The following is a 112213-nucleotide window of genomic DNA, read 5'->3' on the forward strand; positions in this document are numbered from 1 at the left end:
GCTATCTGGGGAGCGCACGCGCCATGGCGCTTGGCATCCCGCCACTGGCTTGGTTTTGCGCCGCCACGTGGCCGGTTTTTACTCCGCCGTTGACATCTGAAGCGTTTCGCGAGTGTCTTGCAGCTGTCTCATACTGCAGCGGAGGCCGCGCGTGCCACAATAAGTGCTGGATTGGAGCGCGTGGCACCCTGGATAAGAGCAGTGCTGCACCTGGTGGCAGGACCACAAGCACTTCAAGATTTCGACGAAGAGGGTGCCGATGTCCTCAAGGATGCACTTGCTCTCGAACTCGCGCTTTCGAAACTGCTGAATGAAAAGGCTGTCACTGCGGACAAGGTTGTAGAGGTGGCCCGGACCGCGCTTGGCCCTAAGGATTTCCGCGAGGGGCTCCGGCTCGATTTTGCTGAATTCAATTCGAGCTTGATAGCGCTCGGGATGGAACCAGAAGCGTACTCTGACACCCACAGATCGCGCCTCGAAAACTTCATCCGTGTGAAGGAGGTAGAGATAACGGATTGTCTTCGCACGACTTCTGCTATGCGTTTGAAAAATATGGAACCAGCAGAGACCTATGGCGAACTCCGGGGGAGCTTTAGAAACCTGGTGCCGGATCCTAAATGGCTGCTGGAGTTCGAAGAGCCGCCGCAACATGCTCTCGCAGCACTTGTGAACTCATGGCTTGCGGAACATGAGGCGCCGCCACTTGGTCATGCTGCCAAGAACCTTTCTCCTCTGTCCGAAGTACGCACGCACAATCACAAGTTTGTTCGAGAATTTATACTAGAGGCTGCGCCTATCGTGCGCGCATGGTGCGCGAAGAACGAGCCGGACGGATCTACACCCGCTTTGCTTGCGGATGATGAGGGTAATCATGTTCGCAAGCGCCTCGACGACGTTGGTGTCCTGGATTTCCAGCCGTTGGACCAGAATGCGCTGTTGAGATGGCTCCATGTGCTTGAACTTTGGCCAACCGCGATGCCGCTCGCACTCGATCTCGAGGGGCTGGGACTCTCTGAGGGAGACCTGTCGACGGAGAGCGTACGAGCTCGCGAGGCCAATGAGGAGCGGAAGAGAGAAGCGCGCTCCGTCCCTTTCAACGGTCGTTTTATCGACCCAATCGGCGCCGACCTGTTTCAGATATCAGAAGAACTTGGTCGGACGCTTTCGACAAAAGTGTTGGGGAGGTCGCTCGGAACAATAACGGATCTTGCAGAACCCAACGGGTCCCCGACATCCAAGCAAAAAGAAGCAGGCGACCGCTCCCCCAAAGGCCGCAGACCGCGAGTTCCGGAAGAGAAAACGGAACTCATCGGTCGGCTTGGCGAAGTGACGATCTACCATTGGCTTAGGAAAATTCTACCCAATCAAGATATTGATGCGGCGTGGCGCTCAGAAAATGGCGAACTGATCACCGGCCGCAAGGGTCGAGACGGGTTGGGATACGATTTCGAGGTAAGCTACCGCAACCAGATCTGGCAGATCGAAGTAAAAGCTAGTCTTGACGATCCTCAGTCGTTTGAGATGGGCGAAACTGAGGTAGCAGCTGCACGAGCCGCAGCACGACCACGAAGCGGCGTCCAGTATAAGATTGCCTACGTCAGCTACGTCTCTGAACCCGCGCGAGCGATGATCGAAATGCTTCCAAACCCTATGTCTGAAGACGGGGCGCGTGTCTTAGAACTCCGCGGCGAGGGCATTCGATACGGCTTTCGTCGGAGCAAATCATGAGGGGCGGCACACCACTTCTCGTCCTGGAGAAGGTTGGATATCAGGCCCATCCCCTCCGCCACTTGCCCCCGCGAAAGCGTTCTTCCGATCCAGCTGCGGCCGGATTTTCTCGTTGTTTTCGGGGGTTATACGGGAGGGGCTGAGCACTGGCCTCGGTGCGAGGATGGCCCAAAGCGTTCTCTCCGGGCCGACATTCTCTGGACCTCATGACTGCGGGGTTTTGGTGAATAGCTTGCAAGGCACTGAACTTTCGTAGTTTTTTGGCATGCCGGTCTGACCACTTCGATGTCAGTCGTTTCGGCTTATGGAACACAAATTGAACCACTGGCCAGGGCATCAGAAATCCCCGAATAGCTCTTGAAAACGTGCAACCGTTTCACTGCTTGCCCCGCCGGCTCCCGAAACCGAGGCACTTGATGCTTGGCGAATGCGCACCATCAAAAAGAAGATGAAGCACGAGAAGGCGAGCTACTACAAAACGCACGGGCTCAGGAAAAACGCGACGATCGAGCTGTATCTGGCTGGATGTGATGACGAGATGGTCAAAGCCGTCACCGGTCACTCAGGCGTTGAAATGCTCAAAAAGTACGGCGGCCCGATCCGGCAAAGAGAGCTCGCGAAGCGCGCCCAAGAGGCAAGAAATCAAATGGAACGAAGCAAGACCGAAACGTGAAAGTTTCAACGGTTGTTTCAAAAATGGCAGTGAAGGAGAGGAAGGATGACGCAAGTCATTGATTTTATTGGAGGCGAGTACCGGAATCGAACCGGTGTACACGGATTTGCAATCCGCTGCGTAACCACTCCGCCAACTCGCCCGGTGCCTTGTGGTGCGGTGCTTTTATGGGGTTCGCCGGTCATACGCAACCCATCTGCTGCGGCACGGCTGCAATTTTCCGCAACAGGTTTGCGCCGTGTGAGACGCGCTGTGGGGGTGCCGTGGGCGCCGGCATCGAACGAGCTATTCCGGCCAGATTCGAGGCCGCCGGAACAACACGGCGTTCAGGCGGGCGGATCACTGGCTCGTATATCGCCGCAAGCGAGCTGCCGCGGTTTGCAGAGGGCCGCCGGCCCGGTGATTTCATGGGCTTTGCGGGGGCATTTTACCGTGGCGTCATGCCCGGGCTGGCCGTGCGGACACAGGCGCGCCCGGCGGCGTGCTTGCGTGTTGCCGTTCAATAGTTTCTGTGTCATCACTGAAGCTAACCACAACTAGACCGAAGAGTTTAGTCACATGACAGACTACGCCACGCGCCGCCGTATGATGGTGGACACGCAGGTCCGCCCCTCGGATGTTACCAAGTTCCCGATCATCGATGCGATGTTGTCGGTTCCGCGTGAGGCCTATGTGCCCGCCAACCGCCGCGAGGCGGCGTATGTCGGCGAAAACCTCGATCTGGGTGGCGGCCGTGTCGTGCTGGAGCCGCGCACGTTGGCCAAGATGCTGGACGCGCTGGATATTCAGCCCGATGAGCTGGTGCTGGATATCGGCTGCGGGCTTGGCTATTCGACGGCCGTCATCGCGCGGCTGGCCGAGGCCGTTGTTGCGGTCGAGGAAGACGCCGGCATGGCGGCGGAGGCGCAGGACACTTTGTCGGAGCGGGGCGTGGACAATGCCGCCGTGATCGAAGGCGCGCTGGCTGCCGGGGCGGCCAAGCACGGGCCCTATGACGTGATCATCCTTCAGGGCGCGGTCGAGCATTTGCCCGATGCGCTGCTGGCGCAGCTGCGCGAGGGCGGGCGGATCGCGGCGCTGTTCATGGAGGGCGCCTTGGGCGTGTGCCGGATCGGCTACAAGATCGATGGAAACGTAACGTGGCGATTTAGCTTCAATGCCGGTGCTCCTGTTCTGCCGGGCTTTGAAGAGCAGCGTGCTTTCATGCTATGAATTTCTGGCAGGGCCGAAAAAAGCTTACGAAAAAGCGCTATGGTCCGGCGAGCAGGTGAACATGTGATGCGAGGCAGAGGCGAGACAATGGGAAAAACCTTCCGACACGCGGTGCTGGGCTTTGCCTCGGCGGCCTTTCTGAGTGGAGCGCTGGCACCGGCGGCCTCGGCCGAAACGCTGACCGACGCGCTGATTTCTGCCTACAAGAACAGTCGGCTGCTGGAGCAGAACCAGGCGCTGCTGCGCGCGGCCGATGAAAACGTCGCGCAATCCATCGCCGCGCTGCGGCCGGTGCTGCAGTTCATCGCGGAAGCCACGAATGTGGATACGCCGCAGATATCGAGCAACACCAGCGGCACGGTTTCGCTGCAGGCCAGCATGGCGCTTTTTGATGGCGGGTCGAACCGGATGGCGGTCGAGGCGGCCAAGGAGTCGGTGCTTTCGGCCCGTGCCAGCCTGGTCGGGGTGGAGCAGAACGTTCTGCTGACCGCGGTTCAGGCCTATATGGATGTGCGCGCGTCCATTCAGAACGTGTCGCTCGCGCAAAACAACGTGCGGCTGATCAGCGAACAGTTGCGGGCCGCGCAGGACCGGTTCGATGTGGGCGAGGTGACGCGGACAGATGTGTCCCTGGCGGAATCGCGGCTGGCCACGGCGCAGAGCAACCTGGTGGCCGCCGAAGGCGCACTGACCTCGGCGCGCGAAGTTTACCGGACAGCGGTGGGGCACTACCCCCAGACACTGACCGGCACGCCCCGCGTTCCGACCCTGCCCAAAACACTGGCCGACGCCCGTTCCATCGCAGTGCGGGGCCATCCCAGCATCATTTCCGCCCAGCATGACGTGACCGCCGCCGAAATCTCTATCGCGCGGGCGAAAGCGGCGCGGGGCCCGTCGGTGTCGGCCACGGCCGCGGCCAGCCGGACCGATGGCGGGAACGATTCCAGCTCTGTCGGGCTGGAGCTGCGGCAGACGCTTTACAGTGGCGGCGCGCTGGTTTCGGTGCAGCGGCAAGCGGCGGCAAACCGCGATGCCTCGCGCGCGGCCCTGCACCGTTCCGTTCAGCTGGTGGAGCAGGATGTCGGCCAGTCCTGGTCCGGTCTTGCCGTGTCACGGTCGCAGCTTCTGGCCAGCGATCAGCGTATCCGCGCCGCGCAGCTCGCCTTTGAAGGCACGCGGGAAGAGGCCCGCCTGGGATCGCGCACCACGCTTGACGTGCTGGATGCCGAACAGGAACTCCTGGATGCCCGCACCGGGCGCGTCGATGCGGAGACGAACCAGTTCATTGCCTATTACAGCGTCTTGGCCTCGATGGGTCTTTTGACGGTGGAGCATCTGAACCTCGGTATCCCGACCTATGATCCGACCGCCTATTACAACGCCGTGCGGAACGCGCCGCTGCGCAGCATTCAGGGCGAGCAGCTCGACAGGGTGCTGAAAAACATCGGCCGCGAGTAGTCACACCACTTATTGTGCGATTATACGGTGCAGGCTACTATACCTGCATCAGATGTAGGAGGCCCGCACGTGTCCGATTCCGTCAGGCAAGTGGATATCGAGGATGTCCTTTCTTCGATCAGACGACTCGTAGCCGACGAAGCAACGCAGCGCGGCAGCGCTGCAAGCCCGGCGGCGTTTCCGCCGGACGCGGGGGCGGGCAAGGTTGAAAAGCTGGTGCTGACGCCGGCGTTGCGCGTTGCCGACCCTTCGGTGGCCGATCCGGGTGCGCCCGTGGAAGATGCGTCGGGCGATGTGGCCCAGTGCGCTGCCGATGCCGCGCCGAAGGTGGCCGGGAGCGGCCCGGCGCCTGAGCCGCAGGCGGAAGCACCCGAAACCGGGCCAGAACCAGCCGGCGATGCCTGGGAAGAGATCTCTCTGGAAGAGCGTATCGCAGAGCTTGAAGCCGCAATTTCAAACAGCGGTGAAGAGTGGGAGCCTGACGGCAGCGAACTTGACGGCACATCCGCCCGTTACGAAGAGGCCGCGGCGGCTGACGCGCCTGCACCCGCAGCCACGCCGGAAGAGGCCACCGCGGAAGAGGCAGCCCCGGAAACGGCGCAACAGGCCGATGCGGATCAGGAGCGCGAGCTTGATCTCGAAGACGAGCCCATGGTGCTCGACGAAGAGATGCTGCGCGACCTGGTCAGCGAGATCGTCCGTCAGGAGCTGCAGGGCGCCCTGGGCGAACGTATCACGCGCAACGTGCGCAAGCTCGTCCGGCGCGAAATCAATCGCGTCATGGCCAGCCGGGACTTCGAATAGCGGCGGTTCGGAAAAGAAAAACACGCCCTTGCGGGCGCGTTTTTGATAATCCGCAACGGAGTCGGATCAGGCGGCTTCGGCCTGCTCCTGAACCTGGCGACGCTCGCTTTCCTCGCGTGACAGAGCCACCGAGGTACGTACGCCCTTGCCCACGAATTCCATCAGCCCGGACACAACCCGTTCGTTCGGATCAATGCCGGCGCAGGACAGAACTTCCCGACCATCGCGCGAACGGGCCCAGCGGGCAATCTGCTCCGGCCCGTTTCCATATTTCTTGTCGTCTGCAATCGCGTCATCCAGTGCGGCCAGAACCACCGCTGCGAAAAGTTTCCGCGCGCGATTGCCCTGCTCGTGGTTGAAAGCGGTGCCATCAACGAAATCGACCATCTCGTCGTCCTTTTATTCTTGCTCTTGCATTTTCAGGCGTGCCGCCGAATATGGCTTTTTTGGCGCGATTCGATATTGCATATTGGGAATGTCTGTCATGCACTCTTCGCATGCCTCCATTTCCGCTCTACCGTATTTAGTCGCCTTGCCAGCCTGTCATGGTCAAGATATAGGAGCGGCAAAAGTGTGATCAACCTTTAAGCAAAGTTTTGTCATATGCCAAAGATCAACGGTAACGAAATTCGCCCCGGCAATGTGCTGGAGCACAACGGTGGCCTGTGGGCCGCTGTGAAGGTGGACCATGTGAAACCGGGCAAGGGCGGCGCCTTTGCCCAGGTCGAGCTGCGCAACCTGCGCAACGGGTCCAAGCTGAACGAACGGTTCCGCAGCGCCGACAAGGTCGAGAAGGTTCGGCTGGAGCAGAAAGACCAGCAGTTCCTCTATGAATCCGACGGGATGCTGGTGTTCATGGATACCGAAACCTATGAGCAGGTCGAACTGCCCGCAGAGATCCTGGGCGAACGCCGCCCGTTCCTGCAGGACGGGATGACCGTGGTCATCGAATATTACGAATCCGAGGCGCTGAACGCCACGCTGCCGCAGAAGGTGACCTGCAAGGTGGTCGAGACCGAGCCGGTGGTGAAGGGTCAGACCGCCGCCAACAGCTTCAAGCCCGCGATCCTCGACAATGGCGTCAAGGTCATGGTGCCGCCCTTCGTGGGGCAGGACGAGGATATCATCGTCAACACCGAAACCATGGAATATGCCGAACGCGCCTGAGCGGACGGCACATCTTGTGGTCAAGACGGGGCAGGGCTGCGTGCGCTGCCCTTTTCATTCGTGCAACGCTTTGGGCCTGTGCGCCGGGCGCGGGCTTAACCCGGCGTTCAGCGTACAAACCGTGCGATTCCGGGGGGCGGTTCGTACGAAACCCAGGTGACGGGCGCCGCCGCGTTCAGCATCCGCCGGCATCTTCGCCGCACGCGGAGAGCGCCGCGTAGAACGCCGCCAGGTCGCGGCCGGGCTCGGGGCGGAAGGGCGCGCCTTCGGCGATGCCGGCGATCCGGTCGAGCCGGAACATGCGAAAATCCTCGCGCAGCTCGCACCAAGCGACCAGCGTCCAGACCTTGCCCCAGAACCAGAGGCCCAGCGGGCGCACCATGCGCGCGGTGGGGTGGCCCGCCGCATCACGATACTCGAGCCGCAGGCGCAGGCGCCTGTCCACGCCGCGCTCCAGCCGGTCGAGCATGGCGCGCAGGGCGTCGTCCATCTCGGGCATGGGCAGGGCGTGAATCTGAACCGCCCCGGCGCGCTGGCGGGCGGCGTCGGGCAGGACGGCGTCGATCTTCTGCATCGCCTCGTCGGCGGCGCGGGCCATGTCGAGCCCGCCCCAGGCGCGGATCAGCCGCGCCCCGGCGACAAGCGCCGCGATTTCGCCGGTGTTGAACATCAGCGGCGGCAGGTCATAGCCCGCGCGCATCAGATAACCCACGCCCGCCTCGCCCTCGATCGGCACGCCCGAGCCGATCAGATCGGCGATGTCGCGGTAGATCGTGCGCTCGGACACCTCCAGCCTTTCGGCCAGATGGCGGGCGGTCAGCAGCCGGCCGCCCCTCAGATACTGAACGATCTGAAACAGGCGGTCGGCGCGGCGCATCAGGTGGCCGCGGCGGGCTGGAACAGGCCGATGGAATTGCCGTCGGGGTCTTGTGCATAGGCGAAGCGGCCGGGCGGGATGGTGACGACCGGGCCAAGCTCGGTTCCGCCCGCCGCGACCAGCCGCTTCATCGCGGCCTCGACCGTATCGGGCACCCACAGGTGGATGGTGGGGCCCTGACCATCGGCGGCCGGGGTGCCGGGATAGAGATGGCCGGCGGTGCCGCTGTCATCGGCGGCGGCAATGAGGGCGATCGGGTTGGGGCCGGTTTCGTCGAGCTTCAGGGCGAAGTCGAACACGGCCTGATAGAAGTCCATGGCGCGGGGCAGGTCGGTGACGGGAATTTCCGCCCAGACAACGGGGTGCTGCGGGGTGTGGGGCATCGTTCTGATCCTTCGGTTGACGATGACCGGACTATACCACAGCCCCCCTGACAGCGTTGTGTCAGGAGGCCGTCAGGGCGGCGCGGCGCAGGGTGGCGGTGCCCGCCCGCATCGGCCCCTCGGCGCGGTCGAAGCGCAGATGCGCGATGGCCTGCCCGCCGGATTGGGTAAAGAGCGTGCCCGCGGGTTTGCCATCGGTGGTGATCTCGGTGCCGACGGGGGCGGTACCGGTGATCTGCACGGTGATGAGGCCCTTGCGCAGCTCTGTCTTGTGTTTCATGCGGGCGGTGACCTCTTGCCCGACATAGCAGCCCTTCTTGAAATCGACCCCGTGCAGCCGTTCGAACCCGGCCTCGAGGATATAGGTTTCCTCGGGGATCAGCTCTCTCCCGGTTTCGGGGATGCAATGGGCAACACGGATCGCATCCCAATCGATCAGGGGGGCGGTGCCGGGGGTATCGGTGTAGCGCCGCCAGCCAAGCGCGGGGTGGCGCGGATCGGGCAGGGCGCCTTGGGGCGGGGTGCCGAGGCCGCGCCGGACATGCAGCGGGGACGGGGTGATGGTGACATCGGCGCGCAGCTTGTACATGCCCAGCCGCCGCATCAGGCCTGGGGCGAGATCGGAATGCACATCCAGCAGCAGCGTGTCGCCGCGTTCGGACACGAAGAAATCGGCCAGGTATTTGCCCTGGGGTGACAGCAGCGCGGCATAGGCCATGCGGCCAGCCAGCCTGGTCACGTCGTTCGAGACCAGCCCCTGCAGAAAGGCGATGCGATCATTGCCCGCGATTTCCAGCACTGTGCGGTTGTCGGCCCGTTCACCCATGGCGTCTTTCCTTTCGGCGGGACGCCTGGCGGCGCCTCTCAGTCTGTGGTTGCGAACTGCAGCTTGTAGAGGCCGGAATAGAGGCCGCCGCGGGCCAGCAATTCGTCATGCGTGCCCTGTTCGGCCACGCGGCCCTTGTCCATCACCACAATCTGGTCCGCGTTGCGCACGGTTGCAAGCCTGTGGGCGATGACAAGCGTGGTGCGGCCGGTGCTGAGCCGGTCGAGCGCGTCCTGCACCACCCGTTCGGATTTCGCGTCGAGCGCCGATGTCGCCTCGTCGAGCAGCAGGATGGGGGCGTCGCGCAGCAGGGCGCGGGCGATGGCCACGCGCTGACGCTGGCCGCCCGAGAGGCTGGAGCCGCGCGGGCCGGCGGGGCTGTCGAGCCCGTTGGGCAGGTTGGGCAGGAAATCGGCGATATGGGCGGCCTGCAGCACCTCGTTCAGGCGGGTCTCTGTAATATCGGTGCGGCCGAGCAGGATGTTGTCGCGCAGGGTTTCATCGAACAGCATCGCGTCCTGGGTGACGACCGAGAACAGGCCGCGCAGATCGGGCAGGGCCATGTCGTGGATCGGCAGGCTGCCGACGGTGATCTGCCCGCTCTGCGGCTCGACCAGCCGGGCCAGCAGGTTGAACACGGTGCTCTTGCCCGCGCCCGAGGCGCCGACCAGCGCGGTGACCTGCCCGGCCTTCGCCGTGAGGCTGAGCCCGTTGAGCACCGGCGTGTCTTCATAGGCCATATGCACGTCCCGCAACGTGATGTCGGCCTGCTGCGGGGGGCAGGGCAGGGGCCTGGGCCGGGCGGGGGGCAGGATGGTGGGGCGGGCGTCGAACACGTCGTAGAGCCGCTCGAGGCTGGCCAGCGCCTGCTGCCACGCACCCGAGACGTTGCCGATACGGCGCAGCGGTTCGAACACCAGCGCCATGGCGGTGAAGAAGCTCATGAACTCGCCCACGGTTTTCTGGCCGTCGATGATCTGCAGGCCGCCGTAGGTGAGCACGCCGAAAAAGCCGATGCCGGCGACGATGTCGATCAGCGCGGGGATGCCGGCCTGCCCGATCTGAGAGCGGATCTGGGCGCTGACGAACCCGTCGAGCGTGTCGGCGAAGCGGCCGCTTTCGCGGCGTTCCATCCGGTTGAGCTTGATCGTGGTGACGCCGTGGAAGATCTCGTCGAGCCGGGTGGCGATGGCGGCGGCGGCGGCGCGGGCGCTGCGCGCGGTGCGCCGGACCCAGCGTTGCAGCCCGATGATCGGCAGCACCAGAAGCGGTGCGCCGGCCACCGCGATCAGCGTCCAGAGCCAGTCGATCGAGAGCGCCACGGCGAAGAGCGAAATCAACGCCACCACGTCGCGCCCCGCGGCGGCCAGCACCGTGGACCAGATCGTCGAGGCCGCCGTGGTATCGCCGCGCACCCGTTCGATCAGGTTGCCGGGCGGGGTTTTCTGGAACCACTGGCTGTCGAGCGTCAGCATATGCGCGACCATGTCGCCCTGCAGCGCCGCCGCCACCTTCTGGCCGACGCGCGCCATCAGCACCCGCTGCCCGAAGCCCGAAAGGGCGCGGGCCAGAAACACGGCGAAGATGCCGCCCGCCACCCAGCCGAGCGCGGCCTTGTTGCCCGATACGAACACCTCGTCGAACATCGGTTCGATCATGTAGCTGAGCGCGCCCAGCATCCCGCCCTCGAGCGTCATCAGCACCAGCGCGGCAAGGATGACCGGCAGGTGCCGCTTCAGATAGCCGCGCCAGATCCACGACACCAGCGGGCGCGGATCACCATCGGCGGCGCGCTCAGCCATTGCCGCGCGCCCGGCTTTCCCGGAACGCTTCGGTCAGCGCCTCGGGGTCATAGCGGGTTTCGATCCATGTGCGGATCGGCATCGGGCTTTGGGCGGTGTCGGCGGCATAGGCATCGAGCATGTGATCGAGGATGCCGGTGCGATCATTGCGCAGGTGCAGATAGCGCAGCGAAAGCTGCCTGGCGGCCTCGGCCGCCGGCCGGCCCTCGATATGCATCAGGTAAAGCGCCGAGGCCAGCCCGGCCCGGTCGGCCCCCGACTTGCAATGCATGACGAAGGGTTTCTCGATCGTCTCGAACAGGTTCAGCAGGTGCAGAAGGTGCTGTTTCGGCGCCAGTTCACGGGCGCTGATCGACACCGAGTGCAGGGACATGCCAAGCGCCTCGCAGCTTTCCTTTTCGAACAGGAAATGGCTGCGCGGGTTGCTGCCGCGCAGGGTCAGCACGCTGCGGATGCCCATGGCGTGATAGCGTTTGAGCCGTTTCGGCGACGGCTGGTTCGAGCGCCAGACGCCGGGCGCGATCTCATCCAGATTGGTCCACAGCACGCGCAGGAAGGCGTGGTCCATCAGCTGAAAATGCCAGAACGCGGCGCGACGCCCGTCGGGCGTGGAGATATCATTGCCAAAGGACTGGCGCAGGCTGCGCTCGAACTCATCCAGGCGGGACTTGATCTGACCGAACATGCGTACTCGCTTCGGGTGCGGGACAAGCGCGGGGTCTATCCTGAAAGGCCCCGGCTGACAAGCGATTGACCGTCTGCATGCGCGGGCCTAATTGGGAATGGCCCCAATCGGAAAGGAACCCGGATGCCGCTGCGCCACGGACGCCCCTATCTTGCCATCCCCGGCCCCTCGGTCATGCCCGACCGGGTGCTGCAGGCGATGCATCAGCCCGCCCCCAACATCTATACCGGCGCGCTGGTCGATCTGGTGGAAAGCGTGGTGCCCGATCTGAAGACGGTGGCACGCACCAAAGGCAGCGTGGCGATCTATATCGCCAACGGCCACGGCGCGTGGGAGGCGGCGATCGCCAACACCTGCGGGCGCGGCGACAGGATACTGGCGCTGGTCACCGGGCGGTTCGGCTTCGGCTGGGCGACGATGGCGCAGCGGCTGGGGGTCGAGGTCGAGATCCTGGATTTCGGCAAGCGCGCCCCGGTGGACCCCGATCAGGTGGAGGCGCGTCTGCGCGCCGATACCGGCGGCGCGATCAAGGCGGTGATGGTGGTGCATATCGATACCTCGACCAGCGTGCGCAACGACGTGCCGGCGGTGCGGGCGGCGATGGACGCGGCCGGGCATGGCGCGCTGTTGATGGTGGATTGCATCGCCTCGCTGGCCTGCGACCGGTTCGAGATGGATGACTGGGGCGTCGATGTGATGGTGGCCGGTTCGCAGAAGGGGTTGATGACGCCGCCGGGGCTGGGGTTCGTGTTCTTCAACGAAAAGGCCGAGGCGGTGCGGGCCGGGCTGGACCCGGTCAGCATGTACTGGGACTGGACGCCGCGCGGGCATCCGCAGGAATTCTATCAGTATTTCGGCGGCACCGCGCCGACCCACCATCTGTTCGCCCTGCGCGAGGCGCTGACCATGCTGGTGCATGAGGAGGGCGTCGAGGCGGCGCTGGCCCGGCACGCGGTTCTGGCGCGCACGATCTGGGCGGCGGTGGAGGCCTGGGGGCAGGGCGGCCCGATGGAGATGAACATCGCCGATCCGGCCTGCCGGGCGCATGCGGTGACGGCGATCGGGCTGGGCGCGCCGAACGGCACCGCGCTGCGCGACTGGCTGAGCGAGGTGGCGGGGGTGACGCTGGGCATCAGCCTTGACATGGCGCCGCCGGGCGATCCGGCGGTGCACGGGTATTTCCGCATCGGGCACATGGGTCATGTGAACGCGCATATGGTACTGGGGCTTCTGGGCACGATCGAGGCCGGGCTGGTGGCGCTGGGCGTTCCGCACGGCAAGGGCGCGCTGGAGGCGGCGGCGGCGGTGATCGCGCGGGGCTAGGCGTTTTTGGCGGGCGCATCTCCGCCCGCGGCGGCAAGGCATTTTGCTTTGCCGCCGGGACGGGCTATCCTGCTGCCTGCAACGGAATTGAGGAGGCGGGCGCATGGGCATGGCGGAATTTCTGGGCACGGAATCGGGGCGTCGGATCGCCTATCACCGGACACAGGGCGCGGGGCCGGGGGTGGTGTTCCTCGGCGGGTTCGTTTCCGACATGCAGGGCACCAAGGCGGTTTATCTGGAGGAGTGGGCGAAGGCGCGGGGCCGGGCCTTTCTGCGGTTCGACTATTCAGGGCATGGCCAGTCGTCCGAGCCCTTTACCGATGGTTGCATCGGCGACTGGGCCGAGGATGCGATGGCCGCGATCGGCGCGCTGACCGAGGGGCCGCAGGTTCTGGTCGGGTCGTCGATGGGGGGGTGGATTTCGCTTCTGGTGGCGCGGACGATGCCCGAGAAACTGGCCGGGCTGGTGGGCATCGCCGCGGCGCCGGATTTCACCGAAGACAGCATCTGGGCCGGGTTCACCGATGTGCAGAAGGCCGAGCTGACGGCGCGGGGGCGGGTGGAGTTGCCGTCGGAATATTCCGATGGCGCCTATATCATCACCCGCCGCCTGATCGAGGACGGGCGCGACCGGCTGGTGCTGCGCGACCCCTTGCCGCTGGCGTTTCCGGTGCGGTTGCTGCAGGGCACGGCGGATCAGGATGTGGACATGTCGGTGGCGCTGCGGCTGCTGGAGCATGTGACGGGCGATGACGTGCGGCTGACGCTGGTGAAAGGCGCCGATCACCGGTTTTCCACGCCCGACTGCCTGGCGCTGATCGAGAGCAGCATCGAAGAGGTTCTGGCCCGCGCCGGCTGAGCGCCGGGCGGTGTTGGTGGATACATCCGATTTTCCGCATCTGTTATGTTCCTGTCACATGGCAAGGCCATATGGGGGCAGTCAAAAAAATGCCGCACGATTCCGTGCCGTGACTGCTGAAGACTAGGAGCCAACATGAAAACAGCCACTTCCCTTCTCGCCCTTGCCGTTGCCGCACCGCTGACGGCGACGGCCGCCGCTGCCGATCTGACCCGTCTGGCGTCGGTTCCCGTTGGCGCCGAAATCACCGGCATGTACCTGACCGAGGGCGGCGATTTCTTCTTCAATCTGCAGCACCCGTCGACCGCCATCACCGGGCCGTTCAACAAGGCCACCGTCGGCATCGTCGTCGATGCCGATTTCAACAGCCTGCCGGGCAGGTTCATCGCCTCGCCCGTGCCGGGCAACAGCTATGCCAAGCAGACCGTGCAGACCGCCGTCGGCACCTATCAGGTTCTGGCCCAGCAGGGCGATTTCGCCGAAACCGTTCCGGGTGGCCTGGGCGCGATCCACGCGGCTGACGGCTCTGTTCTGAAATCCTCGAACGATCCGGATTTCAACGGCTTCATCCCCACGGGTGAGAACGAGGGCTATCTGTTCACCAACTGGGAAGATCGCCCCGGCGGCATGTCGCGCATGAAGCTGATGAAGGAAGGCGGCCGCTGGCTGGTGGATGCCGAAGACGTCAAGATGCTGGATTTCACCGGTGTCGCCGGCACCTGGGTCAACTGCTTTGGCTCGGTCTCGCCCTGGAACACGCCGCTGACCTCGGAAGAGCTGTATTTCGACGACACGGTCGAGTGGATCAACCCTGAGTACAAGTACAAGTCCGACCCCGAGGCGATGCAGGCCTATCTGGGCAAGCCGGCCAACCCCTATGACTATGGTTACATCGTCGAGATCACCGATCCCGCCGGCGCCGCGACCCCGGTCAAGCAGTTCGCGCTGGGCCGTTACAGCCACGAGAATTCGGTGGTGATGCCGGACCAGAAGACGGTTTACCTGTCTGACGACGGCACCGACGTGGTGTTCTTCAAATTCGTGGCCGACACCGCCGGCGATCTGACCGCCGGTACGCTTTACGCCGCCAAGATGACTCAGGACGCCCCCGCCGGTTCCGATGCCGCGACCACCGGTTTCGGTGTCGAGTGGATCGAGCTGGCCCATGGCAGCAACGCCGAGATCGACGCCTGGATCAACGAGTATGACGGCATCGACGCGGCGGCCTACAAGGAAGGCGAGACGCCCTTCATCTCGGCCGAGGACGTGGCCGCCTGGGCCGCCGGCACCGCTGCCGACAACCGTGTCGCCTTTCTGGAAAGCCGCCAGGCCGCCAAGGCCAAGGGGGCAACCGCCGAGTTCCGCAAGATGGAAGGCGTGATGGCCAACCTGCGGGCGATCGAGGACGGCACCGCGCCTTATGTCTATATGGCGATGTCGGAAGTGGCCAAGGGCATGTCGGACGACAAGGGCGATATCCAGGTCTCCGAGAACAAGTGCGGTGTTGTCTATCAGATGACCTTCGACGATGCCTATTCCATCGACACGATGGTGCCGGTTGTCGCGGGCATGGGCTATGACAAGAACAACGCGCCGAACGCCTGTTCGGTTGACGGGATCTCCAACCCCGACAACGTGGTCGTGCTGAACGACGGCCGCGTCGTGATCGGCGAGGACACCGGCAACCACGAGAACAACATGCTGTGGCTCTACACCCCGGCCTCGATGTAAGCCGCGCGCCGAGCGAAAACCCCTGGGGGCGCGGTTGCCGTACCGCGCCCCCTTTTCCATCCGCCGCCGACCCTGACAAGGATATACCCGATGCCCCGCACCGCATTGATCGCCGCAGGCGCCCTTATGGCCGCCGGATCCGCATTCGCAGCCGATGTGGCGCAGATGACATCGGCAGAGCTGATGCAGGCCCGCCCGTCTTCGACGGAGATGGCCAAGCTGGGCCGGTTCTACAATGTCGAGGGGGTGATCCCGCCGCAGTGCTATACCAGCATCGAGGCGCAGTATAACCCGTGCTACGTCTGCCATCAGAGCTATGACGACGCGGACCGGCCGAACTACATGCGCGACGGCGCGTTGCAGGAGGCCTATGATTTCTCCGACGCGGCGCTGACCAATCACTGGGCGAACCTGTTCGTGGATCGCTCGGCCCAGGTGGCGGCGATTTCGGATCAGGAGATCCTCGACTATATCAACACTGAGAATTACTCGGCGCTCGCGCCGGCGCTGAAGGCGCGGGGCTGGGGCGGCTATGTGCCCGATCTGGCCGATTACCATCTGGGCGCCGCCGCCTTTGACGAGATCGGCATGGCGAAGGACGGGTCGGGCTGGCTGGCGTTCAACTACAAGCCGCAGCCCTCGACCTTCTGGCCCACCAACGGATCGACCGACGATGTGCTGATCCGGCTGCCGGGGCCGTTCCGGCAGGATGCGGGCGGGGCGGCGTCGCGCGATGCCTATATCGCCAACATCGGCCTGCTGGAGATCGCGTTTCAGGATCTGGAGGAAACCACCGTGCCGCCGGTGGACGAGGCTGCGCTGGGCGTTGATCTGGATGGCGACGGCGCGCTGGGGGTGACCGGGGTGATCAAGCGCCGCGCGACCTTTGTGGGCGGCGCGGCGGGCCATGCGCTGACCCGGATGCTTTATCCGCAGGGCACCGAGTTTCTGCACTCGGTGCGTTATGTCGGGCTGGAGGGCGACGCGATCGTGGTGCCGCCGCATATGAAAGAGCTGCGCTATATGCGCAAGACCGTGGCGATGACCCCGGCCGAGCTGCGCACCGCCTATGGCAACGAGGCGCAGGAGAAGATCGACGGCAACCTGCCCCGCTATATCGATGTGGGCGACGCGGGCATGGACACCGGCATGGGCTGGCTGATGCTCGGGTTCATCGAGGATGCCGATGGCGCGCTGCGCCCGCAGACCAATGAAGAGAATTTCTTTTGCAAGGGCTGCCACACCACCACCGGCGCCGCGGTCGATCAGACCTGGGCCTTTCCGCGCAAGGTGGCGGGGGCCGAAGGCTGGGGCTATATCGACTATCGCGGGATGCGCGATGTGCCCGGCAAGGGCCAGCAGATCGGCGAGATCGAGCAGTATTTCGCCCGCGTGGGCGGGGGCGACGAGTTTCGTTCCAACACCGAGATGCTGGCGCGCTGGTTCAATGCCGATGGCAGCGTGAATGTGGACAAGGTGCGGGCGGCCACCGTCTATGATCTGATCACCCCGTCGCGGGAGCGGGCGCTGGTGCTGAACAAGGCCTACCGGGTGATCGCGGGCGAGCAGAGCTTTCTGTTCGGGCGCGACGCCACGGTGACGCCGCCGGTGAACGTGCATTCGGTGATCGACAGCGCCACCGCGCCGACCCTGCCCAGGGACAAGCAGTTCACCCACGACATCCGGTTGCAGTGGTAAGCCGCCTTCGCGCCTGCTAGGCTTTGGCGGAACAGGCGGGCGCGAAGGAATGTCGTGATGGGTGGCGGGCAGGTGAGCGGTGGCTGAAACGCTGTTGTTGCTGCCCGGCATGATGTGCGACGCGCGGGTGTTTTCCGACCAGATCCTGGGGTTTGACGATCTCTGCGCGGTGCAGCTTGTGCCGGTGTGGAACGATGGCTCTGTCACGGCGATGGCGCGTGGCGTGCTGGAGGGCGCGCCGCAGCGGTTCGCGCTGGCGGGCCACGGGCTGGGCGGGCTGGTGGCGCTGGACATTCTGCGCCAGGCGCCGGGGCGGGTGACGCGGGTGGCGCTGATGGGCTGCACGCCGCTGGCCGAAACCCCGCAGGAGGCCGCCGCGCGCGAACCCCGGATCGTGGCGGCGCAGGCCGGGCAGCTTGAACGGGCGCTGCGCGAGGAATTTCCGACAGGCTGTTTCGCGCCGGGGCCGGACCGCGCGCTGATGCAGGACGCGATGGTGGAGATGGGGCTGCGGCTGGGGCCGGAGGTGTTCGTGCGCCAATCGCGCGCGTTGCAGCGGCGGCCGGATCAGCAGAAGGTGCTGCGCCAGCTGCGCGCGCCGGCGCTGGTGATCTGCGGCGCGCATGACACGCTGACGCCGCCGCGGCGGCACGAGTTCATGGCCGGGCTGATCCCCCATGCCACGCTCGAGGTGATCGGCGAGGCCGGGCACATGCCGCTTCTGGAAACGCCGGAGGCGGTGACAGAGGCGTTGCGGCGCTGGATGTCAGCGCCGTTCCGCCTGGGCTGAGCGCCGGGATCAGACCGATTTCAGCTGCGCGACATTCTCCGCATGGGTGTTGCCGGCATTCGCGTCGATGAAGTTGAGCACCAGGGGGCGGATGTTGTTGCGCCAGCTCTTGCCTGCGAAGATGCCGTAATGCCCGGCGCCCTCTTCCAGGTGATTGGCCTTTTTCTCGTCCGGCAGGCCGGTCAGCAGATCCAGCGCCGCGACGCATTGGCCGGGGCCCGAGATATCGTCCTTCGAGCCTTCGACCGTCTTGACCGCGACGGAGGTGATCTTGCCGATATCCACCAGCTTGCCGTTCACGGTGAAACGGTTCTGCGCGATTTCGAGGTTCTTGAAGATCCGCTCGACGGTGGAGAGGTAGAACTCGGCCGTCATGTCCATCACCGCGAGGTATTCGTCGTAGAAGCGGTTGTGCTTGTCATGATCGGCGGCCTGGCCCTTGGCCACGCGAAGGATCTGTTCGTAGAAGGCGGTGCTGTGGCGGTCGGCGTTCATCGAGATGAACGAGGAAAGCTGCTGCAGGCCGGGATAGACCAGCCGGCCGACGCCGGGATATTTGAAACCCACGCGCTGGATCACATATTGCTCGAGCTGGCCCATCGTCACCCGGCGGCCGAAATCGGTGACGTCGGTGGCGGCGGCGTCGGGATCGATCGGGCCGCCGATCAGGGTCAGGGTGCGGGGCTGCGCCTCGGGCTCTTCCTCGGCCAGATAGGCGGTGGCGGCAAGGGCGAGCGGCGCGGGCTGGCACACGGCGATGACATTCACGTCGGGGCCGAGATGTTTCATGAAATCGACAAGATAGAGAGTGTAGTCCTCGATATCGAACTTGCCTTGGGACACGGGGATATCGCGCGCGTTATGCCAATCGGTTACATAGACTTCGCAATCCGGCAGCAGGCTGGCCACGGTCGAGCGCAGAAGTGTGGCATAGTGTCCCGACATCGGCGCGACGACCAGCACCTTGCGGGCCTTGATCTTGCGCCCGTGCACCTTGAAATGGATCAGATCGCCGAACGGCCGCTCGACCTCGGACTCAACGCTTACGATGTGATCGCGGCCATCGGCGCAGACCACGGTGTGAATATTCCAGTCTGGCTTGGCGATCATGCGGGCGAAGGACCGTTCCGTCACTTCGCCCCAGGCGGCCAGCAACTGAAAAAACGGGTTGGGGGCCAATCCGGTAATCGGGTATGAACCGATGGAATAGGCCGTCGCTCCCAACCACTGGTTGGTATTGCGGATGGTTTCCATAAGGTCGTAGGTTGCCATATTCTTCATGGGGGCATTCCTTTAGAAAAACGGGGCCCGGGAGCGAGACGTGGCGGCATCTGTGGCCGGGGGCTGATGCTGCAACTGCAAAAGATAGGGGGAGAATTCAGGAATGACAACCGAAGATACGAAACAGGACGTCACGGAAGAGGCCAATCTCGATCGCCTGAACGAGAATCTGGCCAAGCTGGAGCGCCTTTCGGAACGGTTGATTTCGGCGCTGGCGCATAAGCGCAAGGTCGACCCCGATCTTCAGGCCCCCAGCCAGGACGTGTTCATGAAGGCGTCTTCGGCCTATATGTCGGAGATGATGCAGCACCCCTCGCGGCTGTTCGAGCAGCAGGTGACTTACTGGGGCAAGACGCTGAAGCACTTCATCGAGTCACAAGAGGCGCTGGCCACCGGCAAGCTGATCGCGCCCCCCGACAACACACCGGACGATCCGCGCTTCACCAACGAGCTTTGGCGCACGCACCCCTATTTCAACTATATAAAACAGCAGTACCTGATGTCGGCCCAGGCGATTCAGGATGCGGTGAAGAACATCGAGGGGCTGGAGGAGAGGGACCGCAAGCGGATCACCTATTTCTCGAACCAGATCATCGACATGATGGCGCCCACGAATTTCCTGGGCACCAACCCCGAGGCGCTGGCCCGCGCGGTGGAGACCGAGGGCGCATCGCTGGTTCAGGGGCTGGAAAACCTGGTGCGGGATTTCGAGGCCAACAACGGCGAACTTCTGGTCACGCTGGCCGACCGCGAGGCGTTCAAGGTGGGCGAGAACCTGGCCACAACGTCGGGCGAGGTGGTGTTCCGCAACCGCATGTTCGAGCTGATACAATACGCCCCCACGACCGAGACTGTTCACGCCACGCCGCTGCTGATCTTCCCGCCCTGGATCAACAAGTTCTACATTCTGGATCTGAAGCCGAAGAACTCTTTGATCAAGTGGATCGTGGATCAGGGGTTCACCCTGTTCGTGGTCAGCTGGGTCAACCCCGATGAGAGCTATGCCGATGTGGGCATGGATACCTATGCCGAAGAGGGCTTTCTGACCGCGATCGAAGAGGTCAAGAAGATCACCGGCGAAGACAAGGTGAACGCGGTTGGCTATTGCATCGCGGGCACGACGCTTTCGCTGGTTCTGGGGCTCTTGAACAAACGCGGCGACAAGTCCGTACGCTCGGCCACGTTCTTTACCGCGCTCACGGATTTTTCGGATCAGGGCGACGTGGGGGTGTTTCTCGCCAATGATTTCGTCGACGGGATCGAACGCGAGGTGATGCGGAGCGGCAAGCTCGATTCATTCTACATGACGCGGACGTTTTCCTACCTGCGGGCGAACGACCTGATCTATCGCCCGGCCATCCGCAGCTACATGATGGGCGAGGCGCCGCCGGCCTTCGACCTTCTGTACTGGAACGGTGACGGCACGAACCTGCCCGCGCGCATGGCGATCGAATATCTGCGCGGGCTGTGCCAGGACAACGGCCTGGCGAAGGGCACGTTCCGCATCTGTGGCGAGACTCCGACGCTGAGGGATGTTAAGGTGCCGGTATGCGCGATCGCCTGTGAAACCGATCACATCGCGGCCTGGCGTTCCAGCTTCAACGGGATCCGGCAAATGGGCAGTCGCGACAAGACGTTCATTCTGTCGGAGAGCGGCCATGTCGCGGGGGTTGTTAACCCGCCTTCGAAGAAAAAATACGGCCATTACACGAATGACGCAAAGATGGAGGATGCTGAGTCCTGGAAGGCAGAGGCGGAGTTCCACGAAGGGTCCTGGTGGCCGCGGTGGGGCGAGTGGCTGAAGCGGCGTTCGGGCAAACAGGTGCCGGCGCGGATACCGGGAGATGCCGGCCATCCGTCGCTGGGCAAGGCGCCCGGAACCTATGTTCTTTCGAAGTAGGGGCCTTTGTTCGGGCCCGAAAAATTTGTTTCTGCGCTGCGGCAAAATACTTGAAATGCTGCGGTGCAGCATGTATGTAGATTGCGGGTGCAGAAACGGGATTTCCCGGCCAAAGGAGAAATGAGATGGCTACCACACAAGACTTTACCAAGATGATGCAGGACATGATGGGATCCTTCCCGATGGATACATCCGCGTTCCAGGACGCTTTCAAAACCACGGCTGCGCTGGGTGAGAAGATGTCGAAAGTGGCTCTGGAAGCTGCCGAGAAATCCAACGAGATTTCGTCCAAGTGGACGAAGGACACGATCTCCAAGCTGGGCGCCGTGACCACCGTCAAGGATGAGCCGACCGACTACACCAAGGCGCTGTCGGATTTCGCATCCGCATCCGCCGAGATGGCCGCCGAGAACATGGCCGCCTATGCCGAGGTTGCCAAGAAGGTTCAGATGGAAACCGTCGAGCTGCTGCTGGCCGCCGGCAAGGACATCTCCGAAGATGCCAGCGCCGCCGTGAAGAAGGCCACCGACGAGGCCACCGCGGCTGCCAAGAAGGCCACCGCCGCAACCAAGTAAGCGCCCTGGCTTGCACCGGATGCCGCTCCGGCCGGAAAAATCGTTTGGGCGGGCTGTTTCAGCTCGCCCTTTCTTTTTCCGACAACTGCGCCTAAGCTTCTCTGCGCTGCAACAACAGCAGTTCTGAGGGGAGAAGGTTTGTGACGGACGACGCGAAACCGCTTCTGATCAAGCGATATGCCAGTCGGCGGCTTTATAATACCGAAACCAGCGACTACGTGACGCTGGAAGACATTGCACGGTTCATCCGGGAGGGGCGCGAGGTTCAGATCGTCGATCTGAAAAGCGGGGATGATCTGACACGGCAATATCTGCTTCAGATCATCGCGGAACATGAAAGCCGGGGCGAAAGCGTTCTGCCGGTCAATGTTCTCAACGATCTGGTGCGCAGCTATACCACCCAGGCCCATAGCGTGGTGCCCCAATTCCTGGCGATGAGCTTCGAGATGCTGCGCGACGGGCAGTCGAAGATGATGGAGAACCTGGGCACCATTCCCAACCCGATGGCCGCGATGCCCGGCTTCGACGCCATGCAGAAGCAGCAGGAGGCGTTCATGAAAGCCATGACCGGCGGTATCTCGGGGAACTGGTCCGGGCCTTCGGCCGATGACGGCGACAGCGAGGTGGCGGCGGACGATCTGGACAAGATAAAGAAGCAGCTCGCCGAGCTTCAGGCGAAACTCTCCAAGATCGAGAAATAACCGCAAGCCGGCGCCGGGGGATGCTGAACGCTGTTCATGCCTGTGCCGCGCGCCGGGCCTTCCCGCCTCGGGCGCCTGCGCGCCACGCCGGCACAGGATCGGAGATGCGCACAGATGGTCCATTCATCCGGCCGGATCACCCTGTGGGGGATAGAGGCGTTTATCGCCACCGCCGACGAAGGCTCGGTCTCCGCCGCCGCGCGCCGGCTGGGCGTCAGCCCGTCGGGCATCAGCCAGCAGCTCGCCGGGCTGGAGGCGGCGCTGGCGGCGGTGCTGATGGACCGCTCGACCCGGCCGGTGACGCTGACACCGGCGGGGCAGATGTTTCGCCGCCGGGCCCAGCTGATCCTGTCCGAGGCGCAGCAGGCCAAGGCAGAGCTTGCGGCGCAGGACCTGTCGGCGCTTACCGATTTCCGCCTCGGCATGATCGAGGATTTCGACGCCGACGTCACGCCACGCCTGCTGTCGGTTATGGCCGAAGAACTGCGAACCTGCCAGTTCCTGCTGGAAACCGGCGCCAGCCACCGGCTGTTCGATCTGCTGGACACCCGCGCCCTGGACATGGTCGTGGCCGCGGAAATGGGCGCGGCGGCCGACTGGATGGAGGTGCACCCGCTGTTGCGTGAACCTTTCGTTGCCGCGGTCCCGAAAGGCCGGATCGACGCGGCGAATGACGTGCTGGCCCAGCTTCAGGCGCTGCCACTGATCCAGTACACGCTGCGCCACCACATGGGCCGCCAGATCGCAGAGCACCTTGCCCGCCAGCACCTGACCCTCGCCCACCGGTTCGAGCTGGACAGCTACCACGCCATTCTTGCGATGGTGGCGGGCGGCGCCGGCTGGACGATCCTGACCCCGCTGGGCTATCTGCGGGCCCAGCGGTTCCGCGATCAGGTCGAGATCCTGCCGCTGCCCTTCGCCCCCTTGTCACGCACGATTTCGCTCAGCGCGCGCGCCGGTGTGCTGCAGGACATGCCGGTCCGGGTCGCCGCCGGCTTGCGGCCGTTGCTGGAAGAGATGATCGTAACCCCGGCCATCGCGCAAATGCCCTGGCTGCAAGGCGCGCTCCGGGTTCTTTGATCCTGCTTCATCTTTCGATAAATATCCCCGCCGGAGGCATTGAATCTTTCTGTTGCGCCGGAAACTTTCTTGCCTCCGGCGGGGATATTTCCGGAAAGATGATGGGTCAGGTGCCGTAGGCGCGGGTGTCGCCCTTCACCTCTTCGGCGGCGTCGATCAGGGCGCCGGCGATCACGTCGAGTTCGGGCTTTGTCAGGCGTGCGGGCAGGCGTACATCGCAGGCGCGCATCAGCATGGCGCGGGTTTGCGGCAGTTTCGGCATTTCGCCGGGGATGAACTGCCAGTTCCAGAAGGCGCGGGCGTTGTCGGCCGACAGGCCGAAGACCTGAACGCCCACGCCACGGGCCTTGGCGGCGGACTGGAAGGCGCGGGCTTCGTCGTCGCTGTCGAACCCGACCATGTTGAACTGGATCGAGTCCGGGGCGCGGGTTTCGGGCAGCAGCGGGTCGGGCACGTGCAGCCAGGGGGTCCGGTTCAGCAGGCCGGCCACGTAATCGTGGTTGGCGCCGCCATCGCGGATGCGGCGGGCGACCTCGGGCAGTTGCGGGCGGATGACCGCGGCCGAGAGGTTCTGCATCCGGGTGTTATAGAGCGGCAGCTTGTTCTGCCAGTGGCCGAAACGATCCTGCACCACCGGGTGTTTCTTCCAGTTGTGTTCATAGGCGCCGGACATGATGATGGCACGGGCGATGAGGTCGGCGTCATCCGTGATCAGGATGCCGCCTTCGCCGGCGTTGATCATCTTGTAGGACTGGAACGAGAAGCAGCCGATCTTGCCCAGCGTGCCGATCTTCTTGCCGTGCCAGAGCGTGCCGAGCGAATGGGCAGCGTCTTCGATCACCGGGACGCCGCGCTGTTCGGCCAGGGCCATGATCGCGTCCATGTCGGATGTGTGGCCGCGCATGTGGCTGATCATCACGGCGGCGATATCATCGGTCAGTTTCGCTTCGAAATCGGCCATGTCGATGCGGTAATTTTCGGCCACCTCGACCAGCACCGGCTGGCAATCGGCGTGAACGATGGCCGAGGGGACGGCGGCGAAGGTGAAGGCCGGCACCAGCACCCTGGCGCCGCGCGGCAGGTCCAGCGCCTTGAGCGACAGGAACAGCGCGGCCGAGCAGGAGGCGACGGCCAGTGCGAATTTCACCCCCATGAAATCGGCGAATTCCTGTTCCAGCAGCGCCACCGGCGCGTTTTCGGGGGCGGTGTAGCGGAACAGGTCCCCGCTTTGCAGCAGGCGGTCGATCTCGGCCCGGGCGGCCTCGGGGATCGGCTCTGCGTCGTAGACATTGGGGGCGAGGGCCATGCGTGCACCTTTTCTGAATGTCACTTTCAGAAAAACTGTAAATGAGCCGCCGCCGATGGCCAACCGCTATTTGGCCCGGTGGCGGTTAAACGCCTATTCTGTCGCGCATCGCGTACCAGCTCATGGCCAGCGCGAGCAGCGGTGTGCGCAGGGCACTGCCGCCGGGGAAGCGGGGCGTGGGGATGCGGGCCATCAGATCGAACTGTTCGGCCTGTCCGGCGGTGGCCTCGGCCATGATCCGGCCGGCCAGCACCGCCAGCGCCACGCCGTGGCCGGAATAGCCCGAGGCCGACAGCATGTTGGCGGCGGGGCGGGTGAAGAAGGGCAGGCGGTTCATGGTGATGGCGAGCGTACCGCCCCAGGCGTAATCGGTTTTCACGTCGCGCAGATGCGGGAACACCTCCAGCATCGGTTTGCGCACGGTGGCGGCGATATCGGAGGGGAAGCGGTAGCCATAGCTTTCGCCGCCTCCGAACAGCAGGCGCTTGTCGGCGGAGAGGCGGAAGTAGTTGACCACGAACTTGCTGTCGGCGACGGCGACGTCCCTGGTCAGCACGGTGTCGGCGCGCTCGCCCAGCGGTTCGGTGGCGAGGATGAAATTGTTGATGGGCATGACGCGGGCGGCCACCTTGCGGTCGAGCCCGCCGAGATAGCCGTTGGCGGCAAGGATCACGTGATCGGCCGTGACCCGGCCCTTGTCTGTCTGCACCACGGCCTGGGCGCCGTGGCGGATGTGGTGGACATGAGAGCGTTCGTGCAGCCGCGCGCCGGCATCCGCGGCGGCGCGGGCCAGGCCAAAGGCGAAAGCGAGCGGGTGCAGGTGCCCCGCGCCCCAATCCACATAGCCGCCCTGATAGGCGGTGGTGCCGACGAGGGCCTGCATCTCGTCACGGGTGAGCGGTTCGATCAGGTCGTATTCATACTCGCGCAGCAGCTTTTCGGCATAGCCGTGGCTGTGCGGCACATCGGCCGCGTGCCAGTCGGCGTGGACGACGCCGGGGCGATAGGCGCAATCGATACCGTGATCGGCGATCAGCGCGGCGACCAGCGCCTTGGCGTCTTCGGCCAGGTGCCACAGGCGGGTGGCGTCTTCGTCGCCCATCAGCCGTTCCAGCGCATCCTGTTCCAGCCGCTGGCCGGAGCCGACCTGCCCGCCGTTGCGCCCCGAGGCGCCGAAGCCCATGCGGTGCGCCTCGAGCAGGACCACGTCATAACCGCGTCCGGCAAGGTGCAGCGCCGCCGAGAGGCCGGTATAGCCGCCGCCGATGACGCAGACATCGGCCCTGGTGTCGCCGCGCAGTTCCGGGAAGGGGCCGGGCGGGGTGGCGGTGGCGGCGTACCAGCTTTCGGGGTAGGTGCCGGGCCGGTCGTTGGAGAACAGAAGGTTCATACGTTCAACAGAAGATGTTCACGCTCCCACGGGCTGATGACCTGCAGGAATTCCTTGTATTCCAGCGTTTTGACGGCGGAGTAGACCTTGCAGAACTCTTCGCCCAGAACCGCGTGCATGTCGGGCGCCTCGTCGAACAGGTCAAGCGCCTCGTTCATGCCGCGGGGGATATCCTCGTCGCTGTCATAGGCGTCGCCCTTGAATTCCTCTTTGGGATATTTCGCCTCCATCAGGCCGAGATAGCCGCAGGCGAGCGAGGCGGCGATGCCCAGATAGGGGTTGCAATCCATCCCGGCGATGCGGTTTTCCAGCCGCCGCGCCTCGGGGCCCGATACGGGCACGCGCAGCCCGGTGGTGCGGTTGTCGCGGCCCCATTCGAGATTGATCGGGGCGGCGAAGTCGCGCACGTAGCGGCGATAGCTGTTCACATAGGGCGCCAGCAGCGCGATGACCGAGGGCAGGTGGCTTTGCATTCCGGCGATGAAATGCAGGAAGGCATGGCTTTCGGTGCCGTCGGGTTCGGAGAAGATGTTGGTGCCGGTTTCGATGTCCACCACCGAGTGGTGGATGTGCATGGCCGAGCCCGGCTCGTCCTGGATCGGCTTGGCCATGAAGGTGGCGAAGCAATCGTGGCGCAGGGCGGCCTCGCGGATCATGCGTTTGAAAAAGAAGATCTCGTCGGCCAGTTTCACCGGGTCGCCGTGGCGCAGGTTCATCTCGATCTGGCCGGCGCCGCCTTCCTGCAGGATGCCGTCAATCTCGAAGCCCTGGGCCTCGGCGAAATCGTAGATATCGTCGATCACGGGGCCGTATTCATCGACCGCAGACATCGAATAGGCCTGACGCGCGGCGGCGCGGCGGCCCGAGCGGCCCATCGGCGGCACGATCGGCTGGGCGGGGTCGATGTTGCGGGCGACCAGGAAGAACTCCATCTCGGGGGCGACGATCGGATCCCAGCCCTGGGCGTTGTAAAGTTCGACCACCCGCTTGAGCACGTTGCGCGGGGCGGTGGGCACCGGGTTTCCGGCCTGATCGTTGATCTCGTGGATCACCTGCAGCGTGACATCCGCCGACCACGGCGCGGCGGTGGCGGTGGACAGGTCGGGGGTGAGGATCATGTCGGGCTCGGTGAAGGCCTGGCCTTCGATATCTGTCCAGTCGCCGGTGATGGTTTGCAGGAAGATCGAGTTGGGCAGGTAGAAATGGCTTTGCTTGCCGAATTTCGAAGCGGGCATCGCCTTGCCGCGCGCCACACCGGCGATATCGGCGACGATGCATTCGACCTCGTCCAGGCGGCGACCCTGAAGATAATCGAGCGCGGCTTCGGGAAGGGAGTCGGTCCAGTCAGACATGGGGCACCTTGCGGGGGCTGAGGAAGAAGGCCGAGATCATCTCGGCCATGGCGGAATTGTCGGTGGGGGCGTCAAGCCGGGCGCTGGCGTCTTCGAGCAACGGGTCGGGCACGATGCCCCTGCCGCGTTCGCGGATCAGCCCGTCGATGAAGCCCGCGTCGAATTCGGGATGCGGCTGTACCGACAGCGCCCGGTCGCCATAGGCCAGCGCGGCATATTCGCATGACGGGCCGCTGCCGATGACGGTGGCATCGTCGGGAAGTTGCGTGACCTGATCCTGATGCCAGGCGTTCAGCGCCAGCGGCCGGCCGTTGACCGTGTATTCCTGCCGGCCCACGGCCCAGCCGCCGCTGAACTTCTCGACCTTGCCGCCAAGCGCCTGGGCGATGATCTGATGGCCAAAGCAGATGCCGACCATCGGCACATGCGCGGCATAGGCTTCGCGGATGAAGGCTTCGAGCGGCTTGATGAAGGGCAGATCGTCATAGGCGCCGTGGCGCGATCCGGTGATCAGCCAGCCGTCGGCCTCTTGCACGGTGTCGGGGAATTCCATGTCGACGACGCACCAGCGGCGGAAGTCGAAGCCGCGCCCGGCCAGAAGTTTTTCGAACATGTCGGGATAGGCGCCGTGCCGGACCCGAAGCACATCGGGTACGAGGCCGGTTTCTAGAATGCCGATCAGCATGGGATGCTCTTGTTGTTGTTTCCGCGACGGTAGCCGGGCCTGCGCCGCCCGGCAAGGGGGGCTATACCGTGTCGAGGTAAAGCTCGATCCGCTCTTCGTGGGAAAGCTCTGTGTAGAAGCGCTGTTCCTGCCGTTTGGTCAGCAGCAGGTTGCGGATCAGGCCGGGGGCGAAGATGCGGCGGATGTCGGGGCAACGCTCGAAGGCGTCCGTGGCGGCGGCCCAGCTGCCGGGCATCTGCGGCAGATCCAGCTCATAGGCGTTGCCGGTGATCGGGTCGGGCGGTTCGGCCTTGTCTTCCAGGCCCAGAAGCGCCGCGCCCAGCACCCCGGCAAGCATCAGATAGGGGTTGATATCGCCCCCCGCGACCCGGTGTTCGATGCGCCGCGCGGCGCTGGCGCCGCCGGGCACGCGCACCGCCGCGGTGCGGTTTTCATAGGCCCAGCAGATGCTCGTCGGTGCATGGGCGCCGGGCACCAGCCGGTCATAGGAATTGCCGTGCGGCGCGAACAGCAGGGTTGACCCGGGGATCGCCCGCAGGCACCCCGCGACCGCGTGCCGCAGCGCGTCAGAACCCCTGGGGCCGCCGTCATCGAAGATGTTGTCGCCCTGCGCGTCGAGGATCGAGAAATGCGTGTGCATCCCGTTGCCGGCGTAATCATCATAGGGTTTGGCCATGAAGCTGGCCGCGAAGCCGTGCTTGCGCGCCAGCCCGCGCACCAGCATCTTGAACAGCCAGGTATCGTCGGCCGCCTTCAGCGCGTCGGCCTGATGCACCAGGTTGATTTCGAACTGGCCCAGGCCGGCCTCGGAAATCGCGGTGTCGGCGGGAATGTCCATCGCCTCGCAGGCGTCGTAGAGATCGGTGAAGAACGTGTCGAACGCATCCAGCGCGCGCAGGGCCAGCGTATCGGCGCCGGGCCGGCGCTTGCCCGAGCGGGGCGAGGGCGGCACGCGCAGGCGGGTGCTGCTGTCGTCGATCATGTAGAATTCCAGCTCCGTGGCGACCACGGGGGTGAGGCCGAGCGCGCGGTAGCGGTTCATCACGCGGGCCAGCGCATGGCGCGGGTCGCCGTCAAAGGCGCGGCCGTCTTCGTGGAACATCCACAGCGGGAGCAGCGCCGTGGGCGCCTCGAGCCAGGGCATGGGCACGAAGCCGCGTTCGGTGGGGCGCAGCACCCCGTCTGGATCGCCGGCCTCGAACACCAGCGGGCTGTCTTCGATATCCTCGCCCCAGATGTCGAGGTTCAGCGCCGAGATCGGAAAGCGGGTGCCTTCGCTTTCGACCTTGCCGGCGAAACGGGTGGGGATGCGCTTGCCCCGCGGTTGACCGTTCAGATCAGAGGCCGCCACGCGGATCGTGCGGACCTCGGGGTGGGCCATCAGCCATTCGCTCATCTCAGAACCTGCGGTTTGAACCTGATGCGGGTGCGCGCGGCCTGTGGCAGATGCCGGTTCAGGCGGCGGTTCATCAGCCCGAACAGGGTGATGACGACCAGCGTCAGAAGGATGAAATACCCCGCCACGATCGGGTAGGGGATAAAGGGATTGAACGTCTTATCCGCGAAGTAGCTGGCATAGTAAAGGGCATCGCCCTTTTGCCGCCAGGCCGGGAAGCCCGAGAAATAGACCAGCGTGGTGGCGTGGAACAGAAAGATCGCCTCGTTGGTATAGGCGGGCCAGGCCAGCCGCAGCATCGTTGGCCAGATCACCCGGCGGAACTTGCTCCAGCCGGTCATGCCATAGGCGTCGGCGGCCTCGATATCGCCCTTCGGCACAGAGCGCAGGGCGCCGTAGAAGATCTCGGCGGAATAGGCGGCGGTGTTCAGGAACAGCACGATCAGCGCGCCCGCCCAGGCGCGGGTCAGCCAGCCGGTGCTGGCGGTCAGCGTGACGAAGCCCAGGTTCAGGTCGATGCCGTTTTTGGGCAGCAGCACGAAGCTTTCGTAGGCCAGGAAGAACTGGATGAACAGCGGCGAGCCGCGAAACAGGAAGATGAACCATTCGGCCGGTTTGCGGATCAGCCGGTGGTGGCTGTTTCTGGCCAGCGCCACGGCGGTGGCCAGGAAAAAGCCGAAGAACAGCGCAAGCGCGCCGAAATAGATATTCCAGATCAGGCCCGAGCCGATCAGCGTGACCTGCTCGCAGAGCGTGAAATCAGAGCGCGGCAGCAGGCGCTCTCCGACGCCGATGGAGCGGAAGGCATAGGCCTGAACGGTGTCCCAACAGCTCATGCGGGGGCCTTTCTCTGGGCTTCGCCGCCCATGGTGGCCTGCCCGTGCGAAAGGTTCCGTGTCAGCCGGCCCAGCAGGGCCTCGCTGATCCGGGTCAGGCCCAGATAGAACACCAGCAGCCCGAGGAAGTAGTAAAGCCGCCAGTCATCGTGCGGGTAGGCGTAGATCGTGGTTTTCGCCCCTCCCAGTTCCTTGGCCCAATAGACGATATCCTCGACCCCCAGCAGGAACAGCAGCGGCGTGGCCTTGATCAGGATCATCCACAGGTTCGACAGGCCGGGCAGCGCGTAGATCCACATCTGCGGCACGAGGATGCGCCAGAACGCCTGCCGATCGGACATGCCATAGGCCTCGGCGGTTTCCATCTGGGCGCGGGGCACGGCGCGCATCGCGCCATAGAGCACGTTGGCGGCAAAGGCGCCGAAGACCACGGCAAAGGCGAAGACGGCCATGAAGAACCCGTAGGTTTCATGCACCCATTGCGGGCTGGACGACAGCGGCAGCTTGGCCGCGGCGCAGACCACGAAATCATTGCCCTGGCGGATCGGTGCGTCCCAGTCGGGGCATCTGGCGTGATGGCGCAGCCATTCCAGACCCTGATCCATGGCGAAGGGCACGAACAGGAAGAAGGCGATATCGGGAATGCCGCGCACCATCGCGCTATAGGCCTTGCCGATCAGCCGCAGCGGAAGAAAGGGCGAGCGTGCCGCCATCGCCCCGCCGAAGCCGAAGGCCAGCGCGGCGGGCGCGGTGATCAGCAACAGCACCATCACGACCCCGAAGGAGCCGTAAAATGCCATATGCTTGCCATTGGTCAGATAGCAGGCGAACCAGGCAAGGCCATCAAGGCTGGATGGGTCTGAGCAATTGGAGAACATGCGGAAATGGCGGGGCCAGAGGCGGCCCCGCCGGCGCGGTCATCAGTAGGTCACGATGTCTTCGCCGAACCATTTGATGAGCATGGCGTTCAGCGTGCCGTCTTCTTTCATCGAGGTGATGGCGGCATCGAATTTCGCCTTCAGCTCGGTGTCGGATTCGCGCAGGCCGATGCCGATGCCGCCGCCCAGCGACACGTCGGTGCCGGCCCAGACAAGCTCGGATTCCGCGACGATCGGCGCCAGGTAATCCTTGTCGGCGAACACGGCGTCGGCCTCGCCGTTCTTGACGGCGGCGACGGATTCGTCGGGGGTGGCGAATTCCAGCAGCGTGGCGCCGGTTTCAGCGACATAGCCGGCCTGAATGGTGGCGGTCTGCGCGGCGATCACGCCGGCCTTCACATCCACGTCGCCGTCCAGCGCGGCATAGGCGGATGACGCGGGCGGATAGTAGTTCTGGGTGAAGTCGATCACCTCGTCGCGCTCGTCGGTGATGCTCATGCCGGCGATGATCGTGTCATAGTTGCCCGACACCAGGTTGGGGATGATGCTGTCCCACTCGTTGGTCACCCATTCACAGGTCAGTTCGGCGCGCGAGCACAGCTCGTCGCCCAGCTCGCGCTCGAACCCGTCGATCTCGCCGTCATCGTTGATGAAGTTATACGGAGGATAGGCGCCCTCGGTGCCCATGCGCACGGTCATGCCATGGCTTTCGGCCAGGGCCATGCCGGACGTCAGGGCGAGGGCCGCGGTGGTCAGGATCAGTTTTTTCATGGTGATACTCCCGTGTTGAGGTCTTGTTGTCGGTGTCAGGCAGAGACGGTGGCGCTGAGGAACTGGCGCAGGCGGTCGGTTTGCGGGTCGGCGAGGATCTCGGCGGGCGGGCCCTGTTCCTCGATCCGGCCCTGATGCAGGAACACGACATGGTCGGACACATCCGCCGCCATGCGCATGTCATGGGTGACGATGATCATCGTGCGCCCCTCGTCGGCCAGCGCGCGGATCACCTTGACCACCTCCTGCTCAAGCTCGGGGTCGAGCGCGGAGGTCGGTTCGTCGAACAGCAGGGCGCGGGGTTCCATGCACAGGGCGCGGGCGATGGCGGCGCGTTGTTGCTGGCCCCCCGAAAGCTGGGCCGGGTAGGCATCGCATTTGTCGCCGATCCCGACCTTGTCGAGCAGGGCGCGGGCGCGGGCCTCTACCTCATCGGGGGCGTGACCCAGCACGATCAGCGGCGCTTCCATCACGTTTTGCAGGATGGTCATATGGGCCCAGAGGTTGAACTGCTGGAACACCATCGACAGGTTGGTGCGGATGCGGATCACCTGTTTGCGGTCCGCCGGCTGGCGGCGCTGGCCTTCGCCGCGCCAGCGCACCGGCTCTCCGTCGAACAGGATTTCGCCCTTCTGGCTGTCTTCCAGCAGGTTGGCGCAGCGCAGAAGCGTGGATTTACCCGAGCCCGAAGAGCCGATGAGCGACACGACATCGCCCTTCTTCGCGGCGATGTCGACACCTTTGAGCACCTCCAGCGCGCCGAAGCTTTTGTGGAGGTTCCGGATTTCGATGACGGGCGGTGCTTTGGGGGTCACGAAGGGCCGCTTCTGTTGCTTTCAAGCGGGAATAAGGGCGTAAAAAAACGGCGAATGCAACGGCTCCTGGGCATATTACGTGTGGGAAAGCCTAAGAAACAGGCATGTCGGCAGGGTCGTGCCCGGGGCCGGGCGGTGTGGGAACGCCGATATAGGCCGAAAGAGGGATGCGGATCACGCCGGTGACGCCAAGCGCGGCGCGGTCCGCGGGGGGAAGGGCGGCGATGGCGGTGCGCAGCGCGCGCCGGTGCGGGGCCGGGTCTGTGCCTTTGGCGGCGACGAAGGCCTGGCCGGGGGCGGCCCCTGTGTGCCCGATCACCCGCAGCGCGCGCGCCGCCGGATCGTGCCGCAGCATCGCCCGCCAGCTTATGGCGTCGATCGCGGCGATATCGGCGCGGCCTTCGGCAATCTCGATGGCGCTTTGGCGGTGGGCGCCGGTGGCACGGGTGCGGCGAAAGCGGAAGCCCAGCTTCGCGGCGGCAAGCTGCGGCGCGGCCCAGCCGGAATGCGAAAGCGCCTCGTTATAGGCAAAGACCCGGTCGGCATAGGCGGGCAGATCGGTGCTGTCGCCCGCGCGCACCACGAAGAGGCTGCGGTAATGGCCCGGCGGCGTGTCCTCCAGCCCGTAGTCGGCGGTGGCGATCAGGGTCAGCCGGTCATGGAGCCGCGCGCGCAGCGGCAGGCCGCAGATCTGGCCCAGCACAAGCTGCGGGTGCTGCCAGCCCTGCCAGATATCCATGTCGCGGGTCAGGGTATCGGGCGCGGCCACGCCCTCGGCGCGCAGCGCGTCGCGGGTGAGCGCCCAGAATGTATCATGCGCGGCCGCGTTTTCGGGCCGGTCGTACATTGGCAGGGCGGCGATCATGTGCGCCGGGCTTCGACCCGCTGGCGGGCAAGGTTGCTGTCGCGGTCATTGACGCCCAGCAGATTGGCCACGAGCCGCAGCAGCGCGTCTTCCTCATGGTCGCGCACGCCATCGGCCAGCACCACATCCCACAGCGCCTCGATCACCGCTTCGCGTTCTTCATAGGCGACGGCATCCTTGATGGCGCGGGTGAAGCGGACGGTATCGGGCGCCTCTGATTCCAGCACTTCGGCGTCGCGGCGCAGGGCCACGGCCTCGAACGGGGACAGCCCGTAGCGGGTGGCCAGGATACGGTCGATGCGCGCCACCTCATCCTCGGCATAGTCGCCATCGGATTTCGCGACGCGCACGAGAAGCGCGGCAAGCGCAAAGCGGGCGTCGGCGCCGGCGAGGGGGGCGGGTTGCGGCTGGATCAGCCGCGAGAGGAAATCTGCGAACATGGGGCACATATATGCCGCGACACGGGCGGGGCCAAGGGGCCTTCAGCCCAGCGGCGGGGTGCGCTGGAAAATGATGTCGTCGATGGCGATGCCGCCGGGATCGGTGTTGGTGATCAGAATGCCGGCGATATCGGGGCGGTTGCCGGCGCGGCGCCAGCCAAGCGCCACCACGCCCGCCGCCGGGATGTGGCGCAGGGTGGCAAGGCGGCGGCCATCGCGGGCGAAGAAGGCGACCGTGACCGGGCCGGTTTCCGGCGCGGCACCCAACGGGGCGGGGTATTGCGCGTGCAGCCGCAGGCCGAGCGCGTATTGGTCATGGTCGAACAGGATGGCCACCGCGCCTTCGCCCCGCCCCGAGATCCGCGCGAACCCGTCGGACCCGAGCGGGAACAGCGCGTTGGAGCCGAAACCGCGATGAAAGGCGACGGCGAGGTTCTCGCCCGGCCGGCCGGGGCGCACCGTCAGCGGCGCGGCGGGGGCAGCCGCGTCGGGCAGGTCATGGGCGCTTGCGCCGGGCGCCAGCGACTGGCCGGCGAAACGCTCGCCCAGCCAGAGGCCGGGAAGGCGGAGGGCTTGGTCGAAGTTCAGCCCCGGCTCTGCCCGCCAGGGCAGGGTTTCGAAGGCGACGATCCCGTCAAGCTCGGCCCGCAGGGTGGCATAGCTTTCGGCGGCGATGTGTTGCGCGCGGGCGGGCAGGGCGAAGGCGGCGCAAAGGGCCAGGGCAAGACGCGGGAGGCGCAGGATCATGCGATCCCTTTCCGGTTTGCCGCCCCTTGCCCCGGCGCGCGCGCCGCGCGGTCAGGCGCGGGCGGCGGTGATCACACCAGCCGCTCCACCTCTTTGGCGGCGCGCACGAAATCGGCGAACAGCGGGTGCGGGGCGAAGGGTTTGGATTTCAGCTCGGGGTGGAACTGAACACCGATGAACCAGGGGTGATCCTTGACCTCGACAATCTCGGGCAGGCGGCCATCGGGGGACATGCCGGAAAAGCACAGGCCATGTTGCTCGAGACTTTCGCGGAATTTGGTGTCCACCTCGTAGCGGTGGCGGTGGCGTTCCTCGATCGAGGTGCAGCCATAGACCTGCGCCACTTTCGAGCCCTTGGTCAGCGAGGCGGTATAGGCGCCCAGGCGCATGGTGCCGCCCTTGTCGTCATCCAGCTTGCGGGCCACGGTATGGTTGCCCTTGACCCATTCCTTGAGGTGATAGACCACCGGGGTAAAACGTTTCCTGCCGGCCTCGTGGTCGAACTCCTCGGACCCCGCGTCGGCCATGCCGCCCAGATTGCGCGCGGCCTCGATCACCGCCATCTGCATGCCGAGGCAAATGCCCAGATAGGGGATCTTGCGTTCGCGCGCGAATTGCGCGGCCTTGATCTTGCCCTCGGTGCCGCGCTCGCCAAAGCCGCCGGGCACGAGGATGGCGTGGAACCCTTCCAGATAGGGCGCGGGATCTTCGCGTTCGAAGATCTCGGCGTCGATCCATTCGGATTTCACCCGCACCCGGTTGGCCATGCCGCCATGGGTCAGCGCCTCGGCGATCGATTTGTAGGCGTCTTCGAGCCGGGTGTATTTGCCGACGATCGCCACACGCACCTCGCCCTCGGCATTGACCAGCCTGTCCATCACGTCTTCCCAGCGCGACAGTTCGGGCCTGGGCGCGGGGCTGATCCGGAACGCATCCAGCACCGCCTGATCCAGCCCTTCGCGGTGATAGGCCAGCGGGGCCTCGTAGATGGTTTCCAGATCGGGGGCGGCGATCACCGCGTCCTTGCGCACGTTGCAGAACTGCGCGATCTTCTCGCGCTCTTTCTCGGGGATCGGGTGTTCCGAGCGCAGCAGCAGGATATCGGGCGCGATCCCGATCGAGCGCAGCTCCTTGACCGAATGCTGGGTCGGCTTCGTCTTCAGCTCTCCGGCCGAGGCGATATAGGGCAGCAGGGTCAGGTGCATGAAGATGCACTGGCCCAGCGGCTTGTCCTGGCTGAACTGGCGGATCGCTTCGAAGAAGGGCAGGCCCTCGATATCGCCGACGGTGCCGCCGATCTCGCAGAGCATGAAATCGACCTCATCCTCGCCGATCGAGATGAAATCCTTGATCTCGTCGGTGACGTGGGGGATCACCTGGATGGTCTTGCCGAGATAATCGCCGCGGCGCTCTTTCTCCAGCACGGTGGAATAGATGCGGCCGGAGCTGACGGAATCGGTGGCCCGCGCGGCAACGCCGGTGAAACGCTCGTAATGGCCAAGGTCGAGATCGGTTTCGGCGCCGTCATCGGTGACGAACACCTCGCCATGTTCGAAGGGCGACATCGTGCCGGGATCGACGTTCAGATAGGGATCAAGCTTGCGCAGCCGCACCGAAAAGCCGCGCGCCTGCAGCAGCGCGCCGAGCGCGGCAGAGGCAAGACCCTTGCCAAGTGAGGAGACAACGCCGCCCGTGATGAAAATGAAACGTGCCATATGGCTGGCATCCCCCGTGAATTGTCATGTTTCGGCTGTTCGATTCGGCCTTCGACAGCCGCAGCATCACGGGATTTAACGTATAACGGATTCGCGAACGCCCCGCAACCGCACCGCAAGATGCTGGGGCGAATTGTCCGCCCGAATCAATGTTTAGTGGTTTTTCTTACTCCGCGCGGGGCGGCAGAAGCGGTGCGTCGCTGGGTGTGGGCGGCAGAAGATCATCGGCCGGCGCGGTTTCCTGCTGCACCGCCGGGGCCGGGGCGCCCAGCCTGTCCAGCACCGAGGTGCCCGCCGATTTTTCCGCGGCGATGAAGGTCAGCACGATCGAGGTGACGATGAAGCCGGCGGCGAAGATCCAGGTCAGCTTGCCCAGGGCCGTGGCCGCGGCCCGGCCCGACATCACGCCGCCGCCACCGCCACCGCCGCCCATGCCCAGCCCGCCGCCTTCGGAGCGTTGCAGCAGCACGACCCCGATCAGGCAGAGCGCGAGGATCAGGTGGATGGTAAGGACGACGTTTTCCATGAGGCGCGGATCCGGGCTTTTGTTCGACGCGTCTATCTAGGCGCTTGGGGCGGGGCTCGCAACCCCTGTTGGCGGAAGGGGGGCCCGGCCGCCTCATTCATCCACGTCATCCACATCGGTCTGGCCCGAAAGGCGCCGGCGCACCCGGCTCCAGCTCAGGCCGATGCCCAGCACGGCGGAGGTGGCAAACAGGCCGAGCCACAGGTTGAGGCTGGGATTGTCCAGCGTCAGCACGCCCCAGTCGATCAGCACCCAGATCAGCGCGCCCACCAGCGCGGCGACCAGAAGCATGCCGAACGCCCCGATCGAGCGCAGCGTGGCGCGCAGGTAGATGATATAGCCGACCAGAAGCACCAGCCCCGTCAGCACCGCCAGCGGCAGGCTTTCGCGGTAGTTCTCCATCGCCCAGCGGGTGAAATTCCACCGCGTCGGGTTATAGGTGAGCGACAGCAACACAAAGGCGAACCCCCAGCGCAAAACGATACCGGACATCACACGCTTCTTTCTTTCGGCGCTTTGGTGGCGCACCTGCAGTGGCCTGTCCAGCCCCGGGGTGAATTTGGCGTTTGCGGGCCAGGGCGCGGGCGGCTATACGGGCGCGGGTTTTCCGCAAGTGCAAGGATCAGCTATGGCAAATGTCGTCGTCGTCGGCGCCCAGTGGGGCGACGAAGGAAAAGGCAAGATCGTCGACTGGCTCTCGGAGCGCGCAGATGTGATCGCGCGCTTTCAGGGCGGTCACAACGCCGGCCACACGCTGGTCATCGACGGCGAGGTGTTCAAACTGTCGCTGCTGCCCTCGGGCATCGTGCGCAAGGGCAAACGCTCTGTCATCGGCAACGGCGTGGTGCTGGACCCCTGGGCGCTGATTGACGAGATCGCGCGGCTGACCGCGCAGGGGGTGGAGATTTCGCCCGACAACCTGATGATCGCCGAGAACACGCCACTGATCCTGCCGGTGCATGGAGAGCTGGACCGGGCGCGCGAAAACCAGAACGCGGTGGCCAAGATCGGCACCACCGGGCGCGGCATCGGCCCGGCCTATGAAGATAAGGTCGGCCGGCGTACCGTTCGGGTGGCCGATCTGGCCGACAAGGCCACGCTGGAGCTGCGGGTGGACCGGCTGCTGGTGCATCACGATGCGCTGCGCCGCGGCCTCGGCCTGCCGGAGGTGGACCGCGCCGCGCTGCTGGCCCAGCTTGAAGAGGTGGCGCCGAAGATCCTGCCCTTCGCCGCGCCGGTCTGGAAGGTGCTGAACGAAGACCGCCGCGCCGGCAAGCGCATCCTGTTCGAAGGCGCGCAGGGCGCGCTGCTGGATGTTGATTTCGGAACCTATCCGTTTGTCACATCGTCCAACACCATGGCGGGCATGGCTGCCACCGGCACCGGTCTGGGGCCGGGGGCGGTGGATTTCGTGCTGGGCATCGTCAAGGCCTATACCACCCGCGTCGGCGAGGGCCCGTTCCCGACAGAGCTGGACGATGACAATGGTCAGCGCCTCGGCGAACGCGGGCGCGAATTCGGCACCGTGACCGGGCGCAAGCGCCGCTGCGGCTGGTTCGACGCGGTTCTGGTGCGCCAGACCTGCGCCACCTCGGGCGTGTCGGGCATCGCCCTGACCAAGCTCGATGTGCTCGACGGGTTCGACGAGCTGAAGATCTGCACCGGCTACGAGCTCGACGGCAGGATGCTGGATTATCTGCCGACCGCCGCCGATCAACAGGCCCGCGTGACACCGGTGTACGAAACGCTGGAAGGCTGGCCCGACAGCACGGCGGGCGCGCGCAGCTGGGCCGAACTGCCTGCCGCCGCGGTGAAATACGTGCGCCGGGTCGAAGAGTTGATCCAGTGTCCGGTGGCGCTGTTGTCGACCTCGCCCGAGCGGGACGACACCATCCTTGTCACCGACCCGTTCGCCGACTGATGGCGCTGTCCTACAAGGCGCGGCGGCGCTGGTCGCTGGTGATTCTGCTGATCGGGCTACCGCTCTATATCGTGCTGGCGGTGACGCTGGCGGGGTTGATCGACCGGCCGTCGGTTCTTGTGGAGCTGGCGATCTACGTGGGGCTGGGATTCCTGTGGATTCTGCCGTTCCGGTTCGTGTTTCGCGGCGTCGGCAAGGCAGACCCCGAGGCGCAAGATGCCGGGGCGAAAAAAAACGGGGCGGAAGACCCTTAGGTCTTCCGCCCCATACTCGTTACCCTTCACGGAACCGGGATATCTGGCCCGATCTTGCCCGCGCGCTCAAGACATAAAGCGCGAGGTTTTCGAAATGATGAACTGACCCCGTTTGACCCGTTCGAAAGGCCCCTCCCGAAGGTGCCGGCCAAACGCGCGCAGGCTGTCCTCGCGCGCGAATTCCTTGCCGCGCGGCGTGCTGGCCACAAGCTCCATCACCTGCGGCCGGGTAAAGATGTCGTCTTCGCGGGCACGCACCGCATAGGCGGCGGCGGCTTCGATCATGTCGGACAGATCCGTGGCCCCCATCCGCGCGGCGAAATCGGCAAAGCTTTCCTCGGCGGCGAAAATATTGCTGTCGTCCTGCTCCTCGACCACGGATTTCAGCGCCAGATTGCCGGTGCTGCCATGTTCCGGAGAATCGATGCGCTGTTCGGAAACCAGCACCAGCGGCGGCATCCGGTTGCCGCGGGCGCTGCGGCCGCCGGGGCGCACCACATGGGCCAGGTCTTCGCGGTAGGGGTGTTTTTCGGCCTCGGCCTCGGCCTCTCCGTTGCGGCCCGGGCGGGCCCGGCGTTCGGCCACGGTGGCGGCGACGGCGGCCTTGAGGTGGGCGATGGCGGTGCGGCGGCGGCGATGCTCGCTGCCTTCCATCTTGGTGTTGATCTCGTCGACGAGGCGCGAGACATCGGCCTCTTCGGGCTTTCGCTTGCCACCGGGCCGGATGCGGCGCGGCGTGGCAGGGCCCGAGCGGACGGCGTCACGCTCCACCTCGGCCAGTTCGGCCATCAGATCGGCCTCTTCCTCTGCCGACAGGGCGGGCTCGGGCAGATCGCCCGGCGCGGCACCGATATCGGGCGTTCCGGTTTCCAGATCTGCCGTATCACCGGGCGCGGCCTCGGGCAGCCCGGACGGGACAGACTGCAGATCGGTGCGCTTGATTTTCATGACGCGGGCGCGGGCGCGCTCCACCGCCCGGCGCGCGGTGTCAGAGCCGGGGCGGCGCGTGATGTCTTCGTCGGGGTCCACGACGGGCGTTTTCGCGATGGCGGGCTCGGCGGGTTCCTCGGCCTGCGGCTCCGGCTCGGTGGCCGCGATCTCCGGCTCGGCGGGCGCTTCCTCGGGGGCCTCGGGCTCGGCGGGCTCTTCGGGCACGGCGGCGAATTCCGCGGCGGGGATTTCTTCCTCGGCCGGTTCTTCTTCGGCGGCGGGCTCCGGTTCGGCAAGCTCTTGCGGCGCGGCTACGGGTTCGGGGGCGGGCTCGGCTTCCGCCTCTTCCTCATACTCCTCGGTCGCGGTGGCGCGCAGCACGCTGGCCAGGACCGGGTCGATCTCCGGCTCCGTCACGGCGGTTTCGGGCTCTGCCTCTTGTTCGGGCAAGACCAGGGGCTCGGCCTCGGCGGGCTCTTCGGCGATCGGTTCTTCGGCAATGGTGTCTTCGTCGGCGGTTTCTTCAACCGCCTCTTCGCGCGGGCTGTCTTCGATGATCGCGTCGGGCAGTTGCCCGGTCTCGTCGGCGGTGGCGCCCTCGAAGGCCGGGGATTCAGCGATCGGCTCTTCGACGGGTTCTTCCACCGGTTCTTCCACCGGTGCGGGGGCCATGACCGGGGCGGCGGGGGGCTGCGGAAGCTCCTCGTCTTCGACATAGGTTTCCGCCGGCTGCGCGAGGGGCGCCGCCGGGGCGGCGGTGCGCGCCGTGTCGACAGCGGCGCGGATGCGGGCAAGCTTGGCCGCGACCGAGCCGAGCTCCGGCGCGGCGGGGGCGGATGCCACGGGCGCGGGGGCTGCCGGCTCTGCCCGCGGCGCTTCGGGCCTTGGCGCTTCGGTTCGGGGCGTTTCGGGCATGGGGGCTTCGGCCACGGCCGGGGTGGCGGGGTCGGCGGCGGGCGTGTGCTGGCCATCGGCGGCCCGCAGCAGGATACCGCCATCATGCAGGCTGGCATCGACGCGGCGCCGGATCTCGCGCTCGGCGATGCGTTGCAGCATGTCCGCATCCGGCGTCGCGGGTTCGGCGCCGAAGTAACGGTCTTCCGCGGCGAGATCCCGGAAATACTCGGCGATCGCCTTCATCGTGCCGAACGAATCTTCGAATCCTTCGAGGGTGCAGGAAAATGTCCCGTAGGAAACCGTAAGAATTTTATTTGCACCGACCATCGGCAGGCTCGCCTTCTAACATTACCAGCAGCACCATGTTTACCATAGGCCGTTTCCAGAAATTGAACAGAAAGGAGATTTTTGGGGGGATTAATGGTGTTGGAATTGTGGTCTTAATCGTTCTGACGCAGATATTGCCACATGAAAGCCATGATTGTCCAAACTTCTGAACCAGTCGCGCTGATCGGCGGGGGCGCAGTCGCGCCAGCCGATCTGGCGGAAGTCTTAACGCGCGCGCCGGTTCTCGTGGCTGCGGATGGCGGGGCCGACCGTGCGCTTGCCGCGGGGCGCATGCCCGATGCGGTTGTCGGTGACATGGATTCCATCTCCGAGGCCGCCCGTGCCGCCATTCCCGCGGCGCGGCTGCATTGCGTACCGGAACAGGAGAGCACCGATTTCGACAAGTGTCTGCGGATGATAGAAGCGCCGCTGATCTTCGGGCTGGGGTTTCTCGGGCCGCGGCTGGACCATCAGCTTGCGGTGCTGACCGGGCTGACCCGGCAGACGGAAAAGCGCTGCATCCTGATCGGCGAGCACGACATCGCCTTTCTGTGCCCGCCGCGCCTGGCGATCACGCTGGAGCCGGGCACGCGGGTGTCGCTGTTTCCGATGGGTCCCGTCACCGGGCAGAGCCGGGGGCTGAAATGGCCGATCGACGGTATCGGCTTTGCGCCCGACGGGCGGATCGGCACGTCGAACGAGGCGACGGGCGGCGCCGTCGAGCTGACGGTGGCGGCGCCGCGCATGGTTGTGATCCTGCCCCGCGCGGCGCTGGCGGCCGCGGCCGGGGCATTGTCGGGCTGAACGCGCCGCCAAAACCGCGTGCGGGGCCGGGAATGGGCCTTTTTGCCCCTCGCGGCCAACGGACAGTTCTCCTATAACACCGGGGAGCCATAAAGGAGACCAGCCATGAGCGGAGAGCTTTCCCCGATCGACAAGGCCAAATTCGTCGCCGCCAAGCGCGCGGTCGATTTTGTCGAAGACGGTATGCGCGTGGGCCTTGGCACCGGTTCGACCGCGGCCTGGATGGTGCGGTGTCTGGGCGAGCTGGTGCGCGAGGACGGAATGCAGATCAAGGGTGTGCCGACATCGACGCGCACCGCCGAACTTGCCCGCCAGGTCGGGATCGAGGTGATTTCGCTGGACGAGGCGAAATGGCTGGATCTGACCATCGACGGCGCCGACGAGTTCGACGCCAACCTGAACCTGATCAAGGGCGGCGGCGGCGCGTTGCTGCAGGAAAAGATCGTGGCCACGGCCAGCGACCAGATGATCGTGATCGCCGACGTGGCCAAGGAGGTGGCGCAGCTTGGCGCCTTCCCGCTGCCGGTCGAGGTGATCCCGTTCGGCTGGCAGACCTCCAAGGCGCTGATCGAGGAGACGCTGATCAACCTCGATGTTCTGGGCCGCGACACCACGCTGCGGATGAACGGCGATGCGCCTTTCGTGACCGATGAGGGCAATTACCTGCTGGACATGCACCTGAGCCGCATCGGCAACGTGCGCCAGCTTGCGCTGGTGATCAACCAGATCCCCGGCGTGGTCGAGAACGGCCTGTTCATAGATATCTGCGATGTCGTGGTGATCGGCCATGGCGACGGCAAGGTCGAGGTGCGCGACATCAACACCGGCACGGTCGAGGAAGACAAGATCGACTTTCTGGAAAACGACAATCTGTTCGCAGATTTCTGACGGCGCGGGGCAGCATGAGTTTTGACTTTGATCTATTCGTGATCGGCGGCGGGTCCGGCGGTGTGCGGGCGGCGCGTCTGGCGGCGTCCGAGGGCGGGGCGAAGGTGGGCCTGGCCGAGGAATACCGGATGGGCGGCACCTGTGTCATCCGTGGCTGCGTGCCGAAGAAGCTGATGGTCTTCGCCTCGGGCTATTCCGGCGGGTTCGAGGATGCGCGCGCCTATGGCTGGGATGTGACGGCCGGCGGCTTTGACTGGCCGCTGTTCAAGGGCAAGCTGCATGCGGAGCTTGACCGGCTGGAGGGCATCTATCGCACCAATCTGGACAAGGCCGGGGTGGAGATTTTCGACACCCGCGCCGTGCTCGAGGATGCGCATACGGTGAAGCTGGCCACCGGGCAGCGTTTCACCGCCAAGCACATTCTGGTCGCCGTCGGCGGCCGGCCCTTCGTGCCCGACATGCCGGGGGCCGAGCATGTGATCACCTCCAACGACATCTTCCATCTGGAGGCATTGCCCAGGGATATCCTGATCGTCGGCGGCGGTTTCATCGCCTGCGAATTTGCCTGCATCCTGAACGGGTTGGGCGTGGCGGTGACGCAATATTATCGCGGCGCGCAGATCCTGCGCGGCTTTGACGACGAGGCGCGCGGCCATGTGGCCGAGCTGATGCGCGAGCGGGGGGTGAACCTGCATGTCGGCACCGATGTGATCGAGATGAAGCCGGTCGAGGGCGGGATCTGGGTGAAATCCACCGACGGGCGCGAACATGTCTATGAAAAGGTGATGTATGCCACCGGCCGCGTGCCCAACACGGGCGGGCTGGGGCTGGAAGAGGCGGGCGTGAAGATCGGCCGCGGCGGCGCGGTGGAGGTGGATGACTATTCGCAGACCGTCGTGCCTTCGGTCTATGCGGTGGGCGACGTGACCAACCGCATCAACCTGACCCCGGTGGCGATCCGCGAGGGCGCGGCCTTTGTCGAAACCGTGTTCAAGGGCAACCCGACCAAGCCCGACCATGATCTGGTGGCCAGCGCCGTGTTCACCCAGCCCGAGCTTGGCACCGTCGGCCTGACCGAGGAACAGGCCGCCGAGCAGGAGGCGATCGAGGTCTACAGCACCTCGTTCCGGGCGATGCAGTCGCTCTTTGCCGGGCGGCCCGACCGGGTGATGATGAAGCTGATCGTCAGCAAGGCCAGCCGCAAGGTTCTGGGCTGTCATATCGTCGCGGATCATGCGGGCGAGCTGATCCAGCTGGCGGCGGTCGCGCTGAAGATGGGCGCGACGAAAGAGGATTTCGACCGGACCGTGGCGGTGCATCCGACCATGTCGGAAGAGCTTGTAACGATGAAGGCGCCGGTGCGCACGGCTTGATATCCGTACCGGTTTGACCACTTAGGAAGGCATGACGTGACAATACGAGAAGAGGGTGTGAGCTGAATGGCTGGTAACAACGGAGGCCCCTGGGGAGGGGGCGGCTCGAACAAGGGCGGCGGCAATCGCGGCAATGACGGGCGTGGTTCCGGCAGTGGCGGCGAGGGCCCCCAGATTCCCGAAATCGACGAATTGATGAAAAAAGGGCAGGAACAGCTTCGCGTTCTGATGGGCGGGCGCGGCGGCAAGGGTGGCCGCCCGGGCGGCGGTGGGTCCGGTGGGCCGGCCTTCACCCGCGGCACGTTCGCGCTGGCCGCGCTGGCGGCGGTCGTGCTTTGGGCGCTGGCCTCTTTCTATACGGTGAAGCCGGAAGAGCAGTCGGTGGAACTGTTCCTTGGCAAATATTCCCAGACCGGCAATCCCGGCCTGAATTTCGCGCCCTGGCCGCTGGTCAGCGCCGAGGTCATTCCGGTGACCCGCGAACAGACAGAGGATATCGGCGTGGGCCGCGCCGGCGGCGATGCCGGGCTGATGCTGACCGGCGACGAGAATATCGTGGATATCGATTTCCAGGTGGTCTGGAACATCAACGATCCGGCGCAGTTCCTGTTCAACCTGCGTGACCCGCAGCAGACGATCCGCGCCGTTTCTGAATCGGCGATGCGCGAGATCATCGCCCAGTCGGAGCTGGCGCCGATCCTCAATCGCGACCGAGGCTCGATCGCGGCCCGGCTGCAGGATCTGATCCAGCAGACGCTCGACAGCTATGACAGCGGCATGAACGTGGTACGCGTGAACTTCGACAAGGCCGATCCGCCGCGCGAGGTGATCGACAGTTTCCGCGAAGTGCAGGCCGCCGAGCAGGAGCGTGACCGGCTTGAGAAACAGGCCGACGCCTATGCCAACCGGGTGGTTGCCGGCGCCCGCGGTGAAGCCGCGCAGGTGCTGGAAGAGGCCGAAGGCTATCGCGCCCGCGTGGTCAACGAGGCCCAGGGTGAGGCGAGCCGGTTCTCCGCCGTGCTCGAGGAATACAAGAAGGCGCCGGATGTGACGCGCAAGCGGCTTTATCTGGAAACACTGGAAGAGGTTCTTGGCCGCGTGGACAAGGTGATCATCGACGAAAGCAGCGGCAGCAGCGGTGTGGTGCCCTATCTGCCGCTGAACGAGTTGCGCCGCCCGGCAGAGGGGAACTGAGGCATGAAAAAGACAACTTACATTCTGCCCATCGTGGTGATCGCCATCGTGGTGTTCCTGTCGTCGGTCTTCATCGTGGACGAGCGTGAAAAGGCGCTGGTGCTGCAGTTCGGCCAGGTGCGCGACGTAAAGGAAGAGCCGGGTCTGGCCTTCAAGATCCCGCTGATCCAGGAGGTCGTGCGCTATGACGACCGGATCCTGAGCCGTGACATCGACCCGCTGGAAGTAACGCCGCTCGATGATCGCCGGCTCGTGGTCGACGCCTTCGCGCGGTTCCGCATCGCCGATGTGGTGCGGTTCCGTCAGGCGGTCGGCGCGGGCGGCATCCGTTCGGCCGAGGACCGGCTCGACAGGGTGCTGCGCGCCGCCACGCGCGAGGTGCTGGGCTCTGTCAGCTCCAATGACATCCTGTCGTCGGACCGGGCCGCGCTGATGCTGCGCATCCGCAACGCCGCGATTTCCGAGGCCAGCAATCTGGGGCTGGAGATCGTCGATGTACGGCTCAAGCGCACCGATCTGCCCGAACAAAATCTGGAAGCCACCTTTGCCCGGATGCGGGCCGAGCGCGAGCGCGAGGCGGCCGATGAGATCGCGCGCGGCGAAGAAGCGGCGCAGCGGGTGCGTGCCCAGGCCGACCGGACGGTGGTGGAGCTTGTCTCCGACGCCAACCGCCAGGCCGAGATCGCGCGCGGTGAAGCCGACGCCGAGCGGAACGGGATCTTCGCCACCGCTTATGGCGCGGATACCGAGTTCTTCGAATTCTACCGCTCGCTCGAGGCTTATTCGCGCTCGTTGCAGGGCGGCAATTCGACGATGGTGCTGTCGCCCGACAGCGAATTCTTCGATTACCTGAAGAACGCGCAGGGGCGGTGATGCCGATCCTGCTGCTGGCCATCGGGCTGGTACTGGTTGTGGAGGGGCTGGTGTTCGCACTGGCCCCTTCGCGTCTGGAGGATCTGCTCGCGGTGCTGAAAACCCTGCCGCTTGATGCCCGCCGGGCGCTCGGGCTGGGCGCGGTGGCGCTGGGGGTCGGGCTGGTTTGGCTTGCAAAAGCGCTTGGCGCCTGAAACGCTTGGCCCGGGCTGCGAATATGCTTCACATCCATGTGACAGCGCGTGACGGGCTTTGAGTTGAATGTCGGGGCCCCTATCTAAAGGATCAGGACACCCGGGCCGGGTGATTTCCCCGCCCCAACCAGGATCATACGAGGAGGAACTCCCATTGACATCCCAGGCCATGACACTTTCCGCCCGGACGGACGCGGCGCCGCTGCGCGCGCTCTGGGCGCTGATACTGGGCCTCGCGCTGGTGATGGCCCAGGGCATATCGGCGCAGGCGCGCGGCGTGCCCGAAAGCTTCGCCGACCTGGCCGAACAGGTCAGCCCGGCGGTGGTGAACATCACCACATCGACCACGGTTGCCGTTTCCACCGGGCCCGGCCCGCAGCTTCCCGAAGGCTCTCCCTTTGAGGATTTCTTTCGTGATTTCATGAACCCCGAGGGCGAGGGCAACCAGCAGCGCCAGCGCCGCAGCCAGGCGCTCGGCTCCGGCTTCGTGATTTCCGAGGATGGCTATATCGTCACCAACAACCACGTGATCGAAAAGGCCGACGAGATCGAGGTGGAGTTCTTTTCCGGCAAGACGCTGGAGGCCAAGGTGATCGGCACCGACCCCAACACCGATATCGCCCTGCTGAAGGTGGAAAGCGATACGCCGCTGCCCTTCGTGCCCTTCGGCAACAGCGATGTGATGCGCGTTGGCGACTGGGTGATGGCGGTGGGCAACCCGCTGGGGCAGGGCTTTTCGGTCTCCGCCGGCATCGTATCGGCCCGCAACCGGGCGCTGAGCGGCACCTATGACGATTTCATCCAGACCGACGCGGCGATCAACCGGGGCAACTCGGGCGGGCCGCTTTTCAACATGGCCGGAGAGGTCGTGGGGGTGAACACCGCGATCCTGTCGCCCAACGGCGGCTCGATCGGCATCGGCTTTTCGATGGCGTCCAACGTGGTCAACAATGTGGTCGGGCAGCTGAAGGAATTCGGCGAAACCCGGCGCGGCTGGCTGGGCGTGCGCATTCAGGACGTGACGCCGGATGTGGCAGAGGCCATCGGCCTGGAAGAGGCGCGGGGCGCGCTGGTGACGGATGTGCCCGAGGGCCCGGCCGCCGAGGGCGGCATGCAGTCGGGTGACGTCATCCTGTCGTTCGACGGGGTGGATGTGGCCGACACGCGTGAGCTGGTGCGCATCGTCGGCAGCTCGCCCGTGGGCAAGGCCGTGCGCGTCGTGGTGTTCCGCGATGGCGGCACCCAGACGCTGAAGGTGACGCTGGGCCGCCGTGAAACGGCCGAGGGCGCGGTGCCCGCCGTCGCCTCGCCGGCGCCCGAGGCCCCGGTCGAGAAGCAGATGCTGGGCCTGACCCTGACCCCGCTGACCGACGAGATGCGCGAGCAGCTGGAGCTGGGCGCGGGTGACGGGCTGGTGGTGACCAATGTCGACGAGATGAGCGAGGCCTATGAAAAGGGTCTGCGCGCGGGCGACGTGATCACCGAGGCCGGTCAGCAGAAGGTGACCAGCGCCGATGATCTGGAGGCCCGGATCACCGAGGCGAAGGAGGCCGGGCGCAAATCGCTTTTGCTGCTGATCCGCCGTCAGGGCGCGCCGCGCTTTGTGGCGCTGTCGCTGGAAGAGTGATCTTTCGCCCCGGAAACAGCAAAGGGCGCCCGCCGGGGCGCCCTTTTTGCGTTGCGGCTCAGCCGTCCGCGCCGGGCCTGGGATAGGCGATCAGCCCCAGTTTGCGCGCCGTGGAGAGCGACAGGGTGGCGCTGTCGAGCCCAAGCGTGGCCTGGTATGTCCGCACCGCGCGGCGCGTGGCGGGATCCATCGTTCCGGTAACCGGGCCTTGGTACACCCCGCGCGCGGCCAGCGCCCGCTGCAGCGTGGCGGTGAACTCTGCCGTCATCTGCGCGGCGCAGGGGGTTTCAAACCAGATCTCCTGGCGCGGGGTGACGATGCGCTGATGGGTTTCGGTGCGGTAATGCGCGGGCGCGCTGATGGCGCCTTCGGCATCGCGCCGGGCCGGTTGCTGCAGCACATGGTCCGTCACGGTTTCGATCACCGCCGGCGTCACATGCTTGCCCCAGCAGGTGCCGGGGGCGGCGCCGGGCGGCGCGTGATCGGGCGGTGTGGCCAGCGGCTGTTCGGCCAGCCGCGCGACGTCGGCCACCGGCGCGGTGTCCTGGCAGGCGGCGAGGCCGAGCGCGGCGAGGCCGGTCAGAAGAAGGTTTCGGATCATGTCTGCTCGTCCGGGGGCTTGGGGCCCTGATGTTCTTGGCGGCACAATAGCCTGTTTCGCGCCGTCGTGAAAGGCTGCTGGCCGGCCGGGCGGGCGCGGAATTTCGACCCGCCCGCGCAGGGGCCGCCACGGGCACTGGAAAACCGCGCGAACTTGGCCTATTGGGGCAGGGAACGACCCGATCAGACAGATGAGGACAGGTATGGCGAAGATCACCTATATCGAGCATGACGGAACCGAGCATACGGTGGATGTTCCCACCGGTATGACCGTGATGGAAGGCGCGCGGGACAACAACATTCCCGGCATCGACGCCGATTGCGGCGGCGCCTGCGCCTGCTCGACCTGCCATGCCTATATCGCGCCTGACTGGGTGGAAAAATTGCCGAAGATGGAGGCGATGGAAGAGGACATGCTCGATTTCGCCTATGCGCCCGATCCGGCCCGTTCGCGCCTGACCTGCCAGATCAAGGTGTCCGACGATCTGGACGGGCTGGTCGTCAACCTGCCCGAAAAGCAGATCTGAACCGATGCTGCGGGCGGCGCTTGCGCTCTCGCTCCTGGCGGCCGGGGCTGCGCGGGGCGAGATCGTGTCGGCCCGCTTCGGCGATCCCACCACGCGCTATGATCATGCCGTTCTGGGCGATGCCATCGAATACGGCACGCTGGAGCTGTGGCTGAAGGGCGGGCAGGGGCGGCGCATCGTGCTGCCCGAAACCCGCGTGTTCGAGGATCTCGCGCCACGTCTGGCCGATCTGGATGGGGACGGCGCGCCCGAGGTGATCGTGGTGGAAACCGACCTGTCGCGCGGCGCGCGGCTGAGCGTCTATGGCGCCGGGGGGCTGATCGCGGCGACGCCGTTCATCGGCCGGGCGCATCGCTGGCTGGCGCCTGTCGGCGCGGCGGATCTGGACGGTGACGGGTTTGCCGAAATCGCCTATGTCGACCGGCCCCATCTGGCAAGGCTGCTGCGGGTCTGGCGGTTTCGCGACGGCGCGCTGACGCTGGTGGCCGAGGCGGGCGGGCTGACCAACCACCGGATCGGGCAGGATGTGATTTCGGGCGGGATCCGCGATTGCGGCGACGGGCCCGAGATGGTGACCGCGAGCGCCGACTGGAGCCGGGTGATGGCAACGCGGCTGCAGGGTGGCGCGCTGGTATCGCGCGACATCGGGGCGCATGATGGCCCCGAGGCCTTTGCCGCGGCGATGGGCTGCGCCTCTTAGGTGTTCAGAGGTCGCGCAGGGCGTACCAGTAATAGGCCGGGTGCAGCAGGGCACGGCGTAGCGGACCCAGCGGGAAGCGGCGCAGCGGTGCCCGCATCAGCGCCGGAAAGGCGCGGCCGGGCGCGCGTCCGGCGGCCAGATCGGCCATCAGCGCGCCGCTGTAGGTGGCCATCGCCACGCCGTTGCCGTGATAGGCCAGCGCGGTAAAGGCATCGGGCCAGTCGCCCAAGGGCCCGACATAGGGCGCCAGATCACGCGCCATGCACACCAGCCCGGCCCAGAAATGCGGCGTTTCGACATGCGCCCAGGCCGGGAACATCCGTTCGAAATCGCGGCGGATCTCGGTCTTCATCCACTCGAGCGCGGCCGGCGAGCTGCGCACCCCGCCGCGCATCCCGAACAGAAAGCGGCGGTTCGGCATCAGCCGGAAGTAATGCAGCAGGTTGCGCGTGTCATAGGCCATCTGATCGGTGGTCCAGCCCTGATCGCGCAGTTCGGCCCCGGTCAGCTCACGCGTGACCAGAACGCTGGACTGAAGCGGCAGATAGCGCCCTGACAGCCACGGCGGCAGATCATCGCTGCTGTAGCCGTTGGTGGCCAGCAACAGCTTGCGCGCCCGCAGCCTGCCGCGCGGGGTGTTCAGAACATAGCCGCCCCCGGCCTGCCGCTCGATCCCCGTGACGGGAGAGCGGGCGTGGATGCGCGCCCCTTCGGTCACCGCCGCGCGGGCCAGCCCCTGCGCGTATTTCATCGGGTTGAGTGCAAAGCCGATCGGTACCGTCATCCCGCCGTGAAAGGCTGGCCCGGCCATGCCGCGATCGGCAAGCTCCTCGCGCGGGATAAGCCGGGGGGTGACGCCATAGCTGGCCTGCACATGCGGCGCCTCGGCGCGCAGGGCCCGCATGTCGCGCGGGCGGTGGGCCAGGATGGTTTCGCCTTCGGAATGGCGGTCGGCATCTATGCCGTAGCGATCGAGGATCTCGGCGACGCTGTCGATCGCGCCGGTCTGGGCGGCGTGAAACAGGGCCAGGTCCTGCGCGCCGAAGCGCCGGGCAAGGGCCGCGTCACTGGCCTTGGCGCCGCCAAGGCAGGCAAAGCCGCCGTTGCGCCCCGATGCGCCCCAGCCGGGCTCTTCGGCCTCCAGCACGGTGACGTCGGCGCCATGATCACGCGCCAGGTGCAGGGCGGCGGAGAGGCCGGTATAGCCGGCGCCCACGATCGCGAAATCGCAACCCGTCTCGCCCTGGGCGGGCGGATAGGGGGCGGACGTGGCGGTGGTGCGCCAATAGCTCTCTTGCACCGACGCGTCGGAATAGGCCCCGGCCTCGTACAGCCGTTTCACGCGGGCACCTTGCGGGTGGTTCGGGGGCGGGGCTTCATTGCTGCTGCGCGGCCTGCTCGTCGCGGGTCATCCGCGCGATCCGTGTCTTGGAAATCAGCGAGGCGGCGATCACGCCGACGGCGACAATCCCGATCATGATCGTCGAGAGCGCGTTGATCTCGGGGCTCACGCCCAGGCGCACGGCGCTGAATATCTTGATCGGCAGCGTGGTCGAAGAGGGGCCCGAGGTGAAGGAGGCGATCACCAGATCATCAAGCGACAGGGTGAAGGCCAGCAACCAGCCCGAGATCACCGCCGGCGCGATCATCGGCAGCGTGACGCTCATGAATGCGTCGAACGGGGTGCAGCCCAGGTCAAGCGCCGCCTCCTCCAGCGATCTGTCGAAGGCGACAAGCCGCGACGAGACCACGACCGATACGTAGCACATCGAAAACGTGGTATGGGCCAGCACGATGGTGATCACGCCGCGATCGAGCCCCACGGCGATGAACAACAGCAGCAGCGACAGGCCGGTGATCACCTCGGGCATCACCAGCGGCGCGTAGATCATGCCGGAAAACAGGGTGCGGCCGGCGAACCGCCCGCCACGCACCAGCACATAGGCCGCCATCGTGCCCAGCACCGTGGCGATGCTGGAAGAGATCACGGCCACCTTCAGTGTCACCCATGCGGCATCCAGGAAGGCTTCGTTGCGAAGCAGTTCGCCATACCATTTGGTCGAGAAACCGGCCCAGACGGTGACGAGCTTGGAGGCGTTGAAGCTGTAGATCACCAGAATGATCATCGGCATGTAGAGAAAGGCAAAGCCAAGCGTCAGCGACGTCGCGTTGAACCAGCTGAAACGGCGGATCATTGTTCAAGCTCCCTCTGGCGCTGCTCGTTGCGCTGGAACAGGATGATCGGGATCACCAGGATCAGCAGCAGGATCACCGCCACGGCCGAGGCCACCGGCCAGTCGCGGTTGGAGAAGAACTCTTCCCACAGCACCTTGCCGATCATCAGCGTGCGTGACCCGCCCAGGATCGAGGGGATGACGAATTCGCCGATGGCCGGGATGAAGACGAGAAAACACCCCGCGATCACACCCGATCTGGAAAGCGGCGCGGTGATCAGCCAGAAGGCTTCGGTGCGCGAACAGCCCAGATCCTCGGCCGCCTCGAGCAGCGAGACATCCAGCTTTTCAAGCGTGGCATAGATCGGCAGGATCATGAACGGCAGGTAGGTATAGACGATACCGATATAGACCGCCCAGTTGGTGTTGAGGATGATCAACGGTTCCGAGGTGAGGCCGGCCCATTGCAGGAACTGGTTGAGGAACCCTTCCTGGCTGAGGATGCCCATCCAGGAATAGACCCGGATCAGGAAGCTGGTCCAGAACGGCAGGATCACCAGCATCATCAGGGTGGGGCGCCATTCCTGCGGCGCCCGGGCCATGCCATAGGCGATGGGATAGCCGACCACGAGCGTCACCAGCGTCGAGATCAGGGCGATCTTCAGGCTGGAAAGATAGGCTTTCCAGTAAAGATCATCCTGCGTCAGGAACACGAAATTCTCGAAATCGAGCGCGCCGAAGAAGTCCTTGATCCCGGCCCATCCGGCGGAAAGATCAAGCGTGGGGGTATAGGGCGGGATCGACAGGGCCGTGTCCGACAGCGCGATTTTCAGCACGATCAGAAACGGCACCAGAAACAGCGCCAGCAGCCAGCCATAGGGCACCAGCACCAGAAGGAAGCGGCGGAAGTTCATCGCGCGGCCCCCTTCATTGTGTCAGCACGATGCCGGCTGTGTCGGTCCAGGACAGCCAGACCGTATCTTCCCAGGTGAAATCACGCCGTTCGATCCGGCGGCTGTTGGTCATCTGGGCCGAGATCATGTGGCCGGACGGCAGCTGGACATGATAGGTCGAGATATTGCCCAGATAGGCGATGTCGATGATCTTGCCCTGCACCACATTGGCCCTGTCGTCGGGGCGTTCGGCGGAAACGGCGATCTTTTCGGGGCGCACCGCATAGGAGACGCGGGTGCCTTCGGTCAGGCCGCCGTTCGCCTCGGCCCGGATCGGCGCCTCGCCCTCGGTCCAGTCGATCAGCACCTTGCCCGGCTCCTGCGGCCGAAGGTTGCCTTCGATGATGTTCACGTCACCGATGAAGTCTGCCACGTAAACCGAGTTGGGGGCTTCATAAATCCGGTCGGGCGTGGCTACCTGCATCAGCTTGCCATTGTCCATCACCGCCACGCGGCTGGCGACGGTCATCGCCTCTTCCTGATCGTGGGTCACGATCACGAAGGTGGTGCCGGTCTTTTCCTGAATGTCCATCAGCTCGAACTGGGTATCGTTGCGCAGCTTCTTGTCGAGCGCGCCCAGCGGCTCGTCGAGCAGCAGCAGTTTGGGCGCCTTGGCCAGAGACCGGGCCAGCGCCACGCGCTGACGCTGACCGCCGGAAATCTGATGCGGCTTGCGGCGGGCGAATTTCTCCAGCCGGGTCAGGCGCAGCATTTCCTGCACGCGGCCGTCGATCTCGGACTTGGGCATCGGCGAACGCTTCAGCCCGAAGGCGATATTGTCATAGACCGACAGATGCGGGAACAGCGCATAGCTCTGGAACATCATGTTCACCGGGCGCTTGTTCGGCGGCACCGGGGCGATGTTCACGTCATCCAGCCAGACGGTGCCTTCGGAGGGCGGATCGAACCCGGCGAGGATCCGCATGATCGTGGTCTTGCCGCAGCCCGACGGGCCCAGAAGGGCGAAGAACTCACGCTCGTAGATATGCAGATCGAGATTGTCGACAGCGGTGAAATCGCCGAACCTTTTGGTCACGCCCTCGAACCGGATCAGCGGTTTCTTGGTCGGGTCGTCCCAGGGAGCGAAGACGGAACTGCTCGGGGATTGCGCCATAGGCCATCCTTGAAAGAGGGGAAGGCCCGCACCGGCCGGCGGTGCGGGCAAGGGGATCAGATCAGGTGCCGGATTTGATCTTGGTCCAGAGCCGGGTAACGACCCGCTGCACCTTCGGATCGTAAGGTGTTGTGATGTAGAGGTTTTTCAGCGTTTCCGCGTCAGGGTAGATCGCCGGGTCGCCGATCACGTCCTCTTCGAGGAATTCCTGCGAGGCGACGTTGCCGTTGGCATAATAAACATAGTTCGACGCCGCGGCCATGTTATGGGCGTCCAGGATGAAGTTCAGGAACGTGTGGGCCGCGTCGGGGTTCGGCGCGTCGACGGGAATGGCCATCTGGTCGAACCACATCAGCGCGCCCTCGGACGGGGCGTTATAGGCGATCTCGACGCCGTTGTCGGCCTCGTCGGCCCGGTCGCGCGCCTGAAGGATGTCACCCGACCAGCCCACGGCCACGCAGATGTCGCCATTGGCCAGCGCGTTGATGTATTCGGAGTTGTGAAACTTTTGCACATAGGGGCGCACGGCGCCCAGCACGGCCTCGGTCCGGGCGATGACCTCGGGGTCGTGGCTGTCGGGATTTTCGCCCAGATAGGCCAGCGCGGCGGGGATCATCTCTGTCGGGGCATCAAGGAAATGTACGCCGCAGGCGGCCAGCTTTTCCATGTTCGCCGGGTTGAACACCAGCTCCAGCGATCCGATCGGGGCGTCTTCGCCCAGAATCTCGGCGACCTTGGCGACGTTCACGCCGATGCCGGTGGTGCCCCACATGTAGTTGATCGAATAGGCGTTGCCGGGGTCATAGGTGGCGGTACGCTCCTGGATCACGTCCCACAGGTTGACGGCGTTCGGCAGTTTGGAAAAATCCAGCGGCTGAAATGCGCCGGCTGAAATCTGGCGCTGCAGGAACGACCCGGTCGGCACCACGACATCATAGCCCGAGCCGCCGGCCAGCATCTTGGTTTCCAGAACCTCGTTGGAATCGAACACGTCATAGACCAGCTTGATCCCGGTCTCTTCCTCGAATTTCGTCAGCAGCTCTTCGTCGATATAGTCGGACCAGTTGTAAACGTGGACCTCTTCCGCGCCGGCGGCCGTGACACAGGCGGCGAGCGCGGCGGCCAGCGGTATCCATGTGGATTTCATATTTTAGGTGCTCCCGTTGGTTTGCAGAGAGTCGCGTGCCCTCACATTGATAATTTGATCAAACGCCGCCGCTATTGCAATATGGTATTTGATCGGACTCCGGGCAGACAACTCGGCTGCGCCGGGCGATGCGGCGGGGTGAAAGGCATTAAAGACTTGGATCAGGCATTTGAAAAGCTTCCGGCCCATGAATTGGTCTATCGCAGCATCCGCGAGATGATTCTGTTCGGAGAGCTGGCACCGGGCCAGTCGGTGACGATTCAGGGGCTGGTCTCGGTTCTGGGGGCGGGGATGACCCCGGTGCGCGAGGCGATCAGGCGGCTGACCGCCGAAGGCGCGCTGGAGCTTTTCGGCAACCGCCGCGTGCATGTGCCGACCCTGACATTGCCACAGATCGACGAGCTGTATTTCGCGCGGCAGGCGCTTGAGCCGCGGCTGGCCTGTCTGGCCGCCGAAAGGATTACACCGTCGGACATCATGCAGCTGGATCTGATCGACCAGTCGCTGAACGCGGCGATCGAACGGGGCGATGTCCGGGCCTATCTGGAGCAGAACCACCGGTTTCACTTCACACTTTATCAGCGGTCGGAGGCGAAGATCCTGCTGTCGATCTGCAATGCGCTGTGGCTGCGGGCGGGGCCTTCGCTGCGCGTCGTCTGCGGCAAGTTCGGCACCTACAACCTGCCCGACATGCATGAAGAGGCGCTCGCCGCGCTGCGCGCGGGTGATCCCGAGGCGGTGGCCCGCGCGATCGAGGGCGATCTGCTTCAGGGCGGAGAGCAGATCCGGCTTTCGCTGGGGCAGGGGGCGGTTTGATCAAATTCTGTTGACGCGGAAATATTTGATCATATTCTCGCGGCGGAATGGCCGGCTGGCCTTCTGTCGGCGTTCCGACACGCCCGAGGCCGGGAAAATTCAGGGAGTCACCGGATGAAACCGATCAGCAATCACATGCCCACCGCAGAGCTTCAGGCGCTGGATGCGGCGCATCACATGCACCCGTTCACGGCGGGCGCCGAACTTGGCGCAAAGGGCGCGCGGGTCATCACCCAGGCCAGCGGCGTGACGCTGACGGATTCCGAAGGCAACCGGATTCTCGATGCCATGGCCGGCCTGTGGTGCGTCAATATCGGCTATGGCCGCGAGGAACTGGCCGAGGCCGCATCGCGCCAGATGAAACAGCTTCCCTATTACAACACCTTCTTCCAGACGACCCATGTGCCGGCCATCGCGCTGGCGGCGCGGCTGGCCGAACTGGCGCCGGGCGATCTGAACCATGTGTTCTTCGCCGGCTCGGGCTCCGAGGCGAACGACACCAACATCCGCCTTGTGCGCCACTACTGGGCGGCCAAGGGCAAGCCGGAGAAAAAGGTGATCATAAGCCGCTGGAACGCCTATCACGGCTCGACCATGGGCGGCGCCAGCCTGGGCGGCATGAAGGGGATGCACGCGCAGGGCGGGCTGCCGATTCCCGATATCGCCTATATCGACCAGCCGCACTGGTATGCCGAGGGCGGCGACATGTCGCCCGAGGAGTTCGGGCTGGAACGCGCCCGCCAGCTCGAGGCCAAGATCGCCGAGCTGGGCGAAGACAAGGTCGCGGCCTTCATCGCCGAGCCGGTGCAGGGCGCGGGCGGCGTGATCATTCCGCCGGAAACCTACTGGCCCGAGATTCAGCGGATCTGCGACGCGCATGACATCCTGCTGATCGCGGATGAGGTGATCTGCGGTTTCGGGCGCACCGGCAACTGGTTCGGCAGCCAGACGATGAACATCCGGCCGCATATCATGACCATCGCCAAGGGCCTGTCTTCGGGCTATGCGCCGATCGGCGGGTCGCTGGTCTGCGACGAGGTGGCCGAGGTGATCGCCGCCGGAGAGTTCGCGCATGGCTATACCTATTCGGGCCATCCGGTCTGTGCCGCCGTGGCGCTGGAAAACCTGCGCATCATCGAGGAAGAGAAGATCATCGAGCATGTGCGCGAAGTGGCTGCCCCCTACATGGCCGAGAAATGGGCCGCGCTGGCGGATCATCCGCTGGTGGGCGAGGCGCGGATCGTGGGCCTGATGGGCTCGCTCGCGCTGACGCCGGACAAGGGCGCGCGCGCGAAATTCGCCTCCGAGGCCGGGACGGTGGGGCTGCATTGCCGCGACCGGTGCTTTGCCAACAATCTGATCATGCGCCACGTGGGCGACCGGATGATCATCGCGCCGCCCCTTGTGATTCAGCCCGCCGATATCGACATCCTGTTCGAACGCGCGGTGAAATCGCTGGACGAGACCTTTGCCAAGATCAAGGCAGAGGGGCTCTACAAGGCCGCATAGGCGCGCAGACCCCGGCCGGGCATGGCCGCAACGGAGGGAAACCGATGAGCGTTCCGGGTAAACGTCAGTTCTTCATAGGTGGCGCGTGGGTGGACCCCGCGCAGCCGCAGGACCTTTCGGTACTCAATCCGGCGACGGAAGAGCCGATCGCCGTGATCTCGATGGGATCGCCTGCGGATGTGGACAGGGCCGTCGCTGCGGCGAAGGCGGCTTTTCCCGGCTATGCCCGCACAACGCGGCAAGAGCGGATCGAGCTGCTGGAAAGCATCCGCGCCGTCTATGCCCGGCGGATCGACGAATTCGCCAGCATAATGACCGAGGAGATGGGCGCGCCGGCCACCCTGTCGCGCAACTCTCAGGCCGCCGTGGGCATCGGCCATCTGGACGGGTTCCTCGAGGCGCTGAAGCAGATGCCGTTCCGCGAGGTGCTCGACAACGGCGATACGATCCTGCGCGAACCGATCGGGGTGTGCGGGCTGATCACGCCGTGGAACTGGCCGATCAACCAGATTGTGCTGAAGGTTCTGCCGGCGCTGGCGGCGGGCTGCACGATGGTGCTGAAACCGTCGGAGCTGACGCCGCTGGACGCGATGCTCTATGCCGAGGTGCTGCACGAGGCGGGCGTGCCCGCGGGCGTGTTCAACCTGGTCAATGGCGAGGGGCCGGTGGTGGGCGCGGCGCTGTCATGCCATCCGGATGTGGCGATGATGTCTTTCACCGGGTCCACCCGGGGCGGCACGGCCGTGGCCCGCGATGCGGCCGGCACGGTCAAGCGCGTGGCGCTGGAGCTGGGCGGCAAATCCCCCAACCTGATCTTTGCCGATACCGATGTCGAAGAGGCCGTGGCGCGCGGTGTGCGCCATTGCTTTCAGAACACGGGCCAGTCCTGCAATGCCCCGACGCGGATGCTGGTGGAGCGCGCGGTCTATGACGCCGCGCTCGAGGTGGCAAAGGCCGCCGGCGCGGCACAGGCGGTGGGCGATCCCGCGCTGCCGGGCGATCATATCGGGCCGCTGGTCAGCCAGCTTCAGTTCGACCGCGTGCAGGAATTGATCGCCGCCGGGATCGAAGAGGGCGCGACCCTGCTGGTCGGCGGTCTGGGCAAGCCCACCGGGTTCAACATCGGCTATTACGCCCGCCCGACGATCTTTGCCGATGTCACAAACGACATGCGCATCGCGCAGGAAGAGGTGTTCGGCCCGGTGCTGGCGATGATCCCCTTCGAGGATGAGCAGGAGGCGATCCGCATCGCCAATGACACGCCCTACGGCCTTGCCGCCTACATCCAGACAGGCGACGACGCGCGGGCCGACCGCGTGGCGGCGCAGCTGCGTGCCGGGATGGTGCATGTCAACGCAACCGACATCGGCTGGGGCAGCCCGTTCGGCGGCTACAAGCTGTCCGGAAACGGCCGCGAGGGCGGACGTTTCGGCATCGAGGATTTTCTGGAAATCAAGGCAATTTCAAAGCCTTGATTTCCGTTTTTAATGTGATGGAATAGGCGCTTTCTACAGCGCGCGCCAGCCGATATCGCGGCGGTAAAACCCGCCGGGCCAGTCGATCCGCTCCACCATCGCATAGGCCCGATCCCGCGCTTCCCGCAGCGTGGCGCCCCGCGCGGTGACGTTCAGCACCCGGCCGCCATTGGCGGTGATCTTGCCGTCCACCTCTTTGGTGCCGGCGTGGAACACCATGCTCATGCTGTTTTCCGGCACGTCCCCCAGCCCGCCGATGACCGATCCCTTTTCATAGCTGCCGGGATAGCCCTTTGCCGCCATCACCACCGTGATCGCGTGATCATCGGCCCAGTTCACCTGTGCGCTGTCCAGCCGCCCCTCGGCGCAGGCCAGCAGCAGGTCCAGCACCTGCGCGCCCAGCCGCATCATCAGAACCTGACATTCCGGGTCGCCGAAGCGCACGTTGTATTCCACCAGCCGGGGCTGGCCGTCCTTGATCATGAACCCGGCATAGAGAACGCCCTTGTAGGGGGTGCCGCGCCGGGCCATTTCGGCCACAGTGGGGCGGATGATCTCGGCCATCGCCTTTTCGGCGATCGCGTCGGTCAGCACCGGGGCGGGAGAATAGGCCCCCATGCCGCCGGTGTTGGGGCCGGTGTCACCTTCGCCGACCCGCTTGTGATCCTGCGCGGTGCCGACGGGCAGCACATTCTCGCCGTCGCACAGCACGAAGAACGAGGCCTCTTCGCCCTCCATGAATTCCTCGATCACCACCTCGGCGCCCGCCGCGCCGAATTCGCCGCCGAACATGTCGTCGATGGCGGCCAGCGCCGTGGTCTCGTCCATCGCCACGATCACGCCCTTGCCGGCGGCCAGCCCGTCGGCCTTGACGACGATGGGCGCGCCCCGCGCCCGGATATACTCCTTCGCCGGGCCGGCTTCGGTGAACCTGGCCCAGGCGGCGGTGGGGGCGCCGCAGGCATCGCAGACTTCCTTGGTAAAGCTTTTCGATGCTTCCAGCGCCGCCGCCGCCTGTGACGGCCCGAAACACGGAATGCCCGCCGCCTCCAGCCGGTCCGCCACACCGGCGGCCAGCGGCGCCTCGGGCCCGATCACGACAAAGCTGATGGCGTTTTCCTCGGCGAAGGTCGCCACCGCGCCGCCATCCTCGATGTTGAGCGCGGCGCATTCGGCCATCTGCGCGATGCCCGCGTTGCCCGGCGCCACGATCAAACGGTCGCATTTCGGATTCTGCTGGATCGCCCATGCCAGCGCATGTTCGCGCCCGCCACCACCCAGAATGAGGATATTCATCTGCCGCCCCCGCTTGGCCTTCGTTCCGGCGCGTTCTAAGCTGCACCAAAGCCCAAGACAAGCGAGTGCCCATGTCTGATCTGATCGACGATCCCGCGCCCGGTATGAACGCACCGGAATTCACCGTCACCGAACTGTCGGGCGCGGTGAAACGGGTGATCGAGGGCGAATTCGCCCATGTCCGCGTGCGCGGAGAGATCGGGCGCGTGTCGCGCCCCCGGTCGGGCCATATCTATCTGGATCTCAAGGATGACCGCGCGGTGATCTCCGGCGTGATCTGGAAAGGCGTCGCCGCCCGCCTGGCCACCCAGCCCGAAGAGGGGCTCGAGGTGGTGGCCACCGGCCGCCTGACCACCTTCCCCGGCCAGTCCAAATATCAGATCGTGATCGAGGATATCGCGCCGGCGGGCATGGGCGCGCTGATGGCGATGCAGGAAAAGCGCAAGAAGGCGCTGGAGGCCGAGGGGCTGTTCGCGCCGGGCCGAAAAAAGCCGCTGCCCTACCTGCCCGAGGTGATCGGCGTCGTCACCTCACCCTCGGGTGCGGTGATCCGCGATATCCTGCACCGGCTGCGCGACCGTTTCCCGCGCAAGGTGCTGATCTGGCCGGTGGCCGTGCAGGGCCAGAGCTGCGCGGCAGAGGTCGCGCGGGCCATCGAAGGGTTCAACCGCCTCACCCCCGGCGGGGCGCTGCCCCGGCCCGATCTGCTGATCGTGGCGCGCGGCGGCGGTTCGGTCGAGGATCTGTGGGGGTTCAACGAGGAAATCGTGGTGCGCGCGGCGGCGGCCTCCGACATTCCGCTGATCTCCGCGGTCGGACACGAAACCGACACCACGCTGATCGACTATGCCTCCGACCGCCGCGCACCCACGCCGACCGCGGCCGCCGAACTGGCGGTGCCGGTGCGGATGGAACTGCTGGCCTGGCTCGACGGGCAATCGGCCCGCCTGACCCGCGGCGTCACCCAGGGCGTCGGGCTGCGCGGCCAGCGCCTGCGCGATCTTGCCCGCGCCCTGCCCAAACCGGCCCAGCTGGTCGAGGCCGCGCGCCAGAGGCTCGACTATGCCGGCGACAGGCTCGGCCCCTCGCTGCGGGCCGCCGCCCAGAAAAAGCGTGTGCACCTGTCAGAGGTCAGCGGCAGCCTGCGCCCCGCCACCCTGCGCCGCCTGACCGCAGAGGCCGACCGGCGCCTGCAAGACCGCGCCGCCCGGCTGACGCCCACGCTCCTGACCCGCGACATCGACCGCAAGAAAGGCGATCTGGCAAAACTCACCGGCCGTTTCGCCCGCGCCGCCGATGCCCGGATCACCGGCTGGCGCACCCGGCTGGACGCGCTGGAACGGCTGCGGCTGGGTCTGGGCTACGAGGAAACGCTGAAACGCGGCTATGCGGTGGTCCGCTCGGGTGACAAGGTGATCACCACCCGCGCCGAGGCGGAAACCGCCACCGCGCTCGAAATCCAGTTTCAGGACGGCCGCTTCGCGCTGGGCGGCGCCCGCGCCAAGCCGGCCCGCAAAAAGCCCGCCCCGCCCGAACAGGGCTCGTTGCTCTAACCCTTCATCTTTCTGAAAATATCCCCGCCGGAGGCAAGAAAATCCGGGCGCGCCGCCCGGTCGTCAGACGCCGACCTCCGGTCCGGGGCACAGCAGCGGCTCGGGGCTTTGCTCGACCTCGACAAGCTGGGTCGCCTCGGGGTCGTTCTCGAACCGCGCGGTCAGCCCGCCGGGGCCGTCGAAGAAGCTCCAGCATTGCGGTGTATCGGGCCGCGCCTCATAGACAAAACAGATCTGCCCTCCGGCCTCGTACCATTCGCCGTGCTGGCAGTCGCCGTCCAGAAAGGTCCAGATTACCCGGCGACCGGGCAGATATTGCTCGGCCCCGTAGGCGATGCCCGCCTTGCCGAAAAACAGGGTCTTGCCCATGGCATAGCGCTCGAACGCCTCGGCGCTCATGGGCGGATCGGCCAGGGCGGGGGCGGCGGCAAGCAGGGCGGCAAGCAAAAGGGTGCGGCGCATCTCGGGGTCCTTTCCGGCGCATGGATCACGCCATTGTGCCAGAGCTGCGGGCCGGGGACCAGCCACGCCCGCGTTACCGCGCGGCGCGCCAGCGTGTCACGCGCCGGTCCATGACCCGGCGCCATGCGGTCGGGAACAGCGCCAGCGTGGCCATCGCCGGCAGGCCGCGCGGCAGGGTCGGCGCCTCGGGCGCGGGCGGCAGCCGCAGCGCGGGATAGGGCCGGGCGGGATGGGCGTGATGGTCGGAATGGCGCGGCGCGTTGAGCATCAGATGGCCCGAGAACCAGTGCGGCGCGTTCCATGAATGGCGCGGGGCAACCGGTTCGAACCGCCCGTCGGGCTGGCGCGCGCGGCTCAGGCCATAGTGCTGAACGTAATCCGACAGCAATAGCTGTGCGGTGGCATGGCCGGCCAGCCCCAGATGGGCCAGCAGGCCGGGCAGGCCGAAGGCCAGCGCGCTCAGGCCCAGCCCGGCCAGCCCGCCCGCGACATAGGCGACATAGGGATGCCGCCATGCGGGGCGGGGCGGGGTACGGGCCGCGCCCAGCCGGTTCTCGGCGCGCAGCCCTTCGCGGAAAGATCCGGTCCAGGCGCGCGGCGCGAAATGGTAGAAGCTCTCGCCCAGCCGGGCCGAGTTCGGATCCAGCGGCGTGGCGACGAACCGGTGGTGCACACGCGGATGGGCCGAGCTGTGATGGCCGAACAGCAGCGAGATATAGATCCACTGGCCAAGCGCATGCAGCGGGCGCCGCGCCCGGTGGATCAGTTCATGCGCGTTGGAATTGCTGATCTGCCCGAAGAACAGGCCAAAGGCGAGGAAGGCGGCGACGCGTTCGGCCGGCGCCAGCCCGGCCGCGCCCGAAACCGCCCGCACCGCCAGCGCCAGCAGCGCGAAATGGGCAATGGCCAGCACGGTCAGAAGGCTGTCGGCGCCCGGAAAGGCGCAGTCTTCGGGTGCGTCGGGGGCGGTGACCGCCACCAGCTGATCCAGCGCGAAGGTGAAGGCGGTAAGATAGGCAAGCGCGGCCCAGATCCACACGCCGCCCGCCGTGCCCCCCATCGCCAGAAGCGGCAAGGGCGCCAGCGTGGCCAGCGCGAACGGGGTAACGGGGCGGGTCTGGTTCATACGGGCGGGCGGGCCTCTTTGGTGATATCCGCGATATGATGCGTCAAAGCCGGGCCGGGTGCCAGTGCGCCGGTCGGTTTATCTGGCGGCTTTCCCTTCCCTAGGCGCGGAATAGGGATTAAGTGACGAAGGGCAGGTGGAGGCAGTCATGGCGTTCTTTAAAAAGCTCAAGGACCGGATGTTCAAATCCTCTTCGAAGATCGAAGAGGGGCTGGAGGCGATCGTCGATGCCGGCGGCGAGGAAGAGGTGCGCGCGGCCTCCGGCCAGCAGGAGCCGGCGCCCGAACCGCTGCCGATCCCGCAGCCTGAACCCGAGCCCGAACCGGCGCCCGAGCCCGCCCCGGTGCCGGAGCCAGAACCCGAGCCCGCCCCCGAACCCGAGCCGCAGCCCGAACCGGAACCCGTTCCGCTGCCGATGCCCGAGCCGCCCCGCCCGCTGACGGAACCCGAACCCGAGCCCGAGCCGCTGAACGTGCCGGTGCCGGGCGATGATCAGGTGGAAACCGAGGTGCCGCTCGAAGCGCCGGTGGAGCCCGATCTCTATCCTGACGAGACGCCGCAGGAAATTCCGACCTACACGCCCGGCGGGGTCGAGATCAGCGCCGAGGCGCGCACGCCGGGGTTTCTGGGCCGCCTTCTTGGGCGCGGGGCGGAGCCCGTGGTGGTCAAGCGCCGGGTGCTCGACGATGACATGCTCGAAAGCCTCGAAGAACTGCTGATCACCGCCGATATGGGTGTGGATACCGCGCTTCGGGTCACGGCGAACATGGCCGAGGGCCGGTTCGGCCGGAAGCTTTCGGTCGATGAGATCAAGGGTCTGCTGGCCACGGAGATCGCCCGGATCATGGATCCGGTGGCGCGGCCGCTGCCGCTTTATCCGACCAAGCCGCAGGTGGTGCTGGTGGTCGGCGTCAACGGCTCGGGCAAGACCACGACCATCGGCAAGCTTGCCAGCCAGTTCAAGGCCGCCGGCAAGAAGGTGGTGATCGCGGCGGGCGATACGTTCCGGGCGGCGGCTGTCGAGCAACTGCAGGTCTGGGGCGATCGCGCCGGGGTGCCGGTGCTGACCGCGCCCGAAGGTTCCGACCCGGCATCGCTGGCGTTTGACGCGATGACGAAGGCCCAGGAAGAGGGCGCCGATCTGCTGCTGATCGATACGGCCGGGCGGTTGCAGAACCGCCAGGATCTGATGGAAGAGCTGTCCAAGATCGTGCGCGTGATCCGCAAGAAAGACCCCGACGCGCCGCATAACACCCTGCTGGTGCTGGATGCGACGACGGGCCAGAACGCGCTGCGCCAGGTCGAGACGTTCCAGAAGCTGGCCGATGTCACCGGCCTTGTGATGACCAAGCTCGACGGTACCGCCAAGGGCGGCGTTCTGGTGGCGCTGGCCGACAGGTTCGGCCTGCCGATCCATGCCATCGGTGTGGGCGAGCAGATCGACGATCTGGCCCCCTTCGATCCCGAGGAATTCGCCAACGCTCTGGCGGGGGTCGATGCCTGAATTTACCGAACGGGCGCCCGATCTGGCCGCGTTTCAGGCGCTGCGCCGCGCGGCGGGCATGAGCGTCTTTCCCGATGACGCCGCGGGGCCCAGCCTCGAACGCACGCTGCACGGTGTCTGGCTGTGGGCGGATGGGGAACTCATCGGCATGGGGCGGGTCACCGGGGATGGCGCCTGTTTCGTGCAACTCAATGATGTGGCGGTGCATCCCGCTCGTCAGGGCCGCGGTTATGGCACAGCGATCGTCGCCCGCCTGTTGCGCTGGTGCGATGCCAGCCTGCCGCGCGGATGTTACGTCAGCCTGATCGCGGACGCGGGCGCCGAACGCCTGTATGAAAAGGCCGGGTTCGAACATCGCACCGGCATGGCGCGGCGGGTGCCATGAGCCCTGGGCATTATTCCTCGTCCCGGGCCGCATCCACCACGCGGCGCAGCAGCCACATCACCACGAGCGCCAGCGCCGTGGCCATCAGTGCCAGCGGCAGGTTGCCCACGCCGCAGGTCAGCCCGATGGCGCCGGCCATCCACATGCCCGCCCCGGTGGTCAGCCCGCGTACCCGGGCGCCCGAAGTGATGATCGACCCGGCGGCCAGAAAGGCCACGCCCGAGGTCACCGCCTCGATCAGGCGCAGGGGATCGACGCGCTTGAATCCCTCGTCCCCGCCCGGAAAGGCGGTCAGATCGAAGGCGATCAGCGTGAACAGGCAGGCGGCGAGCGAAATCATCATATGGGTGCGCAGCCCGGCATTGCGGTTGTGCACCTCGCGCTCCCAGCCGATGGCGCCGCCCAGAACAAGGGCGAAACACAGCCGTACAAGGGAAATATCCCAGGCCACCACGGCGAAGGGCCGGGAAAAATCAGACATCAGGGACATGTCAGCCATGCAAACCTCGGAAAGTTCTCACTTGGAAAAAGCCAACGCCGGCGGATGGCGGCCTGTTCCGGTGCCGGGCGCATTTTCATGAGTGACTGGCTGATTTCGCTGGAAGGCACCGAGGCGGGCAAGACGCTGGCGCTGTCGCTGGCGCTGCTGGCGGCCTTGCTGCACGCGGTGTTCGGAGCGCTGCAGAAGGGGCGGTTCGATCCGTGGCTTTCGCGCGGCGCGATCGACGGGTGGCTGTTCGTGCTGTCGCTGCCGATCGCGCTGTTTCTGGTGCCCTGGCCGCAGGGGCATGAGTGGCTTTTGATCCTCGGCACGCTGCCGATCCATTTCGCCTACAAGATGGGGGTCGCGCTTTCCTACAGCCGGGGGGCGTATACAGTTGTCTATCCGGTGGTGCGCGGCACCGGGCCGCTGTTCGCGGTCCTCGGGGCCTATGCGATCTTCGGAGAGACGTTCACGGGCATGCAATGGCTGGGCATGGCGGTTTTGCTGGCCGGCATCTTCGGGCTGGCGGCCTACAACCTGATCCATGTGCGCGGCGTCGGGCGCGCCACGCTGGTGCCGGCGCTGTGGCTGGCGGTGGGAACCGGGGCGCTGGTGGCGCTTTACACCACCTACGACGCGTTCGGCATTCGCGCCACGCCGAACCCCTTCACCTTTCTGGCCTGGTTCTTTCTGGTCACGGCGGTGGATTTCCCGGCCATTGCATTCCTGCGCTACAGGTCTATGTCGAACCCGCCGGCCCTTGGCGGGCTGTCGGGCCGGGGGTTGATCGGCGCGCTGGTGGCCTATGGCAGCTTCGGCTCGGTGATGCTGGCCACGCGGCTGGACAAGGTGGGCGAGGCCGCGGTGCTGCGCGAAACCTCTACGGTTTTTGCGGCGGTGATCGGCTGGGTGGTGTTGAAAGAGGCGGTGGGACCGCGCCGTTTGGCGCTGATGGCGTTGATTGCCCTCGGCGCCGTGATCGTTGAACTGGGCGCATAGGAGCGGAAGACATGGCCGGAAAGAAGATCAACCCGATCGTGAAACTGGGGCTGGAGCTTGGCCCCATCGTCGTGTTTTTCGCGGCTTATGTGATGCTGCGCGACAAGGCGTTCAGCTTCGGCGGGACAGAGTATGACGGGTTCATCCTTGTCACCGCCGGGTTCATTCCGCTGATCCTGATCACCACGGGGCTGTTGTGGAAACTGTCTGGCCATGTGTCGAAGATGCAGATCGCCACGGCGGTTCTGGTGGTGGTGTTCGGCGGGCTGACCGTGTGGCTGAACGACGACCGGTTCTTCAAGATGAAGCCGACGATGATCTATACGCTGTTCGCCGGGGTGCTGGGCTTTGGCCTGCTGCGCGGCCAGTCGTATCTGCAGTTCGTGATGGAAGAGATGATGCCGCTGAAACGCGAGGGCTGGATGATCCTGACCCGGCGGCTGGCGCTGTTCTTTGCCGGCCTGGCGGTGCTGAACGAGGTGATCTGGCGCACCATGTCCACCGATGCCTGGGTCAATTTCAAGACCTTCGGCCTGACCATCGCCGTGTTCGCGTTTTTCATGACGCAGGGCGGCGTGTTGCAGAAATACGCGGTCGAGGAGCAGCCCGAAGACGGCGCGTAGCGGCGCCGGGCCGCTCCTCGGCCCTTACGGGCTTTCTCGCTGCGGCAGCGACAAGGACCGTCAGGCCTGGCGCTTGAAAAGCACCTCCTGCGCCTTTTTGTCGGCCTGAAGATCGGCACGGCTGTCGGCGGCCACGGCGCGGCCTTTTTGCACGGCGGGACGGCTGCCCACGGTCTCCAGCCAGCGGGCCATGTGCGGTTTGTCGTCCAGCAGCTGTTCCTGCCCTTCCCAGAGCGTCGCCCAGGGCCAGATCGCCATATCGGCGATGGAAAAGAAATCGCCAGCCACGAATTCATGTTTGGCCAGCTGGGTGTCGAGCACCCGGTAGAGCCGCCCGGTTTCAGCCCTGTAGCGGTCCTTGGCATAGGGCAGATCGTTGGGCGGTTCCATCGCGGGGGCGTATTTCAGGAAGTGATGTGCCTGTCCGGCCATCGGGCCAAGCCCGCCCATCTGCCACATCAACCACTGATCGACGGCGATCCTGTCCCGCTCTGTCGGGCCGCCGAACATGCCTGTCTTGCGGGCGAGATATTGCAGGATAGCGCCGGATTCGAAGATCGAGATCGGCGCACCGTCCGGCCCGTCTGGGTCGATGATGGCGGGCATGCGGTTGTTCGGGGCGATCTTCAGGAAGTCAGGCTCGAACTGCTCTCCCGCGCCGATGTTCACGAGGTGAAGGTTGTAGGGCAGGCCCATCTCTTCCAGCGCGATGGTGATTTTCCATCCGTTGGGTGTGGGCCAGTAGTAGAGATCAATGGGGTTTGTCATGTGCGCGCTCCGGTGTTTGCGCACATCAGGATGGAGTTTTCCCCGCGAAGGGCAAGGGCAGTGAGACGCGCGGCGGCGCAAGAAGTCGTGACCAGCGGGGGCTCGGCCCCGCCGGCAGGCAACTGCGCAGCGCCTCCAGCGGCAGGTCGTCGCGCAGGAACGCGCGGTAAAGGCCGAACATTCCGGGGCGCAGATAGGGGCTCCAGTGGCACACGCGGCGGGTGGCGGGGGCGATGCGATGGCCCAGCTTGCGCAGCCCGTCCAGGGTTTCGGAATGGTCGATCTGCAGATCCAGCCAGTTGCCGCCCGGAGCGGCGCTGCCCTGGCCGAGCGAGCGTTCGCCGGGGCGGTGCGGGGCCAGAAGGCCTTCGAACAGGAAATCGAACAGATCGTTCTCGCGGCTGGTGATGTTCAGAAACTCCGCCCCGCGCCCGGCCGGGGATTGCAGCCCGCTGCACGATCGGCTGGTCAGTTCGGCCGGGGTCATCAGCACGGCGCGGTGCAATGCCCGCGGCGCCATGTCGGGCAGCGCCGACAGTACCACCCGCGCGCCCAGCGAATGGGCCATCACGTTGATCTTCGCCCCCGGACGTATCCGCGTCAGCGCGTCGGTCAGGTGGGCCAGCGCGCGGCCCGCCCGCCGTGCCTCGTCATAGGCGCGCCAGATATGGCCGGTCGCCTCCCATCCGAAGGCGATGCACAACCCGTCTTCGGGCCGGCCGGCGGCAAAGCCCAGATGCCGCGGCCAGGACAGCGCCTTGCGGTCGCCGATCTCGGGCGACAGCGACAGGATATGCCGGTGCGGGTTCCTCTCGGCCCGGAAGGGCGAGAACTTGAAGCCGTGAATCAGGATGATGATGGGGGCCCGATCCGGCAGCGGGGCCAGTGCCTGGCGCAGATGATCCTCCAGCGTCCCGCCTTTGGCCGGGGCGGGCCGATCCGAAAACGCGTTGATCTGGACGATGGGCATATGGCGGTTCCCACAACATCTTGCGTGCAGCAGCTACTCCGCCCACACGACAGGTGCGTGACGCGACTGTTACATCTGCATGACGTGGCTTGACGGTGACAGGGTGCGGCGCTATGGCTCGCCCTTGTGGCGCTTTGTTACCGGATTGCGGGCCACGTTAAACATTCCGCTAAAGAGGTCAGGGATGCATTGCACCCCCGCCTTTACCGGTCGGGGGTTTTTCTTTGCGCGGAGGATGCGCCGATGACGACGTGGAGCAAACGGACCAAACAGGTGCACGCAGGCACCCGCCGCAGCCAGTATGGCGAGGTGGCCGAGGCGATCTTTCTGACCCAGGGCTTTGTCTATGACACCGCCGAACAGGCCGAGGCGCGGTTTGTCGAGCTGGGCGAGGATGAATTCATCTATGCCCGCTACGGCAACCCCACCGTGCGGATGTTCGAAGAGCGGATCGCCGCGCTGGAAGGGGCCGAGGATGCCTTTGCCACCGCCAGCGGCATGGCTGCGGTGAACGCGGCGCTGACCTCGATGTTGAAATCCGGTGATCACGTGGTGGCGGCGCGGGCGCTGTTCGGATCGTGCCTCTATATCCTTGAAGAGGTTCTGGCCCGGTTCGGCGTGGCGCTGACGCTGGTGGATGGCACCGATCTGGATCAGTGGAAGGCCGCGGTCACGCCGGGAACGAAGGCGGTGTTCTTCGAATCCGTTTCCAACCCGACGCTGGAAGTGATCGACATTCGCGCCGTTGCCGAAATCGCCCATGCGGCGGGGGCGCTGGTGATCGTGGACAACGTATTCGCCACGCCGGTGTTTTCCGACGCGCTGGCGCAGGGGGCCGATGTGGTGGTCTATTCGGCGACCAAGCACATCGACGGGCAGGGGCGCTGCCTGGGCGGTGTCGTGCTGGGATCGGCAGAGTATATCCGCGGCACGCTGGAGCCCTATCTGAAGCACACCGGCGGCGCGCTCAGCCCGTTCAACGCGTGGGTGATGCTGAAAGGGCTGGAAACGCTGGATCTGCGCGTGCGGGCGCAGGCCGAGGCCGCGCAGGCGCTGGCTGGCGCGCTGGAAGGCCATGGCAAGCTGTCGCGCGTGATCTATCCGGGGCTGGCGTCGCATCCGCAGCACGGCCTGGCGATGGCGCAGATGGGGTCGGGCGGCACGATGCTGTCGATCGAGCTGGCGGGCGGGCAGCCGGCGGCGTTCCGCTTTCTCAATGCGCTGAAACTGTTCACGATTTCCAACAACCTGGGTGATGCCAAAAGCCTGGTGACACACCCGGCCACCACCACGCATCAACGCCTGCCGGAGGATCAGAAGGTGATACTGGGCATCTCGCCGGGGCTGGTGCGGGTGTCGCTGGGGCTGGAGGATCCGGCCGATCTTCTGGCCGATGTGACCGGGGCGCTCGCGGCGGTCTGACGCGCGCGGGCATCTGCGCCAGGGTGGGGCGGCGTCAGGTGCCGGGTAGCCCGCCCAGAAGCTTTTTCAGCAGTGCCGACAGGGTGTCCTGTTCTGCCCGGCTGAGCGCGCCGACGATCTGCGCCTCGTTGGCCAGATGCGCCGCCATCGCCTGGTCGATCAGGGTGCGGCCCGCGTCGGTCAGTCCGACCAGGGTGCCGCGCCGGTCCGCCGGGTTGGGGCGGCGGGCGACCAGCCCGGCCTTTTCCAGCCGGTCGATCCGCGCGGTCATGCCCCCCGAGGACATCATCGTGACGTCGAACAGCGCGGATGGGCTGAGCGCATAGGGCGCGCCCGACCGGCGCAGTGCGGCCAGTACGTCGAATTCGCCGCCTTGCAGGCCGAATTGGGCAAAGACCGGCGCCAGATGCTGACGCTCGATCACCAGCGCGGTTTCGGCCAGCCGCCCCAGCAACTCCATCGGCAGCAGGTCCATTTCGGGGCATTCCGCCCGCCATTGCGTCGCCGCGCGCGAGGCTCGGTCCATCCTTCGCTCCATTTGTCTTGACATAAAGATACTTTTTGCCAAGATAAATCCTACCACATCACAGGAGCCTCTCCAATGGCGTCCCCCCGGATTGCCGCGCGGCCAGATGCCGGCGCGGCCCGCTCTTTCGTGTCCGCCCTTGGTCTGCTGGTTCTGACCGGCAGCCTGCTGGCGCTGAGTATCATCCTGTCGGGCGTCGCTGCCGCGCAGGGCGCGCCGATGCTGTCCTTTCTGGTGGCGGTGATGGGCGGCGCGGGGCTGTGCCTGCTGATGCTGGCCCGGGCGTTGGGCCAGATGCCGGGGCGGGGGCGCTGGCCGCCGCTGCTGGCCTATGGCGCCGGGGCGGGGGCCTTCATGGCGCTGCCCAATGCGATGGGTTATCTGGCGGTGGCGCATGTCGGGGCGGGCTATCTGTCGCTGACCTTCGCCTTTCCGCTGTTGCTGACCTATCTGATGGCACTGGCGGTGGGCATGGACCGGTTCCGCCCCGCCCGGCTGGCGGGGGTTGCCGCGGCTTTGGCGGGCGGTGTTCTGCTGGCGCTGTCGAAGTTCGGGCAGGACGGCCCCGCCGCCGCCGGCGCGGGCTGGATCGCGCTGGCCAGTGCCGTTCCGCTGTTCATCGCGCTGGGCAATCTTTATCGCACCCGGTTCTGGCCCGCCGGCGCGCAGCCGGTGCTGCTGGCGGGGCTGATGCTGGTGCTGGCCGCGGTTCTGGTGCTGCCGCTGGCGATCGCGCGCGAAGGCGCCGGGGCGGCGCTGTTGTGGCGCGATCCGGGTCTGCGGCTGCTGGTGACGCTCAACATCGCCCTGTTTTGCATCCAGTATGTCGCCTATTTCCGGCTTCAGCATGTCGCGGGGCCGGTCTATCTGAGCCAGCTGGGCAGCGTCGCGGCGCTGGTCGGCGCGGGCATCGCCGCCGCGATGGGCGAGGCGCTGCCCCCGGCGGCGCCGCTGTCGGCGCTGTTCTTCGGTGTGGGGCTTGTACTCTTTCACCGCGCGGCTGATGCTTGACAGCGCCGCGCCGGACGGCCAAGCCTGCGCTCATGATCGACCTGCGCCCCGTCGGATATGTCATTGGCCTGCTCGTGTCCGTTTTGGGGGGGACGATGCTGTTGCCGCTGGCGGTGGATCTGTGGCTGGGCAATGGCGAATGGTCGGTCTTTCTGGAAGCGGCGATCCTGACCATCCTCACCGGCGGCGTTCTGGCGCTGGCCTCGTCCAACGGGGTGCAGGCGGGGCTGACGCTGCAGCAGACCTTCATGCTGACAACCGGGGTCTGGCTGATCCTGCCGGTGTTCGGCTCGATCCCGTTTCTGATCGGCGCGACAGACGCGCGGCTGGTCGATGCGTTCTTCGAGGCGATGTCGGGCATGACGACGACCGGCTCGACCGTGTTTTCCGGGCTGGACGATCTGCCCGCGGGGCTGTTGCTGTGGCGCTCTATGCTGCAGTGGTTCGGCGGGGTCGGCATCATCGTGGTGGCAATGGTGTTTCTGCCCGAGCTGAAGGTCGGCGGGATGCAGATCTTCCGGTCGGAGGCGTTCGACACCGGCGGCAAGGTGCTGCCGCGCGCGGCGCAGATCGCGGCGCGGATCTCGGTGGTCTATCTGTTTTTCACGGTGCTGTGCTATATCGCCTATCTGCTGGTCGGGCTGAGCAGTTTCGACGCGTTGAACCACGCGTTGACCACCATGTCCACCGGCGGGTTTTCCACCTATGACGCGTCGTTCGGCACGTTTCAGGGGCCGGCGGAATATGTGGCCTCGGTGTTCATGGTGCTCGCCAGCCTGCCGTTCGTGCGCTACGTGCAGATCATGGGCGGGCATACCGGGCCGATGCTGCGCGACAGTCAGGTGCGGACCTTTCTGATGGTCGTGCTGGTGCTGGTCGGCGTGATCACGGTGTTCCGGGTGGTGGTCAATGCCGATCATCTGGAGCATGCGTTCCGCGAGGCGATTTTCAACGTCACCTCGATCATGACAGGCACCGGTTTTGCCAGTGTCGATTATCAGCTTTGGGGCGCGTTCCCGGTTGTCATCTTCTTTTTCATCGGTCTGGTGGGCGGCTGCGCGGGATCGACCTGCTGTTCGATAAAGGTGTTCCGGTTCCAGCTACTGTTTGCCTCGATCCGGGCGCAGATCCGCCGGATCCACGCGCCGCACGGCGTGTTCACCCCGCGCTACGAGGGGCGGCCGGTGTCGGAGGATGTGCTGTCCTCGGTGATGGCGTTCTTCGTGCTGTTCGTGGTGTCGCTTGGTGTGTTGTCGGTTCTGCTGGCGATGACGGGGCTGGATTTCGTCACCTCGGTGTCGGGCGCGGCCACGGCGCTGGCCAATATCGGGCCGGGCCTTGGTGATGTGATCGGCCCGGCCGGCAATTTCGCGAGCCTGAACGACACCGCCAAATGGCTGATCGCCGCCGCGATGCTGATCGGCCGGCTGGAGCTTCTGGCGGTTTATGCCATGCTCTCGCTCACCTTCTGGCGCAGCTGAGCCCGCTCAGTTCCAGCACGATACCAGCACCGTCATGTCTGCGGCCCGGGCCGCCAGATCAGCCGGATCCAGCGCGCCGGTATTGTCGGAGGCGGACATTTGCAGGCCGTTGGCCGACAGGAATTCCGCGATCGCCGGAACGGTCGCGGCAAAGCTGACATCGCCGGGCAGGCTGCGCGCGCCGCCCGCCACGGGCACCAGCATCCCCAGAACCGCGCCGGTGGCGTCGAAGACCGGGCCGCCCATGTCGCCCGGCATCGCATCCAGCGACAGCCGGCTCACGGTTTCTTCGCCCGACAGGCCGCGCAGATCGGCCAGGGTGCCATAGGTCAGCACCGGCAGGTCGAGCACGTCGCCATAGGGAAATCCGGCCACCGCGACATCGCTGCGCAGGCGCGGCACCCCGGTTTGAAACGCCGCATGGCCGATGGGCGACAGGGCCTCGCGCGGGCGCAGCACGGCAAGGTCGAGCGCCTCGTCGCGCGCGGCCAGCTCGGCCTCGAACTCATCGCCGACCGTGATATGCGGGCATTGCGCCAGCCCCTCTGCCGTGGTCAGCACGGTGCCGGCGCCGTCAATGAAAAATCCGGTGCGCGACAGGGTCGGGCGGCGGATTTCGAGGCCCGCCAGCAGATCGGCGCTCTGCTCCGTGTCGGGGGTGCCCAGCGTTTCGTCCAGTGCCGTGTCACCATAGGGGGCAAAGCTTTCGCGCATGATCTGGGCGGCGCGTTGCAGCAGTTTTTCATCTTCCGGCCGCCAGGCCAGCGTGAAGCCCTTTATGGTGCCGTTTTTCAGTTCGGCATAGGTATAGGAATGCAAATCGCGGCCGGTTCCGGTGATTTCGAACGATGTGCCGGTGCGCTCGCGCGGCCCGGTCAGGGGCACGATTTCAAGGCTCTGCATCACGTCATAGAGGCCGAACAGCGTGCTGCGGTCGCCCTTCTGGCTGATCAACAGCGCCCGGACGCCCGAGCCGCCGGTTTCGGCGTAATGCACGAAGGGCGGCTCGTAGCCCTGAAACGCGACCATTCCGGCGGGCAGGGTGATGCGGATGCCGGCGGCGGTTTCGTCGACCTGTTGCAGCCCCAGGGCGCCGATCGCGTCGGCATAGGATGTCAGCAGCTCGGCGCGCTGGCGGCTGGTCAGCACGCCGGTCGGATCATAGCCCATCGCCAGCTGATAGCTGGCCATGGCGTTGCGGGTGCCGGGGCCGAAGGCGCCGTCGATGGCCGATGTGTAATGGCCTTCCCATTGCAATGCCTCCTGAACCTTCTGCCGCTCCTGCGGGGTCAGGGCGCGTTCGGCGCGGCGCGCCTCGGCCGGGGTCTCGTCGGGCAGGGCGGCCGGTTGTTGCAGCGGCATCGCGGTCTGCAGCGGCGCGGTGCGGGGCGGGGCGCCGATGGGCCAGAACTGCTGACGGAAGGCGCCGCCATCGGAGACATAGCTGTCGGCCGGGATCAGACGGTCGCGCCGAAGCTGTTGCAGCCGCGCGCGCGCATCGTCACCGGTGAACGGGCCGAGGGCGATGGCGTACCAGCCGGTGTTGAGCTGAAACCCTGCCACGTCGGTGAAGGCGTTGGAATAGGCGCGCGCGCGGTCCTGCGCCTCGCGCAGGGTGGGGCGCGCCTCGATCTGGACCCACACGCTGTTCTGTGCGGCGGCGGGCAGGGCCCAGGCGATGATAAGGAATACGATTGAAACTGCTTTGCGCATTACGCTGTCTGCCCCTGAAAGTTGTCGCCGGGCGGCGAATCCGCGACAGACCGTACCAAAGCCGTGCCGGTTTGCACGTCAATAATCCGCGCCACCGCCAATTGACCCTGCCGCGCGTGTTGCATATTGAGACGCTGTTTCCTATCAGCGGGGCCAAAGACGATGAGCGACAGCAATCCCCGGAGTTTCCAGGAGATCATCCTGAGGCTGCAGACCTATTGGGCGGCGAAGGGCTGCGCGGTGCTGCAACCCTATGACATCGAGGTCGGCGCCGGCACGTTCCACCCGGCCACCACCCTGCGCGCGCTTGGCACCCGGCCCTGGGCGGCGGCCTATGTGCAGCCCTCGCGCCGGCCCACCGACGGGCGCTATGGCGAGAACCCGAACCGGCTCCAGCATTACTATCAGTTTCAGGTGCTGATCAAACCCAGCCCGCCGGATCTGCAGGATCTCTATCTCGGCTCGCTCGAGGCGATCGGCATCGACATGGCGCTGCATGATATCCGCTTTGTCGAGGATGACTGGGAAAGCCCGACGCTGGGCGCCTGGGGCCTGGGTTGGGAGGTGTGGTGCGACGGGATGGAGGTCAGCCAGTTCACCTATTTCCAGCAGGTCGGCGGGCATGACTGCAAGCCGGTCTCGGGCGAGCTGACCTACGGGCTGGAACGGCTCGCGATGTATGTGCTGGGCATCGACCATGTGATGGACATGCCCTTCAACGATCCGCAGACGCCGATTCACCTGACCTATGGTGACGTGTTCCGCCAGACAGAGCAGGAATACAGCCGCTGGAATTTCGACGTGGCCGAAACCGCGATGCTGCTGCGCCATTTCGAGGACGCCGAGACCGAATGCGAGGCGATCCTGGCGCATCCGCACGAGGATCCGAAAACGGGCAGGCGCATCGTGATGGCCCACCCGGCCTATGACCAGTGCATCAAGGCCAGCCATCTGTTCAACCTGCTGGATGCGCGGGGCGTCATCTCCGTCACCGAGCGGCAGGCCTATATCGGGCGGGTGCGGGCGCTGGCCAAGCGCTGCGCCGATGCCTTCGTGCAGACCGAAGCCGGGGGGTGGCTCCCGGCGGAGCCCGTGGAATGAACGGCAAGCTTGTCGCAGGGGCCATCGTTGCCGCCGGCCTGATCGCCGGCGCGGCGATGTACTACCTGCAGGTCTATGCCTATTACGAGCGCGTTCCGGCCACCGGCGAGGGCGATGTGCGGCTGACATCCCTGGCCACCGGCGCGCCCGAGCCGATCCTGTACGACGCGTTTCAGGCCATCGACGCCGACAGTTCGCCGGTGCGCTATCGCGCCTGCTTCACCACGCCGCTCAGCCAGGCGATGCTCAGCGAAACCTATGTGATTTTCGAAGCGCCCGTGCCGCTGACCGGCCCCGGCTGGTTCGGCTGCTATGACGCGGCCGAGGTGGACGCCGCCCTGGCCGACGGCAGCGCCATCGCCTTTCTGGGCCAGCAGAACGTGACATACGGCATCGACCGTGTGGTCGCCATTCTTGACGATGGCCGCGGTTTTGCCTGGAACCAGATCAACCATTGCGGCGAGGTTGTGTTTGAAGGCAAACCCGCCCCCGAGGGCTGCCCGCCCGTACCGGAAAGAAACTGACCCATGCCAGATCTGCTGATCGAACTCTTTTCTGAAGAAATTCCCGCACGCATGCAGGGGCGCGCCCGCGCGGACCTGCAAAAGCGCATGACGGACGGTCTGGTCGAGGCCGGGCTGACCTATGCCTCCGCCGCCGCGTTTTCCACGCCACGGCGTCTGGCGCTGACGGTGGAGGGGCTGAGCGACGAAAGCCCCACCCTGCGCGAAGAACGCAAGGGCCCGCGCACCGACGCGCCGCAAAAGGCGCTGGAGGGGTTCCTGCGCGCCACCGGCCTGAGCAAGGATGAGCTGCAGGTGCGCGACGACAAGAAGGGGCAGGTCTATTTCGCCGCCATCGTCAAACCCGGCCGCCCGGCGGCGCAGATCGTGGCCGAGGTGCTGGAGGATGTGATCCGCAACTTCCCTTGGCCCAAATCCATGCGCTGGGGGGCGGGCAGCCTGCGCTGGGTGCGGCCGCTGCATTCGATCATCTGCATCCTGACGCGCGAGGACGGGGCCGAGGTGGTGCCGCTGCGCGTCGACGGGATCACCGCCGACAACCGGACCGAGGGTCACCGCTTCATGGCGCCCGCCAGTTTCGAGGTATCCTCCTTTGACGATTACGCGGCCAAGCTGAAAAAGGCCCATGTGATGCTCGACCCGGCCGAACGGGCCGCGCATATCTGGCATGACGCCACCAACATGGCCTTCGCCCGCGGGCTCGAGGTGGTCGAAGACCGGGGGCTGCTGGAAGAGGTGGCCGGGCTTGTGGAATGGCCGGTGGTGCTGATGGGCGATATCGGCGCCGCGTTTCTGGAACTGCCGCCCGAGGTTCTGCAGACCTCGATGAAAGAGCATCAGAAGTTCTTTTCGGTGCGCGACCCGAAATCGGGGCGGATCGTGAAATTCGTGACCGTGGCCAACCGCGAGACCGCCGATGACGGCGCGACGATTCTGGCGGGCAACCAGAAGGTGCTTTCGGCCCGGCTGTCGGATGCGCGGTTCTTCTGGGAAAACGATCTGCGCGTCGCCAAGGCGGGCATGGGGGCATGGCAGGAGAAGCTGGCCAATGTCACCTTCCACAATCAGCTGGGCACCCAGGCCGCGCGGATCGAACGCATCGCCAAGCTGGCGCGCGAGCTTGCGCCGACGGTGGGGGCCGATCCGGACATGGCGCAGCAGGCGGCAGAGGTGGCGAAGGCCGATCTGGCGTCGGAAATGGTGTATGAATTCCCCGAGTTGCAGGGGATCATGGGCCGCTACTATGCCCGCGCCGCAGGGCTGGACCCGGCCATCGCGGAAGCGGCCGAGATGCATTACAAACCGCTCGGCCCGTCCGACGATCTGCCGCTGCACCCGGTTTCCATCGCCGTGTCGGTCGCCGACAAGCTCGACATGCTGGCCGGGTTCTGGGCGATCGACGAAAAGCCCACCGGCTCTAAGGATCCGTTCGCACTGCGCCGCGCGGCGCTGGGCATCATCCGCATCGTTCTGGACAGCGACCTGCGCATCGGGCTGGAGCGGCTGATCAACATGCAGCTTCTGGCCCATACCATCGCCCTGAACACCGACACTGCAGAAGAGCGCGAGGTGTATTTCCTGCATGACATGGTGGACGAGATCGCCCATCACGGCGTTTTCCTCGCGGCCTTCCACGCGGTGCTCGACAAGCTGACGGGCGCCGATGAAACCTTCGAGGTGGAAGAGGGCACATGGCTGGCGAACCTGCGCGCCGCGCTGCCGGACATGAGCGATGATCTGCTGGCCTTCTTCCACGACCGGCTGAAGGGCCATCTGCGTGACGAGGGCGTGCGCCATGATATTATCGACGCCTGCCTGTCGATGCCGGGCAATGACGACCTGACGCTGCTGGTCAAGCGCGCCGAGGCGCTTTCGGCCTTCATGGAAACCGAGGATGGCGGGAACCTTCTGCAGGGCTTCAAGCGCGCCAACAACATCCTGACCCAGGCCGAGGAAAAGGACGGGGTCGAATACCGGTTCGGCCCGGATGTGAAATTCGCCGAGGGGGAGCAGGAAAAAGCCCTGTTCGCGGCGCTGGACGAGGCTGAGTCGGTGATCAAACAGGCCATGTCGGACGAGGATTTCGCAGTTGCAATGGGCGCGATGGCGGCGCTGCGTGCCCCGATCGACGCTTTCTTCGAGGCGGTTCAGGTGAATACCGATAATGACATTGTGCGGCGCAACCGTCTGAATCTGTTGCACCGCATCCGCGAGACCTGTCTTCAGGTCGCGGATCTGGGCCGGATCGAGGGCTAGACATAGTCGTAACGCAAACCTTGCCATACCGCCGGATCGGCGTATCTTGCACCGCAACAGGAGGTTGCTGCAGTGCAGAAACATGCTGACTTTTCCGAATTCACGGTGATCACGCCGTCGGCGGACATCTCTGTTTCGCGCCACGGCGGGCGCGCGAAATGTCTGCAAAGGCTGCTGCGGCTGGAGATGCCCGTGCCGCGCACGGTTGCCCTGTCGTTCGACGCGGTGCACCGGATCGCCGCCGGCCAGATCCCCGATATCACCCCGATCCTTGCCGAGTTCGGCCCGGCGCCGCTGGTGTCGGTTCGGCCAAGCTCGGAAGACCCGGATTGGGGCGGGCCGGGGGCCATTCTGAACATCGGCATGAATGCCGTCCGCCACCGCGAACTGGCGGAAACGATCGGGCAGGCCGCCGCCGATCTGATCTATCTGCGTTTCATTCAGGCCTATGCCATCCATGTGGCGCGGCTCGATCCTGATCAGTTCGACGCGGAAGAGGCCAGCGAGGTGACCATCCACGAGGCGCTGCTGGCCTATGAAGAGGAAACCGACGAGGCGTTTCCGCAAGATCCCGTCGTTCAGCTGACAGAGGTGCTGCGGGCGATGGCGCGCAGCTGGGAGGGCACGACGGCCCGCCTGCTGCGCCAGGCCAAGGGCGCGCCGGCCGATGCCGGGCTCGGGCTCGTGGTTCAGGAAATGTCGATGGGGCTGGGCCCGGCCGAAAGTGGCTCCGGCGTGATCCAGTTCGTCGATTCCGCCACCGGCCAGAGCCAGGTGACCGGGCGCTACCTGAGCCAGAGCCAGGGCCGCGAAGGGCTTTCGGGCGAGGGTGTGCTCTATCTGACGCGCGACGCGCGCGGCCGGTCGCTCGAGGAGCATTGCCCGGAGGTGTTTCAGGAGCTTCTGAAATGGGGCGAGATCAGCCGCCAGCGTCTGCGCGAAGAGATGGAGATCGAATTCACCATCGAGGCCGGCGCGCTGCGGGTGCTGGACGCGGTGCGCGTCAACCGCACGTCACGCGCGGCGGTGCGCATCGCCGTGGCCTTGGCCGAAGACTGGATCATCCCGCGCGAAGAGGCGATCGCCCGGATCGAGCCGCGCGCGCTGACCGAGCTGCTGCACAGCCAGGTTGATCCGCGGGGCAAGCGGGATTGCTTCGTCAAGGGCATCGCGGCCAGCCCGGGTGCCGCCACCGGCCGGATCGTGTTCACCTCGGCCGCGGCGCAGGCCAGCGCGGCGCGCGGCGAGGCCTGCATTCTGGTGCGGCGGGAAACCACGCCCGAGGATATTCGCGGCATGTATGCCGCCTGCGCGGTGCTGACGGAACGGGGTGGCATGACCAGCCATGCCGCCGTGATCGCCCGCGGCCTTGGCCTGCCCTGCATCGTGGGCGCATCGGGGATGAGCCTGGACCGGCGCACCAAATCCCTGCGCACCGCCGAAGGGCGGGTATTTCGCGAGGGCGATATCATCACGGTTGACGGCTCGTCCGGCCAGGCGCTGGCGGGCGAGGTGAAGATGCTGAAACCGGCGCTCGACAGCGCGTTCACGTCTTTGCTGCGCTGGGCCGAGGATCTGTGCGACATCGGCATCCGGGCCAATGCCGACACCCCTGCCGATGCGCAGACAGCGCGCAATTTCGGTGCCGAGGGGATCGGCCTGTGCCGCACCGAACACATGTTCTTCGAAGACGACCGGCTGACAGTGATGCGCGAGATGATCTTCGCCAACACGCCTGAAGATCGCGCCTCGGCGCTGGATCAGCTTTTGCCGATGCAGCGGATGGATTTCATCCAGCTGTTCGAGATCATGCAGGGCCAGCCGGTGTGCATCCGCCTGTTCGATCCGCCGCTGCACGAATTCCTGCCGCACAGCCGCGACGGGCTGCGCGAGCTGGCCGGGGCGCTGGGGCTGCCGCTATCGGATGTCACCCGGCGGGTCGAGGCGCTGACCGAATTCAACCCGATGCTGGGGATGCGCGGCGTGCGGCTGGGGATCACCGTTCCCGAAATCTATGACATGCAGGCCCGCGCCATTTTCGAGGCGACGGTGGAGGCGAGCGAGCGCGGCGATCCCGTCGTGCCGGAAATCATGATCCCGCTGGTCTCGGCCAAGCGCGAGGTCGAGCTGGTGAAAACCCGGATCGACGCTGTCGCCGCGGCGGTGCGCACCGAAAAGGGCCGCGCCTTCGATTACCGCCTCGGGGTCATGGTGGAAACGCCGCGCGCGGCGCTGCGCGCGGGCGAGATTGCCCATCACGCCGCCTTCCTCAGCTTCGGCACCAACGATCTGACGCAGATGACCTACGGCCTCAGCCGGGATGACGCGGGGCGGTTCATGGGCATCTATGTGCAGCAAGGCGTCTTCCCCGAAGACCCGTTCCACACACTGGATGTCGAGGGCGTGGGAGAGCTTTTGCACATCGGCGCCGAACGCGGCCGGGCGGCGCGCCCGGACGTTGTTCTTTCCGTCTGCGGAGAGCATGGCGGCAACCCCGAATCCATTGCATTCTGTCGCAAGGCGGGGTTTGATTACGTATCCTGCTCTCCGTTTCGCGTTCCGGTTGCACGGCTTGCCGCAGCACAGCTCAATCTGCAGATGACTGTGCGTAATCGAAGATAACGGAAGTGATAACAAGGGTTTGGCGCGTTTTTCGCGAAGAGGCCCGACCCCCAGGCAGACAGGCGCGCGCATAAGACCGGCGCACGCCCGCCGCAGTTTTGCCATAAGGGTGGACGCATAGGCCCGTTTGCTCTATGCCCCCCGTCGGCGGTCACGTCCGACCGTGCGACTTTGGGGGTATTTATGAGTTTCAGGTTGTCCCTGGCCTTTGGCATCGCGGCCCTTGTTGTGTCTTCGATTTCCGCGCAGGCGGATATTTCGGCGTCAAGCTCCAACGACCCCACCGCCGTGGCGGGTGAGGCGCTTGCCCGGCAACTGGGGATCGAGCGCACGGCGCTCGGCCAGATCAGCGACCGGAAACTCAAACAGCTCGCCACCTACACCTCGCTGAACGCGCCGACCCCGGGCGGCAGCCTCTATGACAGATCCTGGCTCGACCGTCAGCCCGCCGCGAAGGGCGGCAAACAGTGGCAGTGCCTGTCCGAGGCGCTGTACTTCGAGGCGCGCGGCGAAAGCGTTCGCGGCCAGTTTGCCGTGGCCGAGGTTATCCTCAACCGGGTCGCGTCGCCGAATTTCCCCGATACCGTCTGCGGCGTCGTGCATCAGGGGACGGGGCGCAAGTTTCAGTGCCAGTTCACCTATAACTGCGACGGCCAGGCCGAGGTGATTTCCGAACCCGCCGCCTATGACAGGGTCGGCAAGGTGGCCCGGATCATGATGGACGGTGCGCCGCGCGCGCTGACGGGCGGGGCCACTTTCTATCACACGCGCGCGGTAAAGCCGCGCTGGTCGCGGGTGTTCACCCGCACCGCGTCGATCGGCGTGCACTATTTCTATCGCAAACCCACCCGGGTGAGCAGCAACTGACCGCCCCGCATCGGCGGTGACCGGCGCGCGCGACATGCCGCTGAACTTCGGGTATTCAGCCCGGCCCCGTCCGTGGTATGAGCGGGCCTATCCGGCGCTCAGACCGGCTGTTGCGGTTCCTTGGGGGATGATATGAGTGACAAGCTTTTCGGAACCGACGGCGTTCGCGGACGGGCAAACACACATCCGATGACGGCCGAGATGGCCCTGCGCCTGGGCGCGGCGGCCGGCCGGTATTTCCGGCGCGACGGCTCGGCCGCACATCGCGTTGTCATCGGCAAGGACACGCGGCTTTCGGGCTATATGTTCGAGAACGCGCTGACGGCGGGTTTCACCTCCACCGGTATGAATGTCTTCCTGCTGGGGCCGGTGCCGACGCCGGCGGTGGGGATGCTGACACCCTCGATGCGCGCGGATGTGGGGGTGATGATCTCTGCCTCGCACAACCCGCATCATGACAACGGCATCAAGTTCTTCGGCCCTGACGGGTTCAAGCTGTCGGACGAGGCCGAGGCCGAGATCGAGGCGCTGCTCGATACCGATGTTCAGCCGACGCAGGCCGAAAACATCGGCCGTGCCAAACGGATCGACGATGGCCGCTTTCGTTATAATGAACGGATCAAGACCACCTTCCCGCAGGGCAAGCGCCTGGACGGGCTGAAAGTGCTGATCGACTGCGCCAACGGGGCGGCCTATCGCACCGCGCCCGAGGTGCTGTGGGAGCTGGGGGCAGAGGTGGTGCCGCTGGGTGTGTCACCCGACGGGTTCAACATCAACGACAAATGCGGCTCGACCCATACAGATACCGCCGCCGCCGCCGTGGTGGCGCATGGGGCGGATGTGGGGATCTGTCTGGATGGTGACGCCGACCGGGTGATGATCATCGACGAGAACGGCGTGGTTGCCGATGGCGATCAGATCATGGCGCTCTTCGCGTCTCGCTGGGCCGAGGCGGGGCGGCTGCGCGCGGGCACGCTGGTGGCCACGGTCATGTCCAACCTGGGGCTGGAGCGGTATCTGGGCGGGCGCGGCCTGTCGCTGGAGCGCACCTCGGTCGGCGACCGCTATGTGGTCGAGGCGATGCGCCGGGGCGGTTGGAATCTGGGCGGCGAGCAATCGGGCCATATCGTGATGACCGATTACGCCACCACCGGCGACGGGCTGTTGGCCGGGCTGCAGTTTCTGGCCGCCATGGTCGACACCGGCCAGCCGGCCAGCGCGCTGATCCGGCAATTCGACCCGGTGCCGCAACTGCTGCAGAACGTGCGCTATGCGGCGGGGCAGGCCCCGCTGGATGCGGCGGCGGTGAAAGCGGCGATTACCGGAGCCGAAGGCCGGCTTGCCGGAGCCGGCCGCCTGCTGATCCGCAAATCGGGCACGGAGCCGCTGATCCGGGTCATGGCCGAATGCGAGGATGATGGCTTGCTGAAGGATGTGGTCGGCACGATCGTGGCAGAGATCGAAGCGGCCACGCGCTGAGCCGTTTCAGGATTGCGACGCGGGCACCCGCTGCGCCTTTGCGGTGGTTTTCCTTTGCAACCGGGCATGGCCCCAGGCGGCAAGGTAAAGCGGTATCGGGGTGAGCACGATCAGCACTTCGCGCCACACCGGGCCGGGCGGATAATATTCGACCACGATTGCCAGCACATAGACCACCAGAACATGCGCCGAGAACACGTGCAGCGAATGCTGGCCGAGGAACACCAGAAACCTGCGGGTGAACAGCCACTGCACGAAGGCCGACATTTTCTGGAACAGCCGCACCCGGCTTTCTTCGCCGGCCACCACAAGCCAGGTGACGATGAACAGATCGACGATGAAGGCGATCGGGTAGATCAGGCTGAAATTGCCGCGATCCGTATGCGCGAACACCGCTTCCGAGAATGCGTGCCCGAGCAGTTCGTGAAACACGACGCGGTCGTAGATACCCAGAAAGAAGAAGGCGCCGAGCGTCAGGCAGAACACAAGCTGCCATTGCCGGTTCTTGAGGAACGAAAGATCGAGCGTTCCCGCCGCGCTGTGCAGCCCGAGGTAGAGCCCGCCGACAAACAGCACCTGCCAGCCGAAGACGTTGAAGAAAATGCCCAGCCGGATCGGATGGCCCAGCCCGGCAAGGGCCAGTTCACCGGTCTGGACGACAACCTCGATCAATCCGGTCTGGGCAAGAAACCAGAGCAGCGCCGAAAGCGCGAGGACGAAGCCGGCGTAATTTCGCCGAAACGCCTCCAGTATGAAGGGGGTGAGCATCATGAACCAGATATACATCGGCAGAATGCCCATGTGCTTGGAGCCGCTGATCAGCGCGAGCGAGGCGGTGGTGAAGCCCACAGGCTCTGCGCGATAGGGCGCGAGAATCGCCGGAAACAGGCCGAACGCGGCCAGCAGGAGCGCCGCCGCCAGGAAAATCACGATCAGTGTCGCCTGATGCGTATAGATCGTGCGGATACGCCGCCAGATAGCGGATTTACACGATGCGAAACCGCGCTTCAGAAGGCGGTTGCCGTAGACCAGGCCGACGACGAAACCTGAAATGAAAACAAAGCCTTGGGCATCTTCTACCCAGCCGAAATAATGATGGTTCAACTTGCCGAGAATGGCGTGCAGCTCGACATTCGCGTGGATGATCATCATGAACAGAAGAAAAAATCCGCGAAAGCCATCAAAAATCGCGATACGCATGTCGGTCCCTTCGGCTTCGAAATTGCGGGGCCGAAGTGGCTGCCGCGGCGTTTTCTCAAGCTTTGCCGGTGGTTATGCTCTTTTCTTCAACCCTACCTTCCAAGCGGAGGTATTCTCAAGCGCTTTCTGAAGCGGACGGCGGGCAAAGCAAAGGCCCGGCTGATTTGCATCAGCCGGGCCCTGTAGTCGCGCGATCCGGGATGGATCAGTTCTTTTCCTGGTCGACCAGCTTGCCGGCGGAAATCCACGGCATCATGCCGCGCAGCTTCTTGCCGGTTTCCTCGATCTGGTGCTCGTCGTTGATGCGGCGGGTGCCCTTGAAGAACGGCTGGCCGACGGCGTTTTCCTGCATGAAGTCACGCACGAACTTGCCGGTCTGGATGTCGGTCAGAATGCCCTTCATCCGTTTCTTGGTCTCGTCATAGGGCAGAACCCGCGGGCCCGAGACATACTCGCCATATTCGGCGGTGTTCGAGATCGAGTAGTTCATGTTGGCGATGCCGCCTTCATAAATCAGATCGACGATCAGCTTCACCTCGTGCAGGCATTCGAAATAGGCCATTTCCGGCGCGTAGCCGGCCTCGACCAGGGTCTCGAAACCCATGCGGATCAGTTCCACCAGACCGCCGCACAGCACGGCCTGCTCGCCGAACAGGTCGGTTTCGCATTCCTCGCGGAAGTTGGTCTCGATGATGCCCGAACGCCCGCCACCGATGGCCGAGCAGTACGACAGGCCGATCTCCAGCGCCTTGCCGGTGGCGTCGGTATCGACGGCCACAAGGCAGGGCACGCCGCCGCCCTTGACATATTCGCCGCGCACGGTGTGGCCGGGGCCCTTGGGCGCCATCATGATGACGTCGATGCCTTCTTTCGGCTCGATCAGGCCGAAATGCACGTTCAGACCGTGGGCGAAGGCGATGGCCGCGCCGGGTTTGATGTTGTCATGCACGTATTTCTTGTAGGTTTCGGCCTGCAGCTCGTCGGGCATGGTGAACATGATCAGGTCGCACCAGGCGGCGGCCTCGGCGATGCCCATCACGGTCAGGCCTTCGGCCTCGGCCTTCTTGGCGGATTTGGAGCCTTCACGCAGCGCCACGACAAGGTTCTTGGCGCCGCTGTCACGCAGGTTCAGCGCGTGGGCATGCCCCTGGGAGCCATAGCCCAGAATCGCCACTTTCTTGTCCTTGATCAGGTTGATGTCGCAATCGCGATCATAATAAACGCGCATGGGGCGTTCCTTCCTTTGTCAGTGCTTATGCTGCGCGGACAATAGGCCGGGCGCCGTATGAGGGGCTTTCATATTTTGACTATTCGCGCGGTTTGTGCGAAATATCATTCTGCAAAATTGGATAATCCGAAAAATCCATGCAGATCGACGATACAGACCGCCGTTTGCTGCGCCATCTGCAGGCCGAACCGCAGATGGCCACCGCGGATCTGGCCGACCGGGCCGGGATCACCGCCGCCACCTGCTGGCGGCGGCTTGAAAAGCTGCGGCGGGCCGGTGTTCTGCTCGGTACGCGCGCGGTGATCGACTGGCGCGCGCTTGGCTACGGGGTCGTGGTGTCGTTGCGGTTCACCCTCGACAAGACCGACCCGCGCGCGTTCGATGAGTTTATGACCGCGGCGCGCGATGTGCCCGAGGTGTATGAGATCCAGACCTTCCTTGGCCGGGTCGATGTGCGGCTGAACGTGCTGGCCCGCGATATGCCGCATTACCAGGAAATCTATCGCCACCGGATCCTGACCCTGCCGCATATCGCCGATATCGAGGCGCTGATGCATGTGGCCGATATCAAGCTGGACCAAGGATTGCCGCTTTGACCGATCTCGATGAGGTGGACCGCAAGCTGCTGAGGGCGCTGTCAGAGGACGCCGATCAGAGCGCTGGCGCGCTCGGGCGGAAATTCGGGCTCAGCCAGCCGGCGGCCTGGCGGCGGATCCGGCGGCTGGAAGAGGCGGGCATTCTGCGCGGGCGCCGCGTGGTGCTGGACAAGGAGGCGCTGGGGTTCGGCGTGACCGTGTTTCTGGGCGTGAAACTGGCCACCAAGGGCCGCGTCAGCCTCGAGGATTTCGAGCGCGCGGTCACCGCCATCCCCGAGGTGCAGACGGTGCAGCACGTGCTGGGCATGTATGATTACCGGCTTCGGGTGGTGGCGCGCGATCTGAGCGATTTCGAAAGGGTGCTGCGCCGGCGTATCATGACGTTGCCCGGCGTGGGGGATGTGGAAGCGAATGTGCTGCTGTCCGAAGAGAGACGCCCCGGCCCGCTGGGCTGAACGGCCGCCGCTCCGACGATCGCCAGACCCGCGCCTCGACGCTGCGCAGCGCCCGGCGTGACAGAGCATCGGGCAGGGCCATGGCGGGAAACAGCGCCAGAACCTCGTCGCGCGCCGCCTGATCCAGCGACGACATCGCCTGATCGCCGGGAAAGAAACTCTCCGACGGGCAGCCCTCGGCCAGAATGATCTGGTGGTCTTGCAGCAGAATGTGGAAATACTCGACCCTGGCACAGGGCTGAACGCGGATCGTATCGCCGTTGGCCAGATGCTTGGCCGCGACCAGAACCTCATCTTCGCCGAACAGCAATTCCGCGACCGCGCCGGACACCAGCATCCGGTGGTTCTGCGACACGTACAGATCGCGCCGGTTGTCCAGCGCGCCGGCCTGGATGCGCACGGGCGCCGCAGCGCCGGTACCGGCGACCCATTGCGAGCCGATCCACAGAACCGGCATAAGCCCGCCCTCCATCACGCGCAGCATGTCGCCCGCCCGCAGCCGTTCCACGGCCACCGGCCCCCGGTCCGTTTCGATCAACGTGCCCCGGGCAAAACAGACCGGAACCAGATTGTTGTTTTCGGCGTTGAAGGCGCCGTTGCCGTCTTCGGTGGTGCCGGCATCGATGATGCCATCGTTGTCGTAATCATTGTCGCTCAGCCGGTTGAGCGTGATGGGGCCACTGGAAATATCACTGGTCAGGTCGGTGCCGGCGGCGGCGATCAGTTGATTGAAGCGCGGCGCGCCGGGGTCTGATGAGACCAGAACATTGGCGTTGAACCGCAGATAGCTGTCGCCCAGGCCGCTGACATCCGATTGGATATTGGCATATTGGCCCGGGTTCATGGGGGTGTAGGTATAAAGAGGGGTGCCCGACAGGTAATCGGCGCCGTTGTCATAGATCACCAGGCCGACAATGCGCGAGGCACCCGTGATTTCGCCATCTACTGTGACGTTATCAACCAGAATCTCGACGATATCGTCGCTCTGGAATACGGTCTGGCCGCTGTTGATCGTGAGTGTTCCGCCGCCCTCATAGCCGCCGGACGAATTCGTTCCGACATTCGGGTCCGCCAGGACGCTGTTTCCGTTCAGAAGGAAAGAAGCATCTGCCATGCATGTTTTTTTCGAGTGTTGGTTTCTTGTTGGACTCTGGATGCGTCATAGCCGTTTTGCGTTGCCAATTGGCTAATGTGTCCGAAGTAAGGCGCGCAAGTGGCGGGTTACTTCACGCCCAGCCCCGCGCGCATCAGCGTCTTGCGCACCGGCGCGGCGGAATAAAGCGCGTTGAGCGCGGTGGCACGCATGTCGCGCAGCCCCTGCGCGCCCATCATCGACGCGCGGTTCAGCAGGTCTATGCCGGTCACGCGGGCGCGGACCTCGGGCCAGCGGCGGCGGTTGTAGCTGTTCAGCATGGCGCGATTGCCCGGGTCGGCCGGGTTTTCCTGCGCCAGTTCCAGCAATGCGCGCGTGTCGGCCAGGCTCATGTTCAGCCCCTGTGCGCCGATCGGCGGCACCACATGCGCCGCCTCGGCGATCAGGGCGGTACGTTCGCCGCTGAAGCGATCGGCGATCTGGCTGATGATCGGCCAGACCGACCGGGCCGAGACCAGCGTCAGCGGGCCGTAAAGCCCGGCCGACCGCAGGTTCATTTCCTGTTCGAACTCTGGTTGGGGCAGGGCGGCCAGCCGCGCCACCTCCGGCCCGCGCTCCATCCAGACCACGGCAGAGCAGGGGGTGCCGTCGCGGTCGGGCAGGGGCACAAGGGTGAACGGCCCGCCGGACCGGTGCACCTCGGTCGAGACATTGTCATGCGGCTGCGGATGGGTGACGGCGAAGGCCAGCGCCTTTTGCCCGTAGCGCATTGTTTTCACGCCGATCCCCAGCGCCTCGCGCACGGGGGAGTTGCGGCCGTCGGCGGCGATCAGCAGCCGGGCGGCGATGCGGGTGCCATCCGACAGGGTCACCAGCGCCTCGCGTTCGCGCGTCATCACCGCCTTGGTGGCCACGCCGGGGCGAAACTCGACCCCGGGCAGCTCGGCCAGCCGCGCCACCATCTCGCGCCGCAACAGCCAGTTGGGCAGGTTCCAGCCAAAAGGCTGGCCCGAGATGTCGGCGGCGTCGAAATCCTTGGTCAGGCGCGGTTCGGCGATTTCACCGCCCGCATCGACAATCCGCATGATCTGAAGCGCGGCGGCATGCGGGGCCAGACGCTCCCACAATCCGGCGGCTTCCAGCACCTCGACAGAGGGTTGCAGAAAAGCGGTGGTGCGCATGTCGGCCCCGGCCTGCGCCCCGTCGGTGACCGGCGGGGCGGGATCGACGCAGATCACGGAAAACCCCGCCGCGCCGAAGGCGGCCGCCGCGGTCAGCCCGGCGACGCCGCCGCCGGAAATCAGGATGTCGGTGCCGATACGTGTCATGCGGGGCCTCCTGGATCACAGATAGGCGCAAAGCCCGCGCCGATCCAGCCGGTATCGTCAGCCCCGGGTGATCCAGAGCAGAAGCACCATCACCACCGGCACGGCGGCCACGGCGGGAATGTAAAGCCCAGGCACGCCCCAGGTGGCAAAGCTGAGCCCCCACAGGGCGACCGCCGCGGCGACGAGGAAATAGGTAAAGGCGATGCCGCTGCCCAGCAGGGCGCGCAGCGGGGTGGCAACGTCCGGGCGTTCGGACGGCGCGTCATTGTGCATGATCGGAAATCTCCCTTTCTCCGGTGTCGGGCGGGTATCCGGCAGGGCGCCGGCGGGCGAAAGGGACCATCTTGCCGCAGTGCGACAAAAGGTTGCAAAACCGGGCGGTTCCGGGCGCGGGTGCGTCAGTTTATCCCGTCAGCCGGGCCAGGAAACCGCTCAGATCATCGGTGTGATGGTGGATGTGCCCGGCCGGTTCGGGGCGCGGCGCCACGTGGATGGTGCGCATCCCCATGGCATGCGGGGCGGCCAGGTTGCGCGCGTCATCCTCGAACATCGCGGCCCCTGCCGGCACGATCCCGTCGGCGGCGAAGACGGTCTCGAACGCCGCACGCTCGGGTTTGGGGCGGAACCCGGCATGTTCAACGCCGTAAACCGCATCGAACGCGCCCGACAGCCCGCGCGCGGCCAGCACGCGTTCGGCATAGGGCGCGGAGCCGTTGGTATAGACGATGCGCCGCCCCGGCAGCGCCATGATGCGCGCCTTCAGGTCGGGGGCCGGCTGCAGATGACTCAGATCGATCTCATGCACATGGGTCAGATAGGGGGCCGGATCGACCCCGTGCAGTTGCATCAGCCCCGCAAGCGTGGTGCCATACTCGGCCCAGTAGAACTTGCGCAGGCGGTTCGCCTCGCCCTGGTCGACGCGCAGCGCCTCCATCACATAGGCGGTCATGCGCCGCTCGATCTGATCGAACAGCCGCGCCTCTGGCGGGTAGAGCGTGTTGTCCAGGTCGAAGACCCAGCCGCGTGTCTGTGTGAAGTGGCGAGCAACCATCATGACGATCTAGCCTGCTGCGGCAGTGTGTTCAATGCCTTGGCCTTGATTCGCGGCGCACGGGACTTTAGCGTGCGGTTTCCGCAGCCGGAGTACCTGATGACAGACCTCAAAGCCGCCCACAAGGATGCCTATGCGCTGATCCTGGATGCGATCGACGTGGGCACCTACAAACCCGGTGACCGGCTGGTGGAAAGCGAACTGGCCGAGCGGTTCGGCGTGTCGCGCACCCCGATCCGCGAGGCGCTGCAACGGCTGGAGACGCAATCGCTGTTGGTGCGGGACGGGCGCAGCCTGATCGTGGCGTCGCTGGACCACAATCAACTGGCCGAGCTTTACGTCGTGCGGGGCGAGCTGGAGGGGCTGGCCGCGCGGCTGGCCGCCCGTCACGCCACCGACGAGGAGGTCCGGGTGCTGCGCGCCATGGTCGAGGAGGATCACGCGCTGCTTGGCGACCCCAGCGGGATGTCGCGCGCCAACCGCCGGTTTCACAAGCAGGTGCATCTGGCCTCGCACAACCGGTATCTGGTGCAGCAGCTCGATCTGGTGCACCGCTCGATGGCGCTGATGGCGACCACGTCGCTGGCCGCCGCCGGGCGCGGCGAACGGGCGCTGGAGGAACACGCGGCCATCATCGACGCGATCGCCGCGCGTGACGGCGATGCCGCCTACGAGGCGCTGCGCGCGCATATCTCGGCCGCGTTCGAGGCGCGGCTGCGGCTGGACGCGGCCCGCTACGGCTCAGATATCTGAGCCGTCGCCGGGGTCTTCATCGGCGATGCCGTGGCTTGTCTTGTCCCAGTAGAACGGCCTGACCACCATTTCGAAGAGCGCCTTGTAGGTCGCGAGCGCGGCCAGCGGGTAGTAGACATGCATCGTCGGCACCCATCCCCAGAGCCCCCGCTTGCCCCCCAGATGCGCCCCGATCATGCCCAGCAGGATGTTGGTCAACTCTGCCGCCAGAAACAGCGCCCCGACGCCCAGCATCACGGGCGGCGTCATCACGTCGCTCATCACATGCGGCAGCCCCAGCACGATCAGCCAGAAAGACCACATCAGCGGCACCAGCAGAAATTGCGACACCGTGCCCAGAAGCAGGATCTGAACACCGGCAAACCGCCACGGCCCCAGATCGCGCCACAGCCGCCGCGGGTCGCGCATATGTACCGTCCATGTCATCGCGTAGCCCTTCAGCCAGCGCGAGCGCTGCTTGACCCAGGGCCAGAGGCGGCAGTTGGCCTCTTCGCGGGTGACGGTGCCGATCAGCTCGGTGCGATAGCCGTGGCGGGCCAGACGCACGCCGAGGTCGGCGTCTTCGGTCACGTTATGGGCATCCCACGCGCCCAGCTCTTCCAGCGCGTCGCGGCGGAAGAACAGCGTGGTGCCGCCCAGCGGCACCACCAGCCCCAGCCGCGCGACGCCGGGAAGGATCAGCCGGAACCAGCTGGCATATTCGATGGTGAAACAGCGCGAAAACCAATTCTTTTCAGTATTGTAGAAATCCAGAACCCCCTGCAGGCAGGCCACATCGGGGCCGCGTTCGTGGAACCGGCGGACAATGCGGTGAATCTGGTCGGGCTCCGGCGCGTCCTCGGCATCATAGACCCCGATGATCGTGCCCCGGCAAAAATCCAGTGCGAAGTTCAGCGCGCGCGGCTTGGTCTTCAGGCTGCCCGTGGGAACGGAGATGACACGCATCCAATAGGGCAGGCGGGCAGTGTCGAGCATGGCGCGGGTGGTGTCGTCATCCTCTTCGGTGACCAGGCAGATATCCAGCAATTCCTTGGGATAGGTCAGGCGGCCCAGCCGGGCGACAAGGCGCGGTACGATGTCTTCTTCCCGGAACAGCGGCACCATGACCGACACGACCGGCAGCCGCGCGATGGCGGGGCGTTCGGGCGGGGGGCCGGGCGGCGCCGCGCGGCGGGCGCGCAGGGTGGTGACGGCGGCCGCGATCTTCAGCAGCGTGGTTGCCAGCAGCGTCATCAGCGCCCAGACGGTCAGCAGCGTCAGGGTGGAGGTGGGCGCCAGAACCGCGGCCGTGGCCAGAACGGCCAGGCCCGCGCCCAGGATGTTGCGCGGGGCCTGGCCGTACCAGAAGCGGCAGCTTTCGGCCTCTGCCACGCGGGTTTCGGCGCATTCGGTCAGGTGGCGGTTGCGCGTGGCCAGTATCGCGCGGTGCAGGTCACGCTCGCAGGCGAAGGCCATCACCGGTTCGCCGAACCCGTCGGGCAGGCGGCGGCGCAGCGCCTCGAACGCCTCGGGGCGGGCGGTGGCCACGATCGTGGCACCGCCCAGGCGACGCACCGGCAGCGCGGCCTCTTCAAGACAGGTGCGGATGCCCATTTCGTCGATCAGGCGGGGGTCGGGCGGCAGCGCCTCCAGATCGACGGGAAGCGCGTCATACTGCTCGGCCAGCGCGCGGGTCAGATCGGCCTCGCCGACCATGCCATGGGCCAGCAGGATATCGCCCAGCCGCAGATTCTGGCGTGCCTGCAGCGCCAGCGCCTTGGTCAGGTCGGCCGGTGACAGGGCGCCGGTTTCAACGAGGATGTCGCCAAGCGGTCGCCGGATGCGGCGCGGGCGCGGCGCGGGCGCCAGGCGCAGGGCCTGCGCGGCAGGCCGGTTCAATGCGGAAGGTGCCATCTGTCCCCCGGTCAGGCTTTCCAAGCCGACCATGGGAACTTAAGGTTAACAGTGGGTTAACGGGAGCCTGCGCGGGGGACGATCAGGCCGCCGCCGCCATCGCCGTCACGAACCGTTCGAACAGGTAATAGCTGTCTTGCGGGCCGGGGCTGGCCTCGGGGTGGTACTGCACGGAAAAGACCGGGCGATCGACCATGCGGATGCCGCAGTTCGATCCGTCGAACAGCGAGACATGGGTTTCCATCACCCCGGCCGGCAGGGTCTGGCTGTCGACGGTGAAGCCGTGGTTCATCGAGGTGATCTCGACCTTGCCGGTTTCCAGATCCTTGACCGGGTGGTTGGCGCCGTGATGGCCGTGGTTCATCTTGATGGTGCGCGCGCCAAGCGCGAGGGCCAGCATCTGATGCCCAAGGCAGATGCCGAAGACAGGCAGATCCCTGGCCAGAACCTCACGGATCATCGGCACGGCATAGGCGCCCGTCGCCGCCGGATCGCCGGGACCGTTCGACAGGAACAGCCCCTCGGGGTTCAGCGCCAGCACATCCTCGGCCGTCGCGGTTGCGGGCAGTACGGTGACGTCGCAGCCGGCAGAGGCCAGGCAGCGCAGGATGTTGCGCTTGGCGCCATAGTCGATCGCCACCACCCGGCGGCCGGGCGTGTCACGGCGGGTGTAACCCTCGGGCCAGGCCCAGCGTTTCTCATCCCAGCGGTAGGATTGGGCGCAGGTCACTTCCTTAGCAAGATCAAGGCCTTCCAGCCCGCCGAAGGCGCGCGCCCGCGCGACCAGGTCGGCAATGTCGAAATTTCCGCCCGGGTCATGGGCGAGGGCCACATGCGGCGCGCCCTGCTGGCGGATGGCGCGGGTCAGGCGGCGGGTGTCGATGCCGCCGATGCAGATGCGGCCCTGGCGCGCGAGCCAGCCGGTCAGCGGCTCGGCCGAGCGCCAGTTGGAGGGTGTGGTGGGATCCCATTTCACCACCATGCCGGCGGCAACGGGCGCGGCGGTTTCGTCATCTTCGGGGTTCACACCGACGTTGCCCACATGCGGGAAGGTGAAGGTGACGATCTGGCCGGCATAGGACGGATCGGTCATGATCTCCTGATATCCGGTCATGGCGGTGTTGAAACACAGCTCGGCCACGGTGGTGCCTGTGGCGCCGAAGCCCTGGCCATAGAACACGGTGCCATCGGCCAGGGTCAGGCAGGCTGTGGGGCGGTTTTGCGGGCTGGCGGCGGGCATGGCAGGCTCCAAGGCTCAAATCGCCCGGAAACTAGGCCCGGGCATCCGCAGGGTCAAGGGGGGTGGTAAAAAAGCGTTTTTGTGGAAAAACAAAAACTTAGTATTTCCAACCAAGGTTGCGCCTGAAATCGAGACAAGGTATTTTCAAAGGCTCGGACTCATGGGGATGACTGACCGACATGGATATCAGACCGCGCATCGCGTCTGCGCTCAAGGACGCGATGAAAAACAAAGAGGTGGCGCGGCTTTCGACGCTGCGCCTGATCAACGCCGCGATCAAGGACAAGGATATCGCCCTGCGCGGCGAAGGCTCGGACGACGGGGTATCGGATGACGATGTGCTGCAGATCCTTGGGCGCATGGTCAAACAACGCCAGGAAAGCGCGCGCGCCTACGAAGAGGGCGGGCGGCTGGATCTGGCCGAGCGTGAGCGGGCCGAGATCGTGGTGATCGAGGAATTCCTGCCCCGGCAGCTTTCCGAGGATGAGGTCGATGCCGCGATCGGTTCGGCCATCGCCGAGACGGGCGCCGATTCGATCCGTGACATGGGGAAGGTCATGGGGGCGCTGAAATCGAAATACACCGGCCGGATGGATTTCGGAACGGTGGGGCCGATGGTCAAGGACCGGCTGGGGTGAAACCGCGCGTTTCGTGCTTTTCGTCCGGGTGAATCGTACGAACCGGGCGCGGGCGTTCATCGCTTTCTTGCGGTCGCTTATCGCGAAGAAGCCCAAGAGGGCCGAGGAGCGGCTCAGCGGTTTTCCAGATCTTCGATCAGCGCTTTCATCTGCGCGATTTCCTCGCGCTGGGTGCGGATGATCCCGGCGGCCAGTTCCTGAACGCGCGGGTCCGACAGGCCGGCCCGTTCACTGGTCAGGATCGCGATGGAGTGATGCGGGATCATCGCTTTCATCCAGGCCACGTCCTGCACCGTGCGCTGGCTGCGGACCAGCCAAAGCGCGGTGGCGAAGACGAGCACACTGGCCACGAGGATGGCGGCATTGGCCCCCCGGCTGGTGTACATGTTCCACATGAAAAGAAGCATCACGATCGCCATGGTCGCGCCCATCAGCAGCGCCATGTAGAACCGTGTCTCGCTCCAGTAGATATGATCCGGCGCGTAGGTGTTGAGATACATCAGCCCGAGCATCACCGCCGTGGACGTGGCGATCATCAGCAGGAATTTCGGATATCGGGGCATGTCGGCGCTCCGGCGGCTTCGTTGCTTTCGCCGGGCCAACGCGCGGGGGCGGGGATGGGTTCCGCGGTCTGGCGTCAGGCGCCGAGGGCGGCCAGCGCGCGCTGCAGCTCGTCGCGCAGGGCGGTGCGTTCGCCAGGGGTCAGGAAGGCGCCGAGCTCTACCTCGCGGCCGCGGCCCTTGAGGGTGAGGTAGTTTTCCACCGGGCCGTCTTCGGGGTGCAGGCGCAGGCGGACCCAATAGGGGTTGCTGCTCCATTCCTGGCGGGGGCCGCGCGGGTTGTGGCGCGTCAGCTCTATCCGGTCGGGCCAGAGCCGCAGTTCTTCCAGAAGCGTGCCGTCCTTGTACGAGCGTTCCAGCAGGAACCATGTCAGCGCGACCGCCCCGGCGACAAAGGGCAGCAGGCCCCAGAGCACCGGAGAGCCGACCACCGCGATCAGCGGCATCAGGATCAGCGCGCAGGTGATGGCGATGAAGGCGACGAAGCCGCGCCGGGGCAGAGAGCGGTAGGGCCACAGGTGCAATATGGCCAGCGGGGCGGCGCCCGCCTCATACGAAGAGGCCCCGGAAATCTCCGGGGCCCCGTTCATCTGTTTTTCCCATTCGTAGGGCATCAGGGGTCAGTGCGCGTGGCCCTTGTCCCAGTCTTCGCGCTTGGGGAGCGTTTCGAACGTATGCTCCGGCGGCGGCGACGAGACGGTCCATTCCAGCGTGTCGGCCCATTCGTTCCAGTAGTTGTTCTCGGTCACGCGCTTGCCTGCGAACAGGGTGTAGAACACGATGCCGATGAAGAACAGGAAGGACGCGAAGGACAGGAAGGCGCCCAGGCTCGAGACGTGGTTCCAGTAGGCGAACTGTTCCGGGTAGTCGATGTAGCGGCGCGGCATGCCCTGACGGCCCAGGAAGTGCTGGGGGAAGAAGGTCAGGTTGGCGCCGATGAACATCATCCAGAAGTGCAGCTTGCCGGCCCATTCGGGATACTGACGCCCCGACATCTTGCCGAAGTAGTAGTAGATACCGGCGAAGATGGCGAAGACGGCGCCGAGGCTCATCACGTAGTGGAAATGCGCCACCACGTAATAGGTATCGTGCATCGCCCGGTCGATACCGGCCTGGCTGAGCACGATGCCCGTCACGCCGCCGACGGTGAACAGGAACAGGAAGCCGAAGGCCCAGAGCATCGGCGTCTTGAACTCGATCGAGCCGCCCCACATGGTTGCGATCCAGCTGAACACCTTGATGCCGGTGGGCACCGCGATCACCATCGTGGCCAGCATGAAGTAGGATTGCTGGCTCAGCGACAGGCCGGTGGTGTACATGTGGTGGGCCCAGACGACAAAGCCCAGAACACCGATCGAGACCATCGCGTAGACCATCGGCAGGTAGCCGAAGATCGGCTTTTTCGAGAAGGTCGCGATGACGTGGCTGATGATGCCGAAGCCCGGCAGGATGATGATGTAGACCTCGGGGTGACCGAAGAACCACAGGATGTGCTGATACAGGATCGGGTCGCCGCCGCCTTCGGGCTGGAAGAAGGTGGTGCCGAAGTTGCGGTCTGTCAGCAGCATGGTGATGGCGCCGGCCAGAACCGGCAGCGACAGCAGGATCAGCCAGGAGGTCACGAAGATCGACCAGGCGAACAGCGGCACCTTGTGCAGGGTCATGCCCGGCGCGCGCATGTTCAGGAAGGTGGTGATCATGTTGATCGCGCCGAGGATCGACGAAGCGCCCGAAACGTGGACGGCGAAGATCGCCAGATCCATCGAATAGCCGCCCTCGTTGGTCGACAGCGGCGGGTAGAGCACCCAGCCCACGCCCGAGCCCATCTGGCCGTTGCCGCCGGGGCTGAACACCGACAGCACCGCAAGGGTGGTACCGGCGACATAGAGCCAGTAGCTGAGGTTGTTGAGGCGCGGGAACGCCATGTCGGGCGCGCCGATCTGCAGCGGCATGAAATAGTTGCCGAAGCCGCCGAACAGCGCCGGGATGACCACGAAGAACATCATCAGGATGCCGTGGCCGGTGATCAGCACGTTCCAGAGATGGCCGTTGGGCGAGCAGTTTTCCGGTGCCTGGGGAAGAAAGCTCATCCCCTCCATGCACATGTACTGTACGCCGGGGGTCATCAGCTCCATCCGCATGTAGACCGTGAAGGCGACGGAGACGAAGCCCACGATGCCCGCGGTGAAGAGATAGAGGATGCCGATGTCTTTGTGATTCGTGGACATGAACCACCGGGTGAAGAACCCCCGCTGGTCGTGCGCGTCGTGGCCGTGAATGGCTGCGTCTGCCATACTATGCCTCCCGTTCATATGTGTTGATGCGGACGGATCTGCATCCGGCCGCGTGTTCCCTGCGCACGCTTTTAATCCGCGTCGCGGGTCTGGGCAATGCTCCGTAACGCCGCATGGGCCGATTTTCCTGCGCCAGCCCGCCAAGATATCTGCATTTCTGAATGTGAAAGCCGCCATATGGCGGTGCGCCACCCGCTTTCCGAAGGGTGCCCCGTGCAGGGCCTCCAATTCTTGAACCGACTTCAAAGAGTTACATTTTTGAGCGGGTCACGCCGAATCACGGGAGACGGGCCAGGGCACCTTATGCGTCTGCGGTGGCAGCCGGCGCAGATCACACTGATCCCCGCTGCCGGCGATTTCATTCTGAGGTCAGGCCACCGGCCCGAAATGATCCGCGAAGGTCTTTTTCAGCGCCACGTCGACATCCCCCATCGTGACCGGCAGGCCCAGATCGACAAGGCTGGTGACGCCGTGGTCGCGGATGCCGCAAGGCACGATGCCGCCGAAATGGGAAAGATCGGGTTCGACATTGATCGACAGCCCGTGAAAGCTGACCCATCTGCGCAGGCGGATGCCGATCGCCGCGATCTTGTCTTCGCGCGCTGTGCCGTCGGGCAGCGGCGGCTTGTCGTCGCGCACCACCCAGACGCCGACGCGGCCCTCGCGCTTTTCGCCTTTGACGTTGAATTCGCCGAGCGTGGCGATGACCCAATCCTCGAGGTTTTGCACGAATTGCCGGACGTCGCGGCCACGTGCGCCGACATCCAGCATGACATAGGCGACGCGCTGGCCCGGCCCGTGATAGGTGTATTGGCCGCCGCGTTTCGTGACGTGAACGGGAAACCGGCCGGGTTCTGTCAGATCCTCGGGGCGGGCGGAGGTGCCGGCGGTGTAGAGCGGCGGGTGTTCGACCAGCCAGATCGCCTCTCCTGCCTGGCCGGCCGCGATGGCGGCGGCGCGCGCCTCCATCTCCGCGACGGCGGTTTCATAGGGGGTGAGGCCCGGCGATGTCAGCCAATCAACCATAAAATGCGCCAATCCCGGCTTGACAGCGACCCCGTGACGCAGGGACACTTGATTAAGGTTATTTTCAGCACAGGGCCGCCCGCGGAGGCGGCCGATGATTTACGGAGGAATGTCATGTTCATGCGTCAGATTGCAATAGCGGCCATGGCCGCTTCGATGGCAGCCGCGCCCACCAGCCGTGCCCTGGCAGATGCCGGCGACGTCGCCGCCGGTGTATTGCTCGGGGTCATCGGCTCGGCCGCGGTGAATTCCGCGAACAAGCAGAAGACCACGACCACGCGAAAGGTCTATGTGGCATCCTCGGCCCAGCGGGCGCAGAACCGCGAGGTTCAGACCTCGCTCAACTATTTCGGGTTTCCCGCCGGAACGCCGGACGGGGTTCTGGGGCGCAACTCGCGCTCTGCGATTTCCCAGTATCAGGCGTTCATGGGCTATCCTCCGACCGGCCAGCTGACGGAATATGAGCGGGTGTTCCTGAGCTCTTCGTATCATCGCGCGATCTCGGGCGGGCCGGCCACGATGCAGGCCGCGGCGTCGAACCCGATGGGGATCAAGGGTCTGCTCAAGACCTATCAGCAGGAATCGATGGGCGGTGGCGCCACGATGGCGGCCACCGCGCCGGTATCGCCCTATGCGAATGCCGTGGCACCACAGGGTGAGCCGACCGTCATCGTCGTGGCGCCGAAAGCGGAAGCACCCGCACCCGCGCCGGTCGCCGTTGTGGCGCCTGCCGAGACCGCGACGCAGGCAGAGGCCGCGCCTCTGCCCAGCTTCGGCGCCGCGGCACTGCCCAATTTCATGGGCCCGGGCGAGAGCCTGTCGCTTGCGTCGCATTGCAACAAGATCAGCCTGCTGACGAACACCAATGGTGGCTTCGTGACCGAAGCGACGATGACCGACGCGAATTTCGCGCTGAACGAACAGTTCTGCCTGGCGCGGACCTATGCCATCGCGCTGGGGGAGGAGCTTTCCTCGCAGGTGCAGGGGGTGACGAAGGATCAGATCGCCACGCAATGCGAGGCTCTGGGGCCGGCGCTGAAGGATCAGGTTGCGTCCATGTCGCTGCGCCCGGAAGCGGAGGTGATGCAGGAGGTGGGGCAGTTCGTGCTTCAGTCCGGCATGTCGCCGGCGCAGCTTGCCGGCACCGCGAAGATCTGCCTGTCGGTCGGGTATCGCACCGACAACATGGATGTGGCGCTTGCCTCGGGGCTGTTGCTGATGGTGCTGGGCGAGCAGGTTTACGGCGAGCTTCTGGGCCATCACCTGAGCCAGGGGTTCGGCACGTCCAAACGGCCCGACCTTGCGCTGGCGTGGTATCAGTCGGGGCTGGATGCGATCGCGGCCGGCGCCAAGCCGGTGTTCGCGCCCGGCCAGCCGGAGCGCACCGGGCTGATCCGCAAGGCGGCCTATCAGTTGAACGGCGGCGGCCAGTCGGCACCGGCGACGGCGCCGCAGCCCGTGGCGCTGCCGACCTTTTCGGTGGAGAACTGATCTGACCGCGGGCGGCCTGTGGAGGGGAGACTTCGGCGGGCCGCCTTCTTTCGAAAAAACCCACTTCACATCGCTATGGCCTTTCGCTATGTAACCGCGCACTACCTGATCACGTGCGGTCGTGGCGGAATGGTAGACGCGCAGCGTTGAGGTCGCTGTGGGGTAACTCCCGTGGAAGTTCGAGTCTTCTCGACCGCACCATTTTCAGCACGCGGGCGTGCTGATGTCAGTTCACAGTGCCGCCGCCGTTTTCATCGGCCCCGGCATTTCGCCCGCCAGCACAGCCTTGAGATCCCGACTTTCCGGCACGGTGCCGGAACGCCGCGCGCGGGTGGCGAAAGCCGCGCTCACGCCGATGTGCGCGCGTCGGCGCATTTGCGGGATGGCGTTTTGCGGCGCGCGGCGTAGTCTGTGCCGCATGCGCGCAGTGACCACCACCCGTTCCGGTTACAGCCGGGCTGAATTCCTGTCCGACGCGGCGGTTCATGTCGTGGGGCTGTCGGCTGTGCTTGTGGCGGTTCCGGTGCTTGTGACGCTGGCCGTGCTCTGGCGTGGCGATCCGGCGGCGATGCTGGGCACGGCGATCTACGGTGTGACCCTGATCGCGATGATCCTGTGTTCGGCTCTCTATCACATGGTGCGGCGTGACGCCTGGAGCGGCCTTCTGCGCCGGCTTGATCACGCGGCGATCTATTTCAAGATCGCGGGAACCTACACGCCCTTCACGCTTTTGTCGGGCGGGCAGGGCGCGGTTCTGCTGACCGGCCTGTGGGGCGCGGCGCTGGCCGGATCGGCCCTGCGCATTTTCCGGCCGGGCCGGTTTCGGTGGATCGCCTTTGCGCTTTACCTCGTCATGGGGTGGGCCGGGGTGTTTGCGGGCTGGCCGGTGCTGGGCACGCTTTCCCGCCCCGTCGTCGCGCTGATCGTCACCGGCGGCATTCTCTACACCATCGGCACGGCGTTTTTCCTGTGCAGGGTTCTGCCCTTCCACAACACGATCTGGCATGTGTTCGTGCTGGTCGCCACCGCCATTTTCTATGCCGCCGTGGTGGTGCATCTGGCCGACACTTCCGTGCACGTGGCGATGGCGGGCTCTTAGGCCCGCCGCGGTTATGACAGATCGCCGCATGGCCCCCTGGGCGCAGCGCCCGTCACGTCACTGTCAGACGTGAGGTTTACGATTTGCTCTCAGAAGCAACTCAGACAACCCATGAGGTGAAACGATGTCTCTTCGCACCAGATTATTCTCCGCCACAGCCCTGATCACGATGCCGTTCATGGCCGCCGCGAGCGATCTTGCCTTCGCCCCGGTGCCCTTTGCGGCGGATGATGCCGCCAAGCGCGCCGTCATCGCCTCGGACAGCGTGATGATCGACGGTCAGAGCCACAAGATCGGCTATCACGTGATTGCCCGCTCCGGCGACAAGCTGGGCGAGGGCACGTTTGCCGGGCTTGTCGATCAGACCGGCGCCATCGTCAAATCCCCCGACGGGTCCGAGCATATCTCGGTCGATGCCGATTTCACCTCGCTGCTGCCGGTGGGGGGCAAGCTGTTCTCGATCACGCATTTCGAATCGCGCCCCGGCGCGATGTATCTGACCGAGCTGGAGCAGGCTGCCGACGGCACCCTGACCGCCGTTTCGACCAAGCCGGTGGATTTCGCGGCCTATGGTGGCCTGTGGGTTCCCTGCGCCGGTTCGGTGACGCCATGGGGCACGCATCTGGGCTCGGAGGAATATCCCGCAGACGCCCGCGCCATCGAGGCCGCGGCGTCGCTGGACGAGGTCGACGATTATTACAAGCCGATGGTGCGTTTTCAGGGTTTGACGCCGGAAACCATGACGCTGGAAGAGTTCCGCACCGCCTATAACGCGTATCGCTATGGCTATCCGGTCGAGGTGAGCGTGACCGAGGCGGGCGAGGCGACCCCGGTCAAGCATTTTGCCATGGGGCGGGTCGCTGTCGAGCTGGCCTATGTGATGCCCGACGAGAAAACCGCCTATATCTCGGATGACGGCACCAATGTCGGCCTGTTCATGTTCGTGGCCGACACGGCGGGCGATCTGTCTTCGGGCATGCTCTATGCCGCGAAATGGAACCAGACCTCGGACGAGGGCGCGGGTGCGGCCGATCTGGAATGGATCGAGCTGGGCCACGCGGATGATGCCGCCATTCAGGCGGAAATCGAGGCGGGCACGAAGTTCGCCGACATGTTCGAGACCGCCGATATCGCCGAGGATGGCAGTTGCGCGGAGGGCTTCCTGCCCTCCAATGCCGAAGGGCGCGCCGAATGCCTGCAGGTCAAGCCGGGCATGGAGGCCGTTGCCTCGCGTCTGGAGGCGCGGCGCTATGCGTCGATGATGGGGGCCACCACCGAGTTCCGAAAGATGGAAGGCATCACCTATAACCCCGAGGCCGGCGTGGTTTATCTGGCGATGTCGGAAGTGGCCAAGGGCATGGAAGACGGCGACAAGAACGATCTGGGCGGCCGCAACGACATCCGCCTGACGCAGAACAGCTGCGGCGCGGTCTATGAGCTGGGGCTGGATGACAGCTTCCGCGCGACCTCGGCCACGGCCATCGTCGCGGGCGAGCCGATGACATATGCCGATGACTCGCCCTATGCCGGCAACACCTGTGATGTCGACGGTATCGCCAACCCCGACAACATCACCTACATCCCCGGAACCGATACGCTGATCATCGGCGAGGATACCGGATCGGGCCACCAGAACGACGCGATCTGGGCGATGAACCTGGGCTCGGGCGCGCTGACCCGCATCTTCTCGACCCCCTACGGGTCGGAGACGACCTCGCCCTACTGGTATTCCGACATCAACGGCCACGGCTATCTGATGGCGGTGGTTCAGCATCCCTACGGTGAATCCGACGAAGACAAGCTGCAGGATGCCGCCGACGCCCGCGCCTATGTGGGCTATGTCGGCCCGTTCCCGGCGCTGTTGTCGAACTAGGGCGCGACCGGCCCTGCGATGAATGCATGTTTGCGGGGCCCGGTTCTGCGGGCCCTGCGAGACCTTCCGGGAGAGATCCGATGCGCAAATTCCGCTACCCGGCCCTTGCGCTGCTGATGGCCGCCCCGGCCATGGCGGCCGACCTGACCGGCAAGGCCCTGACCAACCCGACGGCTTACATCCCCTCGCAATGCTATACCGCTACCGAGGATGAGGCAGGGGGGGTGCATAACCCCTGTTTCACCTGCCACGTCCGCTCGCGCGCGCCGCATTACATCAATGATCAGGATCTGCAGCAGGCCTATTCCTTTCCCGGGCCGGCGCTGAAGAACCCGTGGACGAACCTCTTTGTCGATCGCACGTCGGCGGTGCTGGGCACCCCCGACGACGAGATCCTGGCCTATGTGCGCGACGACAATTACCACGACGGTGCGGGCGGTATCGCGCTGGCGGCGCGGCTGGCCGATCTTCCGGCGGGCTGGGATGCGGATGGCGACGGCGCTTGGGCGGGGTTTGTCCCCGATGCCAATTACCGCTTCGACGCCGAGGGGTTCGATCTGGATGCCGCCGGGCGGATGACCGGATGGCGGGCCTTTGCCTATCAGCCGCTTCCGGGCACGTTCTGGCCGACCAACGGGTCGACCGATGATGTGATGATCCGGCTGCCCGTGCCCTTTCGCGCCGCCGCCGACGGCACGCCGGATCGCGGGATCTACAAGCTCAACCTCGCCATCACCGAGGCCTTGATCAAGCGCCGCGACGTGGGCATCGCCCCCGCCGACGAGGCCGCGCTTGGCGTCGATCTGGATCTGGACGGCCGGATCGGCACGGCCACGCGGGTTGGTTTCGTGTTTCCGCCCGAGGACGGCAAGGCGATGCATTATGTCGGCCGGGCGGGCGTGATGCAGGAGGCGGGCACCGCCCGTCTGGCGGCGGGGCTTTACCCGGAGGGCACCGAGTTTCTGCACACGGTGCGCTATCTCGATCCGGTCGAGGGCGGCATCGCCATGGCGCCGCGCATCAAGGAGGTGCGCTATATGGTCAAGACCCGCTGGCAAACCTATTTCGACCGTCAGGAAGGCGCGCTGGCCGAAGCCAAGGAGCGCGCGGATTTCCCCGACCGGATCGCCCTGTTCGATGGCAATGTCGAAACCGGCATCTCGAACGGCACCGGCTGGCGGCTGCAGGGGTTCATCGAGGATGCGCAGGGCGAGCTGCGCCCCCAGACCTTCGAAGAGACGGTGTTCTGCATGGGCTGCCACGGGGGTATCGGTGTCACCGACGACGATACTTTCGCCTTCCCCCGCAAACTGGACAACAGCGCCTTTCAGGGTGGATGGGCGCATTGGACGCAAGGCCGGGGATTGCGCGGCGTTCCGGAACTGATCCGCGAGGATGGCAGCCCGGAATACGCCCATTATCTGCGCGCGAACGGGGCGGGCGACGAGTTTCGCGGCAACATGGAGCTTCTCGAGGCCTGGCTCGACGATCAGGGGCAGCTTGACGACGACCGCGCCGAAGGGTTTCGGGACGATATCGCGGCACTGCTCTACCCCTCGGCAAAGCGGGCGCTGGCGCTGAACGTGGCCTACCGCGAGATCGTGCGCGAGCAAAGCTTCATCCGTGGGCGGGACGCGACCATCGTGCCGCAGGGCAACGTGCACCGCGAGGTGACGCAGGACCGGCAAACCGGTGTGATCAAGCCGGAGAGACCGTGGTATGGCGCCGACTGAGCGTTCAGGCCCCGGCTCAGGCCCCGGCGGCCATCCGGCACATCAGCAGCAGGCGCGCCTTGCGGGCTGAAAGCTCGTCACAGGGTTGAACGCCGAGGGCGGTCAGCTCGGCCAGGCAGCCGGGGTAATCGTAATCCGTGCCCAGGCGGCCCGAGAGGGTGGAACTTGTGACCGCGATGGGAAGGCCCGCCTGCCGGAGAGCGGCGATCTCGGGCATCCAGTCGGGGGGCACCTGGCCCCGGCCGAGCCCGTCAAGAACGAGGCCCCGCGCGCCGCTTTCGACCGCGGCGCGCAGCAGCAGCGGCGAGGCCTCCATCGCGGCGGGCAGGATATCGACACGGGGCAGGGGCGGTTGCAGCCCGACAAAGCGCGGCATGGGCGCGGCGGCGGCGCGCAGATCGACATGGGCGCCATCCACATGGCCGATCGGCCCGTGGCCGGGAGAGCCGAAGCCGCGCAGCCGGTGCGACGACACCTTGCGCACATGGCGGGCCTCGTGGATCTCCTGATCAAAAACAACCAGCGCGCCGGCCCCGCGCGCGGCGGGGGCTGCGGCGGTGGTGATCGCATCGCGGATATTGGGGCCGGCATCGCTGCCGGGGGCATAGGGCACGCGCTGCGCCCCGGTCAGCACGAGCCCGGCATCCGGCAGATCGGTGATCAGATCGAGAAGGAAGGCGCTATCCTCGAGCATATCGGTGCCTTGCGAGATGACGACACCGGCGGCGCCGTCTGCCACGGCCCTTGCGCAACGGTCGCGCACCGCGAAAATATCTTTCAGTTGCAGCGCATTGCTGGGTTTCTGCGCGAGGGTGATCACCTCCAGCTCCACCCGCGTGTCCAGCGCGAGGCTGGTCACAAGCTCTGCCCCCGTCATCGCGCCGGCCACCGCGCGGCCGCTTTCGCCGCGCAGGCTGGCGATGGTGCCGCCAAGCGCGAAAAGGGTGATCCGGGGGCGGGTTGTGGTCATGTCATCTCGTTTCGCGAAAAGGGGGACGGGTGCCGCTTAGCGTTATCCCGCTTCGGCGCCCATGCCCAGACGGTGGCGTCACAGGCCCCGGAAAAAAGAGCGGCCGGCCCCCGCGTGCTGCCTGCAAAAGCGGCAGGCGGCGGGCAAAATTGATCAGGGCTGCGGAAAGACTTGTGCGTTCATGCCGCCCGCTCGACAGGGCCGGACCCGGCGCGCTTTCACGGATCTCAGCAATTCAGGCATAGCGAGAAGGCGACCTCAGATGGCTCAGAAAGAAATCCTTGTCGGGTTCGGGGTGGATGTGGATGCCGTTGCCGGGTGGCTCGGCTCTTACGGCGGCGAGGACAGCCCGGACGATATCTCCCGGGGGATGTTCGCGGGCGAGGTCGGTTCCATGCGGCTGCTGCGGCTTTTCAAGAAATACGACATGACGGCGACGTGGTTCATTCCGGGCCATTCGGTCGAGACCTTCCCGGCGCAGATGCGGGCCGTGGCCGAGGCCGGGCATGAGGTGGGCGTGCATGGCTACAGCCATGAGAACCCCATCGCCATGACGCGCGAACAGGAGGCGGCGGTGCTGGACCACAGCATTGATCTGATCACCGCGCTGACCGGCAAGAGACCCAAGGGATATGTGGCGCCGTGGTGGGAATTTTCGCCCGTGACCAACGAGTTGCTGCTGGAACGTGGCATCCTTTATGACCATTCTCTGATGCATGACGATCACACGCCCTACCGGGTGCGCGTGGGCGACCGCTGGACCAAGATCGACTATACGGCCAGGGCGCAGGACTGGATGAAACCGCTGGAACGCGGCGCGGAAACCGATCTGATCGAGATCCCGGCGAACTGGTATCTGGATGATCTGCCGCCGATGATGTTCATCAAGAGTTCGCCGAATTCGCACGGTTTCGTCAATCCGCGCGATATCGAGCAGCTTTGGCGCGACCAGTTCGACTGGGTCTACCGCGAGATGGATTACGCGGTCTTTCCGATCACCATCCATCCCGATGTTTCGGGGCGCCCGCAGGTATTGCTGATGCTGGAGCGGCTGATCGACTACATCAAGGGACATGACGGCGTGCGCTTTGTCACGATGACCGAGATGGCCGAGGATTTCGACCGTCGCTTCCCGCGCGGCTGAGCCCATGTGCTCTTTATGCGGTATTCTGGGCTGCGACGACCACTGGAGCCATGCGGTGGCGCGCGACGGGGTTTATACCCGCAACACCGACCGGCTGGCGCGCCGGGCAGAGGCCGCGCGGCGGGCGAAGGTGGCCAATGCCGTCCTGGCCCATCTGCGGCTGAGCTTTGGCGACTGGCAGGGGCGCAGCTATGTGCTGCGCAGCGCCACCGGAAAGACGGCGCTGTTTGACGCGCTGGGCCATCTGTGGCCCGAGGCGGAGGCGCTGAGCGGCAGGGCGCTGGACCCGCTTGATCCCGACTGGCTGGACCGGATCGAGGCGGCGCTGGATGCGGAGCGGGGCGGATGATCCCCGTCATCGTGCTGACGGGCGGGCTTGGCGCCGGCAAGACGACGCTGCTACAGCGCCTGCTGAGCGATCCGCGCATGGCCGGCACCGCGGTGCTTGTGAACGAGTTCGGCGAGATCGGGCTGGACCACGAGCTGATCGCCCCGGTGGATGGCCCGGTGATGCTGATGCGCTCGGGCTGTGTGTGCTGCACGATCCGGGGCGACATCGCGCAATCCCTGCGCGATCTGCTGGATCGGCAGGGGGCCGGAGAGATCGCGCCGATTACCCGTGTGGTGATCGAGACCACGGGGCTCGCCGATCCGTTTCCGGTGCTTTCCACCCTTCAGGCGGACCCGGTGATGCGGTCGCAGGTGAAAGCCGGCGGGGTGATCACGGTGGTTGATGCCTTCAACGGCCCGGCCGCGCTGACACGCGGGGGCGTTGCGCTGCGCCAGATCGCCGCCGCCGATACGCTGGTTCTGGCAAAGACCGATCTGGTCGGGGCGGCGGATGCGCGCGCGCTGGAAAAACGCCTGCGCGCGCTCAACCCGGTGGCGCGGCTGGTGCGCGCGGGTGCGCCATTGGACGAGATCCTGCCAGAGCGACCGATGGACAAGGAGATCGCCCTGCCTGCCGCGGCGCAGGGGCACAACCACGATCACAGCGGCATTCAGACCCTTTCGATCACCCGCGCCGGGCCGGTCAACTGGACCGCATTCGGCCTGTGGCTGACGGCGCTTTTGCACACGCATGGCGAGCGGATTCACCGCGTGAAGGGAATTCTTGCCGTCGAGCAGGGCGGGCCGCCCGTGGCGGTGCATGGGGTGGGGCCGCTGGTGCATCCGCCCCGCCATCTGGAACACCTGGGCGGCGCGGCGACGGAATCGCGGCTGGTGTTCATCTTCGAGGATCTTTCGCCCGACGCGCTTCGCCGTTCTTTCGATCTGTTCGACCGGCTCGGCCATGCCCGCGCGCCGCTGCCGGAGACCGTTTGCTGATGCGCCTGTCCGCGATGAAAGGCTTGACTGTCGCTGCGGCGCCCGCCGCCGGTTTTCGCGCTGCCGCATGAGATGCCGGAGGGACCTGCCCGCACCATGGGCGAAAATCGGCGAAGTTGATCATTCGGAGGGCAGTTTCGGAGATCACGCATCATTTCATTGCGCCGGAACTTGCACAGACAGACAACCTGCGCGCTTCGTGAGGCCGCACCACCCGTTTGGGGTGCTGCCGGGATCCACGCCTTGCGAAGGAGCCACTATGCAACAGGAAACCACGCACCAGGAAACAGCCGGTTGGCAGAAGCTGTCGACCACCAATGTCGACAAGGCGGAGCGCCTGAGCTTCTGGCAGGACTCGGCGAACACGCTCTTTCCGTCTACCGTCGTCACGGGCAGCGCGGATGACGATTTCTTCGGCTCCGTCACCTGGATGGAATTCGGCGAGCTGATGCTGGCGGATTTCATCTCTACCGCGACCGAGATCCAGCGCGGCGAAGAGCAGATCGGCCGCAATGACATGTGGTACGAGGTGTGCCTGCAGGTCGAGGGCGATTGCCGGCTGACGCAAGGCGGGCGCAGCGTGCGCGTGCGCCCGCGCGAAATGGTGCTTTACGACAGCCAGCAACCCTATCGCATGACCTTTTCCGGCCCTTACCGGCAGATCGCGCTGAAACTGCCGCGGCGGTTGCTGCAGGACCGGGTGCCATGCCTTGACACGCTGATCGCACGGCAGATGTCGGGGCAATCGCTGCCGGGGCGGTTCCTGTTCGATTTCATCATCACCATGTGCGACGTGAAGCGCGAGAGCGCCCGCGAAAGCCTGATCAACCGGCTCGAGGCGCATGTGGTAGACCTGCTGGCCACCGCGCTCAGCGAAATCGCCTCGGAACAGCCGCTGTCGGCCAACCGGCAGGCGCAGCTGGCGCGGGTGAAGGCGCATATCCTGGCGCATCTGGATGACCCCGGCCTTTGCCCGGCCGAGATCGCGCGGCAGCAATCCATCTCGCACCGGTCGCTCTACGAGCTGTTCGCGGGCGAGGATCTGCAGGTTTCGAAATGGATCAAGGCGCAGCGGCTGGAGCGGATCCGGCGCGATCTGGGCGACAGCCTGCTCAGCTCGTGGCCGATCACCACGATCGCCCTGCGCCGGGGTTTCAAGGATTTCTCGCATTTCTCGCGGGCGTTTCGCGCCCAATACGGAATTTCGCCGCGCGCCTATCGCAAGTCGCGGCTCAGTTGACCTGAAGGACCAAGAATGCGTCTGTGGATCAGATCCCCCCTGGCCGTCATGGCCGAAAACGCCGCTGGCGGCCTTGTGGTCGAAGACGGGCGGATCGTGGAGCTTGTGGCGGGCACGCAGCCCGCGGGCCCGGTCGATGAGGTTTTCGATGGATCGCGGCACGTTGTCATTCCGGGCCTTGTGAACGCGCATCACCATTTCTACCAGACCCTGACGCGCGCGCATCCGCAGGCGATCAACAAGGAGCTGTTCCCGTGGCTTCAGGCGCTCTATCCGCTGTGGGGCGGCCATCTGAACCGCGACACGTTTCGCATCGGCGTGCGCCTCGCGCTGGTGGAATTGCTGATGTCGGGCTGCACGACCGCTTCGGATCACCTGTTCGTCTTTGGCAGGGACATGGCGGATGCGGTGGATATCGAAGCCGAAGAGGCCAGGGCGCTGGGCATGCGCGTGGCGCTGACGCGCGGCGCGATCAACATGGGCACCAGTTCCGGCGGCATCGCGGATGAGCGGCTCATTCAGGATTACGACGCGGTGCTGAGCGATTGCGAACGGGTGCTGGGCGCCTATCACGACCGTTCCGACGGGGCGATGACCACCGTGGCGCTGGCGCCTTGCGCGCCGTTCAACGTGACCCGCCAGCTGATGATCGACACGGCGGAGATGGCCGACAAGCATGATTGCCGCCTGCACACCCATCTGGGCGAAACCCATGACGAGGATGAATTCTGCCTGTCGAAATACGGCATGCGCCCGCTTGATTATCTGGAGGATGTCGGCTGGATGACCGACCGCGTCTGGATGGCGCATGGCATCCATTTCAACGACGAGGAAATCGCGCGGATCGGCAAATGCGGCATGGGCGTCTGCCATTGCCCGACGTCGAACATGGTGCTTGCGTCGGGCCAGTGCCGGACCAAAGAGCTTGAAGCCGCGGGGGCGGTGGTCGGGCTGGGCGTCGATGGTTCGGCGTCGAACGACAATTCCAACCTGATGGAATCCGTGCGCCACGCGCTGATGCTGGGCCGTCTGACCTATGGCGCGGCGGCGGTGAGCCATCTGGATGCGCTGGGCTGGGCGACGGAGGGGTCCGCCAGGCTTCTGGGGCGCACGGATATTGGCGCGATCGCCCCGGGGAAACAGGCGGATCTGGCCATGTTCACGCTTGATGAGCTGCGCTTTTCGGGGGCCGGCGATCCGCTGGCGGCGCTTGTTCTGTGCGGGGCGCATCGGGC

Annotated in this window: 107 protein-coding genes, 2 tRNA genes and 1 riboswitch (1 of these 110 cut by a window edge); of the genes, 57 read left to right on the forward strand and 52 right to left on the reverse strand. The window is 65.5% G+C overall.

Features of this window, described 5'->3' with window-relative positions; translation table 11 throughout:
• The first annotated feature begins 201 nt into the window (after nt 1-201).
• Both GGR17_RS13790 and GGR17_RS13795 read left to right on the forward strand, forming a co-directional pair.
• Entirely contained in the window at nt 202-1728 is a 1527-nt protein-coding gene (locus tag GGR17_RS13790) for a protein NO VEIN domain-containing protein (protein ID WP_082386616.1), read from the forward strand.
• A 427-nt stretch (nt 1729-2155) separates the two neighbouring features.
• Nucleotides 2156-2401, forward strand: a complete 246-nt coding sequence (locus GGR17_RS13795) for a site-specific integrase (RefSeq protein WP_235974503.1) — start codon at nt 2156-2158, stop codon at nt 2399-2401.
• Between the two features lie 68 nt (nt 2402-2469).
• Here GGR17_RS13795 and GGR17_RS13800 read toward each other — a convergent pair.
• Nucleotides 2470-2543, reverse strand: a tRNA-Cys gene (locus GGR17_RS13800).
• A 416-nt stretch (nt 2544-2959) separates the two neighbouring features.
• Between GGR17_RS13800 and GGR17_RS13805 the strand changes: the two genes are divergently transcribed.
• The 3 genes from GGR17_RS13805 (at nt 2960) to GGR17_RS13815 (ending at nt 5875) form a co-directional block, all read left to right on the forward strand.
• The gene (locus tag GGR17_RS13805; protein ID WP_054539388.1) at nt 2960-3613 is read left to right on the forward strand and encodes a protein-L-isoaspartate O-methyltransferase family protein; all 654 of its coding nucleotides are present in this window, start codon (nt 2960-2962) and stop codon (nt 3611-3613) included.
• A gap of 87 nt (nt 3614-3700) precedes the next feature.
• Nucleotides 3701-5071 carry a TolC family outer membrane protein gene (locus tag GGR17_RS13810; protein ID WP_054539387.1) on the forward strand — a complete coding sequence of 457 codons (1371 nt, stop codon included), beginning with the start codon at nt 3701-3703 and terminating at the stop codon, nt 5069-5071.
• Between the two features lie 69 nt (nt 5072-5140).
• Nucleotides 5141-5875 carry a hypothetical protein gene (locus tag GGR17_RS13815; RefSeq protein WP_082386615.1) on the forward strand — a complete coding sequence of 245 codons (735 nt, stop codon included), beginning with the start codon at nt 5141-5143 and terminating at the stop codon, nt 5873-5875.
• A 66-nt stretch (nt 5876-5941) separates the two neighbouring features.
• On the opposite strand, the gene GGR17_RS13820 is transcribed toward GGR17_RS13815, so the two are convergent.
• The gene (locus GGR17_RS13820) at nt 5942-6262 is read right to left on the reverse strand and encodes a DUF6280 family protein (protein ID WP_037206110.1); all 321 of its coding nucleotides are present in this window, start codon (nt 6260-6262) and stop codon (nt 5942-5944) included.
• A gap of 216 nt (nt 6263-6478) precedes the next feature.
• Between GGR17_RS13820 and efp the strand changes: the two genes are divergently transcribed.
• A complete protein-coding gene (gene efp / locus GGR17_RS13825; RefSeq protein WP_054539385.1) occupies nt 6479-7042 on the forward strand; it encodes an elongation factor P in 564 nt (187 codons plus the stop codon).
• A 175-nt stretch (nt 7043-7217) separates the two neighbouring features.
• On the opposite strand, the gene GGR17_RS13830 is transcribed toward efp, so the two are convergent.
• From GGR17_RS13830 to GGR17_RS13850, 5 genes are all read right to left on the reverse strand, one after another.
• Nucleotides 7218-7919: a helix-turn-helix transcriptional regulator gene (locus GGR17_RS13830; RefSeq protein WP_054539384.1), complete on the reverse strand. Its 702-nt coding sequence runs from the start codon at nt 7917-7919 to the stop codon at nt 7218-7220.
• Nucleotides 7919-8302, reverse strand: coding sequence for a VOC family protein (locus GGR17_RS13835; protein ID WP_054539383.1), 384 nt, complete (start codon nt 8300-8302; stop codon nt 7919-7921). Before GGR17_RS13835 ends, GGR17_RS13830 begins: the two co-directional genes overlap by 1 nt.
• A gap of 61 nt (nt 8303-8363) precedes the next feature.
• Complete coding sequence (ygfZ, locus tag GGR17_RS13840; protein WP_054539382.1) at nt 8364-9128, reverse strand: CAF17-like 4Fe-4S cluster assembly/insertion protein YgfZ; 765 nt, start codon at nt 9126-9128, stop codon at nt 8364-8366.
• 38 nt (nt 9129-9166) lie between these two features.
• Nucleotides 9167-10930, reverse strand: a complete 1764-nt coding sequence (locus tag GGR17_RS13845; protein ID WP_054539381.1) for an ABC transporter ATP-binding protein — start codon at nt 10928-10930, stop codon at nt 9167-9169.
• Nucleotides 10923-11615: a phosphatase domain-containing protein gene (locus GGR17_RS13850; RefSeq protein WP_054539380.1), complete on the reverse strand. Its 693-nt coding sequence runs from the start codon at nt 11613-11615 to the stop codon at nt 10923-10925. Before GGR17_RS13850 ends, GGR17_RS13845 begins: the two co-directional genes overlap by 8 nt.
• Before the next feature lie 123 nt (nt 11616-11738).
• On the opposite strand from GGR17_RS13850, the gene GGR17_RS13855 reads away from it, so the two are divergent.
• The 5 genes from GGR17_RS13855 (at nt 11739) to GGR17_RS13875 (ending at nt 18016) form a co-directional block, all read left to right on the forward strand.
• A complete protein-coding gene (locus GGR17_RS13855; protein ID WP_054539379.1) occupies nt 11739-12938 on the forward strand; it encodes a pyridoxal-phosphate-dependent aminotransferase family protein in 1200 nt (399 codons plus the stop codon).
• 109 nt (nt 12939-13047) lie between these two features.
• A complete protein-coding gene (locus tag GGR17_RS13860; RefSeq protein WP_054540424.1) occupies nt 13048-13797 on the forward strand; it encodes an alpha/beta hydrolase in 750 nt (249 codons plus the stop codon).
• A 135-nt stretch (nt 13798-13932) separates the two neighbouring features.
• Nucleotides 13933-15528 (forward strand): PhoX family protein, encoded by a 1596-nt coding sequence (locus GGR17_RS13865; protein WP_054539378.1) that lies wholly within the window; start codon nt 13933-13935, stop codon nt 15526-15528.
• A gap of 90 nt (nt 15529-15618) precedes the next feature.
• On the forward strand, nt 15619-17226 hold the full coding sequence (locus tag GGR17_RS13870) for a hypothetical protein (RefSeq protein WP_054539377.1): 1608 nt from the start codon (nt 15619-15621) through the stop codon (nt 17224-17226).
• Nucleotides 17227-17305: 79 nt separating this feature from the next.
• Nucleotides 17306-18016 carry an alpha/beta fold hydrolase gene (locus tag GGR17_RS13875; protein ID WP_037206096.1) on the forward strand — a complete coding sequence of 237 codons (711 nt, stop codon included), beginning with the start codon at nt 17306-17308 and terminating at the stop codon, nt 18014-18016.
• 9 nt (nt 18017-18025) lie between these two features.
• Here GGR17_RS13875 and phaZ read toward each other — a convergent pair whose 3' ends face one another.
• Complete coding sequence (phaZ, locus tag GGR17_RS13880; protein WP_054539376.1) at nt 18026-19297, reverse strand: polyhydroxyalkanoate depolymerase; 1272 nt, start codon at nt 19295-19297, stop codon at nt 18026-18028.
• 103 nt (nt 19298-19400) lie between these two features.
• Between phaZ and GGR17_RS13885 the strand changes: the two genes are divergently transcribed.
• From GGR17_RS13885 to GGR17_RS13900, 4 genes are all read left to right on the forward strand, one after another.
• A complete protein-coding gene (locus GGR17_RS13885) occupies nt 19401-21197 on the forward strand; it encodes a PHA/PHB synthase family protein (protein ID WP_054539375.1) in 1797 nt (598 codons plus the stop codon).
• A 125-nt stretch (nt 21198-21322) separates the two neighbouring features.
• Nucleotides 21323-21772, forward strand: a complete 450-nt coding sequence (locus GGR17_RS13890) for a phasin family protein (protein WP_054539374.1) — start codon at nt 21323-21325, stop codon at nt 21770-21772.
• A gap of 140 nt (nt 21773-21912) precedes the next feature.
• Complete coding sequence (gene phaR, locus GGR17_RS13895) at nt 21913-22473, forward strand: polyhydroxyalkanoate synthesis repressor PhaR (RefSeq protein ID WP_037206089.1); 561 nt, start codon at nt 21913-21915, stop codon at nt 22471-22473.
• Nucleotides 22474-22587: 114 nt separating this feature from the next.
• Entirely contained in the window at nt 22588-23553 is a 966-nt protein-coding gene (locus tag GGR17_RS13900; RefSeq protein ID WP_054539373.1) for a LysR family transcriptional regulator, read from the forward strand.
• Nucleotides 23554-23659: 106 nt separating this feature from the next.
• On the opposite strand, the gene GGR17_RS13905 is transcribed toward GGR17_RS13900, so the two are convergent.
• The 15 genes from GGR17_RS13905 to GGR17_RS13975 all read right to left on the reverse strand — a co-directional run bounded on the left by GGR17_RS13905 (nt 23660) and on the right by GGR17_RS13975 (nt 37767).
• Nucleotides 23660-24859 carry a DegT/DnrJ/EryC1/StrS family aminotransferase gene (locus tag GGR17_RS13905; RefSeq protein WP_054539372.1) on the reverse strand — a complete coding sequence of 400 codons (1200 nt, stop codon included), beginning with the start codon at nt 24857-24859 and terminating at the stop codon, nt 23660-23662.
• Between the two features lie 85 nt (nt 24860-24944).
• Complete coding sequence (locus GGR17_RS13910; RefSeq protein ID WP_054539371.1) at nt 24945-26249, reverse strand: NAD(P)/FAD-dependent oxidoreductase; 1305 nt, start codon at nt 26247-26249, stop codon at nt 24945-24947.
• Nucleotides 26246-27601, reverse strand: coding sequence for a glutamine synthetase family protein (locus GGR17_RS13915; protein ID WP_054539370.1), 1356 nt, complete (start codon nt 27599-27601; stop codon nt 26246-26248). The genes GGR17_RS13910 and GGR17_RS13915 overlap by 4 nt, the downstream gene beginning before the upstream one ends.
• Entirely contained in the window at nt 27594-28286 is a 693-nt protein-coding gene (locus GGR17_RS13920; RefSeq protein WP_054539369.1) for a type 1 glutamine amidotransferase, read from the reverse strand. The genes GGR17_RS13915 and GGR17_RS13920 overlap by 8 nt, the downstream gene beginning before the upstream one ends.
• Nucleotides 28287-28347: 61 nt before the next feature.
• Nucleotides 28348-29682, reverse strand: a complete 1335-nt coding sequence (locus GGR17_RS13925; RefSeq protein ID WP_054539368.1) for a glutamine synthetase family protein — start codon at nt 29680-29682, stop codon at nt 28348-28350.
• Nucleotides 29679-30518: an ABC transporter permease gene (locus GGR17_RS13930; RefSeq protein ID WP_054539367.1), complete on the reverse strand. Its 840-nt coding sequence runs from the start codon at nt 30516-30518 to the stop codon at nt 29679-29681. Before GGR17_RS13930 ends, GGR17_RS13925 begins: the two co-directional genes overlap by 4 nt.
• Nucleotides 30515-31396, reverse strand: coding sequence for an ABC transporter permease (locus tag GGR17_RS13935; RefSeq protein ID WP_054539366.1), 882 nt, complete (start codon nt 31394-31396; stop codon nt 30515-30517). Before GGR17_RS13935 ends, GGR17_RS13930 begins: the two co-directional genes overlap by 4 nt.
• Before the next feature lie 42 nt (nt 31397-31438).
• Nucleotides 31439-32167 (reverse strand): transporter substrate-binding domain-containing protein, encoded by a 729-nt coding sequence (locus GGR17_RS13940; RefSeq protein WP_054539365.1) that lies wholly within the window; start codon nt 32165-32167, stop codon nt 31439-31441.
• Nucleotides 32168-32202: 35 nt separating this feature from the next.
• The gene (locus tag GGR17_RS13945) at nt 32203-32982 is read right to left on the reverse strand and encodes an ABC transporter ATP-binding protein (RefSeq protein ID WP_054539364.1); all 780 of its coding nucleotides are present in this window, start codon (nt 32980-32982) and stop codon (nt 32203-32205) included.
• A 91-nt stretch (nt 32983-33073) separates the two neighbouring features.
• Nucleotides 33074-33847, reverse strand: coding sequence for a phosphate/phosphite/phosphonate ABC transporter substrate-binding protein (locus tag GGR17_RS13950; RefSeq protein ID WP_054539363.1), 774 nt, complete (start codon nt 33845-33847; stop codon nt 33074-33076).
• A complete protein-coding gene (locus tag GGR17_RS13955) occupies nt 33844-34287 on the reverse strand; it encodes a tellurite resistance TerB family protein (RefSeq protein ID WP_037211264.1) in 444 nt (147 codons plus the stop codon). The genes GGR17_RS13950 and GGR17_RS13955 overlap by 4 nt, the downstream gene beginning before the upstream one ends.
• Before the next feature lie 42 nt (nt 34288-34329).
• Nucleotides 34330-35034 carry a hypothetical protein gene (locus GGR17_RS13960; RefSeq protein WP_054539362.1) on the reverse strand — a complete coding sequence of 235 codons (705 nt, stop codon included), beginning with the start codon at nt 35032-35034 and terminating at the stop codon, nt 34330-34332.
• A gap of 71 nt (nt 35035-35105) precedes the next feature.
• Nucleotides 35106-36749, reverse strand: a complete 1644-nt coding sequence (locus GGR17_RS13965) for a CTP synthase (RefSeq protein ID WP_054539361.1) — start codon at nt 36747-36749, stop codon at nt 35106-35108.
• Nucleotides 36750-36915: 166 nt separating this feature from the next.
• Nucleotides 36916-37275: a preprotein translocase subunit SecG gene (secG, locus tag GGR17_RS13970; protein ID WP_037211257.1), complete on the reverse strand. Its 360-nt coding sequence runs from the start codon at nt 37273-37275 to the stop codon at nt 36916-36918.
• 93 nt (nt 37276-37368) lie between these two features.
• Nucleotides 37369-37767 (reverse strand): DUF6524 family protein, encoded by a 399-nt coding sequence (locus tag GGR17_RS13975; RefSeq protein ID WP_054539360.1) that lies wholly within the window; start codon nt 37765-37767, stop codon nt 37369-37371.
• A 136-nt stretch (nt 37768-37903) separates the two neighbouring features.
• Between GGR17_RS13975 and GGR17_RS13980 the strand changes: the two genes are divergently transcribed.
• Nucleotides 37904-39196 carry an adenylosuccinate synthase gene (locus GGR17_RS13980; protein ID WP_054539359.1) on the forward strand — a complete coding sequence of 431 codons (1293 nt, stop codon included), beginning with the start codon at nt 37904-37906 and terminating at the stop codon, nt 39194-39196.
• Complete coding sequence (locus GGR17_RS13985; RefSeq protein ID WP_054539358.1) at nt 39196-39450, forward strand: DUF2842 domain-containing protein; 255 nt, start codon at nt 39196-39198, stop codon at nt 39448-39450. Before GGR17_RS13980 ends, GGR17_RS13985 begins: the two co-directional genes overlap by 1 nt.
• Before the next feature lie 66 nt (nt 39451-39516).
• Here the strand turns inward: GGR17_RS13985 and GGR17_RS13990 are convergent, their stop codons facing one another.
• Nucleotides 39517-41604 carry a hypothetical protein gene (locus tag GGR17_RS13990; protein WP_054539357.1) on the reverse strand — a complete coding sequence of 696 codons (2088 nt, stop codon included), beginning with the start codon at nt 41602-41604 and terminating at the stop codon, nt 39517-39519.
• A 141-nt stretch (nt 41605-41745) separates the two neighbouring features.
• Between GGR17_RS13990 and GGR17_RS13995 the strand changes: the two genes are divergently transcribed.
• The 7 genes from GGR17_RS13995 (at nt 41746) to GGR17_RS14025 (ending at nt 48557) form a co-directional block, all read left to right on the forward strand.
• On the forward strand, nt 41746-42408 hold the full coding sequence (locus GGR17_RS13995) for a thiamine diphosphokinase (protein WP_054539356.1): 663 nt from the start codon (nt 41746-41748) through the stop codon (nt 42406-42408).
• 105 nt (nt 42409-42513) lie between these two features.
• Nucleotides 42514-43296, forward strand: a complete 783-nt coding sequence (gene rpiA / locus GGR17_RS14000; RefSeq protein WP_054539355.1) for a ribose-5-phosphate isomerase RpiA — start codon at nt 42514-42516, stop codon at nt 43294-43296.
• A 14-nt stretch (nt 43297-43310) separates the two neighbouring features.
• Nucleotides 43311-44669, forward strand: a complete 1359-nt coding sequence (gene gor / locus GGR17_RS14005; RefSeq protein ID WP_054539354.1) for a glutathione-disulfide reductase — start codon at nt 43311-43313, stop codon at nt 44667-44669.
• 66 nt (nt 44670-44735) lie between these two features.
• The gene (gene hflK, locus GGR17_RS14010; protein WP_054539353.1) at nt 44736-45863 is read left to right on the forward strand and encodes an FtsH protease activity modulator HflK; all 1128 of its coding nucleotides are present in this window, start codon (nt 44736-44738) and stop codon (nt 45861-45863) included.
• A gap of 3 nt (nt 45864-45866) precedes the next feature.
• Entirely contained in the window at nt 45867-46736 is an 870-nt protein-coding gene (gene hflC / locus GGR17_RS14015; protein ID WP_037210581.1) for a protease modulator HflC, read from the forward strand.
• Entirely contained in the window at nt 46736-46930 is a 195-nt protein-coding gene (locus GGR17_RS14020) for a DUF2065 domain-containing protein (RefSeq protein ID WP_054539352.1), read from the forward strand. Before hflC ends, GGR17_RS14020 begins: the two co-directional genes overlap by 1 nt.
• A gap of 169 nt (nt 46931-47099) precedes the next feature.
• Entirely contained in the window at nt 47100-48557 is a 1458-nt protein-coding gene (locus GGR17_RS14025; protein ID WP_037210577.1) for a DegQ family serine endoprotease, read from the forward strand.
• Nucleotides 48558-48615: 58 nt separating this feature from the next.
• On the opposite strand, the gene GGR17_RS14030 is transcribed toward GGR17_RS14025, so the two are convergent.
• On the reverse strand, nt 48616-49158 hold the full coding sequence (locus tag GGR17_RS14030; RefSeq protein ID WP_054539351.1) for a peptidoglycan-binding domain-containing protein: 543 nt from the start codon (nt 49156-49158) through the stop codon (nt 48616-48618).
• A gap of 202 nt (nt 49159-49360) precedes the next feature.
• Between GGR17_RS14030 and GGR17_RS14035 the strand changes: the two genes are divergently transcribed.
• Both GGR17_RS14035 and GGR17_RS14040 read left to right on the forward strand, forming a co-directional pair.
• Complete coding sequence (locus GGR17_RS14035; protein WP_054539350.1) at nt 49361-49684, forward strand: 2Fe-2S iron-sulfur cluster-binding protein; 324 nt, start codon at nt 49361-49363, stop codon at nt 49682-49684.
• 4 nt (nt 49685-49688) lie between these two features.
• Nucleotides 49689-50384, forward strand: coding sequence for an FG-GAP repeat domain-containing protein (locus GGR17_RS14040; RefSeq protein WP_054539349.1), 696 nt, complete (start codon nt 49689-49691; stop codon nt 50382-50384).
• Nucleotides 50385-50388: 4 nt separating this feature from the next.
• Here the strand turns inward: GGR17_RS14040 and GGR17_RS14045 are convergent, their stop codons facing one another.
• The 5 genes from GGR17_RS14045 to GGR17_RS14065 all read right to left on the reverse strand — a co-directional run bounded on the left by GGR17_RS14045 (nt 50389) and on the right by GGR17_RS14065 (nt 55772).
• A complete protein-coding gene (locus GGR17_RS14045) occupies nt 50389-51726 on the reverse strand; it encodes an NAD(P)/FAD-dependent oxidoreductase (RefSeq protein WP_054539348.1) in 1338 nt (445 codons plus the stop codon).
• A gap of 34 nt (nt 51727-51760) precedes the next feature.
• Nucleotides 51761-52576 carry an ABC transporter permease gene (locus tag GGR17_RS14050; RefSeq protein WP_054540423.1) on the reverse strand — a complete coding sequence of 272 codons (816 nt, stop codon included), beginning with the start codon at nt 52574-52576 and terminating at the stop codon, nt 51761-51763.
• Nucleotides 52576-53472 (reverse strand): ABC transporter permease subunit, encoded by an 897-nt coding sequence (locus GGR17_RS14055; protein ID WP_054539347.1) that lies wholly within the window; start codon nt 53470-53472, stop codon nt 52576-52578. The genes GGR17_RS14050 and GGR17_RS14055 overlap by 1 nt, the downstream gene beginning before the upstream one ends.
• Nucleotides 53473-53485: 13 nt before the next feature.
• A complete protein-coding gene (locus GGR17_RS14060; protein ID WP_054539346.1) occupies nt 53486-54625 on the reverse strand; it encodes an ABC transporter ATP-binding protein in 1140 nt (379 codons plus the stop codon).
• Nucleotides 54626-54686: 61 nt separating this feature from the next.
• A complete protein-coding gene (locus GGR17_RS14065; protein ID WP_054539345.1) occupies nt 54687-55772 on the reverse strand; it encodes a polyamine ABC transporter substrate-binding protein in 1086 nt (361 codons plus the stop codon).
• A 156-nt stretch (nt 55773-55928) separates the two neighbouring features.
• Between GGR17_RS14065 and GGR17_RS14070 the strand changes: the two genes are divergently transcribed.
• From GGR17_RS14070 to GGR17_RS14080, 3 genes are all read left to right on the forward strand, one after another.
• On the forward strand, nt 55929-56588 hold the full coding sequence (locus GGR17_RS14070) for a GntR family transcriptional regulator (RefSeq protein WP_054539344.1): 660 nt from the start codon (nt 55929-55931) through the stop codon (nt 56586-56588).
• A gap of 114 nt (nt 56589-56702) precedes the next feature.
• On the forward strand, nt 56703-58097 hold the full coding sequence (locus GGR17_RS14075; protein ID WP_037210564.1) for an aspartate aminotransferase family protein: 1395 nt from the start codon (nt 56703-56705) through the stop codon (nt 58095-58097).
• 44 nt (nt 58098-58141) lie between these two features.
• A complete protein-coding gene (locus GGR17_RS14080) occupies nt 58142-59572 on the forward strand; it encodes an aldehyde dehydrogenase family protein (protein ID WP_054539343.1) in 1431 nt (476 codons plus the stop codon).
• A gap of 33 nt (nt 59573-59605) precedes the next feature.
• On the opposite strand, the gene purD is transcribed toward GGR17_RS14080, so the two are convergent.
• Nucleotides 59606-60868, reverse strand: coding sequence for a phosphoribosylamine--glycine ligase (gene purD, locus GGR17_RS14085; RefSeq protein ID WP_054539342.1), 1263 nt, complete (start codon nt 60866-60868; stop codon nt 59606-59608).
• A 71-nt stretch (nt 60869-60939) separates the two neighbouring features.
• Between purD and xseA the strand changes: the two genes are divergently transcribed.
• Nucleotides 60940-62421, forward strand: coding sequence for an exodeoxyribonuclease VII large subunit (gene xseA, locus GGR17_RS14090; protein WP_054539341.1), 1482 nt, complete (start codon nt 60940-60942; stop codon nt 62419-62421).
• A 63-nt stretch (nt 62422-62484) separates the two neighbouring features.
• Here the strand turns inward: xseA and GGR17_RS14095 are convergent, their stop codons facing one another.
• Both GGR17_RS14095 and GGR17_RS14100 read right to left on the reverse strand, forming a co-directional pair.
• A complete protein-coding gene (locus tag GGR17_RS14095) occupies nt 62485-62883 on the reverse strand; it encodes a hypothetical protein (RefSeq protein ID WP_054539340.1) in 399 nt (132 codons plus the stop codon).
• A 73-nt stretch (nt 62884-62956) separates the two neighbouring features.
• Nucleotides 62957-64009, reverse strand: a complete 1053-nt coding sequence (locus tag GGR17_RS14100) for an alkane 1-monooxygenase (RefSeq protein WP_054539339.1) — start codon at nt 64007-64009, stop codon at nt 62957-62959.
• Between the two features lie 148 nt (nt 64010-64157).
• Here GGR17_RS14100 and ftsY point away from each other — a divergent pair, with 148 nt between their 5' ends.
• Both ftsY and GGR17_RS14110 read left to right on the forward strand, forming a co-directional pair.
• Entirely contained in the window at nt 64158-65513 is a 1356-nt protein-coding gene (gene ftsY / locus GGR17_RS14105) for a signal recognition particle-docking protein FtsY (RefSeq protein ID WP_054539338.1), read from the forward strand.
• Nucleotides 65506-65898, forward strand: a complete 393-nt coding sequence (locus GGR17_RS14110; RefSeq protein WP_054539337.1) for a GNAT family N-acetyltransferase — start codon at nt 65506-65508, stop codon at nt 65896-65898. The genes ftsY and GGR17_RS14110 overlap by 8 nt, the downstream gene beginning before the upstream one ends.
• A gap of 10 nt (nt 65899-65908) precedes the next feature.
• Here the strand turns inward: GGR17_RS14110 and GGR17_RS14115 are convergent, their stop codons facing one another.
• A complete protein-coding gene (locus GGR17_RS14115) occupies nt 65909-66397 on the reverse strand; it encodes an MgtC/SapB family protein (protein WP_054539336.1) in 489 nt (162 codons plus the stop codon).
• A gap of 78 nt (nt 66398-66475) precedes the next feature.
• Between GGR17_RS14115 and GGR17_RS14120 the strand changes: the two genes are divergently transcribed.
• On the forward strand, nt 66476-67381 hold the full coding sequence (locus tag GGR17_RS14120; RefSeq protein ID WP_054540422.1) for a DMT family transporter: 906 nt from the start codon (nt 66476-66478) through the stop codon (nt 67379-67381).
• Nucleotides 67382-67392: 11 nt separating this feature from the next.
• Complete coding sequence (locus GGR17_RS14125) at nt 67393-68004, forward strand: inner membrane-spanning protein YciB (RefSeq protein ID WP_054539335.1); 612 nt, start codon at nt 67393-67395, stop codon at nt 68002-68004.
• 60 nt (nt 68005-68064) lie between these two features.
• On the opposite strand, the gene GGR17_RS14130 is transcribed toward GGR17_RS14125, so the two are convergent.
• Entirely contained in the window at nt 68065-68772 is a 708-nt protein-coding gene (locus tag GGR17_RS14130) for a glutathione S-transferase N-terminal domain-containing protein (protein WP_037211248.1), read from the reverse strand.
• Nucleotides 68773-68797: 25 nt separating this feature from the next.
• Complete coding sequence (locus GGR17_RS14135) at nt 68798-69742, reverse strand: alpha/beta hydrolase (RefSeq protein ID WP_054539334.1); 945 nt, start codon at nt 69740-69742, stop codon at nt 68798-68800.
• Between the two features lie 116 nt (nt 69743-69858).
• Nucleotides 69859-69936: riboswitch (SAM riboswitch) on the forward strand.
• A 49-nt stretch (nt 69937-69985) separates the two neighbouring features.
• Between GGR17_RS14135 and metZ the strand changes: the two genes are divergently transcribed.
• On the forward strand, nt 69986-71164 hold the full coding sequence (gene metZ / locus GGR17_RS14140) for an O-succinylhomoserine sulfhydrylase (protein ID WP_054539333.1): 1179 nt from the start codon (nt 69986-69988) through the stop codon (nt 71162-71164).
• 34 nt (nt 71165-71198) lie between these two features.
• Here the strand turns inward: metZ and GGR17_RS14145 are convergent, their stop codons facing one another.
• On the reverse strand, nt 71199-71690 hold the full coding sequence (locus GGR17_RS14145; RefSeq protein WP_054539332.1) for a MarR family winged helix-turn-helix transcriptional regulator: 492 nt from the start codon (nt 71688-71690) through the stop codon (nt 71199-71201).
• A 75-nt stretch (nt 71691-71765) separates the two neighbouring features.
• On the opposite strand from GGR17_RS14145, the gene GGR17_RS14150 reads away from it, so the two are divergent.
• Together GGR17_RS14150 and GGR17_RS14155 are read left to right on the forward strand one after the other, a co-directional pair.
• The gene (locus GGR17_RS14150) at nt 71766-72701 is read left to right on the forward strand and encodes a DMT family transporter (protein ID WP_054539331.1); all 936 of its coding nucleotides are present in this window, start codon (nt 71766-71768) and stop codon (nt 72699-72701) included.
• Nucleotides 72702-72733: 32 nt separating this feature from the next.
• Nucleotides 72734-74182, forward strand: a complete 1449-nt coding sequence (locus GGR17_RS14155) for a TrkH family potassium uptake protein (protein WP_054539330.1) — start codon at nt 72734-72736, stop codon at nt 74180-74182.
• A 6-nt stretch (nt 74183-74188) separates the two neighbouring features.
• Here the strand turns inward: GGR17_RS14155 and GGR17_RS14160 are convergent, their stop codons facing one another.
• Nucleotides 74189-75895 carry a serine protease gene (locus tag GGR17_RS14160; RefSeq protein ID WP_054539329.1) on the reverse strand — a complete coding sequence of 569 codons (1707 nt, stop codon included), beginning with the start codon at nt 75893-75895 and terminating at the stop codon, nt 74189-74191.
• Between the two features lie 162 nt (nt 75896-76057).
• Here GGR17_RS14160 and GGR17_RS14165 point away from each other — a divergent pair, with 162 nt between their 5' ends.
• The 6 genes from GGR17_RS14165 (at nt 76058) to glmM (ending at nt 84744) form a co-directional block, all read left to right on the forward strand.
• On the forward strand, nt 76058-76996 hold the full coding sequence (locus GGR17_RS14165; RefSeq protein WP_054539328.1) for a glycine--tRNA ligase subunit alpha: 939 nt from the start codon (nt 76058-76060) through the stop codon (nt 76994-76996).
• Complete coding sequence (locus GGR17_RS14170) at nt 76993-77520, forward strand: DUF6446 family protein (protein WP_054539327.1); 528 nt, start codon at nt 76993-76995, stop codon at nt 77518-77520. Before GGR17_RS14165 ends, GGR17_RS14170 begins: the two co-directional genes overlap by 4 nt.
• Before the next feature lie 3 nt (nt 77521-77523).
• Complete coding sequence (glyS, locus tag GGR17_RS14175; RefSeq protein ID WP_054539326.1) at nt 77524-79776, forward strand: glycine--tRNA ligase subunit beta; 2253 nt, start codon at nt 77524-77526, stop codon at nt 79774-79776.
• Between the two features lie 72 nt (nt 79777-79848).
• Nucleotides 79849-82398, forward strand: coding sequence for a pyruvate, phosphate dikinase (ppdK, locus tag GGR17_RS14180; RefSeq protein WP_054539325.1), 2550 nt, complete (start codon nt 79849-79851; stop codon nt 82396-82398).
• A gap of 183 nt (nt 82399-82581) precedes the next feature.
• Nucleotides 82582-83265 carry a cell wall hydrolase gene (locus tag GGR17_RS14185; protein WP_054539324.1) on the forward strand — a complete coding sequence of 228 codons (684 nt, stop codon included), beginning with the start codon at nt 82582-82584 and terminating at the stop codon, nt 83263-83265.
• A 132-nt stretch (nt 83266-83397) separates the two neighbouring features.
• Complete coding sequence (glmM, locus tag GGR17_RS14190; RefSeq protein WP_037210779.1) at nt 83398-84744, forward strand: phosphoglucosamine mutase; 1347 nt, start codon at nt 83398-83400, stop codon at nt 84742-84744.
• Between the two features lie 6 nt (nt 84745-84750).
• On the opposite strand, the gene GGR17_RS14195 is transcribed toward glmM, so the two are convergent.
• Together GGR17_RS14195 and ilvC are read right to left on the reverse strand one after the other, a co-directional pair.
• Nucleotides 84751-85944, reverse strand: a complete 1194-nt coding sequence (locus tag GGR17_RS14195; protein WP_054539323.1) for an OpgC family protein — start codon at nt 85942-85944, stop codon at nt 84751-84753.
• Nucleotides 85945-86149: 205 nt separating this feature from the next.
• On the reverse strand, nt 86150-87172 hold the full coding sequence (gene ilvC / locus GGR17_RS14200) for a ketol-acid reductoisomerase (protein ID WP_054539322.1): 1023 nt from the start codon (nt 87170-87172) through the stop codon (nt 86150-86152).
• Between the two features lie 137 nt (nt 87173-87309).
• Between ilvC and GGR17_RS14205 the strand changes: the two genes are divergently transcribed.
• Nucleotides 87310-87768 (forward strand): Lrp/AsnC family transcriptional regulator, encoded by a 459-nt coding sequence (locus tag GGR17_RS14205; RefSeq protein WP_054539321.1) that lies wholly within the window; start codon nt 87310-87312, stop codon nt 87766-87768.
• On the forward strand, nt 87765-88223 hold the full coding sequence (locus tag GGR17_RS14210) for an Lrp/AsnC family transcriptional regulator (RefSeq protein WP_054539320.1): 459 nt from the start codon (nt 87765-87767) through the stop codon (nt 88221-88223). Before GGR17_RS14205 ends, GGR17_RS14210 begins: the two co-directional genes overlap by 4 nt.
• Here GGR17_RS14210 and GGR17_RS14215 read toward each other — a convergent pair.
• The 4 genes from GGR17_RS14215 to GGR17_RS14230 all read right to left on the reverse strand — a co-directional run bounded on the left by GGR17_RS14215 (nt 88144) and on the right by GGR17_RS14230 (nt 91695).
• Complete coding sequence (locus tag GGR17_RS14215; protein WP_054539319.1) at nt 88144-89337, reverse strand: Hint domain-containing protein; 1194 nt, start codon at nt 89335-89337, stop codon at nt 88144-88146. The two genes, GGR17_RS14210 and GGR17_RS14215, sit on opposite strands and share 80 nt — an antisense overlap.
• Nucleotides 89338-89444: 107 nt before the next feature.
• Nucleotides 89445-90644, reverse strand: coding sequence for a UbiH/UbiF family hydroxylase (locus GGR17_RS14220; RefSeq protein WP_054539318.1), 1200 nt, complete (start codon nt 90642-90644; stop codon nt 89445-89447).
• 57 nt (nt 90645-90701) lie between these two features.
• Nucleotides 90702-90917 carry a hypothetical protein gene (locus GGR17_RS14225; protein WP_054539317.1) on the reverse strand — a complete coding sequence of 72 codons (216 nt, stop codon included), beginning with the start codon at nt 90915-90917 and terminating at the stop codon, nt 90702-90704.
• Nucleotides 90918-91047: 130 nt separating this feature from the next.
• Nucleotides 91048-91695, reverse strand: coding sequence for a pyrimidine 5'-nucleotidase (locus tag GGR17_RS14230; RefSeq protein ID WP_054540421.1), 648 nt, complete (start codon nt 91693-91695; stop codon nt 91048-91050).
• A 99-nt stretch (nt 91696-91794) separates the two neighbouring features.
• On the opposite strand from GGR17_RS14230, the gene GGR17_RS14235 reads away from it, so the two are divergent.
• Nucleotides 91795-92448: a GntR family transcriptional regulator gene (locus GGR17_RS14235; protein ID WP_054539316.1), complete on the forward strand. Its 654-nt coding sequence runs from the start codon at nt 91795-91797 to the stop codon at nt 92446-92448.
• Here GGR17_RS14235 and GGR17_RS14240 read toward each other — a convergent pair.
• On the reverse strand, nt 92437-94341 hold the full coding sequence (locus tag GGR17_RS14240; protein WP_082386752.1) for a glycosyltransferase family 2 protein: 1905 nt from the start codon (nt 94339-94341) through the stop codon (nt 92437-92439). The two genes, GGR17_RS14235 and GGR17_RS14240, sit on opposite strands and share 12 nt — an antisense overlap.
• 82 nt (nt 94342-94423) lie before the next feature.
• Entirely contained in the window at nt 94424-95581 is a 1158-nt protein-coding gene (gene carA / locus GGR17_RS14245) for a glutamine-hydrolyzing carbamoyl-phosphate synthase small subunit (protein ID WP_054539315.1), read from the reverse strand.
• A gap of 179 nt (nt 95582-95760) precedes the next feature.
• Between carA and GGR17_RS14250 the strand changes: the two genes are divergently transcribed.
• Nucleotides 95761-96219 carry a GatB/YqeY domain-containing protein gene (locus GGR17_RS14250; protein WP_037208956.1) on the forward strand — a complete coding sequence of 153 codons (459 nt, stop codon included), beginning with the start codon at nt 95761-95763 and terminating at the stop codon, nt 96217-96219.
• 113 nt (nt 96220-96332) lie between these two features.
• On the opposite strand, the gene GGR17_RS14255 is transcribed toward GGR17_RS14250, so the two are convergent.
• The 4 genes from GGR17_RS14255 to lipB form a co-directional block, all read right to left on the reverse strand.
• The gene (locus GGR17_RS14255; RefSeq protein WP_054539314.1) at nt 96333-96782 is read right to left on the reverse strand and encodes a DUF305 domain-containing protein; all 450 of its coding nucleotides are present in this window, start codon (nt 96780-96782) and stop codon (nt 96333-96335) included.
• 74 nt (nt 96783-96856) lie between these two features.
• On the reverse strand, nt 96857-97393 hold the full coding sequence (locus GGR17_RS14260) for a DUF2244 domain-containing protein (RefSeq protein ID WP_054539313.1): 537 nt from the start codon (nt 97391-97393) through the stop codon (nt 96857-96859).
• Between the two features lie 6 nt (nt 97394-97399).
• Nucleotides 97400-99073, reverse strand: coding sequence for a cytochrome c oxidase subunit I (gene ctaD / locus GGR17_RS14265; protein ID WP_054539312.1), 1674 nt, complete (start codon nt 99071-99073; stop codon nt 97400-97402).
• A 369-nt stretch (nt 99074-99442) separates the two neighbouring features.
• Nucleotides 99443-100099 carry a lipoyl(octanoyl) transferase LipB gene (gene lipB, locus GGR17_RS14270; RefSeq protein WP_054539311.1) on the reverse strand — a complete coding sequence of 219 codons (657 nt, stop codon included), beginning with the start codon at nt 100097-100099 and terminating at the stop codon, nt 99443-99445.
• Between the two features lie 120 nt (nt 100100-100219).
• On the opposite strand from lipB, the gene GGR17_RS14275 reads away from it, so the two are divergent.
• Together GGR17_RS14275 and GGR17_RS14280 are read left to right on the forward strand one after the other, a co-directional pair.
• On the forward strand, nt 100220-101590 hold the full coding sequence (locus GGR17_RS14275) for a peptidoglycan-binding domain-containing protein (protein WP_235974505.1): 1371 nt from the start codon (nt 100220-100222) through the stop codon (nt 101588-101590).
• 115 nt (nt 101591-101705) lie between these two features.
• Nucleotides 101706-101791: transfer RNA gene (locus tag GGR17_RS14280), tRNA-Leu, on the forward strand.
• Between the two features lie 30 nt (nt 101792-101821).
• On the opposite strand, the gene GGR17_RS14285 is transcribed toward GGR17_RS14280, so the two are convergent.
• On the reverse strand, nt 101822-102025 hold the full coding sequence (locus GGR17_RS14285) for a hypothetical protein (RefSeq protein ID WP_183314788.1): 204 nt from the start codon (nt 102023-102025) through the stop codon (nt 101822-101824).
• Between GGR17_RS14285 and trhA the strand changes: the two genes are divergently transcribed.
• The 3 genes from trhA to GGR17_RS14300 all read left to right on the forward strand — a co-directional run bounded on the left by trhA (nt 102009) and on the right by GGR17_RS14300 (nt 106295).
• Nucleotides 102009-102689, forward strand: coding sequence for a PAQR family membrane homeostasis protein TrhA (gene trhA / locus GGR17_RS14290; RefSeq protein WP_054539309.1), 681 nt, complete (start codon nt 102009-102011; stop codon nt 102687-102689). The two genes, GGR17_RS14285 and trhA, sit on opposite strands and share 17 nt — an antisense overlap.
• 124 nt (nt 102690-102813) lie before the next feature.
• Nucleotides 102814-104562: a PhoX family protein gene (locus GGR17_RS14295; RefSeq protein ID WP_054539308.1), complete on the forward strand. Its 1749-nt coding sequence runs from the start codon at nt 102814-102816 to the stop codon at nt 104560-104562.
• 80 nt (nt 104563-104642) lie between these two features.
• A complete protein-coding gene (locus GGR17_RS14300; protein WP_054539307.1) occupies nt 104643-106295 on the forward strand; it encodes a hypothetical protein in 1653 nt (550 codons plus the stop codon).
• Between the two features lie 16 nt (nt 106296-106311).
• Here the strand turns inward: GGR17_RS14300 and GGR17_RS14305 are convergent, their stop codons facing one another.
• Nucleotides 106312-107265, reverse strand: coding sequence for an asparaginase (locus GGR17_RS14305; protein ID WP_054539306.1), 954 nt, complete (start codon nt 107263-107265; stop codon nt 106312-106314).
• Between the two features lie 262 nt (nt 107266-107527).
• Here GGR17_RS14305 and GGR17_RS14310 point away from each other — a divergent pair, with 262 nt between their 5' ends.
• The 5 genes from GGR17_RS14310 to GGR17_RS14330 form a co-directional block, all read left to right on the forward strand.
• On the forward strand, nt 107528-108409 hold the full coding sequence (locus GGR17_RS14310; RefSeq protein WP_054539305.1) for a polysaccharide deacetylase family protein: 882 nt from the start codon (nt 107528-107530) through the stop codon (nt 108407-108409).
• Between the two features lie 4 nt (nt 108410-108413).
• Nucleotides 108414-108758 (forward strand): hypothetical protein, encoded by a 345-nt coding sequence (locus GGR17_RS14315; protein ID WP_054539304.1) that lies wholly within the window; start codon nt 108414-108416, stop codon nt 108756-108758.
• Entirely contained in the window at nt 108755-109738 is a 984-nt protein-coding gene (locus tag GGR17_RS14320) for a CobW family GTP-binding protein (protein WP_054539303.1), read from the forward strand. The genes GGR17_RS14315 and GGR17_RS14320 overlap by 4 nt, the downstream gene beginning before the upstream one ends.
• Nucleotides 109739-109997: 259 nt before the next feature.
• On the forward strand, nt 109998-110978 hold the full coding sequence (locus GGR17_RS14325; RefSeq protein WP_054539302.1) for an AraC-like ligand-binding domain-containing protein: 981 nt from the start codon (nt 109998-110000) through the stop codon (nt 110976-110978).
• 15 nt (nt 110979-110993) lie between these two features.
• Nucleotides 110994-112213, forward strand: the 5' portion of a protein-coding gene (locus GGR17_RS14330; RefSeq protein ID WP_054539301.1) for an 8-oxoguanine deaminase. 121 nt of this gene lie beyond the right edge of the window; only the first 1220 of its 1341 coding nucleotides appear in the window; the start codon lies at nt 110994-110996; its stop codon lies off the right edge, out of view.

Origin of the sequence: Actibacterium naphthalenivorans (assembly GCF_014196965.1) — a bacterium.
GTDB classification, from domain to species: Bacteria; Pseudomonadota; Alphaproteobacteria; order Rhodobacterales; family Rhodobacteraceae; genus Actibacterium_A; species Actibacterium_A naphthalenivorans.

What these genes read in the sequence shown, in the direction of transcription:
- GGR17_RS13795 (WP_235974503.1), top strand. Translation starts at nt 2,156, where the DNA reads ATGCGCACCATCAAAAAGAAGATGAAGCACGAGAAGGCGAGCTACTAC.
- GGR17_RS13805 (WP_054539388.1), top strand. Translation starts at nt 2,960, where the DNA reads ATGACAGACTACGCCACGCGCCGCCGTATGATGGTGGACACGCAGGTC.
- GGR17_RS13810 (WP_054539387.1), top strand. Translation starts at nt 3,701, where the DNA reads ATGGGAAAAACCTTCCGACACGCGGTGCTGGGCTTTGCCTCGGCGGCC.
- GGR17_RS13820 (WP_037206110.1), bottom strand. Translation starts at nt 6,262, where the DNA reads ATGGTCGATTTCGTTGATGGCACCGCTTTCAACCACGAGCAGGGCAAT.
- efp (WP_054539385.1), top strand. Translation starts at nt 6,479, where the DNA reads ATGCCAAAGATCAACGGTAACGAAATTCGCCCCGGCAATGTGCTGGAG.
- GGR17_RS13830 (WP_054539384.1), bottom strand. Translation starts at nt 7,919, where the DNA reads ATGCGCCGCGCCGACCGCCTGTTTCAGATCGTTCAGTATCTGAGGGGC.
- GGR17_RS13835 (WP_054539383.1), bottom strand. Translation starts at nt 8,302, where the DNA reads ATGCCCCACACCCCGCAGCACCCCGTTGTCTGGGCGGAAATTCCCGTC.
- ygfZ (WP_054539382.1), bottom strand. Translation starts at nt 9,128, where the DNA reads ATGGGTGAACGGGCCGACAACCGCACAGTGCTGGAAATCGCGGGCAAT.
- GGR17_RS13845 (WP_054539381.1), bottom strand. Translation starts at nt 10,930, where the DNA reads ATGGCTGAGCGCGCCGCCGATGGTGATCCGCGCCCGCTGGTGTCGTGG.
- GGR17_RS13850 (WP_054539380.1), bottom strand. Translation starts at nt 11,615, where the DNA reads ATGTTCGGTCAGATCAAGTCCCGCCTGGATGAGTTCGAGCGCAGCCTG.
- GGR17_RS13855 (WP_054539379.1), top strand. Translation starts at nt 11,739, where the DNA reads ATGCCGCTGCGCCACGGACGCCCCTATCTTGCCATCCCCGGCCCCTCG.
- GGR17_RS13860 (WP_054540424.1), top strand. Translation starts at nt 13,048, where the DNA reads ATGGCGGAATTTCTGGGCACGGAATCGGGGCGTCGGATCGCCTATCAC.
- GGR17_RS13865 (WP_054539378.1), top strand. Translation starts at nt 13,933, where the DNA reads ATGAAAACAGCCACTTCCCTTCTCGCCCTTGCCGTTGCCGCACCGCTG.
- GGR17_RS13870 (WP_054539377.1), top strand. Translation starts at nt 15,619, where the DNA reads ATGCCCCGCACCGCATTGATCGCCGCAGGCGCCCTTATGGCCGCCGGA.
- phaZ (WP_054539376.1), bottom strand. Translation starts at nt 19,297, where the DNA reads ATGAAGAATATGGCAACCTACGACCTTATGGAAACCATCCGCAATACC.
- GGR17_RS13885 (WP_054539375.1), top strand. Translation starts at nt 19,401, where the DNA reads ATGACAACCGAAGATACGAAACAGGACGTCACGGAAGAGGCCAATCTC.
- GGR17_RS13890 (WP_054539374.1), top strand. Translation starts at nt 21,323, where the DNA reads ATGGCTACCACACAAGACTTTACCAAGATGATGCAGGACATGATGGGA.
- GGR17_RS13900 (WP_054539373.1), top strand. Translation starts at nt 22,588, where the DNA reads ATGGTCCATTCATCCGGCCGGATCACCCTGTGGGGGATAGAGGCGTTT.
- GGR17_RS13905 (WP_054539372.1), bottom strand. Translation starts at nt 24,859, where the DNA reads ATGGCCCTCGCCCCCAATGTCTACGACGCAGAGCCGATCCCCGAGGCC.
- GGR17_RS13910 (WP_054539371.1), bottom strand. Translation starts at nt 26,249, where the DNA reads ATGAACCTTCTGTTCTCCAACGACCGGCCCGGCACCTACCCCGAAAGC.
- GGR17_RS13915 (WP_054539370.1), bottom strand. Translation starts at nt 27,601, where the DNA reads ATGTCTGACTGGACCGACTCCCTTCCCGAAGCCGCGCTCGATTATCTT.
- GGR17_RS13920 (WP_054539369.1), bottom strand. Translation starts at nt 28,286, where the DNA reads ATGCTGATCGGCATTCTAGAAACCGGCCTCGTACCCGATGTGCTTCGG.
- GGR17_RS13925 (WP_054539368.1), bottom strand. Translation starts at nt 29,682, where the DNA reads ATGAGCGAATGGCTGATGGCCCACCCCGAGGTCCGCACGATCCGCGTG.
- GGR17_RS13930 (WP_054539367.1), bottom strand. Translation starts at nt 30,518, where the DNA reads ATGAGCTGTTGGGACACCGTTCAGGCCTATGCCTTCCGCTCCATCGGC.
- GGR17_RS13935 (WP_054539366.1), bottom strand. Translation starts at nt 31,396, where the DNA reads ATGTTCTCCAATTGCTCAGACCCATCCAGCCTTGATGGCCTTGCCTGG.
- GGR17_RS13940 (WP_054539365.1), bottom strand. Translation starts at nt 32,167, where the DNA reads ATGAAAAAACTGATCCTGACCACCGCGGCCCTCGCCCTGACGTCCGGC.
- GGR17_RS13950 (WP_054539363.1), bottom strand. Translation starts at nt 33,847, where the DNA reads ATGATCGCCGCCCTGCCAATGTACGACCGGCCCGAAAACGCGGCCGCG.
- GGR17_RS13955 (WP_037211264.1), bottom strand. Translation starts at nt 34,287, where the DNA reads ATGTTCGCAGATTTCCTCTCGCGGCTGATCCAGCCGCAACCCGCCCCC.
- GGR17_RS13960 (WP_054539362.1), bottom strand. Translation starts at nt 35,034, where the DNA reads ATGATCCTGCGCCTCCCGCGTCTTGCCCTGGCCCTTTGCGCCGCCTTC.
- GGR17_RS13965 (WP_054539361.1), bottom strand. Translation starts at nt 36,749, where the DNA reads ATGGCACGTTTCATTTTCATCACGGGCGGCGTTGTCTCCTCACTTGGC.
- secG (WP_037211257.1), bottom strand. Translation starts at nt 37,275, where the DNA reads ATGGAAAACGTCGTCCTTACCATCCACCTGATCCTCGCGCTCTGCCTG.
- GGR17_RS13975 (WP_054539360.1), bottom strand. Translation starts at nt 37,767, where the DNA reads ATGTCCGGTATCGTTTTGCGCTGGGGGTTCGCCTTTGTGTTGCTGTCG.
- GGR17_RS13980 (WP_054539359.1), top strand. Translation starts at nt 37,904, where the DNA reads ATGGCAAATGTCGTCGTCGTCGGCGCCCAGTGGGGCGACGAAGGAAAA.
- GGR17_RS13985 (WP_054539358.1), top strand. Translation starts at nt 39,196, where the DNA reads ATGGCGCTGTCCTACAAGGCGCGGCGGCGCTGGTCGCTGGTGATTCTG.
- GGR17_RS13990 (WP_054539357.1), bottom strand. Translation starts at nt 41,604, where the DNA reads ATGGTCGGTGCAAATAAAATTCTTACGGTTTCCTACGGGACATTTTCC.
- GGR17_RS13995 (WP_054539356.1), top strand. Translation starts at nt 41,746, where the DNA reads ATGAAAGCCATGATTGTCCAAACTTCTGAACCAGTCGCGCTGATCGGC.
- rpiA (WP_054539355.1), top strand. Translation starts at nt 42,514, where the DNA reads ATGAGCGGAGAGCTTTCCCCGATCGACAAGGCCAAATTCGTCGCCGCC.
- gor (WP_054539354.1), top strand. Translation starts at nt 43,311, where the DNA reads ATGAGTTTTGACTTTGATCTATTCGTGATCGGCGGCGGGTCCGGCGGT.
- hflK (WP_054539353.1), top strand. Translation starts at nt 44,736, where the DNA reads ATGGCTGGTAACAACGGAGGCCCCTGGGGAGGGGGCGGCTCGAACAAG.
- hflC (WP_037210581.1), top strand. Translation starts at nt 45,867, where the DNA reads ATGAAAAAGACAACTTACATTCTGCCCATCGTGGTGATCGCCATCGTG.
- GGR17_RS14020 (WP_054539352.1), top strand. Translation starts at nt 46,736, where the DNA reads ATGCCGATCCTGCTGCTGGCCATCGGGCTGGTACTGGTTGTGGAGGGG.
- GGR17_RS14025 (WP_037210577.1), top strand. Translation starts at nt 47,100, where the DNA reads ATGACACTTTCCGCCCGGACGGACGCGGCGCCGCTGCGCGCGCTCTGG.
- GGR17_RS14030 (WP_054539351.1), bottom strand. Translation starts at nt 49,158, where the DNA reads ATGATCCGAAACCTTCTTCTGACCGGCCTCGCCGCGCTCGGCCTCGCC.
- GGR17_RS14035 (WP_054539350.1), top strand. Translation starts at nt 49,361, where the DNA reads ATGGCGAAGATCACCTATATCGAGCATGACGGAACCGAGCATACGGTG.
- GGR17_RS14040 (WP_054539349.1), top strand. Translation starts at nt 49,689, where the DNA reads ATGCTGCGGGCGGCGCTTGCGCTCTCGCTCCTGGCGGCCGGGGCTGCG.
- GGR17_RS14055 (WP_054539347.1), bottom strand. Translation starts at nt 53,472, where the DNA reads ATGAACTTCCGCCGCTTCCTTCTGGTGCTGGTGCCCTATGGCTGGCTG.
- GGR17_RS14060 (WP_054539346.1), bottom strand. Translation starts at nt 54,625, where the DNA reads ATGGCGCAATCCCCGAGCAGTTCCGTCTTCGCTCCCTGGGACGACCCG.
- GGR17_RS14065 (WP_054539345.1), bottom strand. Translation starts at nt 55,772, where the DNA reads ATGAAATCCACATGGATACCGCTGGCCGCCGCGCTCGCCGCCTGTGTC.
- GGR17_RS14075 (WP_037210564.1), top strand. Translation starts at nt 56,703, where the DNA reads ATGAAACCGATCAGCAATCACATGCCCACCGCAGAGCTTCAGGCGCTG.
- GGR17_RS14080 (WP_054539343.1), top strand. Translation starts at nt 58,142, where the DNA reads ATGAGCGTTCCGGGTAAACGTCAGTTCTTCATAGGTGGCGCGTGGGTG.
- purD (WP_054539342.1), bottom strand. Translation starts at nt 60,868, where the DNA reads ATGAATATCCTCATTCTGGGTGGTGGCGGGCGCGAACATGCGCTGGCA.
- xseA (WP_054539341.1), top strand. Translation starts at nt 60,940, where the DNA reads ATGTCTGATCTGATCGACGATCCCGCGCCCGGTATGAACGCACCGGAA.
- GGR17_RS14095 (WP_054539340.1), bottom strand. Translation starts at nt 62,883, where the DNA reads ATGCGCCGCACCCTTTTGCTTGCCGCCCTGCTTGCCGCCGCCCCCGCC.
- GGR17_RS14100 (WP_054539339.1), bottom strand. Translation starts at nt 64,009, where the DNA reads ATGAACCAGACCCGCCCCGTTACCCCGTTCGCGCTGGCCACGCTGGCG.
- ftsY (WP_054539338.1), top strand. Translation starts at nt 64,158, where the DNA reads ATGGCGTTCTTTAAAAAGCTCAAGGACCGGATGTTCAAATCCTCTTCG.
- GGR17_RS14110 (WP_054539337.1), top strand. Translation starts at nt 65,506, where the DNA reads ATGCCTGAATTTACCGAACGGGCGCCCGATCTGGCCGCGTTTCAGGCG.
- GGR17_RS14115 (WP_054539336.1), bottom strand. Translation starts at nt 66,397, where the DNA reads ATGGCTGACATGTCCCTGATGTCTGATTTTTCCCGGCCCTTCGCCGTG.
- GGR17_RS14120 (WP_054540422.1), top strand. Translation starts at nt 66,476, where the DNA reads ATGAGTGACTGGCTGATTTCGCTGGAAGGCACCGAGGCGGGCAAGACG.
- GGR17_RS14125 (WP_054539335.1), top strand. Translation starts at nt 67,393, where the DNA reads ATGGCCGGAAAGAAGATCAACCCGATCGTGAAACTGGGGCTGGAGCTT.
- GGR17_RS14130 (WP_037211248.1), bottom strand. Translation starts at nt 68,772, where the DNA reads ATGACAAACCCCATTGATCTCTACTACTGGCCCACACCCAACGGATGG.
- GGR17_RS14135 (WP_054539334.1), bottom strand. Translation starts at nt 69,742, where the DNA reads ATGCCCATCGTCCAGATCAACGCGTTTTCGGATCGGCCCGCCCCGGCC.
- metZ (WP_054539333.1), top strand. Translation starts at nt 69,986, where the DNA reads ATGACGACGTGGAGCAAACGGACCAAACAGGTGCACGCAGGCACCCGC.
- GGR17_RS14145 (WP_054539332.1), bottom strand. Translation starts at nt 71,690, where the DNA reads ATGGACCGAGCCTCGCGCGCGGCGACGCAATGGCGGGCGGAATGCCCC.
- GGR17_RS14150 (WP_054539331.1), top strand. Translation starts at nt 71,766, where the DNA reads ATGGCGTCCCCCCGGATTGCCGCGCGGCCAGATGCCGGCGCGGCCCGC.
- GGR17_RS14155 (WP_054539330.1), top strand. Translation starts at nt 72,734, where the DNA reads ATGATCGACCTGCGCCCCGTCGGATATGTCATTGGCCTGCTCGTGTCC.
- GGR17_RS14160 (WP_054539329.1), bottom strand. Translation starts at nt 75,895, where the DNA reads ATGCGCAAAGCAGTTTCAATCGTATTCCTTATCATCGCCTGGGCCCTG.
- GGR17_RS14165 (WP_054539328.1), top strand. Translation starts at nt 76,058, where the DNA reads ATGAGCGACAGCAATCCCCGGAGTTTCCAGGAGATCATCCTGAGGCTG.
- GGR17_RS14170 (WP_054539327.1), top strand. Translation starts at nt 76,993, where the DNA reads ATGAACGGCAAGCTTGTCGCAGGGGCCATCGTTGCCGCCGGCCTGATC.
- glyS (WP_054539326.1), top strand. Translation starts at nt 77,524, where the DNA reads ATGCCAGATCTGCTGATCGAACTCTTTTCTGAAGAAATTCCCGCACGC.
- GGR17_RS14185 (WP_054539324.1), top strand. Translation starts at nt 82,582, where the DNA reads ATGAGTTTCAGGTTGTCCCTGGCCTTTGGCATCGCGGCCCTTGTTGTG.
- glmM (WP_037210779.1), top strand. Translation starts at nt 83,398, where the DNA reads ATGAGTGACAAGCTTTTCGGAACCGACGGCGTTCGCGGACGGGCAAAC.
- GGR17_RS14195 (WP_054539323.1), bottom strand. Translation starts at nt 85,944, where the DNA reads ATGCGTATCGCGATTTTTGATGGCTTTCGCGGATTTTTTCTTCTGTTC.
- ilvC (WP_054539322.1), bottom strand. Translation starts at nt 87,172, where the DNA reads ATGCGCGTTTATTATGATCGCGATTGCGACATCAACCTGATCAAGGAC.
- GGR17_RS14205 (WP_054539321.1), top strand. Translation starts at nt 87,310, where the DNA reads ATGCAGATCGACGATACAGACCGCCGTTTGCTGCGCCATCTGCAGGCC.
- GGR17_RS14215 (WP_054539319.1), bottom strand. Translation starts at nt 89,337, where the DNA reads ATGGCAGATGCTTCTTTCCTTCTGAACGGAAACAGCGTCCTGGCGGAC.
- GGR17_RS14220 (WP_054539318.1), bottom strand. Translation starts at nt 90,644, where the DNA reads ATGACACGTATCGGCACCGACATCCTGATTTCCGGCGGCGGCGTCGCC.
- GGR17_RS14225 (WP_054539317.1), bottom strand. Translation starts at nt 90,917, where the DNA reads ATGCACAATGACGCGCCGTCCGAACGCCCGGACGTTGCCACCCCGCTG.
- GGR17_RS14230 (WP_054540421.1), bottom strand. Translation starts at nt 91,695, where the DNA reads ATGGTTGCTCGCCACTTCACACAGACACGCGGCTGGGTCTTCGACCTG.
- GGR17_RS14235 (WP_054539316.1), top strand. Translation starts at nt 91,795, where the DNA reads ATGACAGACCTCAAAGCCGCCCACAAGGATGCCTATGCGCTGATCCTG.
- GGR17_RS14240 (WP_082386752.1), bottom strand. Translation starts at nt 94,341, where the DNA reads ATGGCACCTTCCGCATTGAACCGGCCTGCCGCGCAGGCCCTGCGCCTG.
- carA (WP_054539315.1), bottom strand. Translation starts at nt 95,581, where the DNA reads ATGCCCGCCGCCAGCCCGCAAAACCGCCCCACAGCCTGCCTGACCCTG.
- GGR17_RS14250 (WP_037208956.1), top strand. Translation starts at nt 95,761, where the DNA reads ATGGATATCAGACCGCGCATCGCGTCTGCGCTCAAGGACGCGATGAAA.
- GGR17_RS14255 (WP_054539314.1), bottom strand. Translation starts at nt 96,782, where the DNA reads ATGCCCCGATATCCGAAATTCCTGCTGATGATCGCCACGTCCACGGCG.
- GGR17_RS14260 (WP_054539313.1), bottom strand. Translation starts at nt 97,393, where the DNA reads ATGCCCTACGAATGGGAAAAACAGATGAACGGGGCCCCGGAGATTTCC.
- ctaD (WP_054539312.1), bottom strand. Translation starts at nt 99,073, where the DNA reads ATGGCAGACGCAGCCATTCACGGCCACGACGCGCACGACCAGCGGGGG.
- lipB (WP_054539311.1), bottom strand. Translation starts at nt 100,099, where the DNA reads ATGGTTGATTGGCTGACATCGCCGGGCCTCACCCCCTATGAAACCGCC.
- GGR17_RS14275 (WP_235974505.1), top strand. Translation starts at nt 100,220, where the DNA reads ATGCGTCAGATTGCAATAGCGGCCATGGCCGCTTCGATGGCAGCCGCG.
- trhA (WP_054539309.1), top strand. Translation starts at nt 102,009, where the DNA reads ATGCGCGCAGTGACCACCACCCGTTCCGGTTACAGCCGGGCTGAATTC.
- GGR17_RS14295 (WP_054539308.1), top strand. Translation starts at nt 102,814, where the DNA reads ATGTCTCTTCGCACCAGATTATTCTCCGCCACAGCCCTGATCACGATG.
- GGR17_RS14300 (WP_054539307.1), top strand. Translation starts at nt 104,643, where the DNA reads ATGCGCAAATTCCGCTACCCGGCCCTTGCGCTGCTGATGGCCGCCCCG.
- GGR17_RS14305 (WP_054539306.1), bottom strand. Translation starts at nt 107,265, where the DNA reads ATGACCACAACCCGCCCCCGGATCACCCTTTTCGCGCTTGGCGGCACC.
- GGR17_RS14310 (WP_054539305.1), top strand. Translation starts at nt 107,528, where the DNA reads ATGGCTCAGAAAGAAATCCTTGTCGGGTTCGGGGTGGATGTGGATGCC.
- GGR17_RS14315 (WP_054539304.1), top strand. Translation starts at nt 108,414, where the DNA reads ATGTGCTCTTTATGCGGTATTCTGGGCTGCGACGACCACTGGAGCCAT.
- GGR17_RS14320 (WP_054539303.1), top strand. Translation starts at nt 108,755, where the DNA reads ATGATCCCCGTCATCGTGCTGACGGGCGGGCTTGGCGCCGGCAAGACG.
- GGR17_RS14325 (WP_054539302.1), top strand. Translation starts at nt 109,998, where the DNA reads ATGCAACAGGAAACCACGCACCAGGAAACAGCCGGTTGGCAGAAGCTG.